Annotated in this window: 99 protein-coding genes (2 of these 99 only partly in view); 39 read left to right on the top strand and 60 right to left on the bottom strand. The window is 40.3% G+C overall.

The genetic code is table 11. The annotated features are described in order from the left end of the window. Positions 1–323 carry the 5' portion of an acyl-CoA thioesterase gene (locus ND6B_RS01670; protein ID WP_008465083.1) on the bottom strand. It extends 76 nt beyond the left edge of the window, so only the first 323 of its 399 coding nucleotides appear in the window; its start codon is at positions 321–323; its stop codon lies off the left edge, out of view. Between the two features lie 102 nt (positions 324–425). Between ND6B_RS01670 and ND6B_RS01665 the strand changes: the two genes are divergently transcribed. Continuing rightward, complete coding sequence (locus ND6B_RS01665) at positions 426–2,525, top strand: TonB-dependent receptor (protein WP_016900292.1); 2,100 nt, start codon at positions 426–428, stop codon at positions 2,523–2,525. A 100-nt stretch (positions 2,526–2,625) separates the two neighbouring features. Here the strand turns inward: ND6B_RS01665 and epmA are convergent, their stop codons facing one another. Together epmA and efp are read right to left on the bottom strand one after the other, a co-directional pair. Beyond that, a complete protein-coding gene (epmA, locus tag ND6B_RS01660) occupies positions 2,626–3,600 on the bottom strand; it encodes an elongation factor P--(R)-beta-lysine ligase (RefSeq protein WP_016900293.1) in 975 nt (324 codons plus the stop codon). Positions 3,601–3,660: 60 nt separating this feature from the next. Continuing rightward, a complete protein-coding gene (gene efp, locus ND6B_RS01655; RefSeq protein ID WP_010390517.1) occupies positions 3,661–4,227 on the bottom strand; it encodes an elongation factor P in 567 nt (188 codons plus the stop codon). A gap of 40 nt (positions 4,228–4,267) precedes the next feature. Between efp and epmB the strand changes: the two genes are divergently transcribed. Then, positions 4,268–5,281 (top strand): EF-P beta-lysylation protein EpmB, encoded by a 1,014-nt coding sequence (gene epmB / locus ND6B_RS01650; protein ID WP_033104326.1) that lies wholly within the window; start codon positions 4,268–4,270, stop codon positions 5,279–5,281. On the opposite strand, the gene ND6B_RS01645 is transcribed toward epmB, so the two are convergent. Continuing rightward, positions 5,278–5,487 carry a hypothetical protein gene (locus tag ND6B_RS01645; protein ID WP_024601670.1) on the bottom strand — a complete coding sequence of 70 codons (210 nt, stop codon included), beginning with the start codon at positions 5,485–5,487 and terminating at the stop codon, positions 5,278–5,280. The genes epmB and ND6B_RS01645 overlap by 4 nt on opposite strands. A gap of 116 nt (positions 5,488–5,603) precedes the next feature. On the opposite strand from ND6B_RS01645, the gene ND6B_RS01640 reads away from it, so the two are divergent. Continuing rightward, positions 5,604–5,894 carry a hypothetical protein gene (locus tag ND6B_RS01640; RefSeq protein ID WP_010390514.1) on the top strand — a complete coding sequence of 97 codons (291 nt, stop codon included), beginning with the start codon at positions 5,604–5,606 and terminating at the stop codon, positions 5,892–5,894. A 55-nt stretch (positions 5,895–5,949) separates the two neighbouring features. On the opposite strand, the gene ND6B_RS01635 is transcribed toward ND6B_RS01640, so the two are convergent. Further along, positions 5,950–6,435: a DUF3016 domain-containing protein gene (locus ND6B_RS01635; protein ID WP_033104276.1), complete on the bottom strand. Its 486-nt coding sequence runs from the start codon at positions 6,433–6,435 to the stop codon at positions 5,950–5,952. 251 nt (positions 6,436–6,686) lie between these two features. On the opposite strand from ND6B_RS01635, the gene galE reads away from it, so the two are divergent. Beyond that, entirely contained in the window at positions 6,687–7,703 is a 1,017-nt protein-coding gene (gene galE, locus ND6B_RS01630; protein ID WP_013463948.1) for a UDP-glucose 4-epimerase GalE, read from the top strand. Between the two features lie 72 nt (positions 7,704–7,775). On the opposite strand, the gene zapE is transcribed toward galE, so the two are convergent. Then, positions 7,776–8,885 (bottom strand): cell division protein ZapE, encoded by a 1,110-nt coding sequence (gene zapE / locus ND6B_RS01625; RefSeq protein WP_033104277.1) that lies wholly within the window; start codon positions 8,883–8,885, stop codon positions 7,776–7,778. Positions 8,886–8,943: 58 nt separating this feature from the next. On the opposite strand from zapE, the gene rsuA reads away from it, so the two are divergent. Further along, a complete protein-coding gene (rsuA, locus tag ND6B_RS01620) occupies positions 8,944–9,642 on the top strand; it encodes a 16S rRNA pseudouridine(516) synthase RsuA (protein ID WP_008115462.1) in 699 nt (232 codons plus the stop codon). A gap of 75 nt (positions 9,643–9,717) precedes the next feature. Here the strand turns inward: rsuA and ND6B_RS01615 are convergent, their stop codons facing one another. Together ND6B_RS01615 and ND6B_RS01610 are read right to left on the bottom strand one after the other, a co-directional pair. Then, positions 9,718–10,491 carry a YggN family protein gene (locus ND6B_RS01615; RefSeq protein WP_008115461.1) on the bottom strand — a complete coding sequence of 258 codons (774 nt, stop codon included), beginning with the start codon at positions 10,489–10,491 and terminating at the stop codon, positions 9,718–9,720. A gap of 139 nt (positions 10,492–10,630) precedes the next feature. Continuing rightward, positions 10,631–13,060: a zinc-dependent metalloprotease gene (locus ND6B_RS01610; RefSeq protein ID WP_033104278.1), complete on the bottom strand. Its 2,430-nt coding sequence runs from the start codon at positions 13,058–13,060 to the stop codon at positions 10,631–10,633. A 154-nt stretch (positions 13,061–13,214) separates the two neighbouring features. Between ND6B_RS01610 and ND6B_RS01605 the strand changes: the two genes are divergently transcribed. Continuing rightward, the gene (locus tag ND6B_RS01605; RefSeq protein WP_033104279.1) at positions 13,215–14,183 is read left to right on the top strand and encodes a class 1 fructose-bisphosphatase; all 969 of its coding nucleotides are present in this window, start codon (positions 13,215–13,217) and stop codon (positions 14,181–14,183) included. A gap of 135 nt (positions 14,184–14,318) precedes the next feature. Here the strand turns inward: ND6B_RS01605 and ND6B_RS01600 are convergent, their stop codons facing one another. Beyond that, positions 14,319–14,645: a hypothetical protein gene (locus ND6B_RS01600; protein ID WP_013463944.1), complete on the bottom strand. Its 327-nt coding sequence runs from the start codon at positions 14,643–14,645 to the stop codon at positions 14,319–14,321. A gap of 43 nt (positions 14,646–14,688) precedes the next feature. Here ND6B_RS01600 and ND6B_RS20045 point away from each other — a divergent pair, with 43 nt between their 5' ends. Continuing rightward, on the top strand, positions 14,689–15,039 hold the full coding sequence (locus tag ND6B_RS20045; RefSeq protein WP_035112598.1) for a DUF5522 domain-containing protein: 351 nt from the start codon (positions 14,689–14,691) through the stop codon (positions 15,037–15,039). Position 15,040: 1 nt separating this feature from the next. Here ND6B_RS20045 and ND6B_RS01595 read toward each other — a convergent pair whose 3' ends face one another. Further along, positions 15,041–15,871 carry a sulfurtransferase gene (locus ND6B_RS01595; protein ID WP_033104280.1) on the bottom strand — a complete coding sequence of 277 codons (831 nt, stop codon included), beginning with the start codon at positions 15,869–15,871 and terminating at the stop codon, positions 15,041–15,043. Positions 15,872–16,050: 179 nt separating this feature from the next. Here ND6B_RS01595 and ND6B_RS01590 point away from each other — a divergent pair, with 179 nt between their 5' ends. Continuing rightward, positions 16,051–16,797 carry a glycosyltransferase family 25 protein gene (locus tag ND6B_RS01590; protein ID WP_033104281.1) on the top strand — a complete coding sequence of 249 codons (747 nt, stop codon included), beginning with the start codon at positions 16,051–16,053 and terminating at the stop codon, positions 16,795–16,797. Positions 16,798–16,834: 37 nt separating this feature from the next. Here ND6B_RS01590 and ND6B_RS01585 read toward each other — a convergent pair whose 3' ends face one another. The 5 genes from ND6B_RS01585 to ND6B_RS01565 all read right to left on the bottom strand — a co-directional run bounded on the left by ND6B_RS01585 (position 16,835) and on the right by ND6B_RS01565 (position 22,285). Continuing rightward, positions 16,835–17,254: a group I truncated hemoglobin gene (locus ND6B_RS01585; RefSeq protein WP_008468306.1), complete on the bottom strand. Its 420-nt coding sequence runs from the start codon at positions 17,252–17,254 to the stop codon at positions 16,835–16,837. After that, the gene (locus ND6B_RS01580; protein ID WP_033104282.1) at positions 17,254–18,084 is read right to left on the bottom strand and encodes a DUF3034 family protein; all 831 of its coding nucleotides are present in this window, start codon (positions 18,082–18,084) and stop codon (positions 17,254–17,256) included. The genes ND6B_RS01585 and ND6B_RS01580 overlap by 1 nt, the downstream gene beginning before the upstream one ends. Further along, complete coding sequence (locus ND6B_RS01575) at positions 18,074–20,389, bottom strand: bifunctional diguanylate cyclase/phosphodiesterase (RefSeq protein ID WP_033104283.1); 2,316 nt, start codon at positions 20,387–20,389, stop codon at positions 18,074–18,076. Before ND6B_RS01575 ends, ND6B_RS01580 begins: the two co-directional genes overlap by 11 nt. Beyond that, positions 20,379–21,044: a methylamine utilization protein gene (locus ND6B_RS01570; protein WP_033104284.1), complete on the bottom strand. Its 666-nt coding sequence runs from the start codon at positions 21,042–21,044 to the stop codon at positions 20,379–20,381. Before ND6B_RS01570 ends, ND6B_RS01575 begins: the two co-directional genes overlap by 11 nt. A 137-nt stretch (positions 21,045–21,181) precedes the next feature. After that, on the bottom strand, positions 21,182–22,285 hold the full coding sequence (locus ND6B_RS01565) for a phosphoribosylaminoimidazolesuccinocarboxamide synthase (RefSeq protein ID WP_008113749.1): 1,104 nt from the start codon (positions 22,283–22,285) through the stop codon (positions 21,182–21,184). A 217-nt stretch (positions 22,286–22,502) separates the two neighbouring features. Between ND6B_RS01565 and ND6B_RS01560 the strand changes: the two genes are divergently transcribed. Genes ND6B_RS01560 through ND6B_RS01545 form a run of 4 tightly spaced genes read left to right on the top strand, consistent with a single transcriptional unit; the run spans position 22,503 to position 25,989 of the window. Continuing rightward, positions 22,503–23,537, top strand: a complete 1,035-nt coding sequence (locus tag ND6B_RS01560) for a CDP-glycerol--glycerophosphate glycerophosphotransferase (protein WP_033104285.1) — start codon at positions 22,503–22,505, stop codon at positions 23,535–23,537. A 6-nt stretch (positions 23,538–23,543) separates the two neighbouring features. After that, positions 23,544–24,230 (top strand): ABC transporter ATP-binding protein, encoded by a 687-nt coding sequence (locus ND6B_RS01555; protein ID WP_033104286.1) that lies wholly within the window; start codon positions 23,544–23,546, stop codon positions 24,228–24,230. Continuing rightward, positions 24,227–25,474, top strand: a complete 1,248-nt coding sequence (locus ND6B_RS01550; protein ID WP_033104287.1) for an ABC transporter permease — start codon at positions 24,227–24,229, stop codon at positions 25,472–25,474. Before ND6B_RS01555 ends, ND6B_RS01550 begins: the two co-directional genes overlap by 4 nt. Positions 25,475–25,488: 14 nt before the next feature. Beyond that, complete coding sequence (locus ND6B_RS01545; RefSeq protein ID WP_028834506.1) at positions 25,489–25,989, top strand: DUF3299 domain-containing protein; 501 nt, start codon at positions 25,489–25,491, stop codon at positions 25,987–25,989. Between the two features lie 47 nt (positions 25,990–26,036). On the opposite strand, the gene ND6B_RS0119485 is transcribed toward ND6B_RS01545, so the two are convergent. The 11 genes from ND6B_RS0119485 to ND6B_RS01495 all read right to left on the bottom strand — a co-directional run bounded on the left by ND6B_RS0119485 (position 26,037) and on the right by ND6B_RS01495 (position 39,719). Next, positions 26,037–26,285: a hypothetical protein gene (locus tag ND6B_RS0119485; protein WP_231485782.1), complete on the bottom strand. Its 249-nt coding sequence runs from the start codon at positions 26,283–26,285 to the stop codon at positions 26,037–26,039. 30 nt (positions 26,286–26,315) lie between these two features. Beyond that, positions 26,316–26,885, bottom strand: coding sequence for a DUF2799 domain-containing protein (locus tag ND6B_RS01540; protein ID WP_081844594.1), 570 nt, complete (start codon positions 26,883–26,885; stop codon positions 26,316–26,318). Between the two features lie 172 nt (positions 26,886–27,057). Beyond that, a complete protein-coding gene (gene tldD, locus ND6B_RS01535; RefSeq protein ID WP_028834503.1) occupies positions 27,058–28,497 on the bottom strand; it encodes a metalloprotease TldD in 1,440 nt (479 codons plus the stop codon). After that, positions 28,494–29,333: a carbon-nitrogen hydrolase family protein gene (locus ND6B_RS01530; RefSeq protein WP_033104289.1), complete on the bottom strand. Its 840-nt coding sequence runs from the start codon at positions 29,331–29,333 to the stop codon at positions 28,494–28,496. Before ND6B_RS01530 ends, tldD begins: the two co-directional genes overlap by 4 nt. Beyond that, positions 29,330–33,178, bottom strand: coding sequence for a YhdP family protein (locus tag ND6B_RS01525; RefSeq protein ID WP_033104290.1), 3,849 nt, complete (start codon positions 33,176–33,178; stop codon positions 29,330–29,332). Before ND6B_RS01525 ends, ND6B_RS01530 begins: the two co-directional genes overlap by 4 nt. Next, positions 33,178–34,650 carry a ribonuclease G gene (rng, locus tag ND6B_RS01520; RefSeq protein WP_013463925.1) on the bottom strand — a complete coding sequence of 491 codons (1,473 nt, stop codon included), beginning with the start codon at positions 34,648–34,650 and terminating at the stop codon, positions 33,178–33,180. Before rng ends, ND6B_RS01525 begins: the two co-directional genes overlap by 1 nt. 1 nt (position 34,651) lies before the next feature. After that, entirely contained in the window at positions 34,652–35,221 is a 570-nt protein-coding gene (locus ND6B_RS01515; RefSeq protein ID WP_033104291.1) for a Maf family protein, read from the bottom strand. After that, entirely contained in the window at positions 35,221–35,700 is a 480-nt protein-coding gene (gene mreD / locus ND6B_RS01510; protein WP_016900308.1) for a rod shape-determining protein MreD, read from the bottom strand. The genes ND6B_RS01515 and mreD overlap by 1 nt, the downstream gene beginning before the upstream one ends. Continuing rightward, positions 35,693–36,535, bottom strand: coding sequence for a rod shape-determining protein MreC (mreC, locus tag ND6B_RS01505; RefSeq protein ID WP_016900309.1), 843 nt, complete (start codon positions 36,533–36,535; stop codon positions 35,693–35,695). Before mreC ends, mreD begins: the two co-directional genes overlap by 8 nt. After that, a complete protein-coding gene (locus tag ND6B_RS01500) occupies positions 36,535–37,578 on the bottom strand; it encodes a rod shape-determining protein (RefSeq protein ID WP_013463921.1) in 1,044 nt (347 codons plus the stop codon). The genes mreC and ND6B_RS01500 overlap by 1 nt, the downstream gene beginning before the upstream one ends. 134 nt (positions 37,579–37,712) lie before the next feature. Continuing rightward, positions 37,713–39,719 (bottom strand): formylglycine-generating enzyme family protein, encoded by a 2,007-nt coding sequence (locus tag ND6B_RS01495; protein WP_033104292.1) that lies wholly within the window; start codon positions 39,717–39,719, stop codon positions 37,713–37,715. 335 nt (positions 39,720–40,054) lie between these two features. Here ND6B_RS01495 and ND6B_RS01490 point away from each other — a divergent pair, with 335 nt between their 5' ends. Then, positions 40,055–40,963 (top strand): 1-aminocyclopropane-1-carboxylate deaminase/D-cysteine desulfhydrase, encoded by a 909-nt coding sequence (locus ND6B_RS01490; protein ID WP_033104293.1) that lies wholly within the window; start codon positions 40,055–40,057, stop codon positions 40,961–40,963. A 29-nt stretch (positions 40,964–40,992) separates the two neighbouring features. On the opposite strand, the gene ND6B_RS01485 is transcribed toward ND6B_RS01490, so the two are convergent. From ND6B_RS01485 to ND6B_RS01475, 3 genes are all read right to left on the bottom strand, one after another. Beyond that, positions 40,993–42,639, bottom strand: coding sequence for an EAL domain-containing protein (locus ND6B_RS01485; protein WP_033104294.1), 1,647 nt, complete (start codon positions 42,637–42,639; stop codon positions 40,993–40,995). A gap of 369 nt (positions 42,640–43,008) precedes the next feature. Then, on the bottom strand, positions 43,009–43,710 hold the full coding sequence (gene ssb / locus ND6B_RS01480) for a single-stranded DNA-binding protein (protein WP_024602151.1): 702 nt from the start codon (positions 43,708–43,710) through the stop codon (positions 43,009–43,011). 20 nt (positions 43,711–43,730) lie between these two features. Next, entirely contained in the window at positions 43,731–45,098 is a 1,368-nt protein-coding gene (locus tag ND6B_RS01475; RefSeq protein ID WP_024602150.1) for an MFS transporter, read from the bottom strand. Positions 45,099–45,260: 162 nt separating this feature from the next. Here ND6B_RS01475 and uvrA point away from each other — a divergent pair, with 162 nt between their 5' ends. Both uvrA and ND6B_RS01465 read left to right on the top strand, forming a co-directional pair. Next, a complete protein-coding gene (gene uvrA, locus ND6B_RS01470) occupies positions 45,261–48,086 on the top strand; it encodes an excinuclease ABC subunit UvrA (RefSeq protein ID WP_024602149.1) in 2,826 nt (941 codons plus the stop codon). Between the two features lie 29 nt (positions 48,087–48,115). Further along, the gene (locus ND6B_RS01465; protein ID WP_033104295.1) at positions 48,116–49,177 is read left to right on the top strand and encodes a hypothetical protein; all 1,062 of its coding nucleotides are present in this window, start codon (positions 48,116–48,118) and stop codon (positions 49,175–49,177) included. Positions 49,178–49,323: 146 nt separating this feature from the next. Here the strand turns inward: ND6B_RS01465 and ND6B_RS01460 are convergent, their stop codons facing one another. Beyond that, a complete protein-coding gene (locus ND6B_RS01460; RefSeq protein WP_033104296.1) occupies positions 49,324–51,468 on the bottom strand; it encodes a winged helix-turn-helix domain-containing protein in 2,145 nt (714 codons plus the stop codon). Between the two features lie 284 nt (positions 51,469–51,752). On the opposite strand from ND6B_RS01460, the gene ND6B_RS01455 reads away from it, so the two are divergent. Both ND6B_RS01455 and ND6B_RS01450 read left to right on the top strand, forming a co-directional pair. Further along, positions 51,753–52,103: a hypothetical protein gene (locus ND6B_RS01455; protein ID WP_013463912.1), complete on the top strand. Its 351-nt coding sequence runs from the start codon at positions 51,753–51,755 to the stop codon at positions 52,101–52,103. A gap of 27 nt (positions 52,104–52,130) precedes the next feature. Next, positions 52,131–53,051: a TraB/GumN family protein gene (locus ND6B_RS01450; protein ID WP_033104297.1), complete on the top strand. Its 921-nt coding sequence runs from the start codon at positions 52,131–52,133 to the stop codon at positions 53,049–53,051. 122 nt (positions 53,052–53,173) lie between these two features. Here ND6B_RS01450 and trpS read toward each other — a convergent pair whose 3' ends face one another. Genes trpS through rpe form a run of 3 tightly spaced genes read right to left on the bottom strand, consistent with a single transcriptional unit; the run spans position 53,174 to position 55,560 of the window. Next, positions 53,174–54,178: a tryptophan--tRNA ligase gene (trpS, locus tag ND6B_RS01445; RefSeq protein WP_008115060.1), complete on the bottom strand. Its 1,005-nt coding sequence runs from the start codon at positions 54,176–54,178 to the stop codon at positions 53,174–53,176. Between the two features lie 33 nt (positions 54,179–54,211). Further along, the gene (locus ND6B_RS01440) at positions 54,212–54,877 is read right to left on the bottom strand and encodes a phosphoglycolate phosphatase (protein ID WP_008115059.1); all 666 of its coding nucleotides are present in this window, start codon (positions 54,875–54,877) and stop codon (positions 54,212–54,214) included. Next, a complete protein-coding gene (rpe, locus tag ND6B_RS01435) occupies positions 54,877–55,560 on the bottom strand; it encodes a ribulose-phosphate 3-epimerase (protein WP_033104298.1) in 684 nt (227 codons plus the stop codon). The genes ND6B_RS01440 and rpe overlap by 1 nt, the downstream gene beginning before the upstream one ends. A gap of 297 nt (positions 55,561–55,857) precedes the next feature. Here rpe and ND6B_RS01430 point away from each other — a divergent pair, with 297 nt between their 5' ends. After that, on the top strand, positions 55,858–56,157 hold the full coding sequence (locus tag ND6B_RS01430; protein WP_033104299.1) for a hypothetical protein: 300 nt from the start codon (positions 55,858–55,860) through the stop codon (positions 56,155–56,157). A gap of 4 nt (positions 56,158–56,161) precedes the next feature. Beyond that, positions 56,162–56,347, top strand: coding sequence for a DUF2970 domain-containing protein (locus ND6B_RS0119490; RefSeq protein ID WP_008115053.1), 186 nt, complete (start codon positions 56,162–56,164; stop codon positions 56,345–56,347). Here the strand turns inward: ND6B_RS0119490 and ND6B_RS01425 are convergent. The 9 genes from ND6B_RS01425 to ND6B_RS01385 form a co-directional block, all read right to left on the bottom strand. Then, positions 56,310–57,161 carry a Dam family site-specific DNA-(adenine-N6)-methyltransferase gene (locus ND6B_RS01425; RefSeq protein ID WP_008115051.1) on the bottom strand — a complete coding sequence of 284 codons (852 nt, stop codon included), beginning with the start codon at positions 57,159–57,161 and terminating at the stop codon, positions 56,310–56,312. The genes ND6B_RS0119490 and ND6B_RS01425 overlap by 38 nt on opposite strands. Before the next feature lie 53 nt (positions 57,162–57,214). Continuing rightward, on the bottom strand, positions 57,215–58,531 hold the full coding sequence (locus tag ND6B_RS01420; RefSeq protein ID WP_033104300.1) for an SPOR domain-containing protein: 1,317 nt from the start codon (positions 58,529–58,531) through the stop codon (positions 57,215–57,217). Next, positions 58,532–59,602, bottom strand: a complete 1,071-nt coding sequence (gene aroB / locus ND6B_RS01415; protein WP_033104301.1) for a 3-dehydroquinate synthase — start codon at positions 59,600–59,602, stop codon at positions 58,532–58,534. A 29-nt stretch (positions 59,603–59,631) separates the two neighbouring features. Beyond that, positions 59,632–60,150, bottom strand: a complete 519-nt coding sequence (gene aroK, locus ND6B_RS01410) for a shikimate kinase AroK (protein ID WP_008466255.1) — start codon at positions 60,148–60,150, stop codon at positions 59,632–59,634. Positions 60,151–60,597: 447 nt separating this feature from the next. After that, positions 60,598–62,688, bottom strand: coding sequence for a type IV pilus secretin PilQ (locus tag ND6B_RS01405; protein WP_013463907.1), 2,091 nt, complete (start codon positions 62,686–62,688; stop codon positions 60,598–60,600). Then, positions 62,675–63,211: a pilus assembly protein PilP gene (locus ND6B_RS01400; protein ID WP_008115036.1), complete on the bottom strand. Its 537-nt coding sequence runs from the start codon at positions 63,209–63,211 to the stop codon at positions 62,675–62,677. Before ND6B_RS01400 ends, ND6B_RS01405 begins: the two co-directional genes overlap by 14 nt. Continuing rightward, the gene (locus ND6B_RS01395) at positions 63,211–63,813 is read right to left on the bottom strand and encodes a type 4a pilus biogenesis protein PilO (protein ID WP_008115035.1); all 603 of its coding nucleotides are present in this window, start codon (positions 63,811–63,813) and stop codon (positions 63,211–63,213) included. The genes ND6B_RS01400 and ND6B_RS01395 overlap by 1 nt, the downstream gene beginning before the upstream one ends. Next, positions 63,803–64,375: a PilN domain-containing protein gene (locus tag ND6B_RS01390; protein WP_008115031.1), complete on the bottom strand. Its 573-nt coding sequence runs from the start codon at positions 64,373–64,375 to the stop codon at positions 63,803–63,805. The genes ND6B_RS01395 and ND6B_RS01390 overlap by 11 nt, the downstream gene beginning before the upstream one ends. Next, positions 64,363–65,442 carry a pilus assembly protein PilM gene (locus tag ND6B_RS01385; RefSeq protein WP_013463905.1) on the bottom strand — a complete coding sequence of 360 codons (1,080 nt, stop codon included), beginning with the start codon at positions 65,440–65,442 and terminating at the stop codon, positions 64,363–64,365. Before ND6B_RS01385 ends, ND6B_RS01390 begins: the two co-directional genes overlap by 13 nt. A 131-nt stretch (positions 65,443–65,573) precedes the next feature. Here ND6B_RS01385 and ND6B_RS01380 point away from each other — a divergent pair, with 131 nt between their 5' ends. Continuing rightward, complete coding sequence (locus tag ND6B_RS01380; protein WP_008115027.1) at positions 65,574–68,048, top strand: penicillin-binding protein 1A; 2,475 nt, start codon at positions 65,574–65,576, stop codon at positions 68,046–68,048. A gap of 48 nt (positions 68,049–68,096) precedes the next feature. On the opposite strand, the gene metL is transcribed toward ND6B_RS01380, so the two are convergent. Then, positions 68,097–70,442 (bottom strand): bifunctional aspartate kinase/homoserine dehydrogenase II, encoded by a 2,346-nt coding sequence (gene metL, locus ND6B_RS01375; RefSeq protein ID WP_033104327.1) that lies wholly within the window; start codon positions 70,440–70,442, stop codon positions 68,097–68,099. A 49-nt stretch (positions 70,443–70,491) separates the two neighbouring features. Next, on the bottom strand, positions 70,492–71,739 hold the full coding sequence (metB, locus tag ND6B_RS01370) for a cystathionine gamma-synthase (protein ID WP_033104302.1): 1,248 nt from the start codon (positions 71,737–71,739) through the stop codon (positions 70,492–70,494). A gap of 198 nt (positions 71,740–71,937) precedes the next feature. Here metB and metJ point away from each other — a divergent pair, with 198 nt between their 5' ends. Next, positions 71,938–72,258, top strand: coding sequence for a met regulon transcriptional regulator MetJ (gene metJ / locus ND6B_RS01365; protein ID WP_008115021.1), 321 nt, complete (start codon positions 71,938–71,940; stop codon positions 72,256–72,258). Positions 72,259–72,325: 67 nt separating this feature from the next. On the opposite strand, the gene ND6B_RS01360 is transcribed toward metJ, so the two are convergent. Both ND6B_RS01360 and rpmE read right to left on the bottom strand, forming a co-directional pair. Further along, a complete protein-coding gene (locus tag ND6B_RS01360) occupies positions 72,326–73,567 on the bottom strand; it encodes a malic enzyme-like NAD(P)-binding protein (protein ID WP_013463901.1) in 1,242 nt (413 codons plus the stop codon). Positions 73,568–74,091: 524 nt separating this feature from the next. Beyond that, positions 74,092–74,307 (bottom strand): 50S ribosomal protein L31, encoded by a 216-nt coding sequence (rpmE, locus tag ND6B_RS01355; protein ID WP_008115018.1) that lies wholly within the window; start codon positions 74,305–74,307, stop codon positions 74,092–74,094. Positions 74,308–74,537: 230 nt separating this feature from the next. Here rpmE and priA point away from each other — a divergent pair, with 230 nt between their 5' ends. The 5 genes from priA (at position 74,538) to ND6B_RS01330 (ending at position 79,649) form a co-directional block, all read left to right on the top strand. After that, the gene (priA, locus tag ND6B_RS01350; RefSeq protein ID WP_024602143.1) at positions 74,538–76,721 is read left to right on the top strand and encodes a primosomal protein N'; all 2,184 of its coding nucleotides are present in this window, start codon (positions 74,538–74,540) and stop codon (positions 76,719–76,721) included. A 20-nt stretch (positions 76,722–76,741) separates the two neighbouring features. After that, positions 76,742–77,269: an SPOR domain-containing protein gene (locus ND6B_RS01345; RefSeq protein WP_008115014.1), complete on the top strand. Its 528-nt coding sequence runs from the start codon at positions 76,742–76,744 to the stop codon at positions 77,267–77,269. Positions 77,270–77,349: 80 nt separating this feature from the next. Beyond that, positions 77,350–77,868, top strand: coding sequence for an ATP-dependent protease subunit HslV (gene hslV / locus ND6B_RS01340; protein WP_008115012.1), 519 nt, complete (start codon positions 77,350–77,352; stop codon positions 77,866–77,868). 12 nt (positions 77,869–77,880) lie between these two features. After that, positions 77,881–79,209, top strand: coding sequence for an HslU--HslV peptidase ATPase subunit (gene hslU / locus ND6B_RS01335; protein WP_013463899.1), 1,329 nt, complete (start codon positions 77,881–77,883; stop codon positions 79,207–79,209). Positions 79,210–79,274: 65 nt separating this feature from the next. After that, a complete protein-coding gene (locus tag ND6B_RS01330) occupies positions 79,275–79,649 on the top strand; it encodes a gamma-butyrobetaine hydroxylase-like domain-containing protein (RefSeq protein ID WP_008115008.1) in 375 nt (124 codons plus the stop codon). 70 nt (positions 79,650–79,719) lie between these two features. Here the strand turns inward: ND6B_RS01330 and ND6B_RS01325 are convergent, their stop codons facing one another. After that, entirely contained in the window at positions 79,720–81,600 is a 1,881-nt protein-coding gene (locus tag ND6B_RS01325; protein ID WP_033104303.1) for a methyl-accepting chemotaxis protein, read from the bottom strand. 427 nt (positions 81,601–82,027) lie between these two features. Between ND6B_RS01325 and rraA the strand changes: the two genes are divergently transcribed. After that, a complete protein-coding gene (gene rraA, locus ND6B_RS01320; RefSeq protein ID WP_008115004.1) occupies positions 82,028–82,525 on the top strand; it encodes a ribonuclease E activity regulator RraA in 498 nt (165 codons plus the stop codon). A gap of 1 nt (position 82,526) precedes the next feature. Then, positions 82,527–83,576, top strand: coding sequence for a formimidoylglutamase (locus ND6B_RS01315; RefSeq protein WP_033104304.1), 1,050 nt, complete (start codon positions 82,527–82,529; stop codon positions 83,574–83,576). Positions 83,577–83,582: 6 nt separating this feature from the next. Here ND6B_RS01315 and ND6B_RS01310 read toward each other — a convergent pair whose 3' ends face one another. Both ND6B_RS01310 and hutI read right to left on the bottom strand, forming a co-directional pair. After that, complete coding sequence (locus ND6B_RS01310) at positions 83,583–85,307, bottom strand: GGDEF domain-containing phosphodiesterase (RefSeq protein ID WP_033104305.1); 1,725 nt, start codon at positions 85,305–85,307, stop codon at positions 83,583–83,585. Between the two features lie 59 nt (positions 85,308–85,366). Beyond that, a complete protein-coding gene (gene hutI / locus ND6B_RS01305; protein WP_033104306.1) occupies positions 85,367–86,614 on the bottom strand; it encodes an imidazolonepropionase in 1,248 nt (415 codons plus the stop codon). 110 nt (positions 86,615–86,724) lie between these two features. On the opposite strand from hutI, the gene hutC reads away from it, so the two are divergent. The 3 genes from hutC to hutH are packed head-to-tail and all read left to right on the top strand — an operon-like array spanning position 86,725 to position 90,684. Then, on the top strand, positions 86,725–87,453 hold the full coding sequence (hutC, locus tag ND6B_RS01300; RefSeq protein ID WP_033104307.1) for a histidine utilization repressor: 729 nt from the start codon (positions 86,725–86,727) through the stop codon (positions 87,451–87,453). A gap of 22 nt (positions 87,454–87,475) precedes the next feature. Then, positions 87,476–89,155 (top strand): urocanate hydratase, encoded by a 1,680-nt coding sequence (gene hutU / locus ND6B_RS01295; RefSeq protein WP_033104308.1) that lies wholly within the window; start codon positions 87,476–87,478, stop codon positions 89,153–89,155. After that, on the top strand, positions 89,152–90,684 hold the full coding sequence (gene hutH, locus ND6B_RS01290) for a histidine ammonia-lyase (RefSeq protein WP_033104309.1): 1,533 nt from the start codon (positions 89,152–89,154) through the stop codon (positions 90,682–90,684). Before hutU ends, hutH begins: the two co-directional genes overlap by 4 nt. Here hutH and ND6B_RS01285 read toward each other — a convergent pair. Beyond that, positions 90,681–91,451: an NADP-binding protein gene (locus tag ND6B_RS01285; RefSeq protein WP_016899310.1), complete on the bottom strand. Its 771-nt coding sequence runs from the start codon at positions 91,449–91,451 to the stop codon at positions 90,681–90,683. The two genes, hutH and ND6B_RS01285, sit on opposite strands and share 4 nt — an antisense overlap. 620 nt (positions 91,452–92,071) lie before the next feature. Here ND6B_RS01285 and secA point away from each other — a divergent pair. Together secA and mutT are read left to right on the top strand one after the other, a co-directional pair. Continuing rightward, complete coding sequence (gene secA, locus ND6B_RS01280) at positions 92,072–94,780, top strand: preprotein translocase subunit SecA (protein ID WP_013463887.1); 2,709 nt, start codon at positions 92,072–92,074, stop codon at positions 94,778–94,780. A gap of 70 nt (positions 94,781–94,850) precedes the next feature. Beyond that, a complete protein-coding gene (gene mutT / locus ND6B_RS01275; protein ID WP_013463886.1) occupies positions 94,851–95,249 on the top strand; it encodes an 8-oxo-dGTP diphosphatase MutT in 399 nt (132 codons plus the stop codon). A gap of 374 nt (positions 95,250–95,623) precedes the next feature. Here mutT and ND6B_RS01270 read toward each other — a convergent pair whose 3' ends face one another. The 3 genes from ND6B_RS01270 to pmbA form a co-directional block, all read right to left on the bottom strand. After that, a complete protein-coding gene (locus tag ND6B_RS01270) occupies positions 95,624–97,696 on the bottom strand; it encodes a M13 family metallopeptidase (protein WP_033104310.1) in 2,073 nt (690 codons plus the stop codon). A gap of 239 nt (positions 97,697–97,935) precedes the next feature. Continuing rightward, positions 97,936–98,415: a DUF721 domain-containing protein gene (locus ND6B_RS01265; protein WP_033104311.1), complete on the bottom strand. Its 480-nt coding sequence runs from the start codon at positions 98,413–98,415 to the stop codon at positions 97,936–97,938. A 109-nt stretch (positions 98,416–98,524) separates the two neighbouring features. Next, the gene (pmbA, locus tag ND6B_RS01260) at positions 98,525–99,874 is read right to left on the bottom strand and encodes a metalloprotease PmbA (RefSeq protein WP_013463883.1); all 1,350 of its coding nucleotides are present in this window, start codon (positions 99,872–99,874) and stop codon (positions 98,525–98,527) included. Positions 99,875–100,019: 145 nt separating this feature from the next. Between pmbA and yjgA the strand changes: the two genes are divergently transcribed. Next, positions 100,020–100,544, top strand: a complete 525-nt coding sequence (gene yjgA, locus ND6B_RS01255) for a ribosome biogenesis factor YjgA (RefSeq protein WP_013463882.1) — start codon at positions 100,020–100,022, stop codon at positions 100,542–100,544. 116 nt (positions 100,545–100,660) lie between these two features. Continuing rightward, positions 100,661–102,034 carry an oxygen-independent coproporphyrinogen III oxidase gene (gene hemN, locus ND6B_RS01250; RefSeq protein WP_033104312.1) on the top strand — a complete coding sequence of 458 codons (1,374 nt, stop codon included), beginning with the start codon at positions 100,661–100,663 and terminating at the stop codon, positions 102,032–102,034. A 72-nt stretch (positions 102,035–102,106) separates the two neighbouring features. Here the strand turns inward: hemN and ND6B_RS01245 are convergent, their stop codons facing one another. The 3 genes from ND6B_RS01245 to ND6B_RS01235 form a co-directional block, all read right to left on the bottom strand. After that, positions 102,107–102,622, bottom strand: coding sequence for a DUF2489 domain-containing protein (locus ND6B_RS01245; protein ID WP_013463880.1), 516 nt, complete (start codon positions 102,620–102,622; stop codon positions 102,107–102,109). A 12-nt stretch (positions 102,623–102,634) separates the two neighbouring features. Then, positions 102,635–103,219: a Der GTPase-activating protein YihI gene (yihI, locus tag ND6B_RS01240; protein WP_013463879.1), complete on the bottom strand. Its 585-nt coding sequence runs from the start codon at positions 103,217–103,219 to the stop codon at positions 102,635–102,637. A gap of 732 nt (positions 103,220–103,951) precedes the next feature. Next, positions 103,952–104,584 (bottom strand): c-type cytochrome, encoded by a 633-nt coding sequence (locus ND6B_RS01235; protein WP_013463877.1) that lies wholly within the window; start codon positions 104,582–104,584, stop codon positions 103,952–103,954. A 281-nt stretch (positions 104,585–104,865) separates the two neighbouring features. Between ND6B_RS01235 and yihA the strand changes: the two genes are divergently transcribed. Further along, positions 104,866–105,522, top strand: a complete 657-nt coding sequence (gene yihA, locus ND6B_RS01230; RefSeq protein WP_013463876.1) for a ribosome biogenesis GTP-binding protein YihA/YsxC — start codon at positions 104,866–104,868, stop codon at positions 105,520–105,522. Here yihA and ND6B_RS01225 read toward each other — a convergent pair whose 3' ends face one another. From ND6B_RS01225 to polA, 3 genes are all read right to left on the bottom strand, one after another. Beyond that, on the bottom strand, positions 105,523–106,041 hold the full coding sequence (locus ND6B_RS01225; RefSeq protein ID WP_024602130.1) for a DUF1285 domain-containing protein: 519 nt from the start codon (positions 106,039–106,041) through the stop codon (positions 105,523–105,525). Further along, entirely contained in the window at positions 106,038–106,625 is a 588-nt protein-coding gene (locus tag ND6B_RS01220; protein ID WP_013463874.1) for a YceI family protein, read from the bottom strand. Before ND6B_RS01220 ends, ND6B_RS01225 begins: the two co-directional genes overlap by 4 nt. Before the next feature lie 500 nt (positions 106,626–107,125). After that, positions 107,126–109,861, bottom strand: a complete 2,736-nt coding sequence (gene polA, locus ND6B_RS01215; protein WP_033104313.1) for a DNA polymerase I — start codon at positions 109,859–109,861, stop codon at positions 107,126–107,128. A gap of 510 nt (positions 109,862–110,371) precedes the next feature. Between polA and elbB the strand changes: the two genes are divergently transcribed. The 3 genes from elbB to ND6B_RS01200 all read left to right on the top strand — a co-directional run bounded on the left by elbB (position 110,372) and on the right by ND6B_RS01200 (position 114,374). Then, entirely contained in the window at positions 110,372–111,019 is a 648-nt protein-coding gene (gene elbB / locus ND6B_RS01210; protein WP_171040101.1) for an isoprenoid biosynthesis glyoxalase ElbB, read from the top strand. A 223-nt stretch (positions 111,020–111,242) separates the two neighbouring features. Then, positions 111,243–111,635 (top strand): c-type cytochrome, encoded by a 393-nt coding sequence (locus ND6B_RS01205; protein WP_024602126.1) that lies wholly within the window; start codon positions 111,243–111,245, stop codon positions 111,633–111,635. Between the two features lie 174 nt (positions 111,636–111,809). Beyond that, positions 111,810–114,374 (top strand): bifunctional diguanylate cyclase/phosphodiesterase, encoded by a 2,565-nt coding sequence (locus ND6B_RS01200; RefSeq protein ID WP_013463870.1) that lies wholly within the window; start codon positions 111,810–111,812, stop codon positions 114,372–114,374. A gap of 13 nt (positions 114,375–114,387) precedes the next feature. On the opposite strand, the gene rep is transcribed toward ND6B_RS01200, so the two are convergent. After that, a protein-coding gene (rep, locus tag ND6B_RS01195) for a DNA helicase Rep (protein WP_033104315.1) crosses the window boundary here: on the bottom strand, positions 114,388–115,343 show its final stretch. Its footprint extends 1,063 nt past the window's final position; the window shows 956 of its 2,019 coding nt (coding positions 1,064–2,019); its start codon lies off the right edge, out of view; the stop codon is at positions 114,388–114,390.

A 115,343-nucleotide genomic window follows, 5' to 3' on the forward strand; every position in this document is an offset into this window, starting at 1 on the left:
ATTACTAAGGCATTGAGCATCACTTTTTCGTCTAATTTGCGAACTACCGTTTGTTTAAACGCAAATTTAAGGCGACTAATGCGTACAGGCTCTACTGCTACATAAAATTCATCCGCTGGCTTTAAAGACTGCTTGTAATCCATTTCACTGCGAAGTACCACTAAGTTAATTTTATCTTTGGCAAGTTGTGCAAAATCAACACCCTGTGCGTATAAAAACTCATGACGAGCGTGCTCCAGATAATTAAAATAAACACTATTATTTACAATACCTTGTAGGTCACACTCGTAGTCACGCACTTTAAAGTCTACTTTAAAGGTCATATTAGTAATCCAAATTATTTAACGTATAATTGCCGCGTTTATAGCACAAGTGTTGAAATAATTGCTACCATACAAGTCCCTAAAATGGAGTTAAGTAACCTAATGAATTTACGTTTGTCTTTAATTACAGCCACGTTATTACCATTATTCGGTGCCCCAATCTACGCCAATGCAGATGACACCGACCTAGAGAAAATCATTGTTACTGGTGACTTTCAAAAAGAAAGCATTCAAACGTTAAGTGCCAGCGCAAGTTTATTTTCTGAAGATGAAGTAAATCTCAGAGGGGCTACTTATTTAGATGAAATGCTAGCAAGCGCTGCAAATGTGAATTTTGCTTCAGGCGCCTCGCGCGGACGTTATATTCAAATTAGAGGGGTGGGACTTCGTTCACAATTCGTCGACCCAATTAACCCATCTGTCGGTTTAGTGATTGACGGTATAAATTATTCTGGCCTTGGTGGCAGCTCATTATTATTTGATATTGACCAAGTAGAAATTTACCGTGGTCCACAAGGTACACGTTTTGGCGCCGATGGCATGGCGGGTATGATTCAAATGCAATCAGCTAATGCAACCAGCGATCCTAGTTTAAAATTACATTTAGGTGCTGGCACTTATAACAGCCATGAAGCAGGCGTTGCTGCTAGCACAGGTTTAACCGATGATACCAGTGCACGCGTTAGCTACTTTCGCAGAAAATCTGACGGTTACGTAAACAACCTCTATTTAAATGATGAAACACAAAACCAAGATGAACAAGTTGCCCGCTTTAAATTAAATAGCCAACTCACAGCTCATTTAAATTCAGAGCTAAACCTGCACTATATCGATGTCAATAACGGTTATGATGCATTTACCCTTGATAATTCTCGCAACAGTCTTGCTGATCAACCGGGCGAAGATAACCAACAAAGCTATGCTGTTGGCCTTAATAATACTTACACCGGTTTTGACGCCTTTGATGTCAGCTTAAACCTTTCAGCCATTGATACTGAGCTTTTTTATAGTTTTGATGAAGACTGGGTATGTAACGATACAAGTAAGCCGCAATTATGTGCTTCCGGTCTGCACCCAGATGGTTATAGCTCAACAGATATTTATAGCCGCGATCGTGATGATCAAGCGCTCGATCTGCAGTTTAATGGCAAAACAGGTAATTGGGTGGCGGGTATTTACTATCAAAACCGCGATGTTGACCTTGAGCGTCAATATACATGGTTAGCCAATCCATTTGCCTCAACCTATGAAACCAATAACATGGCAGCTTATGGCCAATTAGCCACAGCAATAGGCCCAAAAACTACGCTTATTACCGGTTTACGTGTTGAGCAATATCAAGGTGATTACACCGATAGTAACGGTTTTATTGAAGAAACTGACGATATTATGCTCGGTGGTAAAATTGCACTTGAATACCAAGTTATTGACCGTACCATGATTTATACCAGTATCACGCGCGGTTACAAAGCTGGTGGTATTAATTCAGAAGCGCTAGCAAAAGCAAAAGATGAAGGTTTAAGCTTAGATGCTGATTTTTTCAAACAGCATACCAGCTTTGATCCAGAGTACTTGTGGAGTGGTGAGTTTGGCGTTAAAGGTTCATCGCTAGATGACAAGTTTACCCTGCGCTTAGCGGCGTTTTATATGCACCGCGATAATATTCAATTAAAGTCGTGGCAAGTATCAGAACAACAATTTACCGGTTATGTCGCCAATGCCAGCTCTGGCAGTAACTATGGCCTTGAAATTGAAGGCAGCTATCAACTAACACCAAACTTATTTATTACCGGAAGTGCCGGATACTTAGACACTAAAATTAATGACTTTGTTACTAAATCTGGTTTAAATCAAGACGGTCGTGAGCAAGCACAAGCGCCTAAATATCAATATGCATTTAGTGCACGCTACAATGTTACTGATGAGTTATATGCTATGTTAGGTGTTGAAGGTAAAGATGATTATTACTTCTCCGATAGCCATAATGCACAAGCTCCAAACACAAACTTAGTGAATGTAAGCCTTGGTTACGAAGCCGATATGTGGGCTGTACGCGCATGGGCACGTAATGTGTTTGATGAAACCGTTCCAACTCGCGGTTTTGAATTTGGCAACAACCCATTAGATGGTTACGCAACCCAAACTTACACACAATTAGGCGAGCCTCGCGTAGCCGGTGTTACGTTTACGCTTAATTTGTAATACTGCGAACAGTTGTCAGTTCGAGAATAAAAAACACCGCGTTTAATGCAAACGCGGTGTTTTTTATCTGATAGCTGACCGCTTTAAGCTATTCGCTGCTTTAAGCTCTTGCCACATCAAACGCAATCACCTCTTTTATTTTTTGCTTATTGGTTGCTAGCATCACTAATCTATCAATTCCCAATGCAACCCCCGCACATTGCTCTAAACCATGCTCTAATGCGGCAATTAAACGCGTATCCATAGGTACTTGTTTTAAGCCACTAGCAGCGCGGTAGGCGTTATCTTGGTTAAACCTTTTTGCTTGCTCTTTGGCATTGGTGAGTTCATTAAAGCCGTTGGCTAACTCCATATTTTTATAATAAAGCTCAAAGCGCCCTGCAACTCGCTGATCGTGCCCACAGATTTGTGCAAGCGCCGCTTGCGATGCGGGAAAGTGATACACAAAACAGGGGATGTCTTGACCAATAGTCGGTTCTACTTTCATACAAAATAATAATTGCAGTAAGGTATCTTTATGAGTCTCGTTTTTAGCAATATCAGCAAAGCCATGTTCGCATGCGAGTTGTTGTAACTGCGTGATAGAGGCGGTTAATGGATCAAGCCCTAGCGTGCGTTCAAATGCGTGTTGGTAGGTAATCCGCTCTGCAGGCGCAACCTCAAGAATAAGCTGCATCAACTCATCTATTTCATCCATTAAAGCAAATTCGTCAAACCCAGGACGATACCATTCGAGCATTGTAAATTCAGGGTTGTGATGACTGCCCGCTTCTTCATTTCTAAATGCCTTACAAAGCTGGAAAATAGCGCCTGAGCCGGCCGCTAACAAGCGTTTCATCGCAAACTCTGGAGATGTTTGCAAAAACAGGGGAAGCCCACCAGCATGACCTGGGCCCACAAATGTAGTATCAAAGCTGGCTAAATGCACATCGGTTACACTGGCAGCACTTAAACTTGGTGTTTCGACTTCCATTACATTACGAGCATAAAAGAATTCACGAATGCTGCGCATAATCGCTGCTCGTTGCTTGAGTGTATCTATGCTGGCACTCGGCGCCCAAAGATCTGCTGACATATTTTCTCCAAAAAAAATCCCAGCTTAAGCCGGGATTTAATTAATAAGGCGTGTTACAGCTTACTTAACACGGCTTACGTATTCACCATTACGAGTGTCTACTTTAATTACTTCGCCAATTTGTACGAATAATGGAACACGTACTACAGCACCTGTGCTAAGCGTTGCTGGTTTACCACCGGTGCCTGCTGTATCACCTTTAAGGCCAGGGTCGGTTTCAGTGATCTCAAGCTCAACAAAGTTTGGTGGAGTTACAGCAATTGGGCTGCCGTTCCATAATGTAATAGTACATACATCGTTTTCAACTAACCATTTGCCAGCATCGCCCAGTGCTTTTTCATCAGCAGCGATTTGTTCAAATGTTTCGTTGTTCATGAAATGCCAAAATTCACCGTCTGTGTATAGATACGCTAAATCGGTATCCATTACATCAGCACCTTCAACCGATTCACCCGATTTAAAGGTTTTTTCAAGTACCTTGCCAGAGATAAGCTTACGGATACGAACACGGTTAAACGCTTGGCCTTTACCCGGTTTTACCATTTCATTTTCTAAGATACTGCAAGGTTCGCCGTCCATCATAATTTTTAGGCCGCCCTTGAACTCGTTGGTGCTATAATTCGCCATCGTTTCCTCTATTTATATTTTTCGAGTAATCTACGTGCCAATGATACAAAGAAATGAAGCAAATTTGCATAAAAACTGGCAAAAAGAATTAGCAAATGTAGTTACCTGCCCAAAAGTGTTGCTAGAAATGGTTGGTTTATCGAGCCAAGTCCATGAAAACGACATAAAAGCTCGTAGCTTGTTCCCTGTTCGTGTGCCATTGCCTTTTATAAAAAAAATTCGTCACGGCGATGCAAATGACCCTTTATTGCTGCAAGTTATGCCCCGCCATCAAGAGTTTTTAACTAAATCGGGGTTTAATAAAGACCCGTTACTTGAGCAAGATAACAATCAACCGGGTCTGTTACATAAATATAAATCGCGTGTTTTAGTCATGTTTAAAACCGGTTGTGCTGTAAATTGCCGCTACTGCTTTAGACGCCATTTTCCTTATCAAGAAAACCAACTGAATAAACGTAGTCTTATTGATGCATTGAGCTATATAAAATCGGATAAAAATATTAACGAAGTGATTTTAAGTGGTGGCGATCCACTAATGGCCAAAGACGATGCTATTAGCTGGTTTTTAGATGAGCTTGAGCAAATACCACAAATTAAACGCATGCGCATACACAGCCGCTTGCCTGTGGTTATTCCTGCACGTATTACTGAACAATTATGTGAAAGATTAGCAAAGTCACCATTAAAAGTTATATTCGTTAATCATATTAACCATGCAAACGAAATAGATAATGACTTTAAAAACGCCATGAACATGCTCAAAAAAGCAGATGTGCTACTGTTAAACCAGGCGGTTATTTTAAAAGATGTGAACGATACAGTTGATGCGCAAATAAACTTAAGTGAAGCGTTATTTGATGCGGACGTACTGCCTTATTATTTACACTTACTGGATAAGGTAGAAGGCGCAAGTCATTTTGATATTGACGAACAACAAGCAATAAAAATTCAGGCCGAGCTACTAAAAGCCCTGCCTGGATTTTTGGTGCCTAAACTAGTTCGGGAAATAGGAGGTCAAAAAAGTAAAACCCCTATCGACCTCAAATTAGTTTAAACATAAACGTTTACATTATTCCCAAGTGTTGCAGTGACCGACTTAGCCGGTGTTTGCGCACTTGAAGATTGTGTAGCACCTTCAATAAGTGCCAGTGCAGCGGCACCATCAGCTTGCTGTTGCTTTTTAGATAAAGCAGCAGTTAATACTTCTGCGCCTTGGCCTGCACCAGGCATTGTAGGTAGATTTCCACCTGATATATTCATAACTCACACCTGACTTTTAACTGTAATACACGTATTATAGTCGTTGAATTGGTAAATTACTTTACCAACCCACTTAAGTATTTATCGGCAACATTGCACTAAGCTTTAGGAAAACCATGGATTCTATAATTGAACAACTCAACGCCAACTTAAAAATTGTTTACCGTCAGGCACTTGACGCTGACAAAAAACTCGATGAGTTACAACAGCAAGGTCACGGAAAATTTAAAGCCTTATTTGCCGAGGACGCTGGATTTAGTTTCGAAGCTAAACGTTTTAAGCCTTACGTGTTAGACGTTGCCGCTGATGTAGAAAGCTTATCGAGCGACGGTTTGGATGAAGAAAAACTAAAACAAGCGGTTATTAAACTACAAAATTTACTAACGCTGTTAGCGACCTTTAAATAAAAATTAGCGACTTACTTGCAAAGCATCTACCAAAGTAGATGCTTTGCATTATTAGCTAGATACGCGGTAAAATTTGCTCACCAAACCACTCTGTTAATAAGCGTTTTTCATAGTAAAATGCTTCGTCTCGACCCATTTTAATTTTATCCATAAAGCCCATATCTTTTAAGCTCACGTTGTCTTCTTGTGCGACAACACCACTTTCATTACTAAGCACATAGTTAAATTCAATCCGTGGAAAGTGAATGGGTTTAACCACCCGAATTTCGTTAACACCGCCATAGCGCACGTCACCAGCTAAATCTAAATCGGTTACTTCAATTTTTAAACTATAATTTTTAGGAAGCTGCTCGCTGAGCTTTGCAAAGTGCTCATTAATATTTTTGGCAATTTGCTTATGGTATGAGCCTTTAGTTTGGTTTGATGGGCGTACATCGCGATAATCATTAAAGTCATGCCATTTAACTTGTGCCTCACCCGCGCAAACAACACTCGGTAGTGCAATAAATATCAACATTGCTATTTTTTTAACTGAGTTCATACGTTTCTCCAACGAGTATGCTGATCATTATAATCAACTAAATATTTTACAAATTGCTATACCTTACTTTAGCAATTACATATGAACTATAACTTAATCTTTCTACTGCGGTGTTATTAAAATTGCACAAAATGTAATCAAAAGTACAGCTTGCGATGTTACGATTGCAAAACAAACAAAATAATACATGTAAAAGCTCAGTATTTATGGTGAAATTAACTTAATTGAACAGAGGTTTCCAAGGAGCATTCATGGCAATTTTAGTAACCGGTGGCGCAGGCTATATTGGCTCACACACCGTTTTAGAACTTTTACAGCAAGGCAGCGACGTTATCGTGATTGATAACTTAAGTAACTCCTCTGAAGAGTCACTTGAAAGAGTGAAAAAAATAACTGACAAAGCAATTACTTTTTATCAAGGTGATATTTTAGATAAACCCTTTTTAGACTCGGTATTTGCCAAGCATACCATTGAAAGTGTGATTCATTTTGCTGGCCTAAAAGCCGTGGGAGAATCGGTCGTAAAACCCATTGAGTATTATCAAAATAATGTACAAGGTACACTAACACTGGTTGATGCTATGCGTGATGCAGGTGTATTCAAACTGGTATTTAGCTCATCCGCCACTGTATACGGCGACCCAGCAAGCTTACCAATACGCGAAGACTTCCCCGTTGGCGGTACAACCAATCCATATGGTACGTCTAAACTAATGGTTGAAATGATGTTGCAAGATATCGCTAAATCAGATGAGCGCTTCGCGTTTGCTATTTTGCGCTACTTTAATCCTGTCGGTGCACATGAGTCAGGTTTGATTGGTGAAGACCCTAATGGTATTCCTAATAATTTATTGCCTTTCATTTCACAAGTTGCGGTTGGCAAATTAAAGCAACTTGCTGTATTTGGCGACGATTATGATACGGTTGATGGTACTGGCGTTCGTGATTACATTCACGTTGTAGATTTAGCCCTAGGGCATTTAAAAGCACTTGATAAAATAGCCGCAGAAACCGGTGCGCTTGTTTATAACCTTGGTACCGGTAACGGCTATTCAGTATTACAAATGGTCAATGCGTTTATTAAGGCTAGCGACCAAGCAATCCCTTATGCGGTGTCACCTCGTCGCCCAGGTGATATTGCAGCCTGTTATGCTGCGCCAGAAAAAGCCCTTAGTGAACTAGGTTGGCAAGCTGAGCGTGGTATTGATGTCATGATGCAAGATACTTGGCGCTGGCAATCAAATAATCCAAATGGATATAAGTCATAAAGGCTTCTTTAAGTTATCAGCTTAAAATTAAAACACCGCATTTAAATTAAATGCGGTGTTTTAATGTTGTACTTACCAATTTTGCATTTCTACAATCCGTGACTGGGTTCGCGCATATTCAAAACTTAACTTTTTACCTTGGTATAACTCGTTTATGTCGGCCTGGGCATTAATTACTAGTAATTTGTGGCAATCGTAAAACTCATCGACTAAGGCAATAAAACGCCGTGCTTCATCATCGAGCGTATGCTCATCCAATTGCTGCTTTTCTCGCTGATAGCTATCTTCTATACCATGCACAATAACCTTACCGGTTGCCTCTTTTCCCATTATTGGCACATTCGCGATATATACTACCGAAAACTGTTCTGCTAAAAACATATAGTCATTGGCGCTACGAGGGCCTGAGCACAATGCCATAAAATCAATCAGTAAAGCATCGTCAGTTTTTAATAAATAGGAGAGTGCTCGGCCATGCACTGTCATTGTACTATTATGCATTACTTGAGAATGTGCGGATAAAAACCCAGCCTCAAATTCCGCGTGGGGCAAGTTAATAAAATAATGACGACTGCTTCTACCGTACCTGAAGCGGTGGTCTTCCTCCCCCGCTACGTTAATTACATGACAATGCGCATTTATTAAATCGATAGTTGGTAAAAATCGCGCGCGTTGCAAACCGTTGTAATAAAGTTGCTCGGGTTTTGCGTTAGAGGTTGCGACTAGTACCACGCCTTGTTCAAACAAAGCGTTAAATAACCGAGCCATGATCATGGCATCACCAATATCACTAACAAAAAACTCATCAAAGCACAGTACCTTTATCTCTTTGGCCCACTGTTTAGCTATTATTTGTAGCGGATTTTTATCCCCTTGTAACTTGGCCAATTGAGCATGAATTTTTTCAATAAAGTGATGAAAATGCAGGCGCTGCTTTTTTTCTGTGGGTAAGTTTTTATAAAATAAATCCATCAGCATAGATTTACCTCGGCCAACAGGACCGTATAAATATACCCCTTTGATTAACCGTGCTTTTTGCCACCAGCTTGTTGGCTGATTTAATTGCTCACTCAAAGACTGTAACGCACTCATGGCTTGGTGCTGCGCCGCATCAAAATCAAGCTCTCCTGATGAAACTTTGCGGTGGTACAGGCTTAAAATTTCTGTGCTGGGCTCTGTCATGGTATTTCACTATCCGCTATACTCGCGGCCATTGTAGCCGACTAAAAATGTGAACAACATGAAATTTCCTTGCCGTTTAGATAAATTTATTAGCCATTTAGCAGAGTTACCACGCTCAAAAGCCCGTGCGGCAATAAAAAGTCAGGCGGCTAGCGTTAATGGCGAGGTGATCACGGCATTCGACTTTCAAGTTACTCAACAAGATGACGTGCTGTTTTATGACGAGCCATTAGTTTTTTTAGGTAAACGCTACTTTATGCTCAATAAGCCGGTAGGTTATGTATGCGCTAATTCGGATGAGTTACACAAAACCGTATTTGATTTGCTTGATGAGCCAAACATGGCCGATTTTCACATTGCTGGGCGTTTAGACATAGACACCACTGGCCTAGTGCTTATTACTAACGATGGCGACTGGTCACACAAAATTACCTCGCCGAAAAAGAATAAATTTAAAACCTATTTGGTTGAAACCCAAGAGCCGATTACCGATGATGCACTGCAGCAATTACGCGACGGTGTACAGCTTCACAATGAAAAAGATTTAACTCGCCCTGCTATTGCTGAGCGCTTGGGGAATTATGGTTTACGCTTGTCTATTTCTGAGGGTAAGTATCACCAAGTAAAACGTATGCTAGCAGCGGTAGATAACAAAGTAGTTGAATTACATCGTGAACAAATTGCGGGTATAAAGTTAGGTGAAGATCTGGCTGCAGGTGAATACCGCCCACTAACCGCCGCAGAGATAAAACTGTAAGGCTGTTTAGGTATTAGGAAAACAGCTTCAAACTGACCGCAGCCCTTTCTGAAACCTGACGCCTAAAACCTGCTCTTATGATTTAATCTGCACTAAATCAAAGTCTGTCATCCCGGGTACAATGGCTTGTAGGCGAGACTCTGTAATATCAAGAGAATTTAAGCATTCACAATATTCAGAGGCTTTAAGTTCTAATTGGTGGGCTTTTTTTTGCAACGACTTATCGATTTCTTTGGTGATGATATCCATGCGTTGCCCCATGTCGTTCATGCGGTCTTCTATATTGCCTTCTCGAGATTTAAACGCATCCCCGAGCGACATTAAAATAGCACCCAAAGAGCCATGTACTGCAGAGTGTATTTTTTGGCTAATTTCTTTAGTAAAAAAATCATCAATTTGGGAAAGCGATTGAGGGGCTATAAAAAAGAAGTCGTCGCCACGCTTAAACTTATCCATAAGTGCACGCTCTACATATTGTAATTGCGTTTTTAGCACTTCGGGTTCTTTATCTGACATGCCCTCAACAACATGCTCAATAGCACTAAGCCCAAGGTTTACGCCATCAGTCGCTAAATCGACCAGCTCTGGAACCGTTTGACGAATACCATTGCTAAATTGTTCTAGCACTTTACTTTCGTCGGTACTTAAATCGACCCAGTAGCCTCGAATAAACAGTTGATTATTATTGTTAATTTGCACCCTAGTTTGGCCTTTATCAACAATACGGATCACATCATCGGTAATAATTAAACCATGACGAAGTTCAACATCACATTGCTTTTGTGCGATTGCATTGCAGCTTAAAAGTGCCATTGATAACGCCAATATCGAACGAGATAAAAACGCCATAAACACCTCAAAAAGACTAAAATAGGGGGTGGCTAGATTAACAAAAAACCAACTTTATGCAAGCAAAAGTAACACCCTAAAAACAAGGCACCATGAAACGTAACGTTTACACAGCGCCTTTATCCTCTGGCTTGTACTATTAAATAGGTGAGCCTGGTGGTATTGGCAGGGCTTTAAAATTGTCAGGCCACTGGCCTGTTGTTAAAAACTGATTAATTTGCGACGCTAAATAGTTTTTAAATGCGCTGTCACCCACTTCAGGGTGGCCTAGCAAAGAGTGCTGATTAAACTCATCAGCAAGTTTGCTTAAATAGAAATGCAGTTGCGCTTGCACTTCAGGGCTTAAACCGTCGTTAGCCACAAGATCAGCCATGGTTTTTGCCGTTAGGTACTGTACTCGTTGTGTTACTTTTCCTGTCATGGTGGCAGGCGCTGATACATTAAACACTTGCTTATTTAACTGTTTAAGTAGCTCATCTAGGCTATAAAAGCGGTTATCACGTGCTTGCTGCTGTGCTAATCGATTTAATCGTTGAGCATTAAGTAATAGCGATAGACTATGCTGCGCTGCCACTTCAGGCAATGCAAGTGCATCCATAGTTAAGCCGGTACGACCCACTATACTTTCTCGTGATTTAGACTCGCCATACGCTTTAGGTACGATTAAGGAAAGTATCGACTCTGGAATCGTTAAGTTGCTTGCTTTTAGGGTCGCTAAAATGGCATTAACCGCTTGTTGTTGAGCCTCTTTAGTTACAACTTGGGCGCCTTTAACGGGTGCATCACTGCGTATCTCATAGTCATAATCAACGCCCGCGATAAGCTTAGCAACCGCTTCAACTTGATAACGGTGGAACAAATAAAGCGGTACTAGCTTTTCTTCCAATTGCGATAGCGCAACCCCAGTTTTTATATTATTAATACCAAACTGCCCAAGCGCCTGCTTTCGCACATCAAGCACTCTAAGTAATTCTTCACTTGGATTACTGCCGTTATCCCAAAGGTGCGCTGTAGGGTGCGCCCCACCTTTGGCACGGGCATCACTGTCAGAAATAAACGCCAAACCTTGCGCTTTATTTTGCTGTAAAATAGCTGCGAGTGCTGCGCTTTCATCTTGTCCGGTAAAATCACTGTAGCCATATTTGATCACTTGGGTATCCCATGCCCCCATGCCTTTAGCATAACCATCAGATACGTCTAACTGACCATTATCAGCAAAACTTAACAACGGATGCGGATAGTCCATCACCGAAGCACGATTATTTACTGACGCAGCAAAGTTATGCGCAATACCCAGTGTATGACCAATTTCGTGAGCACTGAGTTGACGAATACGATCAAGTGCCATTGCATGTAAAGTGCTTGCCACTTCATTGCCTTTTAAATAAGGCGCAGCGAGTGATTCAGCAATAAGGATATCTTGACGTACTCGTAGCGATCCTAGTGTCACATGGCCTTTAATAATTTCGCCTGTACGTGGGTCTATAATTGAACTGCCATAAGACCAACCACGAGTTGCGCGATGCACCCATTGAATAACGTTGTAGCGCACATCCATAGGATCAGCATTATCTGGTAGCACTTTAACTTCAAATGCATTTTTATAACCCGCCGCATTAAAGGCGTCATTCCACCATTGCCCGCCTTCTAATAAAGCCGTTTTTACTGGTTCAGGTACTCCAGGGTCTAAGTAATACACAATGGGTTCGACCGGTTCACTTACAGCCAGACTCGGATCTTTTTTTATTAACCGATGGCGTGGAATGTAACGCACATACATAGACTCATCGAGCCCTGCTGCATAATTTTTATGCTCCACACTCCAATAACCCGATTGCGGGCTGAATTTACGTGGCGTGTAATTGTCATCAGGCAATTTGATTAATGAATGGTGCATATGCACGGTTAGCGCGTATGGAACAGCACTCACTTGGCGCACATATTCACCTGGTTTAGACCCTTTAAAGGTGAGAATGGCTTCAAGTTCAGTATTTTTTACAAATGCTTTTGAGCGATTCATAAATACCGCACTGCGTGACTCATCAAGGCTAAACTGCCCTTGCTTGCGCGCAGCTAAAGTACGGCTTACGCCATGTACATCGCTTAGTAAATAGGGGGTGTAATCAATTAATGCAGCATTGTCATCTTGAGCGACAACTTTAAAACCCGCCAAAATACTGGATGCAAACGCTTCTTTAACGCTTTGCTGCTCTGCTAGATTACTTGTGTTAGCACGGTAGTAAGTATTTACAGCGCGCAACATAACCTTATTGCCGAAGCGCTCAAACTGTACCAAATAAGTACCGCCTAATTGGCCTCTATCTAAACCAATATCGTTAGACCCTACTCCATAAGGCAAGCTATGCTGTAGTAAAAATTGTTGTTCAAGTTTATCAACTTTTAAATACACATTGCCGTTTTGCGTATCGTAAAAGAAAGAAAAATAACCAGGGAAATGGTTCATTTTTTCAGTAAATTCGTCAATAGACTTAATTGCTGCGTGCGCTTGGGTTATCATACAGAGCAGCACAGTAAAGAGTATGTAACTTAATCGTGATATTTTTTGCATAATCTTATCTTTGTTATTAGCGTTTTAAATGCGATGTAGGTATCCCATTATAGGGGGTTATTTATACAATACCGTTATTTAAGACGAATTTCAGCGCTCTAAACTAATCTCTCTCACATTATGATTAGTTTTAACACGTTATCAGGAAAAAAGAATGCGTAGACTCCCACCAGTATTACTAGAAGATGGCTGTTCAAGAGAACTTTTGTCGTTAATTCGTACTATTTTAGCGGCATGTAAAGAAATTTCATTTCGCGTCGGTCAAGGTGAATTATCGGGCGTATTAGGCTCAACCCTCGATGAAAACATTCAAGGCGAAACACAAAAGAAACTCGATGTACTGTCTAATCAGTTATTAAAAGATATATTGCTGGAGTCAGGCACAGTTAAAGCGATTGCCTCTGAAGAAGAAGATTATACCGTTGCTGGTAACCCAGATGCTGAATTTATTGTGGCTTTTGACCCACTTGATGGCTCGTCAAATACCGATATTAACTCGCTAGTAGGCACTATATTTTCTATTATGAAAGCGCCGGTGGGCTCTGATGCTGCTGATGAAAAGATTTTTATGCAACCTGGGCATCAACAAGTGGCTGCAGGTTACGTACTGTATGGCCCATCAACTATGCTTGCGCTAACAACGGGTAAAGGTACACGCATGTTTACCTTAGATAAAACCCAAGGTAGCTTTTTACTTACTCAAGATTTTGCCGCTATTCCTGCTAAAACTAATGAATTTGCAATTAACGCCTCTAACCAGCGCCACTGGGAACCAGCGATGCAAAACTACATTAATGACTTACTTGCCGGAGATACAGGCCCTCGCGCTCAAAACTTCAATATGCGTTGGATTGCTGCAATGGTTGGCGATGTGCACCGTGTACTTAGCCGTGGTGGCTTATTTACTTACCCAACTGATACTAAAGATCCTAATAAGCCTAATAAACTGCGTTTACTTTATGAAGCAAACCCAATGGCAATGCTAGTAGAGCAAGCAGGTGGTATTGCTTCAACAGGCACTGAGCGTATTATGGATATTCAGCCTGATGCCATCCATCAGCGTGTTGCGGTTATTTTAGGCTCTAAAGACGAAGTAGAAACTTGCTTGAGCTATCATAAGTAAACAAGTTGTCAGTTGTCAGTTGTCAGTTGTCAGAAAATACTAAGCCGCATTTAACTTAAATGCGGCTTAGTATTATTTATTCGTTACATAAAACCGCAGTAAGCGCGCATCTAAAAAAGTTGAGTTAGCCTAAATCTAGTCCTTTAATAATGCTAATAATTGTTCAAGCTTTTTATGGCTAAACTCGCCCATTTGTTCGCTATTGCTCAGCGCATAAATAACCCCTTCATGCTCAGCGCTATCTATATCTGCTCTTGATTCAATGACGTTGGCCCAAAGCGCGAGATCATCGAGATCTATTTCATTACTTACACAGCGCTTAAGCACATCAATCAATACGGGTGTCGTTAACTTATAAAGTGGTTTAGCATTGTGCGCAGAGCTTGACACTATTACTGAGATTGCTTCGTCTCTATGCTCACCAAAAGTAATAAATTCAGCCAATGCTTTTTGTATATTCATAATGTTTGTTATTCTTGCTGCTCTACTGTTAATAAGACCTAAAATGACCCAGATAAACTGCAGCCAATGTAATACAACGCTTAACTGTAATGTTAATGATATAACCGCATGTTGGTGTTATCAGTTACCCGCTATTTTACCACTCAATGATACAGCAACCAGCTGCTTATGCCGATCATGTACTCTTGCTAAAATAAATAGCTATTTAGAGACTATATACACCCAACCAATAAAAGCTCAAATCGCTTTTGCTAAACAATTTAGAAGCAATGATAATTTAATTGAAGGGTTAGATTACACCATGCAAAATAGTTACATGGTGTTTAGTAAGTGGTATTTTTTAAAACGGGGTACTTGCTGCAAAAACGGGTGTAAAAATTGTCCCTACAATTAATCTACTCTCCCGCTGCAATTGGCAGTGAACTGTCGGCTCCCCATTCACTCCACGAGCCATCGTATACACTTAAATTACTATAACCGCATTCATCGGCAAACAGCGCAAGCGCACAAGCAGTAACACCAGAGCCACAGCTAAATTGTAAGTGGGTTGCATTACCGACTAATTCACTAAACTTTGCCTGTATAAAGTCGAGTGATTTTGCTTCACCATTTTCTAATAGACTAGTTAAAGGTAGCGAATAGCTATTAATAATATGGCCGCTGCGCATTCCGGCTCTTGGCTCACTACTTTTGCCGGTAAAGCGCTCATAAGCGCGTGCATCTAAAATAACTGTATTGGCATCCTCAGTAGCACTTAGCACCTGTTTTTTATCAATAAAGTAATCAGGCCGGTATTGAGCAATAAAATCGCCTTTTAATGATGCTTGTGTATAGTTTGATTCAATCGGAAGCCCAAGTTCAAGCCACTTGGCTAAACCGCCACTGAGGACTTTTACGTTATCAAACCCCATGGCTTTAAACATCCACCAAGCTCTAGCTGCACTGAATAACCCTGCATCTTCATAAATCACCACAAGTGAATCGTGATTCACTCCCGCTTTTTGCATCACTTGAGTAAATTGTTCTGCACTACACAAGGTATTAGGCAATGGGTTTGAGGTATCTGCGAGTTCTTTTTTGATATCAAACCGTTGTGCTTTAGGAAGCATATATTTTGGTGAGTACTCCCCGTTTACTGAAGGACGCAACATACCCGCATCAAATACGACTAAGTCCGCACTATTATAGAGTGCAAAAAGTTGCTCACAACTAATCATATTTTTCATATTGTCTGTAGCTATTATCTGTTTAATAATTGATAGTTATCATCTTAGCAAAAAAATAAACCTCTTCTTAGTACTCGTTTATAGAATAATGATTTGCTTAATTTAAATTTTAATAACTTTAATTCCGCACAGCTCCACACAATGCTAGACTTAAAAAAAATAAAAAAATGCTTATAGATATGACTGTACCTATTTATGTAATTAATATGAAATGTTGCGAAGATCGATGGCTAGAAACCCAAAACAAATTAAACACATTAAATATTAATGCCCAAAGGTTTGATGCTACTATTGGTAGAGAGCTCTCGGAGCAAGAAATTAAAATGTGGTATTGCCCAAAAAAAAATAACAAACAATACCATCGTGATTTAACCTTGGGTGAAATTGGTTGCTATATGAGCCATATGAGAGTTTGGCAAAAAATAGTTGATGAAGCGCTCCCAATGTGTGTAATTTTGGAAGATGATTTATCTATCCAATCGAGTTTTAGTCGCATAATAGAAGCCGCAGAAAAATTACAAAACTGGGATTTTATAAAACTTTCTGATAGCCGAAATTTAGCATTTGTTGATACACAATCCCTTGAAAGTAAATTTGTTTTAGGAAATTACCTTAAAGCCCCAAGTGGAGCTCAAGGGTATATGTTATCTCTAGAAGGTGCTAAAAAACTTCTGCGCAGAAAGCCATTTTTTAGACCTGTTGATGTTGATATGCAATTTCATAGTGAAATAGGGCTTAATATGATCGGTATCAAGCCATATCCAGTCGCCACCAGTGGCCAATTTGAAAGTGAAATAGCAAGGGCAAATTCAGGTAGGCATTCTAATAAAAGTACATTTATTAGAAACTTAAAACATAGGTTAAACTTATATATGCAACGCAAAAAAATATCAGCGGATCTATCAGTTATAACTAAAAAGTTATAACTGTAGTTCAATATATTGGCTGTATGACTGCGATCGGTTAAATCTTAATAATTTCGCCACGCAGTGGCGCCATTTTAGCTAAAATTTTATTTTGCACTGTATGTGGGATATTTTGCTCGTTCATTGCATTTATTAATAAATCGACAACGTGATTGAAGTCTTTTTCGTTTATGTTCATGCCTGTATGAATAGCAACCATAGAGTCACCTTTATATTCACAAGGGCCCTCCACCAGCGAACATAAATGGCTAATAAACCCTTGTCGAAAATGACTGATATTACTGTGCTCAAAGTAATGAAACACTTGTTTGTCATTACCTATTTGTGTAATAAAACTATCAGTTAACCTCTCAAGCCCAGCTTGTTCGCCAAGCTGGTGATACAAAGAGGTGTTGGGTTGGGTTGTACACCCTGCAAGTAAGTTTAAACAACAAAAAATAAATACACTCAGTTTCATTACCAATACCCCGTAACCGATAAATACCAGCCAGTTTGATTATCAACACCAGCAATCCGCCCTAAATCTAAATAGGCCGCAGTCACACTCATATGCTTATTTGGTATCCACGCTATAAATAAATCACGCCAATCTTGTTCGCCTAACCCCAAGTTGTTGGCTTTTTGTCGATATTCAACACCAATGGCAAGTTCACGACTTACAAAAACTGCACTACTTGCTTCTAGCAAAATATGGCTGCCCTCATTAGCCCCGCCATATCCTAACAGTCCTAGCTGATTGGCTTTACTGTAGCGGGTGGTCACATTCCAAAACCAGTTGTACCCAGCAAGTGCGCCCAAATGTAATTTACTGGCGGCTAGGTACACATCTGTACCACTGGTATTTTTTGCGCCAACTAACTTTGCTACTGTGCCATCCTCTAGTGATTTATGCTGTACGCCCACACTTAGCTGTGGCCACTGACTATAAACAATATCACCGTATAAACGAATTTTAGCCCCAGAAATTGACTGCTCTATCTCGGTATTGAGTGCAGGCACATCAAACTGCTGCACTGCATAACTGAGCTCAACACGATTGAATAGGTTTAGTTGCATGCCGCAGGCATCAAGACGATAGTCAGTAACATCAGCACGACTACAAAAACCATTAACAGCCCATTCGTCTTCACTGGCATACCCTGCTAATTGTGCCCAAGGAACTAATCCGCCTCCTGCACTGCCTTCAATTTGAGACACCCCAGGTGTTGCTAATAATTTCCCCGTAGCAGCCATACTTAACGCACTACAAAATGAGAGTGCCAAGGCGAATAATAACTTAATGTACACGCTGATATTCCTCTAACCATTGTTCTAATTGCTGCGCTTTTAAAGGGCGACTTAAATAGTAACCTTGCGCATGATCGCATTGCATTTCGTGAAGCATTGATAAAGACTCAGCGGTTTCTACCCCTTCAGCCACAACAGAAAACCCCAATTGGTGACCCAGTGTGATTGAAGAGCGCACTATGTATTGATCTTTTTGTGATTCGTGCAGAGTTAAAATAAAGCATTTATCTAACTTAAGCTCATCAATAGGTAACATTTTTAACCGTCCTAGTGATGTTTGCCCTACGCCATAATCGTCCAATGAAATTTTAACGCCAATAGTTTTTAAATCTTCTAACGCTTTAATACCTTGGGCTTCATTTTCAATCATATCGCGCTCCGTCAATTCAATAGTGATAGAGCTTGGGTTTACTTGGTATTTATTTAAGGTGGCTACCAACGAAGCGTGAAAACCTGAATGAGCAATATCTTGGGCAGAAACATTAATAGCGGCTTGTAAATGAATATCCTTTTTTGACCAATCGGCTATTTGTGCAATCACAGTCTCGACAACCCAAGCGGTCAGCTCTACTATTAACCCTGACTGCTCGGCTAAATCAATAAAGACCTCAGGCGAGACCCAGCCACCATCTTTTCGTTGCCAACGAATAAGAGACTCTACCTTATCAATTTTCTGACTTTTAATATTCAATTTAGGCTGATAGGTCATAAATAATTGTCCATTATCATCATCAATTGCTTGTTTGAGTTCATCAAGCATAATTAAACGGTCTAAATGCGCCTCATCTTCACCGTCTTGATAATAATGTAAGCTTTGCTGACTCGTTGTAGCTGCATCTACAGCAATGAGTACACGTCGCATTAAATCGTCTGCTTTAGTCCCTTGCTCTGGGTATTGCACAATACCAGCATTAAAACGTAAGCTTATTTTTAAATTTTTAACCTTGTAAGCTAGCTGTAATTGCTTGAGTAAATCAGCCACTGCACATTTTACCTGCTCAACCTCTGCACAAGGGTAAACCGTTAAGAATTCATCGCCACCAATACGGGCATGAAAACCACCTAGCTCATCAGAAAATTGACGAATACGGTTTGCCACTGCAATTAAACATCCATCCCCTACTTGCGGACCAAGCTTATCGTTTATATGCCTTAAGCCTTTTATATCAATAGCAACAAGCGTGTACCGCGCATCATTAGTGAGCCGCTTAGCTAATAAATCTAACATAGCAGAACGGTTATAAAACCCTGTTAAAGTATCGTGATGTGCTTGAAAACTTATTTGCTGCTCACGCTTATTAATATCATTACCCATGTTATTAAAAGCATTCACGAGCGTTTCTATTTCACTGCTTTGCTTTTTACCTTCAAATTTAAAACGGTAGTCGCCTTTTGCAAACTGTCTGGCAATAACCGCTAACTGTGAAAGTCCTGTCGTTAAATTATTTGCTAACAAACTACTGGTGATCACACCAAATAACATAGTTAAAACAGCGAGTGTGATCAGCGTTAATAATAATTGCTCAATATCGCGATAACTCGAGGTTAAATCTGCGCTAAGCAGTAAGGTTATCGGATGCGATTGTAAAGAGGGTAAAGCTATTTGTTCGTTTTCATAGGCCAAGTATTCGGCAAAAAAACGAGCCGTAGTTTTATTGGTAAAGTACGCTATTGGTTGAAAGTTATCTGGTTGGGATACTAGCGAGCTTGTTGCAAAGTCATCTAATTGCGCAACAAAACTAACCTCCATTCCGGTCAAGCTTTTTAGCTCAGTGGCCACTGCAGATGTTATTTTAAATCCGACCAAACTGTAAGCTATGGTTCTGGGAGTTTTAACGGGCAATAAAATCACTTGGTACAGCTGGTTATTTAACACCACAAAGCTCGATTGCTCAGAATTATTTAATAACTCATCCATTAAGGGCTGTAGGTTATCGGCAAAATTTTGTGCATTAACATTAGCTGATACTAACCGCCCTGATAAATCGAGCAACAGCATAAGATCCGCATTGATCCGTTGACTGTGGTTGTATAACACACTGCTAATAGTGGCGGCATCACGAGTTGCAACCGCTTGCTTAAAACCAAAATCAGCGGTTAACACCTTTGCGGCTGTTAATAATAAGCTCTCTTTTGATTTTAAATATTGTTTATAAACGCTTTGCGCAACCGTTATATTTTGTTGCACTTTTTCTGCCTGAAATTTACTGGTAGACCACCAAAAGCTCAGTAAACTAACCAAGGTAGTGAGTAATACCAAGCCAACGCAAAGCGTTGTAATACGACTGCGTAAATTATTGGCCATTGCCTTCCCTAAATTGACTGCCAAAGGTATTACGTGGTGCAGGGGTAGATGTATTTATAGTTATTGATAACGGGCTGGTTGATTCTATATTAAACAGTTTTTTATTATCCAAGGGAGCTGTTTGCAGTGAATGCCAAACACTGGCTTGCACAGGAAAAGTGTCTACTTGCAGCTTTATCTGGCCTTGCTCGTTACTGGTATACACATGACTACTGTTAGCGACATATATATAGCCCACCATGGAGTCATGAATATTGCAGCCTAGAACAACAACACCTTGATTATCAAACTTAATAGGTTCTTCTGGCTGGCCAGAATAGAGCTTTAATTGAAAAGGTTTAGCTTTTGAAAAAGAATAAACATGGTGGCGAATATTATCGCTATTTGGAAAGTCGACGTACTGACCTTGGTGCACAATAAGCAACTCTGGAGAAAACTGTTTATCAACTTGATCCATTACCGCCGTGGGTAAATTGCCCGTAGTTTTTGAAGAAGGTAAATGATTTATTTCTACGACAGCATTAGGCAATACTTGGTCATGCTGATCTTTAATAACCAAATTAATAGTATTGCCAAAGGCCGACACACTAAACAATGCACCCAGTACTAATAAATAACGACGTTTTGCAATAACTTGCATTGCCCGCTCTAACATAATCACACCTAAAAATTCACCATAGGTTAAGTTAATTAGAGACGAGCACTAATTGCAAGAATTATAGCTCAGTTACTTAAAATACATACTTTTTCATTAGTTAAAATGAGCTTTGCTATATCTGTCTACTTACTACGTTATTTAACGATTAAACCGTAATCAGCATCTAAAATAGCAATCACTTCTTGGCGCGGATCATTAGGTATAATAATCTCTTTACCAATAATTTTGCTCGCGATGCCCACATAAGTGTCAGACACTTCAAGCATTACTGACTCAGGTAAAATATAATCTTTTGCTAATTGCTCACGTTCAGCCATACGGTCTTTATTTAATAACACATCACTCTCTGGTACGTTATTAATTAACAGCTGACGGAAACCTTCCTTTGAGTTTTCAACAATCTTGCCATTTTTATAAGATGCTTCATCCCAAATACGCGATGAATCGGGTGTCCCTACTTCATCAATATAAATAAGTTGCTGCGCACCATTTAAATCTTCTACATAACCAAATTCAAATTTGGTATCAACAAAAATTTGCCCTAGCTTAGCTAACTCACTACTGATTAACTCGAACCCTTCAACCAATAATTTTTCGTATTTGGTGACATCGTCAGCCGATTTAAAATTAAAAACATCTAAGTTGTTTGTAATATTTTCACGAGTGATGTTTACATCATCAACGGCAGGAATATCAGCAACCCCTTCTATAATCCCCTTAGTAGAGGGAGTTATAAGTACTTGCTCAAGCTTTTGATTCGCTTTTAAGCCCTCTGGAAGTTGCAAACCACAAAAGTGTCTTTCGCCTTTGGCGTAGTCGCGCCACATACTACCGGTAATATATTGACGAGCAATCGCTTCAACTTTAACTGTACTGGCTTTACGAACAATCCATACGTATGGATGAGGAATATCAACAATATGATTACCCGCCAAACCGGCTTCATTAAACATGTTAAACCAATGAGCAGCCACTGAGTTTAATGCAATCCCTTTACCAGGAACGCCATTTAGGCCATTTTCACCTTGCCATATGCAATCAAAAGCAGAAATTCTGTCTGAAATAACCATAATGGCTAATTCAGTATCGGCAGGAACGTTATAGCCTTTTTCATTTATTAAGCGTTTGCTATCTGCATCAGTTAACCAATAAACTGAACGCACTTTGCCACTGTGTACTTTACCTTTAGTACGAATGGGTAAGTCATCGTTTACGTCTAAAACTTTATAGCTAGTCATGCTATCTCCGGGGTTTGGCATGCTCAAAGAGCAAAGTATGGAATTGGGGTTAGGCGCTCTATAATAATCTAGCCAACCACAAAGCTCAATCTTAGGCTAAAAACAAATCATCTCAGTATATTTATCTAGCTGGCGCATTGGGGTAAACTTGCATGATTACTTGCCCTAAGGAGCTAACTTGAACTATTTAACTGCCACTCAGAATAAGAAATATTTAATGTATATTTCTCAAAATTATTCCTATGCTATTTTAAGGCCTTTGCAAACAGAAATATTAGCTCAAGGAGGGGAAGTTAAATGGTTTTTAGAAGGTGATAATGTTAATCCTGACTTTTTGAAAAGTGATGAAAAAACACTAAATTCTATTCATGAGATAAACCAATGGGCGCCTGACGCAACCTTTGCACCAGCGAACTCTATCCCTACATTTTTTCCCGGAAAGAAAGTGGCTGTTTTTCACGGCTTTGATGCTGGAAAGCTAAATAAAAAAGGCCAAAACGATCACTTTAAAGTGCGGGGCTGCTTTGATTTATATTGTACACAAGGCCCAAATACAACGGCTCCATTTACGGCGTTACAAAAAAAATTGGGTTATTTTAAGGTAGTAGAAACAGGTTGGCCTCCCCTAGATCAATTTTTTAACGGTAACTCAAAGCCTAGCCACATTGATGAAACAGACTCTCGCCCAACAGTATTGATCTGCTCTACATTCTCAAAACGCTTATCTCTTGCACCTAAACTTTATGAACAAATAAAACACTTTAGTGAAAGCGGTAAATGGCGACTCTTAGTTCAGTTTCATCCTAAAATGGCACAAGAGTGGGTTGATAAATACAAAGCGTTAAGTAATGACAATCTAACCTTTGTTGAAACAGACAATGTTATTCCTTTATTACAATCTGCTGATGTAATGCTGTGCGACACTTCATCCATATTACTGATGTTTTTGGTACAACGAAAACCAGTTGTAACGTTTTGCAATAAAGCACCTGAAAAACACTTACTTGATATTACGGATAAAAATAACGTTGAAGCCGCAATAGACTACGCACTAACTTACCCAAAAGAACTTGTAGATAATATTGAAGCTTTTTGCCAAGAGTTACACCCATACACAGATGGTAAATCAAGCCAACGAGTACTTTGCGCAACCAATGAACTATTGCATAGTGATGAAAAGCTCAAAGCAAAACCGCTTAATTTTATTAGACAATTTAAAATGCGCAAAAGACTTAACTATTGGAGTTGGTAAGCCGTTATGATCAACCTTGAGAATGTCTCTTTCAAATGGCAAAAAAGCGCAGTCACCCCGACTCTCGCTATTAAGCAGCTTACGATTAATGCCGGGGAACATGTTTTTTTACATGGTCCAAGCGGCAGTGGTAAATCTACCTTACTGGCGTTACTGGCAGGCATTAATGTTACCACTAGCGGCCAACTTTGTGTTTTAAACCAAAACCTCAGTGCGCTCACCAACGCACAGCGCGATGCATTTAGAGCGGATCATATTGGCTATATTTTCCAAAACTTTAATTTACTACCTTATTTAACCCCATTAGAAAACGTGTGTTTAGGGTGCCAATTTTCAAAAAAACGTCAGCAACACGTGCTCAGCCAAGTCGATAATTTAGAGAGTGAAGCAGCCAGATTACTCAATGCATTGGGGTTAGAGGCGCACTTTCATAATCAAAATGTTGCCACTTTAAGTATTGGGCAACAACAGCGTGTTGCTGCAGCACGCGCATTTATAGGCAGCCCTGAACTTATTATTGCCGATGAGCCTACTTCAGCACTTGATACGCAAAATCGTGAAAGCTTTATTAAGCTGCTATTTGAACAAGCAAAAAAAAGTAACAGCACGCTTGTTTTTGTCAGTCACGATGAAACATTAAAGCCACTCTTTAGCCGCACAATCGACTTAGTAAGTTTACAAGGTGATGTATGATTTTATTTAAACTTGCCTATAAAAGTTTGCTCAATAGACGTGCCAGCGTATTACTGACATTGCTCACTATTGCGATTAGCGTCATGTTATTACTCAGTATTGAGCGAGTTCGCGTAGATGCTAAAAGTAGTTTTAGTAATACCATTTCGGGTACCGATTTAATTGTTGGCGCACGCACTGGCGATATTCAATTACTCCTCTCCTCGGTATTTAGAATTGGCCATACCAACAATGGGGTGAGTTGGCAAAGCTATCAATACATAACAAAACAGCGCGGGGTTAAGTGGAGCATTCCTATCAGCCTTGGAGATAGCCACAAAGGCCAAGCAGTCTTAGGCACCACACTCGATTATTTTAAGCACTACCGATTTGCCAAAAAACAGCCCTTAGTATTTGAACAAGGACAGGCTTTTTCTAGCATCAATGAAGTTGTTATAGGTAGTGAGGTTGCAAAAAAATTAGCTTATCAAATTGGCGATGAAATCGTTATTTCTCATGGTATGGGCAATACTAGCTTTCATCATCATGACGATAACCCCTTCAAAGTTGTTGGTATTTTAAAGCCCACCGGCACCCCGGTGGATAAAACCTTGCATGTGCCGCTAGCGGCAATTGAACTGATCCATGGTGGCGGCCACAATGCACATGACGATCATCATGATCACTCGAGCCATGCATTAACTGGGCACCCAAAACAAATTACCGCTTTTTTAATGGGCTTCGACTCCCCGCTTTATACGCTGCAAATTAGGCGTAACATAAATCAATATAAATCAGAGCCTTTATTAGCGATTATGCCCACAGTCACTCTAAAAGAGCTTTGGGAAATGCTGGCAATTATAGAAAAAATACTGCTGTTATTTTCATTTGTGGTGGTCATTATTAGCTTGCTAGGTATGTTAACCACACTACTTGCTAACCTTAATCAACGCCGCAGAGAATTGGCAATATTACGCTCTGTGGGTGCTCGCCCTTGGCAGTTATTTTCGCTGATCAGTATGGAATCACTGCTCACCACCTTTTTAGGCTGTTTGATAGGGTGTATTTTATTTTATGCACTTATGGGCACTACGGCGGGTTACTTGCAAAGCCAAGCAGGGGTTAGCATTAATATCAGTATGCTCTCTGACTATGAACTCACTTTGATTGGCGTTATTATGGCTGCGGGATTCATTATTGGTTTGATCCCCGCAACACGCGCTTACTTTTATTCTCTCAGTGATGGTATGAGTATAAAAATATAAACTTTAGGATGATCATGACGTTGTTTAAAGTAACTACACACTCTTTAATGCTATTAAGTGCAGTACTAATTAGCTTTGCTAGCATTGCAAATCCACCCAAGGAAATTTTTTGGGAAGACCTCATACCCGAGGGCCATGTACAAATAGATACTCAAGCACAAGCTAATCACGAAGGCAGTGAACAAAACTGGGTGCAACCTGATTTAGACGCGCCAGTTGTTAAAGCACTTGATGGGCAGTCTGTTAGCTTACCTGGTTTTGTTGTACCTCTTGAAGGCGATAGCGAACTTATCACCGAGTTTTTATTAGTCCCTTACTTTGGTGCCTGTATTCATGTGCCCCCGCCGCCGCCAAATCAGCTGGTTCATGTGACCATTAAAGGCGGTGTCCCTATCGATAGCTTATACGATGCGATTGTTGTAACGGGTATTATTAAAACGCAAACTTGGTCTGGCGAAATCGCCCAAGTAGGTTACACAATGCAAGCTGTCGGTGTTGCTCCTTTTGAGCTTTAATTCTTAAAATACAGAGCCCACTCTATAGTGGGTTTTATTTTGTTCTATCAACCACCCGTTCTTATATCTCGTTCAAGTTCAGACTGCGTTTTCACTGGATGACAAGTCGACTTCACCGTGCTCTTATTGCTTTCATCTTCGTCAGAACTAAAAATTGTGTAGCTATAGTCTGTTTCAACTTCACCACCTAAGCACTCATGCTCTGCAAATACTTCATCTCCATAACCCTCTGGCATTTCTTTTGACGCACACCCACTGAGGATCAGAAATGTTATTAAAATTGACATTACTTTCATATTAATCACCTTAAAAGAACACGTTATAAATTATAGTTCGTACTCAAAATGCCATGATGGAAGCTTGTTGAGTAATGGCAGAAGTGCTTTTTCTTTTCTTAAATCACGACGCTCTCTCTCCAACTGTTCTCGCTCTCGACGTAACTCTTTACTTTGGCTACTTGACGGTTTATCACTCGTTAATTCATCACTAATAGATTGCAGCCGCCAATTAATATTATTAAGTCGATCATCTATCTCGGCTTTCCTTGCTTCAAATTGATAACGCTCATTACCTTCTTGCCATGCTTTTCTAAACTGTGTGTCATTACAAATCCCGTTATACGCATCGCCTCGTAAACCTAGGGTAAAGCCATTTTCAGGCTCACAAAAGGCTGCGAGCCCCTGTTTGTAACCAGCTTGATAATCATCTAATTTTGCAGTGATGCCAAATTCACTACAAGCAGATATGATTTCTCTGCCATGTTCAAATGTATACCCTTGCTCACCATGACTAAAGCCTAGATTTGTCCAATTGGCCTGTATACATTCATCCTGAGACAAAGAAGAGCATCCTGATAGCAATATGAAAAACAGTAAAAACAAGTAACGACTAGACATTATTTTTCCTAAGATAGCCAAACTCAACTAAGTACCTATTCTAGGGCGAGATAAAGGTAAAGTGAATAATAAAAATGTAACAAGCTATTCTAATAAACCTGAAATTTAGAATAAAAAACCTTGAAAGCATGCACTTTCAAGGTTTTATTTATAGCGCTTTACAGTTATTAAGTTAAGCAGTACCACCTACCGTTAACTGATCAATTTTCAAGCTTGGCTGGCCTACGCCTACTGGTACACTTTGACCGTCTTTACCACAAACACCGACACCTTTATCAAGCGCTAAATCATTACCTACCATAGAAATTTGTTGCATAACCTCAGGGCCATTACCAATTAAGGTAGCACCTTTAATTGGCTGGGTGATTTTACCATTTTCAATTAAATACGCTTCTGAGGCACTAAATACAAACTTACCCGAGGTGATATCCACTTGGCCGCCACCAAAATTGGGAGCAAACACGCCTTTTTTAACCGTGCTGATAATATCAGCTTGGCTGTGCTCGCCGCCTAACATGTAAGTGTTGGTCATACGTGGCATTGGTAAATGCGCGTATGATTCACGACGAGCATTACCTGTTGGGTTTACCCCCATTAAACGCGCGTTCATTTTATCTTGCATATAGCCTTTTAAAATACCGTTTTCGATAAGTACGTTATAGGCTGCAGGCGTACCTTCGTCATCTACATTAAGTGAACCACGGCGATCGGCCATAGTGCCATCATCAACCACAGTACATAGCTCTGAAGCAACTTTTTGACCTACTTTACCGCTAAACGCAGACGCGCCTTTACGGTTAAAGTCTCCCTCTAGGCCATGACCTACGGCCTCGTGCAACAACACGCCTGGCCAGCCATTACCTAATACCACTTCCATAGTACCCGCTGGGGCATCAATAGCTTCTAAGTTTACTTTAGCTTGACGAACGGCTTCTTCTGCAAAACCCATCCAACGCGGCTTACCATCTACCAGCTCTTTAAAGTAACCATAATCTAGGCGCGCACCGCCACCAGCACCGCCACGTTCACGACGACCATTCTTCTCTAGCAATACAGAGCAGTTTAAACGGATCAGTGGGCGAATATCGGTAGCAAAGGTGCCATCGCTGGCTGCAATTAATACTTCTTCGTATACCGCAGACATTGAGCTAATAACTTGCTCAGCATCAGGGGCTAATTCGCGAATATAATTTTCAAGCTCACGTAACAAATTAACTTTATCGGTATCGCTCATACTAGAAATTGGTTGATGCGGTGCAAACTGCTGCTTTGCAGCCACGTCACTAAATACTTTAACCGCTTTATCTTCACCGGCATCGGCAATACTTCGTGCTGCCGTGGCTGCTTTGTTTAACGCTTCAAGATTGATTGCATCTGAATATGAAAAACCGGTTTTTTCACCGCTTACAGCCCGCACCCCCACGCCACGCTCAACGTTATAAGAGCCTTCTTTCACTAAGCCGTCTTCTAATACCCAAGACTCATGATGACTCGATTGAAAATAAAGGTCGGCATAATCAACTTTGTGCTGGTGAATATAAGCTAATGTTTTTTCGAGTTCTTCTCGATTTAGCTGGCTGTCGTGTAATAAATGCTGTTCAACCGAATTCATAATAATGGCTCTCTAAATCGTTGGTGAGATTGCAGCGGCATATCTCGTCTAATTTTGTGTAACTGGTTTAAATCTACGGTGCAACTAATAAAACCAAGCCCTGTTGATTTTTCACTTAATGCTTCACCCCAAGGCGATAACATGAGGCTGTGACCATAAGTTTGCCTACCGTTTTCATGCGTTCCATATTGCGCTGCAGCAATAACATAACATTGCGTTTCTATAGCTCGCGCTGCAAGTAGCGGCTGCCAATGCGCTTTACCTGTTGGAACAGTAAACGCACTGGGTACTAATATAATTTCGGCGCCTTTGCGAACTAAGGCATTAAATAAACCAGCAAAACGCAAATCATAACACACTGTTAAACCAATTTTACCAAAGGGCGAATCAACGACCACAACCTCATCGCCGGCTTGAGTAAAATCGGATTCTCGGTAGCTGCCGGTCTGGTCATCTACCTCAACATCAAACAAGTGTATTTTGTTATAGCTTGCAACAATATTGCCTTGATTATTAAATAAATGAGAGGCGGCGTAATACTTATGCTGGTTATATGGCTCTGGTAACGTGCCAGCGTTTAACCAAATGTTGTGTTTACGGCACAATTCACTGAGTTGCTGTTTGTACTGTTCAATACGTTGAGACACTAACAACGTATCACCAGCGTGTTTACTAAACACTAAAAACGCTTCTGGTAGACACACTAGCAGCGGGCGAGCTGTCGGTAAGGTTTGTAATGCCTGTTTTAATTTTGCAATATTATCATCAGGGTTTAAGCCAGAGCACATTTGCAATGCGATAATCGCAGGAGATGAGTTTATGTGTTGTTTATTCATTGTGTGGCGCTAACCTCGGCATCTTTAAGTTTTAACTCTGAGGATGCTTGTGGCTGGTTTTGTGCTGCTTGCGGTAAAGTCACCTCTCGACTCTTACGATCTAACTCTTGTACCTGAGGATCGTTCATTTTGCCTGTTACTTTAAAGTTGATCTCTGAGATCACTCGGGCAGAATGAATCACTTTATCAATTGCTAAAGCTGCAAGCCCCGTTACTGGATTAACCATCCAAGCCACAATCACCGGAATGCTCGAGGTTACTTGTGGTGCCACGGCTAAGTCGTAGTCAATTTCGAGAGTATTTAAATTTGCATACCCTTTTATAGAGAGATCGGCAGGTACCCCATCCATTTTAGTATCTTGGGTATAGGCAATGCCTTTATCTATCTGCATGGTGCCTTGCATGCTGTTATAAAAAAAACCTTTAGAAAATACATCTCTAAAATCAAGCTTTAGCTTACGCACTAATGAATCAAGGCTCAGTAATGAGAATACGCGTGCACCTCCATCACTGATTTCAGTTAAATGGCCTTCGCCTAAATCCCAGCTAATTTCGCCATCTAAACTGGCAATGTCTAAATCATAAGGTGCCGCTTGCCAATTTAGCTGATAATTTAGATTGGCGTTTGAGTCTTTAATAGTGGTGGTAATATCAAACTCATTAAATAAGGCGCCAATATCATTACTTTTAAGTTCACCGCTCATCGCCGTTAGGCCATTCTGCCATTGCCCTTTAGTCCGTAATATATGGTCGCCCTTATCAAACACTAGCTCAGAAATAAGCAGCTTTTTACCATCGCCTAACAATGAGGCGCTTACTTTATCAAGTTGATAATGACTCACTTTACAATCGGCACATTCAAATTCAATAGCCGGTAATTTTGTAAGCCATGCAAGTTGTTCTGGGGTTGATTTTTCGCTCGGTTGCTCTGATTCTGTATCTAAAAAATTAAGCCTTAAATAATCGCTATTAATTCGAATCGGCTGACTTGATTGCCCGCTAGGTATAAATACTTCGGCTCTTAACTCTTTGGCATTGAGCTTTAATTGCAAATTATTATTTAGGGGCGATAAACGCATATCAAAATCATTAAACTGCATGCCACTCACGTTAAAAGAGTTAATATTCGCAACCACTTCATGTAAAGGCGGCATCACGCCCGGCGAGGCACTGTCAGGCTGCGCTTTAGCCACATTAATAATTTGATCAATTAAATCAATCCAAGGTAATAACTCACTCTGCGCTAAATTAATACTCACCGCTAAATTTTGTGAGTTAAGCCCTAAGTCTTTTTCACCGATGATAAAATGAGCGTTGGTAAACTGCGATTGAGTATTGTCTAGAATGGCATTGAAATAAAATAACTCATTAATATGTGCAGTGATCAGATTAGAGATATCATCACCTTGAATAACCGCACTCAGAGGCCAAATTTGCTCACTGCTTTTTGTATATACTCCTGGCAAGGAACTATTTAAGCCAATAAGTGGCGATTCAACTTCGGCACGATAGTTAAACCCTTGCTCGGTAAAATTAAGCTCTAAAGCAATATCAACGTCACTTTGCCCGCTTAAGTAACCATCTAAAATGCCTTGACCATGGTTTATGAGTGTTTGCGCATCAAGCTGAGCATTTATATTTATATTAGCGCGATAATCCTCTGCGTTTGCGTCACTAGTGTAGTTAATCGTTAATGGCATACCAAGCCATGTAGCCGTAGCATCGGTGAGGTTTATTTGTTGATTATTAAAGCTAAGTTCACCCTTTAAATGCTCAAGCGAAATACCGGGAGCAGAAATATAAAGAGGTGAGTCGAGTAAATTAACCTTACCAGTTACACTCGCTCCGCCCTCAAATTGTGAACCGATTAGCAATTCAATGTTTGCGCTGGCAAGCCCCTGTCCTTGCACAACATTAAAAATATCAGCTAATGGATTTGCTAAAGGCGTGGCGACAAAAAAATCGTGCATTTTTTCAAGCTCAGCTTGCTTATCAATACTAACCACCAATGGCGCATCGCCCATTAAGTCATCAATACTCACGTGTACACTACTGCCAACGTCAAGGTTTACCAGTTGGCCTTGCTGGCTATAAATATCCATTCGCTCATTTGCAAAATGCAGCTTTACACTGGCATTTGTGACTGCTGGCCAAGCCGGATCGAATTGATAGGTAGCATTATCTATTTGCGCTAAAACATCAAACTGCCCAGAACCATTGTCAAATGGAAAGCCTGATAATGGACCAGAAAATAACACCTGAGCATTTGTTACTTCACCTGATTTTATTGCGCCATTTAAATAACTAACTAACTCAGGGCTCATTAATGTTAAAGGAAAATAATGACCGGCAATACTGGCATCGGGGGCAAATGCTTCGGCATATAAATCTAAGCGAGGCGTCTTACCTAAACTTAATTGCATCTGTGCGCTTAAGGTCACTTCATTGTTATCAAACCACAGGTTATCACTGCTAATATGCCAATCGCCTGAACGCTTAGCTAAATCTAATTCGATGTTTAGCTGGTTATAGTCAATATTATTACTAAAACTAGCACCTGTAATTAAGTGGCTGTTTTCACCAAAAATAGTGATCCGGCCATATTGCTGATTAACTAATCCATCAATCCTTAAAGATTGAGCGGCGGGTACGGCGTTTTTTTCTTGCCAGCTAATTTCATCGGCTTCAAACCACAACTGCCATTGCTTTGCATCGGCAAACTCTAGATACGCGTTTTTTATTTCACCACTGGGTTGGCGAGCTAAAAAAGGAGTTAAATCAGTAAAATTAGTTAATTCTGCTAAATCATTTAATAGGGCTAAATCGAGTTGCTGTAGCCATATTTTATTTTGCTTGCCTAATAAAGCTTCAAATTCGAGGCTAGGCCACGTTATTTCGTTGGTACTAAACGCTAAGCCGGTACTTTTTAACCGCCAGCTATTTTGCTCAGGGTATAAATGAAATCCCCCTTCACTTAGGCTGACCTTTTGTGTTTGCTCATTGAGTTGCCAATTTACCGCACTCGGTAACCACTGTACTTTTACGTCACTTACTAAGCCTTGCTCTAGCCTAAGCCATGCTTGTAAATTTAAATCACTATGCAGTTGCTGCTTTTGAGTATTAATGTACTGGGCTAACCAATTTGACACATCAACCTGATTAGCCTGCACATATAAATCGCCCACCATTTGCTCTAAGGTTTCACCTTTGAGCGCAATACGGGCATCAAAATTACCCACAGAAATACCCGGTAACGCTAGGCTACCGCTACCAAGATGCTGTTTATCTTGGTTTTGCCATACAATGTTTTCTAATAACAGTTTACGTTCTTTGTTATCTTCTAGTACAAAGCTGATGCTGGAGTTTTCTATTGCAAAGTGACCGGTTTCGCCTAAAAACAGTCCTTCTATTAGTTCTTTTTGCTCAAATGAAACTTCATCTTGATTACCAGCAAATAAATTAGCGACATTAACCTTGGTATGAAAGCCATTGATCACAAAGTAATTTGATTTAAGCTGCAGCGACTTTAAACTTTCCCAAAGGTTTAGCTCTAAACTGGTTTTAGCTATGGTTAAAGAGATAGGGGCTGTTTGGTTGTCTTTAAATGATAATTCTTCGAGTACTAAAGCGGGACCACTGCCTTGCCAACTTGCTGATATAGCACCTATAGATAAACTAATATCAAACTTATTATCAAGATAGCTTTCTATATCTCCTTTATAATCGTTCGCGTAGGGTAAGGTGTATTTTAAAATAGAAACAATCACGGCCAGTAGCACTAAAATTACAGCACTTATTTGCCATAATTTTCGCACACAATAAAAACAGGCCGCTTTAAATTTCATTACATCATTACCACATCAAACTGCTCTTGGCTGTATAAACTTTCAGTTTGAATATTGACCTGCTTTCCAATAAATAGTTCTAATTCGGCGAGGTTATGATACTCATCATTTAATAGCGCTTCACATACTGCAGGCGAAGCATACACTACAAACTTATCCGCATCGTAAGCGCGATTAACACGTACTATTTCACGAAGAATTTCATAGCAGACTGTCTCAACTGTTTTTTGTGAGCCTCGCCCTGAACATGCTGGGCATACATCACACAGTACATGTTCTAGGCTTTCGCGGGTACGTTTGCGGGTCATTTCAACTAAGCCTAATGCCGACAAACCATTGATATTAGATTTGGCACGATCTTTATCGAGTGCAGATTCTAATGAGTGCATTACACGGCGTTTATGCTCATCGCTTACCATATCAATAAAGTCGATAATAATAATACCGCCCAAATTGCGCAGCCTTAGTTGACGGGCAATAGCTGAGGTTGCTTCAACATTGGTATTAAAAATAGTTTCTTCAAGGTTACGGTGACCAACAAAAGCACCGGTATTTACATCAACAGTGGTCATCGCTTCAGTTTGATCTATGATCAAATAACCACCCGATTTTAAAGTAACTTTACGATGCAGTGCTTTTTGAATTTCACTTTCTACATCAAATAAATCAAAAATGGGACGCTCACCTGGGTAATACTCAAGCACTTGTGATAACAAAGGCACAAACTCTTCAGTAAACAGCTTAAGCTCTTGGTAGGTAAGCTTAGAGTCAACACGAATGCGCTCCATATCTTCACCTACGTAATCACGTAACGTTCTAAAGGCAAGTGTAAGATCTTCATGCAAGATACTGGCTTTGCTTGTTTTTCTGCGTCTAGAGACAATTTTATCCCAGAGCTTTTTTAAAAAAGCTGCATCGTGTCTCAGCTCCGCTTCACTTGCGCCTTCAGCAGCTGTTCTGACAATAAAACTACCGTTTTCATCGCCGTATTCGGCTACAATTTTTTTCAGCCTTGCACGCTCTTCTTCCGTTTCGATACGCTGACTCACCCCAACATGTGTCGCATCAGGCATAAACACTAAATACCGTGAAGGTATCGTGATATCAGTGGTTAAACGTGCCCCTTTGCTACCCAAAGGATCTTTAACCACTTGCACCATAATGTACTGACCTTGGCGAACAAGCTCACGAATATCTTGGACTTTTTTAATCGGCTCGTCGTCAACGCCCTCAACAATAGAGGCACTATTAACGATATCTGAAGCGTGTAAAAAGGCGGCTTTCTCTAGGCCTATATCAACAAAAGCGGCTTGCATCCCTGGTAACACGCGGCTTATTTTACCTAAGTAAATATTACCCACGATACCTAAGTTACCAATACGTTCTAGCTGAATTTCTTGTAATACACCGTTTTCGATTAGGGCAACGCGACTTTCACTTGGCGTGACATTGATCAGTAGTTCTGTACTCATGCTACCCTCTTAAGAATGTATTTAATAATTGTTCTGTCTCATATAAAGGTAAGCCGACAACGGCAAAATAGCTACCCGAAATATGCGTTACAAAGCGCCCACCTAACCCTTGGATACCGTAACCACCGGCTTTATCTTGAGGCTCGCCCGTTTGCCAATAAGCATGTATTTCTTCATCACTGAGCGTTTTAAAGGTGACATCTGTACTGACCACACAACTGAGTACTTTATCTGATGTAGCAAAAGCGATGGCAGTTAACACTTGGTGCGTGTTCCCTGATAAGCGCTTTAAGGTTTGAGTAAAATCGTCTTTATCTCGAGGCTTACATAATGATTGGTTATCCATCACCACCACAGTATCACTACCTAGCACTGGCCGGTCAGTATAACCTTGCTCTACGCCCATTTGCGCCTTTAAACGCGCTAAACGCTCTACATAGTCATGCGGGCACTCATTAGCAAGCTGACTTTCATCGGCATCAACACTAAACTGTGAAAATTCAATACCCAATTGGGTTAGAAGCTCTTTACGACGGGGAGACGCGGAGGCTAAATATACTGCGCAAGTCATTATCTGATCCTAAAATGTCTACGGTATTTTCGAAGTAATAAAAATACCCATATCCAGCTCAACATGCCTGTTAATACAGGCCATAAGTAATGTGGGCTAAAATAAACGCCAAGTAAAAAGTGATTTAACCAAAACTGCATTAAGTGGTAAAGCGTTAAGAACAAGCCTATAAGTAGGCTTTGTTGCCACAATGAAAAATTGCGAATTTTTTGGAAGTTACTTGCAGTAACAAAAATACACACTGAATAAGTTAAGGAATTAACACCCAATGAGGAGCCTGTTGCTAAGTCAATTAATAACCCAACAACCCAAGCAGTCCCTATATTTAGTCTATGCGGTAAAGCTAAAGACCAGTACATAAGCACCAATAGCACCCAATCAGGACGAAATGGTTCAAGTGAAAAAGGTAACGGCATTAGCGCCATTACTAATGCAAAGAAAATGCTTAATGCGATTAAAAGCATATGACGGTTAATCATCACCCATCAACTCCTGCTGATTTAGCCATAACACCACTAATAACCGAATTCGATCTAATTGAGCTATCGGCTCAGCAAATACTTGCGCAAAAGGTTGGCCTTCATCACGAGTTATTTCGGTGATCACCGCTACCGGATAACCTTCAGGAAAGGTACCTCCTAGGCCAGAGGTCACCAGCACATCACCAATACGCACATCTAAGCTATGCGGCACATGTGATAGCTTTAGCACGTTAATTTTACCGATACCTTCAACCACTGTGCGCACATCGTTTCGTAATATACGCACCGGTGTTGCATGGGTGGTATCTGTAATTAACAGCACCCGCGAGGTTGTTGAACCAACTTTAGTCAACTGCCCGACTAACCCCATATCATCAATCACCGCTTGGCTTTCGCTTAAACCATCGGTGGTTCCCCGATTTATCACCACTTGGTGACTATAAGGATTTGAATGAACAGAAAGTACTTGAGCAATAATTTTACGATTGGTGTGTTTAGAGGAAGAGCCAAGTAATGCACGAAGTTTTTGATTCTCTTTTGCTAAAAACTCATACTGCTGGATTTGCTCACTTTGCAATACTTGCTTCTTTTTGAGTGCTTCGTTTTCGGTTAGTAACTGCTCACGGGTATGCAAACTTTTGGCGCTAAAGCTAAATACTTCGTAAGGTAGGTTAGCAACATAAATAAGTGGACTGACCAACGTATTCAAACTAGTACGAATGTTCTCGCCACCTTGCGTGTACTTGTCTCCAAGGATCAATACGATACTCAAAAGCACTGCGACAAAAAGTCGCAGTTGCAAAGAAACCGTTTTTTCAAACATTGATTTCATTAATCGTAACTAAAAACGTCACCACCGTGCACATCAATCATCTCAAGTGCCTTGCCGCCGCCACGTGCAACACAGGTTAATGGATCATCAGCAACAACCACTGGAATACCCGTTTCTTCCATTAGCAGGCGATCTAAATCCTTAAGTAATGCGCCGCCGCCAGTTAACACCATACCATGCGCTGAAATATCAGATGCCAGCTCAGGTGGAGACTGCTCAAGCGCCACCATGACAGCGCTTACAATCCCCATTAGTGGCTCTTGTAATGCTTCTAAGATTTCATGCGAGTTAAGCGTAAACGAACGAGGTACGCCTTCTGCAAGGTTACGACCACGCACTTCTATCTCTACTGGCTCGTCTGTTTTAAATGCCGATCCAATTTGGTGTTTAATATTCTCAGCGGTGGCTTCACCGATTAAGCTACCAAAGTTACGACGCACATAATTAATAATGGCTTCATCGAACTTATCACCACCAATGCGTACTGAAGATGAATACACAACACCATTAAGTGAAATAATAGCGACTTCTGTTGTACCGCCACCAATATCAACCACCATAGAACCCGTTGCTTCAGACACCGGTAAACCGGCACCAATTGCAGCTGCCATTGGCTCTTCGATTAAGTAGACTTCGCGAGCACCTGCACCCATCGCTGATTCACGAATTGCACGCTTTTCAACTTGAGTAGCTCCACAAGGAACACAAATAAGCACGCGTGGGCTTGGGCGCATAAAATTATTATTGTGCACTTGTTTGATGAAGTGCTGTAACATTTTTTCAGTAACATAAAAATCAGCAATCACACCGTCTTTCATTGGACGTATAGCCTTAATATTACCAGGCGTACGGCCCAACATTTGCTTAGCTTCTGTACCTACAGATGCAACACTTTTAGGTCCACCAGCACGCTCTTGACGAATAGCAACAACTGAAGGTTCGTTTAATACAATACCTTCTTCTTTTACATAAATTAGTGTGTTGGCTGTACCTAAATCGATCGATAGATCGTTTGAAAAAATACCACGGAGTTTTTTAAACATGAGGCTGGATGACCTTTGAAATTCGTTCTTATTGTAGTTGCGCTTACTTTAACATTCTCAACACAATGAGCAATGTAAAGCGCAGCCGTCTTTGTAATCATTAAAAAGAGGAAGCACCGCTTCCCCATTAAATATTATCGTTCGCTCATTAAGCGAAAGCCAATATAATTAGCTCTAAAATCTGGCGCTAAAATTAAACGCGTTGATGCACGAGCAAGGCTAGGGGCAAAATTCCATGCACCTCCGCGAACAACGGCATCTTTTTTATTCCCTGTGCTGCTAGTCCATTCCCATACATTGCCTACAGTATCGTATAAGCCAAATGCATTTGCAGAGAAAGACCCTACCGGAGCCGTGCGTTTATTCGACCACTCGCTACCACACCAACCACAGTTAGCTAGGTTTTTACCAATTTCGTTACCCCATGGGTACTCTGTCTCAGTGCCTGCACGCGCCGCATATTCCCACTCAACCTCAGTGGGTAAACGATACGTTTGCGCTGTTTTATCAGAAAACCACTCAGCGTACGCAATAGCGTCATTTTTTGTCAAACACACAGCAGGAAACTCATTGGTTTGCTCAAATCCTGGAGCACGCCAATTTAAGCTTGCTTCCCAAACAGGTTCGCCGTTGAGGTAATATGCGCAACCTTTGCCTTTTTCAGCTTCGGTTTTATATTGCGTTTCGTTTACAAACGCTTCAAATGCGCCAACAGTCACTTCTTTGCTCTGCATAGCAAAAGATTCACTAATCGTTTTTTCAACCACGGGGCGTTCATTTTCAAGCCCATTGCCGTTTATATCACCCATTTTAAATTTACCAACGGGGATCATCACTGCTGATGGGTCCACCATAGGTGGGCGTGTATCAACTTCCATTCCTTTTGGGCAATCTGCTTGTATTATTTGCTCTCGCTTTTTAGTCGGTGCAGCAATCGACTCTGACTTTTTTTCCAACTGAGCAAAAAGCGTTCGCGTTTTCTTTAAGTCAATTCGCGCTTTATAAGGGATGTAACCTTCTTTGCGTATTTCTAATTTATGCAAACCACGTGGTAAGTTCGTCACCAAACGAGTAGAACCTACTCGAATATCATTAATAAATACTTCATCGCCGTGTACATTAGAGCGTAAGGTTAACTGAACTAATTGATCTTTCTTGTTCTCAGCGACCACTTTAGGCTTTTTATTAACTGTTTTAGCGACAACGGCAGCGGCTTTATTATCCCCATTATCGCTGAATGTTAACTGACTATCAGAGAAAGTAGTGCTATAAGCTGGCTGATAAGTATTTGCCAGCGGGGTACCATACTCTAAACAAAAACTATTATTCACACTAAGTAAGTGACATAAACGACTGCTGTTTACATCTCCGCGCATAGTAACGCTTAAATTGACGTTGTAATCACCTTGCCCGCTAAATGCGCTCTTGATCACGTGACTACTTAAAATTTGTACTTGTGCCCCTGCCATGTCTCGCTTAGGTTCAACAAGACGTTTTTCTGTAAGATTTTCAAATATTTGATCTAAAAAACGTTTAGTTGCCTTTTTCAGCCCTATTTGCTGACCGCTCTGCTCACATGCCGCCAGTGTTTCAGTGCGCTTACAGTTAATGGTATGGTCAACTTCAAGCGTACCCTCTCGGGTAAATTCATTGCGTAATCGCTCTACACGCGCCGTAGTAAATTGCACTTTTAAGCTTTCAATAGTGTTTTGAAGTGCATGTTTATCAGCGCGAATTTGCTCAATATCTTTTAGATGGGATGCAATTGCCGCCAATTGCATAGAAATATCATTTTTATTTTGTTCTTGATCAACAACGGCTTTTTGATAACGCGATTGTGCAGAGGTAATGTCTAGCGACGGATTATCAATTAAACGTCGATACATATCATTCATCGCATCCAACGCTTGGTTTTTTTCTTTATCAAGCTGTGTGGAACGCGTTCTCAGCAATTCAAGTTGTGTTTGAAGTTGATTCTCTTCTTTTAAATATTTGTCGAGCATCGTCGTTGAACGAGTGTATTCTGTTTGTTTCGTATTAATCTCTGATTCAATTCTGTTTACAGTAGTTGTATCTTGTGCAAATACTGTGCTTGCAAAAAAGCTAGCAGAAATTAACAGAGATAAAGGAGCAATTCGCATATATTCCAGTCCCAAAAAAGCGGCAATTATTTGGTTATTATTATTTTTTATAATAAAACCTTATGCTATGTACTTGAAGCACAAAACACAAGCTTTGTTCATTTATTATCTCAGTTTACAACTATTATCCCGTTTCATGCCAGTAAATAACCGTTTCATTTGTACTAAATAGCTAATTTATTTAACAACACCGAGATTTATCTGCATTTTACGCTATTAAGATGCCAATTTAGCCGCGTATTCATATTTTTTAGTTTGCTTAAGTAATAAAAACTGAGTCAAAATAACGCTATTACACAGCACATTCATCATGTAACTAATGAAAAAGAGTGATAATGCCAATACCATTCAGTATTAATGAACATAGCTATTTACAAACAATTACCAGTGAATTACTAACAAACAAGAAAATAACTTTAACTATTAAGCGCGATGATTTATTGCATCCACTTATCAGCGGTAATAAATGGCGAAAGCTCAAATACAATTTAGTTCGTATGCAACAACTGGGTAAATCTGAATTACTTACATTTGGTGGTGCTTTTTCAAATCACATTCATGCGTGCGCCGCTGCTGGTAAAGAGTTTAACTTAACAACCCACGCAATTGTGCGCGGCCCACAGCTTGATCTAAATAATCCAACTCTAAAATTTGCACAGCAATGTGGTATGCAGTTACATGCTGTCAATCGTATAGAGTACAAACAACGACATGATGAAGCCTATTTAGCCGCATTACAGGCACGCTTTCCAAACGCATACATTCTACCTGAAGGAGGCACTAATTCGTTTGCTATAGATGGATGTAAAGAGCTTGCCCAGAGTTTACCTGAGCACGACTACTTAATCTGTCCAACTGGCAGTGGCGGCACCTTGGCTGGATTGATAGAGGGCAGCTCAAATAAAATCAACCTACTAGGGATTGCTGTTTTAAAGCAAGCCGACTACCTGCGGGACGAAATACGCGCTCTTAGCCCTAAAGCAAAATCACAAAATAACTGGCAACTACTTACGCAATTTCACGGTGGTGGATATGGTCGTTTTACAGCTGAGTTATGGCAGTTTTGCCAACACATGCAGCATCAACATCAATTACCCTTGGAGCCTATTTACAGCGGTAAAATGATGTACGCACTTTGGCAGCTCATCAATAATGATTACTTTGCCCCTAACAGCAAAATTATTGCAATACATACTGGTGGGTTGCAAGGTTTAGAAGGGCTAAAATATCGCAAATTAGTGTAGAGTGTATTTAACTTGTTAATTGCTTAGCATTAGTGAAATGCGACTTGAGTATAATTGGGGAGTAATTTAGAAAAATATCCTCCTTGCGCGCCGCTAATGCCTATTACTTTTAAAAGTTGTAGCTCCTGAGGCGTCTCTACATCAAGTGCAAATACTGACAAGCTCAATAATCTACTTATATGCACAATCCCCCTAACGTATTTTTGTTGTGAATTACTGCGCTCTATCCCATGGACAAGTTCAGAAGCTAAGTTAAGCCCTGATATTTGTTTATTAAGCGTAAACTTAAAAATATTTTTACTGCTTCTCACATCATCAATTACAATATTGCAGTTTAGTGCCGCTATTGCTGCAAAAGCGCCTTGCAAACGTAATTGATTATTTAAGAATTCTGATTCATTTATAGAAAATTGCAGTGTATGTTGGTTTTTTAAGTCATTGATATAAGCAGTTAACCAGCTCCAAAACTCGTTATTAAACCAGTTTTTAGGATGTAACTTAATACTAATAACTGACGATGATTTATCTATAAGCAATAGTTTTTTTACTTGCATAACTACCGCTTGATCGTGCAATAGCGCCTCACCTTCGTTATAAAATTGACTGATACTTTCTTGATTAAGTAATTGTTTATTTCCCCTGTCATTACTTTTAATTGATACGTAATGCTTAATAATAGCGCCGCTATCGAGCTCGTATACTGGTTGAAATAAAATAGCCAATTTTTGCTTTTTAATTCGTTGTGATATTGAGTGTCTATCGAGCTTTTGGACATGACCATAATTTAACGCTAATTGGTGATAATGCTTAACTCGATTTTGCTGCGAAAGAGTAAGTGCTGACTTTGCCAACTGATACACCATAACCTGATCAGCCTCGGAATAATAAGTACATAAACCTACTTTTACATGCCTCTGTGCAGTTCTTGGCGCCAATACATGAGCGGCACTTACAATGCATTGATGTAAATATTTAGCGCAATTGAGTTTATCAATTGCATCAATCCCTTTGAGAGTAAAAGCGAAATTGCCTGCAGTTAATAACTTAACGGATATTTCAGTCGTATTAATAAAGTCTTTTGCCAATAAGACTTTAAGAGTCGCTTGTAAGTCAGTGTTTGCATCAAAATGACATTCACACTGAATAAGTGCAAATACATTATATTTAATTGCTTCCTGCACATTAGTTGTCGCTATTGGAGCGAGCTGTAAAGAACTCACTTTGGGTGCATAACGCACTTTCTTATTATTAAAGTGCTGCTGACGTTTAGAGGTTATTGTGCTGTTTTTTATTGTTTTAGGCTTTTTAAAACGTCGAATACAAAGTATAGCGAGCAAAAGAACCGCGTTTATTATTAAAAACAAATAGCTATAGCTATACCAAACTGGCCATGAGTAGAGCAAAATTCCTTTTGAGTTAGCGCTAAAATAATGTTTTTGTTTTTCTATATAAATAGAGTTTTTATTAGGGGCGAGCGTAAAAGGCGTATTTGCAATAAGTTGTTTTTCATTGGCCAATGGCTGTTGCAATTGCTTCGCTAGCTTTAAACCAACTTGCTCGTTTTGATGCTGTAAAACCAAACTTAAACCGCTATTAATAATCACTAGCAAGGCGATACACAGAGCATAAAACAAAGCATTTGAATAATTGGTAAAGTGAAATTTACTGGCTTTCATAACCCACCGGCACATCAAATAAGTTATTAAAGTGTTGTCTACTATTTGCAATTGTACAAGCCAATAATAAAAGTTTAGCAGAGGTTTAAAAGTTAGTACTTAATGTTTATAAACATTATATTTAGCCTTCAATTAGTTAACTAAACAGCTGTCATTATTTATATATTAGTTTGAACAAAGGAGGGCTTGGCTCAAAAAATAAAAACACCAATATCACAGTGCTTTTTACACATTCATATGTTTACTTTAGGAAGTGTTTATTCAGATTTAAAAACTGTAGAAATGGAATACGGTCATTTTTTTAATAAAAAAAGCCGCTTAATAGCGGCTTTCTAGAAAACTTTTAAACATTTAATATTTTGTCTTGAATTAGAACGGGATATCGTCATCAAAGTCGATTGTTGGTTCCATAGGGTTTGATGCGCCACCTTGCGGTGCATTTTGTGGCTTAGGTGCAAACCCGCCTTGCTGTTGTGGTGCACTATTTTGTTGTGGTGCAAAACCACCTTGCTGCTGTGGCTGGTATTGGTTGTTTTGCTGCGGTGCTGGCTGCTGAGCAGGTGCAGATTGCTGCTGTGGAGCATAACTGCCTTGCTGGCTATTTTGGCCTTGGTTATTTTGACCATAACCACCGCTTTGTTGCCCGCCTTGGTTTCCTTGATAGCCACTACTTTGTTGACCACCTTGGTTACCTTGATAGCCACCACTTTGTTGATCGCCACCGCGTGCACCTAGCATTTGCATTTGACCCGTAAAGCCATCGACAACGATTTCTGTGGTGTATTTTTCTTGGCCTTGTTGATCAGTCCATTTACGGGTTTGAAGTTTACCTTCTACGTAAATTTGTGATCCCTTGCGGCAGTATTCACCCACAATTTCAGCTAACTTGCCAAAAAATACCACACGGTGCCACTCAGTTTTATCAACCATTTGGCCAGTGTTTTTATCTTTATAGCTATCTGAAGTTGCTAAGGTAATATTTGCTACACCATTACCATTAGGCATGTAACGAACTTCAGGATCTTGCCCTAAATTACCAACCAAAATTACTTTGTTCACACCGCGTGCCATGGAACCATCTCCTATAAACGTTAGATTAAACCAGCCACTCTTCGGGCTTGGTCTAGGTCAAATTCTTTATCATTAATCTTTAAGTAGCTACGACTTTCATCGCGAACTACGGTTGCTTCTATTACGCCGGGTAAAGCAACTAACTGAGAAGCCAGTGTTTGTGCCTGCTCTTCAGAATCTAATTGGGTCATTAAACTAATAACTTTGCTTTTCGGTGGGACTTGCATTTTCCACGCAATAATAAGCCATATTACCCCAACAAGTGCCGCCGCCGCAAACACAGCTTGCGTACTAGTTGTTTGTGCTACATACCCGCCAAGCATGCCGCCTAAAAAAGCGCCTAAAAACTGGCTCGATGAATACCCCCCCATGGCTGAGCCTTTTTGGCTTGCTGGAGCAATACGCGACACAAGAGCCGGCATAGTGGCTTCTAAAAAGTTAAACGCAACAAAATATAACAGCATACAAACCGCAATACCAACAACGCTGTTTGCCCACATAGACATACTTAACATGCTGACTATTAAAACCATAACAGAACCAATAAAGGCTTGTTTTTCTTTCTCTTTTTTAATTGCCACTATCATCACGGGCACCATTAAAAAAAACGCCAAAAATAAAACCGGAATATAAAGCTGCCAATGGTTTTCGGCCACTAAGCCATCTTTAATTAATTGGCTTGGTAATACTACAAAAATAGTCGTTAATGTTAGATGCAGCAATAATACGCCTGCATTTAAACGTGCCAGCTGTGGGTGTTTAATCAATTTTTTGATGTCACTAAAACTGGCAAGCGTATCGCCTTTAGGGGCTTTATTTATTGCACTGGGAACGAGCATAGTGACTATAAAAATACCACACACAGCCAAAATAGCCGTTAGCCAAAATACGCCTGCAATGCCCCACGAAGCTGCCACTATCGGCCCTAATAACATCGCAAATGCAAAACTCATGCCGATGCTCATGCCAATCACCGCCATGACTTTGGGGCGCTGTTCATCTCGGCTTAAATCTGATGCAAACGCTAATAATGCGCTGGCGATAGCTCCCATGCCTTGTAACGCACGCCCTACCGTCACCATTTGAATAGACTCTGCCAAAGCGGCAATTACCGAACCTAAAGCAAACACCGCCAAACCACCGACTATGACTTTTTTACGACCTATTTTATCGGAAAGTCTCCCCATTGGGATTTGTAATACGGCCTGAGTTAAACCATACGCACCAATTGCAAAACCAATCCAGATAGGTGAAAAGCCTTCAAGCTCTTGACCATAAATAGCTAAAACAGGCATCAGCATAAACAAGCCGAGCATTCTAAATGCAAACACACTCGCTAACGATACGGCGGCGCGTTTTTCTCGTGAATTAAGTGAAGATGCGGTCATTATTTGCGTGATCTTACTGTGTTAAAAAATTAGGCAAGGATTCTATCACAAGCTTGGCAATAATTAATCGTCTATAACTAAGGATTTTTCGATGATCAAGGATTAATATTGCAGCGTATTATGCGATACTGAGCAAATAATTTTGGCAATAAACGAGATAGCATGGAAAACATTGAAGTCCGAGGCGCCCGCACGCACAATTTAAAAGACATCAGCCTAACCATCCCACGTGATAAACTAATTGTTATTACTGGCTTATCTGGTTCAGGAAAGTCATCACTTGCATTTGATACGCTGTATGCAGAAGGGCAACGCCGGTATGTTGAATCACTCTCTGCTTATGCAAGGCAGTTTTTGTCATTAATGGAAAAGCCCGATGTAGATCATATTGAAGGCCTTTCTCCTGCTATTTCCATAGAACAAAAATCAACCTCGCATAACCCACGTTCAACCGTGGGAACTATTACTGAAATCTACGATTATTTACGCTTGATGTTTGCACGCGTTGGCGAACCTCGCTGTCCGACTCATGATTTACCGCTCGCGGCGCAAACAATCAGCCAAATGGTCGATACCGCACTGGCGCTGCCTGAGGGCACAAAGCTAATGCTCTTGGCCCCTGTTGTTAAAGACCGTAAAGGCGAACATGTAAAGCTATTAGAGCAGCTTGCAAGCCAAGGCTACATTCGCGCACGTATTGATGGCGAAGTGTGCGACCTATCTGATCCACCACCACTAGATCTACATAAGAAGCACACAATTGAAGTCGTGGTTGATCGCTTTAAAGTCAAAGACGGCCAGCAACAACGTCTCGCGGAATCATTCGAAACAGCACTTGAAATGTCAGGCGGCGTTGCCAACATTGCGTTTATGGACGATAGCAATGCTGAAGAAATGCTGTTTTCAGCAAATTTTGCCTGTCCAACCTGTGGCTATGCGATGACAGAGCTTGAACCGCGTCTATTTTCGTTCAACAACCCAGCCGGGGCTTGTCAAAGCTGTGACGGTTTAGGTGTAAGGCAATACTTTGACCCTAATCGCGTGGTTCATAACCCTGAGATAAGTTTAGCTGGCGGTGCAATTAAAGGTTGGGACAAACGCAGCTTTTACTACTATCAAATGTTGCAAGCAGTTGCACAACATTACGACTTTGATTTAGATGTGCCTTATCAGGAACTAGCTAAAGAACATAAGAAAATTATTCTAGATGGCTCGGGTGATACTAAAATTGCATTTAATTACCGTAATGACCGCGGTGATTTAATTACACGTAATCATGTATTTGAAGGCGTGTTAAATAATATGAACCGCCGCTACCGCGAAACTGAATCAAACTCTGTGCGTGAAGAGCTAGCTAAGTATCAAACTAGTCAAGCGTGTCCTAGTTGTAAAGGTTCGCGCCTTCGCCAAGAAGCACGTAACGTATTTATTGGTCAAACTAACTTACCAACCATCACACATATGAGTATTGGTGAGGCAATGAGCTTTTTTGAAGGCTTGCATTTGACTGGGCAAAAAGGCCAAATTGCGGAGAAGATTTTAAAAGAGATTCGCGATCGTTTATCTTTCTTAATAAATGTTGGCCTAAATTACTTATCACTTGAGCGCAGCGCCGACACGCTCTCTGGCGGTGAAGCACAGCGTATTCGTTTAGCGAGTCAAATTGGCGCTGGATTAGTGGGTGTTATGTATGTATTAGATGAACCATCTATTGGTTTACACCAACGTGATAACGACCGTTTATTAAAAACCTTAGTGCATTTACGTGATTTAGGTAACACCGTTATTGTTGTAGAGCATGATGAAGACGCGATCCGCGCGGCAGATCATATTATTGATATTGGTCCGGGTGCTGGTGTGCATGGCGGCCATGTTATTGCTCAAGGTACACGCGATGATATTTTAGCGAGCAAAGACTCGGTTACCGGTCAGTTTTTATCGGGGGTGCGTAAAATTGAAGTGCCTAAAGAGCGCCATGCTACTAACGATAAATGGTTAGAGCTGTTTGGCGCTACCGGTAATAACTTAAAAAATGTTGATTTAAAAATACCCTTTGGCTTAATGACCTGTATTACCGGTGTATCGGGCTCAGGTAAATCTACACTCATTAACGACACCTTATTTAAACTTGCTCACACTGAGCTTAATGGTGCCACAACCGCAGAAGCGGCGCCTTACAAGTCAATTGCAGGCCTTGAACACTTTGACAAAGTGATTGATATTGACCAAAGCCCTATTGGCCGCACACCGCGTTCAAACCCTGCAACTTATACTGGTATTTTCACCGGTATTCGTGAGCTGTTTGCGGGTACTCAAGAAGCCCGTTCACGTGGTTACAAAGTGGGTCGCTTTAGCTTTAATGTTAAAGGTGGGCGTTGTGAGGCATGCCAAGGTGATGGCGTTATTAAAGTAGAAATGCACTTTTTACCTGACGTTTATGTACCGTGTGATGTGTGTAAGGGTAAACGTTATAATCGCGAAACCTTAGAAGTACAATATAAAGGCAAAAACATCAACCAAGTGCTCGACATGACCGTTGAAGATGCCCATGACTACTTTGATAAAATACCGGCTATAGCACGCAAACTTAAAACCCTAATGGATGTTGGACTTTCTTATATCCGCTTAGGCCAAGCCGCTACAACACTTTCTGGTGGTGAAGCACAGCGAATTAAGTTAGCACGTGAGCTTTCTAAGCGTGATACCGGTAAAACGCTATACATATTAGATGAGCCAACAACAGGCCTGCACTTTGCAGATATAGAGCAGTTATTAGTAGTACTGCATCGTCTGCGCGATCATGGCAATACCATTGTAGTGATTGAGCACAATTTAGATGTAATCAAAACAGCCGACTGGATCGTTGATTTAGGCCCTGAAGGTGGTGCTGGCGGCGGTGAAATACTGATTGCAGGTACACCAGAAGAAGTGGCTGAATGCCAGCGCTCTCATACTGGGCACTACTTAAAACCGTTATTAAATAAATAACGGTAATACGCTTTAGATAAGGAAAGTCGGTGTTAAGGTATTTAAAAATTGCAAAATGGCGTGCTAATAAGCAGTTTAAGCAACAGCAAAAAAGCTGGCAACCACACCAAGTTAAACTGCTTAGCCATATAAAAAGCATATGGTTTAACCTTAACACCGCGCAAAAACTTTATCTGCTTGCGTTTATAACCCTAGCCATTTTTAAGTTAACGTGGCTATGTGCCACTATTACTATTATTGCGCTGATCATAGAATTTTGGCCTAAGTTTAATCAACTATGGAATTCACTCGCAGGTAAAGCACTTATTTTGGTATTTTATGCCAGTATTGCTAACTTTGTTTTAGCAAGTGCTAGTGGCATTGTAAATGAAGTCACTCAGGTATCAGCTAATCACTTTAATTACACCCATAACTTTGCCACTTTATTATATTTACCGCCTTGGACACTAGGAATAACCCTGGCAACACTGCTCGGATTACAACTTATTTTGCCTTTTTACATCATAGTGTTATTACTAATCAAGCCATTTGGATCTGATCGCATAAAGTTTATTAGCCAAAGCTACTCACCACTTCTAACTGCATTAACCCGCTTTTTTTTAGCGACAGTAGTGTTTGTAAGTCTGATTGCATTTATTGATGAAAAACCGCCTGAAAAAGTATTAAACGATATAGTAAATAGCTTTGAAAATAGCCAATCGCTCGCAAATAAATCACCCGCTGAGCAAGAGCAAGCCATAGAAAAGTTGAGTGAGCAAATAGAGAAAAAACTCCCCTCTTCAGACAATGACGGCGCTCAGACAAAAACATTTGGTATTCGCTTAGAAGGCGAAGATGAGAACACTCAAACGGTTAGGCAGTTTTTAGATACTAAAGGCTACTTTGAACGTAGTAAGCGCTTAATTGCCATGTTTGCCTATAGTTATGAAGCAGACAGTTATTCACGCTGTAAGAAATCAACAGAGAGTAAGTCAATCGAGCTCAATGATTACGAAATTATTGAAATAACGCCTGATCAAAGCATGCCTTACGGTTATCAATTTATAGTTAGAGCCTGTGAGTCTGCCGGTATTTCTGCTACAAAACATTAAAATATAAAAAATGCCGCTAAATTAGCGGCATTTTTGTATCTGCAAATTAACGCGCTTATGGGCGTGGAATAAACCCAACCGCATCATAAACTGCTTTTAATTTAGTTTCTGCACGCGCGCTGGCTTTTTCAGCATAATGAATAGTGCTATTCGCCCCAACTAATTTGTACTATTTGCATATCTTTATACTTAGATCCCGTAAACAATATTTCATTGCTTTCGTTTACCTCAAAACCAATAGGTCGAAAGTCCACGTGTGTATCTTGTATGGTTTGATCTTGTAAATTTAGCCTAGCGATTCTAGAAATAGAATCTGAATAATAGAAATAGTTTTTGCTAATGCCATATGCAACTGACTTTTTGGCATTTTTAGGTAATTCCCAGCTTTGCCTATCTGAAAGGCGAATTAATTGATTATCATTGGTTACGTATCCGTTACCTTTACTATCTGAAATGAGTTTATTCGCTTTTATTCCTTCTATCACGCGTGTATCGCGGGTGAGTAAATTAAACTCTGCCAATATATTTTTTGAACCAAATCGCTTAATATAAATAATGCTTTCGTTATTTTTTGACCAAATATAGCTTATTATTTTATGCTTATTAAATTCTTCTAACGGATAAAATTTTTGAGCGTTTACGTCATAAAGTGAATAGCTTTTATTTTTTATGAACATTATGCGCTGCTTATTGGGAGAAGCTCTGAGCATTCCTAATGCAAAAATCGAAGGGGTATCATCGTAATTAAAAAAGCTAAGTTGCTTTGTAAAACCATTTTGAGAGAGCCATAATTGACTGCTGCCAGAACGCTCAGATACGAAAACATGCGCAGGCCCTTCTTTATTAACTATTTCAATAATGTTGTAGTCGTCTTTATCACTTTTATAGAGTGTTTCATACTTAGGTGTATCGCCAAAAGGGTCTGTTGCTTTAATTAGCGAGTATGATTGGGTTTTATTCTCTGAATAAAAAAGACTATTGGCAGAGTGAACCGCTATATAATAAGGATTTATCTTTGGGGTTACTGTTAGCGTATGTTTAACAATGTTTTTTTCATCAAACATAATGGTTGAAAGCTCAGAGCCTTCAAGTACAATCACGCCTTTATCGTCAGCAAGCCAATCAAATGCAAAGCTAATCGTGCTTTTTTCTGCTTTAAATAACCGCTTGGTTTCATGGGTCTCAAAGTTATAACTAAATACAGAAAAAGGCTTACCCTTTTGACTAAGTATATATGCTATTTTATTACCAGAATGAGATAAACGCGGCATGATTACGCCATACATTACCCCTGGTGGTGGGATCACTATGAATTCTTTTTTAAGTTCTAAATCAAACTTATATAAACCTGAACCTTCATGCTCATTTTTATATTCGGTGTAATAAATATGTTCACCACTTTCGTCTACTTGCGCATAACCTGTATATCTAAGGTCACACTTTTTAATAGAGGTAGCCTCCCCTATAACAGGAAACTGGCTTAAATCAACAAGTACCATTTCGCACTTTTGCTGCTTTAAATTGGTAGCTTGTAATAGCACTGAGTGCTGGTTTAACTGCCATGATAAAATAGACACCTGAAAGCCTGGATAGGTAATTTCAATCTCTCGCTGATCTGAAAGACGCTTAACAAATGCATGCATTACGTCATTTTCAGGTTCTATATTAGTGTAAGCTAAAAACTGTTTATCAGAAGATACCTCGGGGTGAACCTCGCTGCCAATATTCCACGTGCTTGCTACCTTATTAACCGTGATCTGTTTAATCTTTTCGCTAGAAGGTGCATTAATAAAAAACAACCCTAACCATACTAAAAAGCATATAAAAATAATGACGACTAAAGAATAGATCAAAAACTTTTTACTATTCGTTCTTTGAACCGGTTGAGAAGTAGTTGCAGTCACTACCTCTTCATTTTTGGCAAAAACATCCGGTGAGTCAGGCAAAAAGTTTGCAGGCTCTTCAAAAACGCTTGCTTGCGTTAAGCGCTCTGGTATGACGGTTAGACTGTACCCTTTACGGTAATGCGTTTTCAAAAGCGGCGCTTTTTCAATGGGGTGAGCAAGCTGCTTTCTTAACTCTGAAATAGCACGATTAATGGCATTGTCGTCTACAAAGCTTTGCTGCCACACACTCTCTATTAGCGCTTGACGGGAAACGATTTGTTGAGGCTTATCTATAAAATACAGTAATAGCTTTACTAAAAGTGGGTCTAATTCCCTTTCCATGTTGTTTGAAGTAATCACACATCGATTACTAATAAATTGCCAAGGTCCGATTTGATAATTCATAGTGTTTACGTATTTTTATTTTTCACTAACCCTATCACAGGTACACTTTTTAATATAGTTAGGTGAATTAGAAACCTTATTTCTGCAGATAAGGTTTAAGGCTAACACTTTAATTTAAAACGATAAAAACAATAAAAATTCTTATAAATAAATCACTCACAACTAGATAAGCGACTCTCGGTAAATTCAGCGATATTCTTTAAAACGTCATCAACAAGCAGCTTACTGAACACGACTTTTAAATGTTAATTAAGCTGACTTTTAAACATAAAAAAGGTTTCATTATGAATAACGCAACTAAAAAAGTATTACCCGTAATTATATTAGCAACAGTATTTAGTACAGCCTCTGCAGTCGCTACAGAAAGCAAAAGCAACACGCTATTAGCTAATTCAGGGCAATGTGCAGCCGGTGAAATAGTCATCAATAGCAATCAAATAATTTATGCTACAAACACCGATTCACTCATTAAGCATGAAGTAAACACTGAAACATTATTTACTAGTATAGAGAATCAAATAACGGCCGACTTTGAATCTTCTATAAACAAGATGAACGCAAAAATTGATAGCAACCTTTCGAAAATAACGTCATCACTAACAACTTATATAAGCACTATTTTAACCAATCAATAATAAATAAAATTTCATTAAGGAAGTGTTATGAAGGCATTTACTAAAAAAGTATTTTCAGCAACTGTATTATTGAGCAGCTGCTTATTAGCAACGACTGTGCAAGCACAAAGCTCAGTGTGGCAGGTAAGCAAAGGAAATGACTCATTATTTATTGGCGGCACAGTACACATTTTACCGAAATCAGAAATGCCTCTACCAGTGGAGTTTAACCACGCCTATAAACAAGCAGATACTATTGTATTAGAAGCACCAATACCTGATCCTAGCGATGCACAAGCACAAATGAAAATGTTGAGCGCACTATCCTATAAAAATAATGAAACATTGAGCCAAAAGCTAACTCCAGAGGTAAAGCTCGCATTAGAAAACAAGCTGGCTGAATTTGGTGCAAATCTGAATAAATTAGATAACTTTCGCCCAGCAATGGTTAGTATTGTGCTGATGTCGATGGAGTTGCAAAAACAAAATTTAATGGGTGAAGGCGTTGACGCTTACTTTACTAAAAAAGCGACATTAGATAATAAAGAACAACAATACTTAGAGACGATGGCATTTCAGTTAGAGTTATTTAAGACTATGGGTGAACATAACGAAAATGACTTTATCAAAAATAATTTAGCTGGGTTTGATAATTACGGTGTGATGTTTAAAAAATTACTCTCAGCTTGGCGTGAGGGTGATACACAATCGCTCTATACAGTAGCACTTGAACCGATGCAAAAAAATGATCCTGCAACTTATAAACAATTAATGACCGATAGAAACAATAACTGGCTAGTTAAAGTAGAACAAATGTTTAAAAACGATAAAAGTGAATTTGTACTTGTGGGCGCAGGACACCTCGCCGGAGAAGATAGCTTACTGACATTACTTGAGAGTAAAGGCTACCAAGTATCTTTAGTTGATATTAACAATACAACTTCCAAAACAACTGCTGAGGCCGATTGATGGATAAAACAGACAAGCAAGCAATGTCACTTCTATTTATATTTGGCTTTTTAATGTTAATCAGCGTGATATAAAAAATGCCGCTAAATTAGCGGCATTTTTGTATCTGCAAATTAACGCGCTTATGGGCGTGGAATAAACCCAACCGCATCATAAACTGCTTTTAATGTAGTTTCTGCACGCGCGCTGGCTTTTTCAGCCCCTGTTCTCATGATGTCATTAAGAAGTGTTTGATCTTCACGAATTTCTTTAAAACGTGTTTGAATTGGCTCAATCATGCTGACAACAGCTGCTGCGGTGTCTTTTTTCAAATGGCCATACATTTTGTCTTCGTATTCAGGGACTAACTCTTCAATTGAGCGCTTAGTTGCCACACTTAGTAGCGTAAGTAAATTAGATACACCTGGCTTTTCTTTGCGATCAAAGTAAATACGCGCTTGCTCGTCAGAATCGGTAACTGCTTTTTTAAGCTTTTTCTCAATCTTTTTCGGCTCGTCTAACATCATAATAAAGCCATTTGGATTTTCATCTGACTTAGACATTTTCTTCAGTGGATCTTGCAGGCTCATGACTCGCGCACCAAATTCTGGAATATACGGTTCTGGCAGCGTAAAAATATCGCCGTAAACATTATTAAAGCGAGTTGCAATATCACGCGTTAGTTCAAGGTGCTGTTTTTGATCTTCACCTACAGGTACTTTGTCTGCTTGGTACAGTAAAATATCAGCCGCTTGCAAAGCCGGATAAGCAAATAACCCCACATTAATATTATTAGCATGCGTTGCCGACTTATCTTTAAACTGGGTCATGCGATTAAGCTCACCCATTTGCGCATAACAGTTTAATACCCAGCCAAGTTGCGCATGCTCAGGTACCTGAGATTGTACAAATAACGCCGCTTTTTCTGGGTTAATACCGCATGCCGTATATAACGCAACGCCATCGAGTACACGAGCACGCAATAATTCAGGGTCTTGGCGTACGGTAATTGCATGCAAGTCTGCAAGCATAAAGTAGCTATCATATTCTTCCTGTAGCTTAACCCACTGGTTAATAGCGCCAACATAGTTGCCTATTGTCATACCACCGGTTGGCTGCATGCCACTTAATACTACTGGTTTACTCATGATTTTCCTTTATTTTTACTTAATTAAAAATGCTTAACGCTGTGTTAGTGTCGGTATTATAGCTAAGAAGTTATCGCATAGGTACTGCGGATTATAATCCGCTAACTGCTCTCCCTGGTGATACCCATAAGTAAGCGCTATCACGTCAATGTTAGCGGCTTGCGCTGCGAGTATGTCACTCTTTGAATCACCAATCATAATCGCTTTATCAGGCGTTATATTTAATGCATCGCAAGCAAATAATAGCGGCTCAGGTGACGGTTTTTTTGCCATGTCGTCACCGCAAACAATCACTTCAAAATGACTGCGAATAGCGAGCTTATCTAAAAGCATTTCAGTAAAGCGGCGTGCTTTATTAGTAATAAGTGCTTTAGGCATACCACTGAGAGCAGCAAGACCAGTTTCAACATGCTGATATAACACACTGTATTCACCGACCTGCTCACTGTAATGTTGATAAAACAGATTGATAGCTCGTTCGCTTAAAGCCTCATCGAGATGCTCACTAATTTGCATATCGCCGCAAAGGGCTCGTTTAACTAACACCTCAATGCCGTTACCTACCCAACTTTCAACTAATCGCTGACTGACAATTGGAAACGCTAAATCGCTAAGTGTTAAATTTAAAGCCATATACAAGTCGTACACGCTATCAACTAGGGTGCCGTCTAAGTCAAAAAACGCTGCATCATATTTCATTATTCAACACTTTCTAATTGCTGACGCATCTCATCAATCACCGTTTTATAATCAGCCTGATTAAAAATAGCTGAGCCTGCAACAAACATATCGGCACCCGCTTCAGCCGCCGCTGCTATGTTATCTACTTTAATACCGCCATCTACTTCTAAACGAATATCACGTCCAGATTCAACAATGCGTTGTTTTGCCTCTCGCAGTTTCTCGAGTGTTTGTGGAATAAAACTTTGCCCACCAAACCCAGGATTTACTGACATTAATAAGATCACATCTACTTTACCCATTACGTGATTGAGGTAACTTAAACTCGTTGCAGGGTTGAACACTAAGCCTGCTTGGCAACCTTCATCTTTTATCAATTGCAAAGTACGGTCAATATGCTCGCTCGCCTCTGGGTGAAAGGTAATAATTGATGCACCCGCCTTGGCAAATTGTGGGATTAAACTATCTACCGGTTTTACCATTAAATGCACATCAATCGGGGCTTTAATCCCGTAGTCGCGAAGTGCTTTACATACCATTGGGCCAATCGTTAAGTTAGGTACATAATGGTTATCCATTACATCAAAATGAACGACATCAGCACCTGCGGCTAACACTTTGTCGACATCTTCGCCTAATCGTGCAAAGTCTGCAGATAATATTGAGGGCGCTATTAAGTATTTTTGTTCACAGTTGAGCATCGCTAATCCGTTAATGAATAATTTATGCCGTTAATGTAACTTAATTAGCGAAGTTACCCAAGTAGCACCTTTAAAAATAGCGCCAAATAAGTAATGTTAAAGCCTTATTGTGGCTATTCATGAAAAAGAATAACCTGCTGAGGATGTAGGCTTTATAATTAAAAAAAGAATCAGTTTTTAAGCGGGGGCCACTCAGTATTTAAAACACAATACAAATAAACAATAACAAAAATAAAGTGTATTATTTAAGCAGTTTTTGTTATGCTGGGCAAAGAACTAAATTATTAGGTTTATATTATGCGTGCTTTTAAAATTGGATTATTAATCACGTCGGTAAGTGTTGTTATTGGAGCAACATCGCTTTGCTCAAATACTGAGCAAGATTTAAGCTCTGCCAACATTTGTCTTCATAAAGAGCAAACCAACGCTATTAATAATAGCGCAACCCGTTGCATTCAAATTGAAGAGGATTCGTCTTGGGCCTCTTGGTTAACAGGTGATAGCCGTAGCGCTCAGTTTCATTACTTAGACTTGCTAGAATTGTTAACGGGTACTGATGACAAACACAAGCCCTCTTCAATCAAGCCATTATTTTAATTAAATGCAGCACTTTTTTAGCGCGTTACAAAGCGTACTGGCTGCATTTTTTGGTGTTCAATCTGAAGATAAGCGCAAAACAGACTTTAAGTACCACTCTCCAATTACGCTGATAGCTATTGCCGTAGTACTGTTTGTATTGTTTGTATTGGCTATTTATGCAACCGTGACTTCGGTGCTAAATACATAGCCATTAGCTCATCCACTTTATTTCGTGAACCGCCCTTTGGACTAATCGTACGTTTAACCTGAATTTTATCCAGTGATGCTTGACTGTAAATTTTGCGTGTCCACACGGTATCGTGGTTTGAAATAAGGACTGGCGTGTTATTCTCAAATGCCGCTTGCTCAGCCAAGTTAGCTAAATTAGCCTGATCATCTAAATTAAATCCGCCTTTAGCGTAAGAGGTAAACGATGCGGTTTTACTTAATGGCACATAGGGCGGATCGCAGTATATCACCGCATTTTTAGGGACCAGTTTAAATACATCATCGTAGCCTAAGCAGGTAAATGTTGCTTTTTGTGCTTTGTTGGCAAAAAAGTACATTTCTTTTTCAGGAAAATAGGGCTTTTTATATTTACCAAAAGGCACATTAAAAATGCCCTTTAAGTTATATCGACATAATCCGTTATAACCATGGCGGTTCATATATAAAAATAAAATAGCTCGCTCATACACATCGCTGCTTTGGTTAAACTGCACACGATAATCGTAATACGCATCTGGATGGTTATTTAAATCAACAAATAGTTTTTTTGCATCGCTAATAAACTCATCCGGCGAACGTTTAAGCTCTTTATATAAATTGATTAAATCAGCATTTATATCGTTAAGTACGTAGTGTTTAAAATTACTATTTAAAAACACTGAGCCCGCACCAACAAAAGGTTCAACCAAGGTATCTGCATGTTTACTTGCTTGATTTAGTCGCGCGTTAATATCTTCAACGAGGCTGTATTTTCCGCCAGCCCATTTAAGGAAGGCTCTACTCTTTTGCTGCATTGGCTCTTTACTTCAATTCGGTGTTGCGCGATTTTACACTAAAGTCACTGAGTTTACTGATCAACTCGTGCAATTTCTTGTTTTATTTTGCTAATTTTTTTATAGAAAGGTTTATTTTTTCTTACTCCAGCGGGGAGTGCTTGCAGTGCTTGTTTTGCCTCATTTAAGTTAGCAAAACTGCCTGTTGTTACCACCCACCATATTTTACCATTTCGCTTAGTTTGATATGTATAGGTAATACTTTCTAGCTTATGTTCAGCAATAAACTCATTGCCTACCTGCTGCTGAGTTACGGCTAATAGCTGAATAACAAAATTATCTTCAGGTTGTTCTAGGTACCAGTTACTGGGTATTTTTACTATTTGGCTTTGCTGCTTTACCACCTCAGGTACGCTAATGGCTTCTTCAACCGGCGGCGGTGCTGGCTTTTCTTGTTCAGTTAAAGTCGATGGCTCAGTTAAACTTCCTACAATTGCTGGCACGTCATTGTGGGCACTCTCATCTGTAGTTGGCTCTTTAGTTATAGGCTGTGGCGAAGTAAACAGGGTTGATGATTTAACCGGTTGTTGTTTATTTTGAATAGCTTGCTCGGTTGTAATAGCGGTTGTGAGGACTTGCTCATCGCTTTGACTATTAGCATTTTTCCACCATTGGGTCATATCAGCTTTGTATACAACGCCAATAATCAATAACATAATTATGAGTAATAGTGTGAGCAACTGTAAGCGCCAAGATACTTTGTCTTTTACGATAATATCAGCAACTTGTTCGCTAGGCTGCCAGGCTAATAAAAGACTTGGGTTACCTTGGGCTTCAACTAAAAAGGTTTTAAATACAGGGTCTTCATCATAAGGTAGCGCCGTGAAGTACCATCCCATTAGCTGCTTACTTTCAACCAAGTTTAATGGCTCTAAATGAATATTAACTGCCTCTTTAAACGGCAATTTAGATTGCGATGCAATCATAATGTAAAGCACATTGGGCGCACTTTTTGATAACAGCTCGAGCTCTGCAATTAGTTCTTCAGATAGGTGCCTGCCGCCATCGATAACCCATAAACACGCGCCGCATTGTTGTTGCTTCGCTAATTGATAATAGTTTTGTGATAAGCTCAGGTTGTGATCAATTAAAGGGGCATTAAAGCTTTGCTCTAATAATTGAGTCATCAATTGCACATCAGTCATTTGAGCGCCAACTTGCACAAACGCTTTATTAAAATCGTTATATTTATCAGTGATGAAGGTTTCAAGCAAATAGCTTTTACCTAAACCAGAAGTGCCCAACAAAACAATTAGGTTTTGACCATATTCAAATTGCAATGCGATTCTATCCACCAAAGCCGCACGGCTCGGTAAAATTTGTGACTGCATTTATTGCTCGATCAATGCTCTGACTTGATCATCAGACACATCATCAACTAATGCACATTGACCAAATTCGGTGGGTAAAATGAATCGGATAGTCCCTTTTTTATTCTTTTTATCTTTTCGCATATGCAGTAAAAAGTGCTCACTGGTCATATCGCTAGGTATCTCGATTGGTAAGCTATATTGCGCTATTAATGTAGCAATACGCTCTACATCTTCTCGTGTTAAATCTTGGCGAGTATAAGCAAGCTTTGCAGCAAGCACCATACCTGTCGCGACCGCTTCTCCATGTAACCAAACACCGTAACCCATTTGTGCTTCAATAGCATGCGCAAACGTGTGCCCTAAATTTAACAACGCACGAAGGCCCTGCTCTTTTTCATCTTGTGCAACAATAAGCGCTTTAATTTCACAGCATCTGAAGATGATGTGCTGTAAACACGTCTCGTCTAATTGTTGTAATTTAGCGATGTTATGCTCTAGATAAGCAAACAGTTCAGTATCGTAAATCAGGCCATACTTAATAACTTCAGCCATGCCTGCAGCAAACTCGCGTGTTGGTAAGGTATGCAACGAACGCGTGTCAATAAATACAGCTTGGGGTTGATAAAAAGCCCCAATCATATTTTTACCTAGCGGGTGATTAACCGCTGTTTTGCCGCCAACTGAAGAATCAACTTGAGATAATAAAGTGGTTGGTATTTGGATAAAAGGGACGCCACGCTGATAACAAGCAGCAACAAATCCAGTTAAATCACCTACAACGCCACCACCTAATGCAATTAAGCAGGTGTCACGGCCGCAATTATTCTCAAGTAGGAATGCCGAAATTTTTTCAAACCAAGTGAGTGATTTATATTGCTCACCATCTGGAATAATAAAATGCAGTGGGTTTAGCTGTGCTAATGAATCAAGCAACTGTTGAAGGTACAGCGGTGCAATCGTTTCATTAGTAATGATGATAGGCCGACAATCACCAATGTGATGGATTAGACGGCCTGTATCTTGAAGTGCAGATTGGCCAATATAAATAGGATAACTTCGCTCGTCTAAATTAACAGTTAATTCAAGCATGCTGGGTTAGTCCTTTTTAATACTGGCTTTTAAAAATCCAATTTCTCGATGATTTGGTTAGCAACAACTTTCGCGCTCTGCTCATCAGTGCGTACAACAAAATCAGCTACTTCTTTATATAATGGTTCACGCTCTTCTGCTAAGCGCTCAAGTACATCACGAGGTGCTTCTTCTGTTTGCAGTAATGGGCGACGCTTGTCGCGTTGCGTACGTGCAACTTGCTTTTCAATCGGTGTCTCTAAGTATACAACAATACCGCGAGCCGAAAGCTTGTTTCGAACTTCTTTACTCATTACTGAGCCACCACCGGTTGCAAGTACAATACCTTGCATTTCGGTTAAGTCACCAATAACAGATTCTTCACGAAGTCTAAAGCCTTCTTCACCTTCAAGATCGAATACCCAGGCAATATCTGCGCCCGTGCGACGTTCGATTTCTTGATCAGAATCAACAAATTCAAGGTGTAATTGGTCAGCGATGTGACGACCAATCGTGCTTTTGCCAGCCCCCATGGGGCCAACTAGAAATATATTACGTTTCTCAGCCATATCTTTTAGTACAAACGAACTCTAAAATTTGAAATAAAACCCCGCCTAACGACCTGGCCCCAAAATTAAGAAAGGGATTATCTCAGTAATCGGTCGGGTATTTCAAGTCAATTAGGATAAAAAGCCATATAACGAGCAATTAAACTAAATAATTACCCACTGGTTAACAAAAAAGCACCTTATTATAGGCAAGTTTATCTTCTAGGGTTAAAATTTATGCAATTAAGGTTACTACATTGTTGCTTCATGAAAGCTTTTGCATGGTAACTTTACAAGAGCCTGAATTACAAACAACATAAACGCAGCCTTAAATACATCCGCAGTACAGTACATAATCAAAATTATATACTGTCTCATTGTACATTTATAGGGAGTGTTCACACCACGATAACTAAATTACATACCCATACTATCTAGGCTGGTATTCAACCTAGATAGCTTAAATATTTAGTCTATTTGGATTTTAGGTGTGACAAAAATCAGCAGTTCGCGCTTTTCATTGAACTCGCTTGTGCTTTTAAATAGTCTTCCTACGTAAGGAAGGTCGCCCAATAAAGGTACTTTTTTGGTCGAATTAATAATTTGCTGTTGGAAAATACCACCCAACACTACCGTTTGTCCATTCTCAACGAGTACTTGAGTCTCAATTTGTTGCGTATCGATGGCAACCGCTGGGCCTGTACCTGTTTGAACCGTATCCCCTCGGGTATCTTGAGTAATGATTAAATTTAAAATAACTTTGTTATCGGGTGTGATATGAGGTGTCACCTCTAGGCTTAGTACCGCCTTTTTAAAACTTACGGTTGTTGCACCACTTGAAGCTGACTCCACATAAGGGATCTCAGTACCTTGTTCAATACGCGCTTTTTGCTGATTAGCAGCAGTAATGCGTGGGCTTGCAATGATTTCACCTTTGTTTTCTTCTTCAAGGGCGGTTAATTCTAAATCAATTAATGTTCCGTTAGCCAATTTAGCAATGTGCATACCTATACTCGCCGATGGATTCGCCACTGGTAAATTAACGTTAAGTCGATCAGAAAGACTAGGAATATTACCATTAGAAATCGTTTCAGCTCCTTCTAATGTGCCAGAAACACCGTCTGAGCCTTGCTGATCACTAAACCCCCAACGAACCCCCAAGTCTTCAGTTACGTTGTCACGTACGGTTACCATACGCGCTTCAATAACCACTTGTTTAACCGGTATATCTAAGGTCTCGACCATACGACGAACACTTTCAATACTTTTTGCAGTGTCTTTCATTAATAACGTATTAGTACGTTGATCAACAGACACGCTCCCTCTGGCTGTAATAATACTATTGGTATCTGTTTTTAATAAGTCGGCAAAATCTTCTGCTTTTGCATAATTTAAGCGGATGTATTCACTGTAAAGTGGCTCTAAATCCTCAACTTGCTGTTTAGCTTTTAACTCTTTTGCTTCACGGGCAGCCAGCTCTTCAGATGGTGCAACCATTAAAATAGAACCGTCCATGCGTTTGTCTAAGCCTTTTATTCTAAGCACGACATCTAACGCCTGATCCCACGGAACCCCATCAAGGCGAAGAGTAATATTGCCTGTCACTGAGTCGCTTGTTACCAAGTTAAAATCATTATAACCGGCAATAATCTGTAACACAGCACGAACAGAGATATCTTGAAAATTAAGCGTCATAGGGCGACCCAAGTACTCTTTACCACCATCTAAGTAGGCATTTTGCGTTTCATCTTTCTCAACCGTTAAGGTAAAAATATTCTCAATTTGCTGATAGGTATAGGCAAATGCAGTGTTTGGTTCAATCACTAAACGTGTAAGGTTATCTTCTTTAAACGTTTCAATACTGCTCACCACAGTGCCAAAATCAAGTACATCTAATTCATACAATAAATCATCTAAAATATCGGTATGATGAAACTCGGCAATGATTTTTCCACCGCTTTCATGAACCTCTACAGCTGCCTGAGTATCTTGTAGATAAACAAGTACTTTCGCTTCACCTTTTTCTCCACGTCGAAAGTCAATTGCTTGAATACCGTTAATATAATTAGACGTGTAAGCAGGCTTATCTTCGCTGGTTGTTAAAATTTGCTCTGTGAGTGGGTTATCAGAAATTCTAATAGAAACTAAATTATTGTTTACTTCAGTCTCATAAATTTTTAATCGGTCCAAGTTAATGGTCACTTTTAAACCCGCACTGGTCATCATACTCGTGATGTTACTGATACCAGCTTGGTTGATAGCGATATTCGTCAACCCTTCATCTAATTCTACCCCATCAAATAGTAGCTCTATTCTTGCAGGGCTATTAAAAACTTGTACTGCTGGTTGCTGCTGCAACTCTTCATCAAAAACTAGCTGTAATTCGGTTTCACCTTTAAGCAATGGATTATATCGAACGTCATAGAGTAAAGGGGCTGCACTTACGGCTTTTGTCATTAGTAGTAAAAAAACAAACAATAAAGCAGATAAAATACGATGATGCGAACACTCACCTTTGTGCATATAGGGTATACCTTTTTTCTTATTAATTTGCGCCATTGGTTGCCGCCTCTAACATTTCTAATTTGGTCAAACGTTCTTTCCAACAACCTGACCCATCAGGGATTAATTCTACTAATTCAATATAGTCACTATTAACACTGCTTACTTTTCCGTCATAGGTGCCTAAATAGCTTCCTATTGTTACTCGGTGCAAGGTGTCATCAGCAGCTGTAATGAGCGCCCATGTTTTGCCGTTCGATCCTATTGTGCCCCTCATTGCTAAATTATCTAATGGGTACTTCTCCAGTGGCTGACGAACACGCTCTGGATCTGGGTGAAGACAGTTTTTAACTTGTGTTAGCTTGTTTTGAATAATTTCTGGTTCTGGCGCTACAAAAGGGCTACGTAAGTCTTTGGCGTTATACTCAAAGTGCTCAAACTTAACTAGCTCAGGTATTTTTTCAATACGTGCCGTGGTATTTGCCTTAACCTGATCAATAAATTCTTTTTGCTCCGATGTATCCTCGTTACAGCCACTGAGCAAAAACATCGCAGTGGTTAAAAAGAGAAGCTGCTTCATCATCTCACCCCCTCTTCATAACGGTAAGTTTTTGCTACTACACTGAATGTTAGCTGCTTTTCGCCAGATGATAAAATAGAAAAGTCATGTAAACTGACAATTCTTGGTAGTTGAGCCACTTTCCCTACAAATTCGCCAAACTCATGATAAGTACCTACCACTTCAATTTTAATTGGCAACTCGGTATAAAACTCTTTTTCAACTTCTGGCAACCAACCAATTTTTAAAAATGTTAACCCGCTGGTTGTACCCACATAAGAAAGGTCGTCCAATAATCCTGGCGTCTCATTTGAAGTAGGTAGGCGTTTTAATAATTGAGAGAATTTATCTTCCATCTCAACCATTTGCTCACGATAAATATCAAGCTTACTGGCAACTGCATATTTAGTTCGGTAGGTTGTGCGTAACTCAATTTCCTTAGCAACGGCATTGTGGTAGCTGTCTATTTCATCCGACACTAATAAGCTGTAGCTAAAAAACAACACCAAACAAGCTACAAAAGTTCCGCATATTGCTTTTACAATAACGGGCCACTCACCGATGTTATCGAGCTCGATTTCATTCCAATCGATTTCTGTAAACGATTTAAAATCAAGGTTCATTACGTACCTCACCTATTTTGCCAAATGGTTTTACGTAAAACTCCATATTAAAATCGCTGAGTAAACGTGAAGATTGATCGCCGGCAACAATACCTTGCATAGTCGGGCGCTCTAATAAGTAAGAGCTTTGTACCTGTCTGAGCATAGTAGATAAACGATTATTAGACTCACTTTTGCCTAACACATGAATTTGATTACCTTTGCGCTCCAGCTTGGTTAAATAAACCCCTGCAGGCACTATTTTTGCCACTTCATCCATTATTTGGGTGCCTAAATTACGGCTACTTTGTAACTCTTCAATTAAACGCATACGTTGTTGTAAGTTTTCTTTTTTCTTGTCTAGATCACGTATGTCGCGAATTTTATTGTCGAGCGTTGTAATTTCTGAACTAAGATAATTATTTTTTAACGTTTGCCCTTCTTTTAGAGCACCATAAAACACACTCAGCATATACATACCAGCAAAACAGACGATAACCACAGCCATAAGAAGTGTTATAAATTTCTTTTTAGACTGCTCACGCTGTAGCTCACGCCAAGGTAATAAATTTATATGTGGCATGATGAAAAGCTCCTCAACGCCAGGCCAGTCGCAATTGCAAATTGAGTGCGGTGGCGCTGTATTATATTACGATCAACTCTAGGGGATATTTCCATCTTATCAAATGGTTCAACAACAACTGTGTGTATTCCTAATTCTTCAATCAGCAATCTATCAATGCCTTTAATCATCGCTGAGCCGCCCGTCAATACAATATAGTCCAATTGTTCTTTACCTGTGGTGGTTAAAAACATTTGAACAGCACGACGAACCTGCTGGAGTAACGATGTTTGAAAAGGAGCTAACACTTCAAATGTATAGTTTGGAGGTAAATCACCGGTTGTTTTGCCAATTTCAGCTTCATCAAAGCCTTTGTTGTAGTAAGCAACGATACTATTTGTGTATTGGTCGCCACCAAATACTTGGTCACGGGTATAAATTGTCTCACCAGATTGCACTACACTCACCAAGGTGAGTACAGCACCAATATCAACCACTGCAACCGTTTTGTCATATGCATCTGATGGTAACTGTTGGTAGTAAACATCCATAGCGCGACTTAGCGCATAGCTTTCAACGTCCACTACTTTTGCGGTTAAATTCGCAGCACTTAACGCACCGACTCTGGCTTCAACGCTTTCGGTTCTAGCGGCAGAGAGCAGTACATTTATTTTGCTCGGGTCAGCACTATTTGTAGAGAGCTTTTCAAAATCAAGACTCACTTCATCTAGTGGGTAAGGAATTAAGCTGTCGGCTTCAATTTCAATCTGCGACTCTAATTCAGCGTCGCTTAAGGAAACATCCATGAAAATAACTTTGGTAATCACGGTTTGCCCAGAGACGGCAACAGACGCGAATTTTAGCGACTTTGGTAGCTTTCGTTTTAACTTGATTATCACATTACCAATTGCTTCAATATCTTGAATATTACGCTCGCTCATAGCGCCTTTTGGCATAGGTTCAATTGCAAGTGCTTCTAGTCGAAGCCCAGTTTCTGTTTCACTTAAAAGTACGGCCTTGATAGAGTGCGATCCAATATCAATACCTACCATCATTGGTGATGGTTTTTTTATTAGTTGACTTAGCATGTTTGCAACTTTGCCTTTGTTTTAATAATAAACAAGTTATAATTTATATCTTAAAAAATATTATTCAATTTTTAATCAATATATACTAGCAGTCTCAACCTGTAATTGGGAGTCCGTTTAGGGAAATATCAGTGATTTTATTAAAAAGAACTTTACAATTTTTGATCATTTGTGCATTACTTGCACTAATTACATTGCTCAGCCTTTATTACTACGTTAAATCCGATATTCCCAGCGTGCAAGTTTTAAAAAACGTGCAATTACAAACGCCTATGCAAGTATTTACTAAAGATGGGCTTTTAATCAACCAATTTGGTGAAAAAAGACGGATCCCTGTAACTATAGACCAAATTCCCCAGCCTTTATTGCAGGCTTTTTTGGCAACTGAAGATAACCGCTTTTACGATCATATCGGTATTGATCCAATTGGTATTGTGCGCTCAGCGCTAGTACTTATTTCTACTGGTGAGAAAAAGCAAGGTGCCAGTACTATTACCATGCAATTAGCTCGTAACTTCTTTTTAACACGAGAAAAAGCCTACATTCGTAAAGTAAAAGAAATATTTATTGCCATTCATATCGAAAATCTCCTCTCAAAAGATGAAATATTTGAGCTTTACCTGAATAAAATAGAATTAGGAAATCGTGCCTTTGGTATTGGTGCTGCGGCTCAAGTTTATTATGGTAAAGAACTAAAAGAGTTAACTCTTGCGCAAATGGCAATGATTGCTGGTTTACCCAAAGCTCCTTCGGCACTTAATCCTATTCGTAATCCAGAACGTGCTAAAGCAAGAAGAAATGTGGTGTTAGGAAGAATGCTTGAAGAGAAGTATATTTCAAGAGCGCAGTATAACGAAGCCACTAACCAACCAATTACCGCGTATTTTCATGGAGCTGAAATTGACTTATATGCGCCGTACATTTCAGAAATGGTACGAGCAGAAATGGTGTCACGCTACGGTATAGATAAAGCCTATAACTCAGGGTTTAAAGTGTACACCTCTGTTGAATCAGATGTTCAAAAAGCAGCACAAACAGCTCTAGTTAATAACCTACATGCCTACGATATGCGCCATGGTTTTAGAGGCCCTGAAGCCATATTGTGGGATCCGCAAACAGAGCCGCCATTAACGCAGTCGAAATTATTAAACACTTTAAAAGCCGTTAATGAATTTGGCCCTTTAAAAACGGCTGCGGTGTTAAGCGTGAGCGATAAAAGCGCTGAAGTTATACTTAAAAGCGGCGAGCGCACAACCCTTACTTGGGATAACCTAAAATGGGCACGTAAGTTTATTACACGCTATCGCCAAAGCTTTGCGCCTGAAACAGCAAGCGATATATTAACCCCAGGCATGCAAATATGGCTGCGCAAAAATGACGATAATAGCTATATTTTAAGTCAAATACCTGAAGCGGCGAGCGCCATTGTTTCTTTAGACCCACAAGACGGGCGCATAAAAGCCATTGTTGGTGGATATAGTTTTGAACAAAGCCAATATAACCGAGCTGTACAAGCTAAACGCCAAGTAGGCTCAAATATTAAGCCGTTTATATATTCAGCTGCGCTTGAAAAAGGCTACACACTAGCGTCAATTTTAAATGATGCTCCTATAAATCAATGGGATAAGAGCCAAGGCGTTGCATGGCGACCAAAAAACAGCCCAGCTATTTATAATGGCCCAATTCGCATTCGTCGTGCTTTAGCCCAATCTAAGAATGTAATTTCCGTACGCTTATTAAGGGGCGTTGGACTGCAAAGAACAGCCGATCATTTATTAAAATTTGGTTTTGACGATAAAGATATAAATCGTAGTGAGTCACTGGCATTAGGCAGTGCATCCATTACGCCGCTTGAATTAGCTCGTGGGATGAGTGCTTTTGCTAATGGCGGTCACCTAATTGAGCCGTACTTTATTTCACAAATCCAAGATGCAATGGGTAATACGTTATTTAAAACCAATCCCACCATTATTTGTGATGATGAAACGACAACTCCTAGCTCGCTAATGCTAGGTGAGCAAGTAGCACCAAATTGTGCGCCGCAGATCATCTCTAAACAAAATGCATTTTTAATTGCCAGCGCAATGAATAGTGCTATTTGGGGTGGCGGTAGCTGGTCACATAAAACCGGTTGGAGTGGAACAGGCTGGCGTGCACAAGCGCTAAAACGTCGCGATCTTTCTGGTAAAACAGGCACGACTAATGATTCTGTAGATACTTGGTTTAGTGGCTTTAACCGCGATGTGATGACATCAGTTTGGGTTGGCTTTGATAACCCAGGTAATACACTGGGACGCTCAACCTACAATAACAACTTAGGAAGTGGTCAAATATCAGGTGCTGAGTCAGGCGCAAAAACAGCTCAGCCTGCATGGGTTGATTTTATGCGCGCCGCACTGGATGGTAAACCTGCTGCGCCCATCGAACCACCTGAAGGCTTAGTTTCTATTCGTATTGATTTAGAAACCGGATTATTAAGTCATAAAAACGATTACACCAGCCGTTTTGAATACTTTGAAAAAGGCACCGCTCCTACCAAGTATGTGTTATCACAACCAAATGATATATTTGAAGAAAACACTAAAACTGAAGAAGAGCTATTTTAAATATAGTGAACAGTGAAAAGGCCGCAAATTAGCGGCCTTTTTGATGGTCTAACTAATATTTTGTACCAACCAGTATAAGTCAGAGTGAACGCCAGCAGCAGTCACTTCTTTACCCGCACCGGGGCCTTGTATCACTAATGCGTTTTGGTTATACCACTGGGTATTAATCACAAAAATATTATCGCCGGGGGTCAAATTCGCAACCGCTTCGCTTTTTGGTACATAGGTAATCCCTACCTTAGCGTTTAGCGTGTTGTTTTCAAACTCTAATAACCCGGTGTAGCACAGTGCAGCATTTTGTTGCTGAGCCGCTTGCGCATGCTGCTCAATAAATGCATCTAAACGAGCCTTATTATCAATAAAGTCATTCCAGCTGCCTGCACTTAACTCATCGGGCATCAAAGCGGATAAAGAAATGTCATCAAGTTCCAATTCAATACCTAATTCACGCGCTAAAATAAGCAACTTACGTTGCATATCTCGTCCAGATAAGTCTTCTCGAGGATCAGGCTCTGTGAATCCCAAAGCTTGTGCTTCTAGAACTAAATCTGAAAACGCTTTACTGCCATCATACATACTGCATAACCATGACAGCGTGCCTGAAAATACGCCTTCTATTCGCGTTATTTTATCGCCACTATTTTGTAAATCAGCCAAGGCAAAATTAATCGGTAGTCCGGCCCCTACACTTGCATTATAACGCCAATGTAAGCCACGTTGAGCAAGGCTTTCACGTAGTGTTTGATACCACGAAAGCGATGCGGTTCCCGCGTATTTATTAGCACTAATTAGATGGCAGTTTAATTCAACTAACTTACTATAAAGCTGACTAAAATGTTCACTGGCGGTAATGTCGATCACTATTTTATGTTCATACTCAAGAGTATCTATGTATGACAATAAATCGGCTTGTTTATAGGAGCTTGCATGGTTTTCCCATTGAAGTTGCCAGCTTTCACAGTCTAATCCATTAGCATTCACCAGCATCTGCTCTGAGCGTAAAAGCGCTACTAACTTGACGTTAAAATCAGTTGATAAGCGTGCTAGTTGAGCAGGTAATTGGCGCATAAACTCAGCACCTACATTACCAAGTCCTGCAATAATTAAAGCTATTTCTTGTGCTTTATTAATGAGCTTGTCATGTAACAGGCTCAGCACATCACTTTCAAGTACTTGATCGGTTAATAGTAACGTATATCCCTCACCGTAATGGGTAAACCGAGGCTGGATAGATTGTGTTTGTAATAAGGCTTCACTTTGCTTACCAAGCGGCGCTACCTCTTGATCAGGTGCAATAATCGCCACCCCATTTAAGTTTGACTCACTAATATTGGCGCGGCCAGCAAAATAATTAGCCACCTGATGTGTCGCTGACGCAGGGACTAGTAAGTAGATTTCGCCTTCGTGTTCAAAGTGATGCAAACTATGCTGAATAAGTTGGCTAACATGTGCTACTTCGCCTTCACTCAGATCATCAACAATGAGTAAATCCACATTATTTACTGTGGTTAAAAAGCGTTTTTGTTTACTCATTCCTAGTTTAACTATTTCGGTATGACTGCCTTGAGGATCGTAACTACTGCGAACAACTAATTCTATATCGGTATCTTTTAATGGCGATAATGTTTTAGCGTGTAATACTGGATTACCTAACCTCGCTAATAAATTCGCTTGATCACGGCACACTCGCGCATACTTAACCGCATTAGCAACCTTACGCGGATCAGTACTAAAAACACCTTGAGTGTCAGTCCAAATAGAGACTTTTTTAGCATTGCAATACCGCGCTAATAAAGTGGCACTGTAATCACTGCCATTTCGCCCTAAGGTCACTGTTTCACCATGTAAATCAGCCGCAATAAACCCAGTAACTACATTAATTTTACTCGTCTGTATGGCTTTTAAGCACTGCTGCTGATTATTAGCATGCTGCAGCTGTCCGGCATCTAAAGTAAATAACTGCCTAGCGTCATGGGCACAAGCGCTAACGTTAAGCTGTTCTAAGTAAGCGCTTAGTAACCTTGCAGACCACAATTCACCATGTGCTAATAACGCAGCTTCAGCTAATGTTCCTTGCTTAGCCTGCTTGGTAATAATACTGAGCTCAGTTTCAAGTAAATCAAGCGCATGGTGCTTAGCGTTAGCTATTAATAATTGCTCAATCAGAGCTATTTGATGGTTACTCAATAGCAATACAATATCAGCAATAGCTTGAGTGTCTTGCTGTTGATAGCTTTGCCACAGTTTAACTAAGGTATCGGTGGTTTTACCGGCAGCCGATACCACCACACAATCCCCAGCTTGAGCATGAGTTAAAATAATATTTGCGACACTTTTAAAGCGATCCGCTGAGCTTAAACTCGAACCACCAAATTTATGAACCTGATTTACCATATTAATACCGACTCGCATTTATGTTTTGTATTTTGAAGATTGGTATGCACTACCATAACGCCGGATGCGCCGCGTTTAACTTTGCTGAACCAAATGATTCACTAGCACCACTTTTTGCCGATAGGCCGGGATCGGCTTGTCCTGGGCGCACCAAATTAAATACCCTGTCTAAGTCAGCGAGTAAATCATTTACATCTTCAATACCCACCGAGATACGAATAAGCGTGTCGCCTACTCCGGCTTCTGCACGCGCGGTTGCGTCCATGCCGGCGTGGGTCATAGTCGCAGGGTGACAAATCAAACTTTCTACTCCACCTAATGATTCCGCTAAGCTAAATTCATTTAAGCGCGTTAAAAACGCTGCAGCATCGTTTATATCGCCTTTTATATCAAAGCTAACCATAGCACCAAAGCCAAGCTGCTGCGCCTTAGCTAGCGCATGTTGAGGGTGTGATTCAAGACCTGGGTAGTAAACTTGGGCAACAAACTGGGAGCGTTCTAAATACTGTGCAATGGCGAGTGCACTTTCTTGGTGTTGCCTTAAACGCACGTTTAAAGTACGTAAGCCTCTGAGCGTTAAATAGCTATCAAATGGCGCGCCGGTGATGCCAATGTTATTTGCCCACCACGCTAACTCTTCACCTAACTCAGCAGTCGCTGCGATAACCGCGCCACCAACAACGTCTGAATGGCCATTGATATATTTTGTGGTTGAGTGCACCACAATATCAGCGCCAAACTTAATCGGGTTTTGTAATGCTGGCGATAAAAATGTGTTGTCGGCGGCAACCAGTGCACCACACTGTTTAGCTGTATCAGTTACCGCTTTAATATCTGTTAAGCGTAAAATAGGATTGCTAGGTGTTTCAATCCAAATCAGCTTAGGTTTAATAGCAAGGATGCGTGTCAAACTGTCGCTTTTGGTAAAATCGACCACTTCTAGTTTTAATAAGCCGCGCTTTTCTAGCGAAGTAAATAAGCGATAGCTGCCCCCATAACAGTCATGAGGGATCACTAACGTATCGTCACTATTAAGTAATTGTGTTGTTAGGTGAACGGCTGCCATGCCTGTTGCGGTAATAATGCCTTTAGCGCCACCTTCAAGCTCCGTGAGCGCCTCAGCCAAAATGTCACGATTGGGGTTACCACTGCGGCCATAATCATATTGGCGCTTTGTATCAAAGTCAGCAAATGAGTAAGTTGTTGATAAATAAAGCGGTGGAACAACCGCACCATGCTGTTTGTCGGCTTCTATTCCACTACGAACAGCAATTGTTGCCTTATTTTTTTCACTCATTTTCGCTACCTTTACTAATTTGGATGTTTAGACGTCTAAAAGGTAGCGCATGCAATTTAAGATGTCAAAACATTTAAATGTCTAGATAGCTAAATAACTAGTATTTGACTATCTTTTTTAAACCGATAGAATTTCACGCATATTTACACGCTTTGATGCTGTGTGAGCAATTTATAATCTGAGGCAACGATACATCTTATGGCTAAATGGAATGGTGAATATATTCACCCATACGCAGAACACGGGAAAAAATCCGAACAAGTAAAGAAGATCACCGTTTCGATCCCGCTAAATGTATTAAAAGTATTAACTGATGAACGTACTCGTCGTCAAATAAACAACTTACGTCATGCAACAAATAGCGAGCTTTTATGCGAAGCGTTTTTGCATGCGTTTACCGGGCAACCGCTGCCTAATGATGATGATTTGCGTAAAGATAACGCAGAAAAAGTACCTGAAGAAGTGAAGAAAATAATGCAAGAAATGGGACTAGAAGTGCCTATTTTAAATGAAGACTAGAAGGGTCTTTATACAAAAAAACCTCAGCAAATGCTGAGGTTTTTTTGCGCTAATTTACACTTAACAATTACGCCATGTAGTTTTCTGGCATATCAATTTGTGCCACACCTGAATCAACCGCCGCCTGCGCAACCGCTTTAGCTATACGTGGTAACAAACGTGGATCCATTGGTTTTGGTATAATATATTTAGCACCAAACTCTAATTTGTCGATGCCTGCGGCAGTAAGCACTTCAGTCGGCACGGGCTCTTTAGCAATACTGCGAATTGCTTCTACAGCAGCAATTTTCATCTCGTCGTTTATTTCACTGGCACGTACATCTAACGCACCACGGAAAATAAACGGAAAACACAATACGTTATTAACTTGATTCGGATAATCAGAGCGACCTGTAGCCATAATTAAATCGTTACGTGCAGCGTGTGCTAATTGCGGATCGATTTCAGGATCGGGGTTTGAACAAGCAAATACCACGGGTCTATCAGCCATTAATTTTAAATCTTCAGGGGCTAATAAATTAGGGCCCGATACACCCACAAACACATCGGCATCTTCAATTACATCTTGTAAAGTACGTTTATCGGTATTGTTTGCAAATAATTGCTTATATTCATTCAAGTCATCACGACGCGTATGAATAACTCCTTTGCGATCTAACATATAAATATGTTCACGCAACGCGCCACATTTAATTAAAAGCTCCATACAGGCAACAGCTGCAGCGCCGGCACCTAAACATACAATAATTGCATCTTCAATTGCTTTGCCCTGTACTTCCAGCGCGTTTAGCATACCCGCAGCCGTTACAATAGCCGTACCATGCTGATCATCATGAAAAACAGGAATGCTACAACGCTCTATAAGCGCTTTTTCTATTTCAAAACACTCGGGCGCTTTAATATCTTCTAAATTAATTCCACCAAAGGTGTCGGCAATATTAGCCACCGTGTTAATAAAGTCTTCGGTAGTACGGTGCTTAACTTCAATATCTATAGAGTCTAACCCTGCAAAACGCTTAAATAGTAGCGCTTTACCTTCCATAACGGGTTTTGAAGCCAGTGGACCTAAATTACCTAAGCCTAAAATTGCGGTGCCGTTAGTAATAACCGCAACCATATTTCCTTTACCAGTATATTTGTAGGCATTTGCTGGATCAGCGGCAATTTCACGAACAGGTTCTGCGACACCGGGGCTGTATGCGAGCGCGAGGTCTTTAACCGTCTCAGCGGGCTTGGTCAGCTCAATACTGATTTTACCTGGAACGGGATGGGCATGGTAATGTAGTGCTTGTTCACGAAAATCTGACATAACGCGATTATATCCTGCAATTTAAGTTAAAGTGAGAGGTAGTTTTAATCTACGATACCTTTATTATTTTTAAATTCCAAGCAATATCAGGTCTATCCTGTTATATGCTAGAACTGTTAATTTTAAGTGATTTATCAGCAACTTCCCTAGATTATCCTGACATTTTTAAAATATAAATTCGTCATAAAAATGAAAAACACAGGTACTTTTTGCCCTTGTTCTATTTTTATAAAGCGTATTTTTTAGTCTTAAATTAAAATAGTGAAATACCGAATTTTATTTAACTTTAAACACAAATAACCTCACGTTACCTGCATTTGAGTACCATCTTTAAAGTTTAACAAATAAAAATATAGAGAATATTGGCTGTTTTGTCTGCAAATGTTTATGCATACTCAGAATAAGAACAGGAAATAGTTATGCAAAAAAAATAAATACAAAATTGCTAATAAAGCAGGTAGGAAAGTAAATTTTGGCCACAAAAAAAGCACCCTAAGGTGCTTTTTTTACATAGAAACAAAAAATTATTTTTTGCTGCTAAGTGCACCGAAGCGCTTGTTGAAGCGATCAACACGGCCGCCAGTGTCTAAAATCTTTTGCTTACCAGTGTAAAACGGGTGACACGCAGAACATACGTCTAAGTGAATGTCTTTACACAGAGTAGAACGAGTTTCGAATTTGTTTCCGCATGAACAAGTTGCAGAAATTACTTCGTACTTAGGGTGAATACCTTCTTTCATAGGAACCTCTAGTTAAGGCCGCATCGCTCTCCAAACCCGAAGTCTGGCACCATACGTCGTTAAAACAAATTTATTGGCCGCGAATTTTATCCAACAACCCGCACGCACACAAGCTTTAATTACCCTTTTTGCTAAAAAGTCGGCAAACACCTATTCATTACTGATTTGTCGGTAGGCTTTTAATGCTATTTTTAGTACATTAAACCATTACGTTAATTGGTTGAGTTGTTATGCGTTTTGCTGAAGTTGCAATAAAAGTCCCCTTGCCTCGCACCTTTGATTATAAAGTGGATGAGCAATTAGTACCGCTGACTCAATTACAGCCTGGTATGCGCGTGTTAGTCCCTTTTGGTAATCAACGTAAAGTAGCGGTTATTCTTAGCTTAAAAGCGGAAACAGCAGTCCCCGAAGGCAAAATAAAATCTATTATTGAAGTTATTGACGACTCACCGGTGTTATCTGCGCAGCATTTAGAGCTACTGAAATTTACAGCGCGTTATTATTGCTATCCACTCGGTGAAACTATTCATATTGCATTGCCCAGTGCACTGCGCCAAGGTGAGTGCCCTGATAAAACCAGTATAAACATGGTGACATTAAGCGAAAAGGGGGCACTTTTACCGTCTTTAAAAGCTAAAACACAGCTTAATTTGCTTAAGCAATTATCAGCATCCGGTAAATCATCATTAACCGAACTCAAAGCCCTCGGGTTTAATAAAAAAACCATTGATACCCTTTTAGATAAAGAGCTAATAATTCAAACCATTGAGCACGACAATCAATGGCAACATACCTCGCCAACGGTTGGCAGCAAACCTCGTTTGAATAAAGAGCAAGCCATTGCCTGCACTGCAATTAATCAAAGTACGGGGTTTAATAGCTTTTTGCTAGAAGGTGTCACTGGCAGCGGAAAAACCGAAGTTTACCTGCAATGCCTAGAAGAAGTATTAAAACGTGGCGAACAGGCGTTAGTGCTCGTTCCTGAAATCGGGCTAACGCCTCAAACGGTCAATCGTTTTAGACGTCGCTTTCCTGACACCCCTATTATGTTATGGCACTCGGCATTAACCGATAACGAGCGTCTGCAAACATGGCGCTTTTGTGAAAAAGGCAGTTGCGCCATTGTTATAGGTACCCGTTCGAGTATTTTTCTGCCATTTTTAAAGCTCGGGATGATTGTGGTTGATGAGGAGCATGATGCCTCATTTAAACAACAAGACACTTTACGCTATCATGCCCGTGATTTAGCTGCGTATCGTGCCTATCAGCATCAAATTCCACTTATTTTAGGTAGCGCCACGCCAGCACTAGAAACACTGCATAAAGCTATTAATAACAAATACCAGTTGCTTACATTAAGTGAGCGCGCACAAACCGCCACCGATAATCAGTTTAAGCTGCTCGACATGAAAGGTCAGCCTGATAGAGCCGGTATTGCGCATGCCAGTCTTGCAATAATGCGCCAGCACCTGAATAGGGGAAAGCAGGTGATGGTATTTTTAAATCGCCGTGGGTTTTCTCCTACTTTGATTTGTCATGAATGTGGTTGGTTGAGTGAATGTAGCCGATGCAGCACCAGTGCGACTTTTCATAAGGCAATAGGCCAAATGATTTGCCACCATTGTGGCGATCAATATCATGTACCGCATCAATGCCCTGACTGTGGTAGTACGCAAATATTTCCTAACGGCAAGGGCACCGAGCAAATAGAAGAGTTTTTAAGTAGTGAATTTGCAGACACCCCGATCAGCCGTATCGACCGTGACTCAACTCGGCGTAAAGGTAGCCTTGAAAAAGCACTGGATGAAATAAACCAAGGCGGCGCACGTATTTTAGTTGGTACGCAAATGCTGGCAAAAGGCCACCATTTTGCTGATGTTAGCCTAGTACTTATTTTAGATGTGGATAGTGGTTTGTATTCGTGTGACTTTAGGGCTACTGAGCATTTAGCACAATTAGTAACACAAGTTGCAGGACGCGCGGGACGTTCTGGCGAACCCGGTGAAGTATTATTACAAACGCACTTTCCTGAGCACCCGTTATTACAAGACTTAGTTAATAATGGCTATCAAGATTTTGCCCGCTTTGCACTCACTGAGCGAAGTGATGCACAGTTGCCACCTATTACGAGTATGGCAATTGTTCGCGCACAAGGGCATAACATAAAGCAAGTCGTCGACTTTCTCACGGATTTGGTTCCTGTCAATGGGGTATCTGGTATACAATTGCTCGGACCGATCCCCGCGCCATTAGAAAAAATTGCGGGAATGTATCGTTTTCAATTACATATTCAAGCGCAAGATCGACGCATACTACATCAGTATCTCGCGCAAATGGTTGATTATCTCAGCACTAGCAAACTTGCACAAAAAGTTCGCTGGAGTTTAGACGTAGACCCTACAGACATGATTTAGGTAAGGCCACATATAACACCATGGCACAGCACGATTATATTAATAAAAAACCAAAAAATAGAAAAAACACTAAACAAGAGCCGGCTAAAAAACCCTTCCCGTTTTTGTTAATCATTATTGCCTTGTTACTAATCGGTGGTTTTGCATACGGACTCTGGTTTGTTAAAAACAATGCCGATCCAGAGCTTGTTGAAAAGCAAGCAAATCCAACACCCGAAAAACAAGTAGAAATAGCTAAACCGCGGCCACCTAAATTTATTAAAGAAATTAAAGAGCATGAGATTCAGGTTGAAGTAAAAGAACTTGAACAAAAAGGCCCTTATGTCATGCAATGTGGTTCATTTAGAACCCATCAGCAAGCTGAAACCTTAAAAGCTAAAATAGCCTTTGCAGGATTAATTTCAGAAATCAAAAAAACCACAGGCAGCAATGGTATTTGGTACAAAGTGCGTTTAGGGCCTTATGAAACCAAGCGTCATGCAGAAAGTGACAAGAACAAACTTAAACGAATTAATATTGTCGGCTGCGGAATTTGGGGCTGGACTTGAATTTAAACCATTCACCCATATAACCTCTTCATAATCGTTTTTTACGCGCTGCCCCTTGCAGCGCGATGATGAGGAATAACATGACTACAATTGTAAGTGTACGCCGTGATGACAAAGTTGTTATTGGTGGTGACGGCCAAGTATCTCTTGGTAACACAGTAATGAAGGGCAATGCCCGAAAAGTTCGACGCCTTTATAATGGCAAAGTTATCGCTGGGTTTGCTGGCGGCACTGCTGATGCCTTTACTCTTTTCGAACGTTTTGAAAGCAAATTAGAAATGCACCAAGGTAACCTCACTAAAGCTGCTGTAGAAATGGCTAAAGATTGGCGTAGCGATCGTGCTCTGCGTAAACTTGAAGCTTTACTTGCTGTTGCTGATGAAACAGCTTCGCTAATTATCACCGGCAACGGTGACGTGGTGCAACCAGAAAACGACCTAATCGCAATTGGCAGCGGCGGTAACTTTGCGCAATCAGCTGCAACCGCCTTATTAGAAAATACCGACTTAAGTGCTCGTGAAATTGTAGAGAAAAGTCTAACAATTGCTGGCAACATCTGTGTATTTACGAATAACTTCCAAACTATCGAAGAATTGTAATAGGAACTCGCTATGTCTGATATGACCCCAAGAGAAATTGTTCATGAGCTAGACCAACATATTATTGGCCAAGCTAAAGCGAAAAAAGCGGTTGCTATTGCCCTTCGTAATCGCTGGCGCCGTATGCAGTTAAACGAAGACTTACGCGCAGAAGTAACGCCAAAAAATATCTTAATGATTGGCCCTACGGGTGTAGGTAAAACTGAGATTGCTCGTCGTTTAGCAAAGCTTGCCAATGCACCTTTTATTAAAGTTGAAGCCACTAAATTTACAGAAGTAGGTTATGTCGGTAAAGAAGTTGAAACTATCATCCGTGATTTAGTTGATGTTTCAATTAAAATGACACGAGAGCAACAAACTAAAAAGTTCAAACATCGCGCTGAAGAAGCGGCTGAAGAACGTATATTAGATGTATTACTGCCTCCAGCGAAAGATCAATACGGTGAAGTTCAGCGCGATGAAAATTCATCGACACGCCAATCGTTTCGTAAAAAGTTACGCGAAGGCCAATTAGATGACAAAGAAATTGATATTGATTTAGCCCAAGCTCAACCTAATATTGAAATTATGGCTCCTCCTGGTATGGAAGAAATGACCAACCAGTTACAGGGAATGTTTCAAAACATGGGTGGTGATAAACGCACTAAGCGTAAGCTTAAAATTAAAGAAGCGTTTAAGTTACTTACTGAAGAAGAAGCCGGTAAACTGGTTAATCCTGAAGAATTAAAAGAACAGGCCATTTTTGCAGTAGAGCAAAACGGCATTGTGTTTATTGATGAAATAGACAAAATTTGTAAACGTGGTGAAGCCTCTGGCCCAGATGTAAGTCGTGAAGGTGTACAACGTGATTTACTTCCGCTTATTGAAGGCTCTACCGTTAATACCAAGCACGGCATGGTAAAAACTGACCACATGTTGTTTATTGCCTCAGGCGCATTCCAAATGTCTAAACCATCAGACATGATCCCTGAGTTACAAGGCCGTTTACCTATTCGTGTTGAACTTGAAGCACTCACAGCCGATGACTTTAAACGTATATTAACTGAGCCACACGCGTCACTTACTGAGCAACAACGCGAGCTACTCAAAACAGAGCAAGTCGCTATTGAATTTAGCGACGACGCAATTGAGCGTATTGCTAAGGCAGCATGGCAAGTAAACGAAAAAACCGAAAATATCGGTGCGCGTCGCCTTCATACAGTTATGGAAAGGCTAATGGAAGAGATTTCATATGACGCTTCTGAAAAAGCGGGTTCAAGTCTTGTTATCGATGCCGCCTACGTTGAGAAACACTTAGGTGCGCTAGTTGAAGATGAAGACTTAAGTCGTTTTATTCTTTAATTGAAAACACAAACAGTTATACTAAAAGCCTCCAATATGGAGGCTTTTTTGTAAGCGAGATGACGATGAAACAAGTTACAAAAGTGCACTATCATAGTGTGAGTAAAAATTTAGATGTTTATTTTGATGATAACTCTGAAGTTATATTTAGTGCTGAGTTTTTACGGGTACACTCTCCCTCAGCAGAGGTTCAAGGCCATGGATCTGAGCCTATGAAGTTAGTACTAAATAAACAAGCAGTGGGCATTAAAACCATTACGCCGGTAGGGCATTACGCGTTACGTTTAGAGTTTGACGATGGCCATAACAGCGGGCTGTTCAGCTGGCAATATTTTGCTAAATTACAAGCTGAACAAACAAGCTTATGGGATACGTATTTAGAGCGTGTTAAACAACATGAAAACAACAAAGACAGCGTACCCATAAAGTTTGTTCCCTAGTATTTAGTCTGAACTTATACTCTGTAAATGAGAAAAAAGCGGCAATTAAGCCACTTTTTTCTGTTAGTAGTTAAACCTTATATTTTGAAATTGCTTGATGAAGTACCCTTGCTTGCTCAGAGACCTCTTCACTGGTTTGCGCATTAGTTTGTGAGTGAGCCGCAGCCCCCTCTGCAATATCTCGAATACGGACCACGTTTTTATTTACCTCAGAAGCCACCTGACTTTGCTCATCTATAGCAGTAGCAATATGTGTACTCATTTCCATAATAGTTTGCACATCAATGGTAATTGATCCTAGCAGCTCACCCGCTTTTGTTGCTTGTGTAGCACTTTCGCCACCTTGAGTACGACATTGGTGCATGATACTCACAACTTCTTGAGTACGCTGTTGTAGGGTGTTAATAATGCCTTCTATTTCGCTGGTTGACTCCTGCGTGCGCTGTGCAAGTGAGCGCACTTCATCTGCAACAACCGCAAAGCCACGACCTTGTTCACCCGCTCTCGCCGCTTCAATGGCAGCATTTAAAGCAAGTAAATTAGTTTGCTCTGCAATCGCACGTATCACATCAAGCACAGAACCTATGGTTTCACCATCTTTTTCTAGCTGAGACACCACGCTGGAAGCTTTACCAAGTGAATCAGATAAGGCATTAATATGCTTAATAGTTGACTCTACTTCAACCTGACCTTGCTGGGCGCTTACATTGGTCGATTCAGCTTTTTTAGCGGCGGCTTCAGTATTGTGTGAAATATCTTGAATCGTTGCCTGCATTTCTGTAGCAGCGGTTGCTACCATATCCGCTTCATGTAATTGCTCTTGCATACCAGAGCTAGTCGCTGAGGTTGTTTCAGATAGATTCCCTGTTGCTATATTAAGCGTTGTTAGAGCCGTATTTACTTCATAGATGAGATCTTTAAAGTCACTAATTAAACTATTAAAGTCTATGGTCATCCTCGTTACTTCATCTTTCCCTTTATGCTCTATAAACAAGCTTAAGTCATTGTTTTGTCTTATCTTATCTATTGCTTGATAAACTTTTTCTATAGGTTGGATAATTGAACGACTGGTTAAGTACACAAGCAGCATAACGATGATACTAGCAATTATAAAAATGACTATTGCCAATAATTGCGCCTGCTGCGCCGTTTCAGTTACTTGCTCTTTAGTCGCATTAGTGATCAAAGTGACCACTTCATCACTTTTCTTGACGCTTATTCTCATTTTCCCTAGAGCACCCGAATTTAAATCGACGCCTAATTCCACCTGCGCCTCTACCAATGCAGTAAATTTATTTTGGTAGTTGGTCATTAACGTGGCTAATTGATTACGTGTATTATTGGGTAACTCTGCAGCATTTACTTGTTGTTTTAACTCGCTTGCTAATTTATTAAATCGATCTAAATACTTGGTATCTAAACGTAGCATAAAATCTTTTTCAGCTCGACGCAGCTGTAGCATAGTGGTGAGTAATTGGTAATTATTTTGCTCACTAAGCAATGTTTCTATTTTATGAACTGCTTCTCTCAGCTCGCCATATAAAGCGTCTTTTGGGTGCAACCCGATTTTACGCTGCAGTTTTACAACATTTTGAAAGTCGTCATAGTACTGTTGGGCTAACGTAGAAAATTGATTGACCTGAGCCGTAGCAATATTTAAATCTGCAGATAAAACAGATAGCTTTTCTAGTTTAAATTGTAGTTTTTTATATTCTTGTGCAAATAGCTCTAAACTAGACTCATCTTTGTAAAACAAAAAGTCTTTTTCGTATTTACGCATCGAAAGCTCATGCACATCTAGCTCTTCAGCGTACTGAATAGTTTCATTTAATTTAAGCATAATACGTGCTTCATAAATGATGATGCACAGCATAACAATCATAGCTAAGCCAACGATTAATGCGTTAAATTGTAAACGACGTTTAATCGTTAGATTCTGTAAAAAGTTCATTGTAAATACCTATATTAAATTTGCCAGTTCAGTATAACGTGATGCTTTCTTGTATTAACATAATTTTGTTACATGAAATAAACAATAATGCCTATCATTAAAAACCATAAAAAAGGGCTACCAGTAAAATTTAACCATTAACAAACTCCCTTTATACAAATGGACAATATAATCATCGGCCTGATCACAGTATTGTTTAATTTTAACAGTCTCGCCAATCAGAACTTAAATCTCTCGCACTTATAAGCGCTCAGTCCATAGCTTTAAAATATTTATTTATAAAGATGACAATTTTATTAAAAAATTATGAGTCGTGTTATTGATTTAGTTCTATTTCTGGCTAAATTTACTGCAATTAAGTCGTTGTTATTGAATATAAGGAGGGTATACTAAGTTACTAACTTATGTATCTTTTGAGGATAAAATAATGGATTACAGCACTTCTGATTTATGTGACCATTTCGCTGATGTGGTTGACGTGCTTGAACCTATGTTCATCAACTTTGGTGGTCGACACAGTTTTGGTGGCCGCATTAAAACGGTAAAATGTTTTGAAAATAATGAACTGATCCGTCAATTGCTTTCTCAAGATGGTACAGATCAGATTTTACTTATTGATGGTGGAGGCTCCACTCGCAGAGCCTTAATTGATATTGAACTGGCTGAGCTGGCACTTGAAAACAATTGGCAAGGTATTATTGTATATGGTGCACTGCGCCATGTTGATGAACTTGAAGAACTGGATTTAGGAATTCAAGCCATTGGATCAATTCCGGTTGCAGCTGACAGTGAAGGCGCGGGTGAAAGCGGCATAGGCGTTAACTTTGCGGGTGTATCATTTTTCGATGATGATTTTGTTTATGCCGACAGTACAGGTATTGTACTTTCTGCTGAAGAATTAGAGCTAGAAATAATAGAACTGTAGCGTGACAGCACACCTTAAAGTATATAACGAAAGCACGCTCAAGCGCATTTGTTCTAACCGTGCAGGTGAACAAAAAGCGTGGCAGTCAATGGCATTACTTGACGCAAACGTTAATATACAACAAGCGCTTACTGATGCTGCACAGTTTGGTATGCGCTTTGTTTTACTGGGCGTTTGCGAAGACATTGGACCTAGAGCCAATTTAGGTAAAGGCGGAGCACAGCATGCTTGGCCCGCTTTTTTACAACACTTTTTAAACCAACCTCACAATCACGCTATTGCCATGCAAAAAGTGTTACTGCTTGGCGAAGTAAACCTCGATGACTTAATGGAACAAGCACACCCGCTTGATAACCAAAATCCTCTCGATTTAGATCAATTACGTCAGTTGTGCGCTGAGATTGATGTGCGGGTTGAAGCAATTTTAAGCATGATTTTTAAAGCCGGTCTTGAACCCATCATTATTGGTGGCGGACATAATAACTGCTTAGGTATTATTCGCTCGCTTGCAAAATATAAAAACAGCGCAATTAACGCCATTAATTTAGACCCCCATGCCGACTTTAGAGAGTGTGAAGGCAGACACAGTGGCAATGGTTTTCACTACGCCTATCAAGAGCAGCACCTTAACAGTTACCATGTAATTGGCTTACATGAGCTTAAAAATAATCAACAAATTTTTAATGCGATGCAAAGTGCAAAATTTAGTTTCACCAGCTATCAAGCGATTAATGTTAGGCGAGAAACAAGTTTAACGGAGGCAACTAACAATGCACTAAACGCATTTGATAACGCACCGTTGGGAATAGAAGTTGATTTAGATAGCCTAACCAACATGCCTGCAAGCGCATTTAATTATTGCGGTTTTGATGTTAGCGATGGCGAGCATTATGTTTATTTAGCTGCAAGTAATCATCACAGTGCTTATTTACATTTATGCGAAGCAGCACCGTCGCAACATCCTCACTCTCTTGCTGCGGGTAAATTACAATGTGGTCAAGTTATCAGCGCCTTAGTAAATACCTACCTACAAACAAAGCAAAAAATCTAATCTTCCCTAGTCTTCTTGTGCCTGTAACCACTGTTTAAACCAACTCATTAACCCTAAGCTACTTAAAGGGTGTCCGAAGTAGTAGCCTTGTGAGGCATAAGCTTTCAAACTTTTCACAAATTTAAGTTGGTCCAGTGTTTCAACACCTTCAAAAATCACTTTTGTTTGTTGCTGATTATGCATTTCTACCATACCGCTTACTAAGCTGCGTATATTATTTTGATTACTAAAGTCAGCAGTTAAGGCAGGAGATACCTTAATATACTCCACCGCTAAACTTGGTAATTTAGACAGTAATACGGGGTTATCTCCCAAGCCATCAACGCATACTTTTAAACCTAAACTGTTAAGCCTTGCGATCATGGCTCTGCCTTTATCATCGAGGCTGGTAAAAACATGAAGCGGACATTCAATAATTAAATCGCCTGGCCTTAGTTGATGTTCACCAATGACTCCGTAAACAAAATCAACAAACTCTTCATTGAGCATTTCTGGGCCAAATAAATTAACACTCAAAGGCACCGACATCCCTTCCATACGAAGTGCCATGGCTAATTCGCCAGCACGCTCTATAACAAAGGTAGCCAGTGAATAACCAAGCCCTGCAATTCTAATATCATTTATAAATCGGCTTGCCGATAAGGTGCCTTGCGTGGGGTGTTGCCAACGTAATAACAATTCTAAAAACTCAATTTGGCCATCGCCGTTGCGAATAACGGGTTGAAAAAACAGCTCAAACTCATCAGCAAAGCTGATATTCGCAAGCTCTGTTAATCGCGCTTGTTGCTCTAAATGCTCAACCGTCATTTGTTGATGATAAGCCACTATTTGTTTACTTGGCTGACTATCAAGTGCCAAGTAAGCATGACTAATTAAATCATCAAAGTTCGTACTTTGTTGATCGCAATGAACATAACTGGCTCTTACCTTTACTTCAATAGTGCAATTTGCCACGTTAAAGGGCTTTAATGTAGCGCCAATAATTTGCTTGATAAGCTGTTGATGTAAATGATTATGGCTTTGTAGATCACAAATAAACGCAAAATTTAAGCCGCCTAAATGCGCTAATTTAGCGTGCGGAGCAAGGAACAACACTTCATCACTGTCTAGTAAGTCTTTTATTCGATTTGCCGACTGCGACAACAATAAGTCACCAAAATCTCGTCCAATATGTTGATTTACCTGCGCAAACCCCTCTAGCCTTAATACAATAAGTGCGGCTCTGAATGAACCTTCATCAGTAAGCTCATTATACTTTTGACGTAACTGTTGTTTATCGGGGAAGCTGGCTAAGGGTGAGTTTTCAACATACACCTCAGGCTCGGTTTGTGGCTTTAAAGGCGCAGTAGCTTTAGGCTCATTATCAGCTAAAAAACCACTGACTGAGAGCAGTAAAATAGCCATGAGCAACCACGCTAAATGCAGCGTAAAAAAGAGATACCCTATTAACAATAAAGCAAGTAATGCGCTTGCACAGGCACTGATAAGAAATGGTTTTTTTTGCTTTTGTAACTTCGCTTGATATAAATTAAAACCAAAACCTAGCGCTAGTAAAATAGAGAGCCAAGGTATTGCGCTACTCACCATAGCTAAGCCAATCAGCCCAGTACATAAAAAGCTGAGTCTCATTACGTTACTTTTAACGGTTAATAGCGTGGCAACCATTGCCATTAAAAGTGCACCACTTAAAAAAATAGCTAAATTGCTGTAGCTCAATAACGTTCCATCCATAGCTGACGTACTCACTGACATTAAATAAAACATAGGTTTAAGAGTTAATTTTATACAAACTAACTAAGTTTACCCAATATCCATAGATTTAACAGTTTATTTACCCCAAACTGATAACTTAATTGTGCAGGATGGTCAATTTGCCAATGAGCTATATCTGCGCGAGCGCCAACTTTTAACACCCCTCTATCAGTAAAACCTAAAGCACGAGCCGCATGTGCTGTTACGCCAGTTAATGCCTGCTCTGGGGTGAAATTAAATAAGGTACAGGCCATATTCATCATTAATTGCAACGAACATAATGGTGATGTGCCGGGATTAAAGTCACTGGCGATCGCAATGGGTACTTTGTATTTATTTAACAGCTCAATTGGTGGGTATTTCGTTTCTTTTAAAAAATAAAAAGCCCCAGGCAGTAATACCGCCACAGTGCCTGCGTTTGCCATAGCTTTAACGCCTGCTTCATCAAGGTATTCTAAATGATCAGCCGACAGGCCATTGTATTGTGCTACCAGCGCTGCACCGTGTTGATTTGATAATTGCTCGGCATGACACTTGATTGCCAAACCCTGTTTTTTAGCTGCATCAAATACGCGTTGAGTTTGTGCGTAGCTAAAGCCAATGTCTTCACAAAATACGTCAACGGCATCCACTAGGTCATGTTCAACAAGCGTGCTTAGCATTTCATTGCATACCAAATCTATGTAATCATCACTGCGGTTTTTAAACTCCAAAGGTAGCGCATGTGCCCCTAAAAAGGTGTTAACTACTTCAATGGGGTGATGTTGATTTAACAGCCTAGCCACCTCCAATATTTTTTTCTCATTGTCTATATCAAGCCCATACCCTGACTTAATTTCAACCGTCGTCACCCCTTCAGCTAACAATGCATTTAAACGCTCTTTTGCTGCTACAAATAACTGTTCGTGGTCAGCCTCTCGGGTTGCTTTAACTGTACTTGCTATTCCCCCTCCCTGCGCGGCTATTTGCTGATAGCTCACGCCCTGCAAACGCTGCTCAAACTCTTGCGCACGAGAACCGGCAAACACTAAATGTGTATGGCAATCAATTAAGCCTGGGGTTAACCATTGCCCTTTTACACTTAATATCGGGGTGGCTAACACATCAAAATGAGGTAAGTCAGCTTGCTTACCTAGCCACACTATTTTGCCATTTTTAATAGCTAATGCCGCATTTTCTATCGCCCCATAAGGCGCATCAATATTGCTATCCATGGTCGCAATGTTGGCATCTGTGAGCAATAAATCGATATCATTTAACTGTTCTGTAGACTCTGTGGCTTGCATAAGTTTCTCCGCGATAATGTTCAAACGAGTTTAACAACACATCTTGTATATACAAGGTAATTATGCCATCTTATTAAGTATTGTTTATTTTTAATACACCAAAAGCGTCTATGCCAACACCTAAATTTACACAAATAAAACAGTTTATTGTGGACAAAATACGCAGTGGGCTTTGGCTTGAAAACCAACGCGTGCCCTCAGAAAATGAACTAGCAAAGCAGTTTGCGGTAAGCAGAATGACCGCACGTCGAGCGTTAAGTGAGCTAACTGATACAGACATTTTAACCCGTAGCCAAGGGCTAGGTACTTTTGTCGCAAGCTTTAAGTCGCAGTCATCACTACTGGAAATAAAAAACATTGCGCATGAAGTCAAAGAGCGAAACGGAAACTACAGCTGCACAGTACAGGTGTTGGAATCAATCAATGCCGTGGCGCCAATTGCTATTGCTTTAGGTGTTGAGGTAGATAGTGTGGTGTACCGAAGTGTCATTATTCATAACGAAAATGACAGCCCCTTGCAAGTTGAAGAACGCTTTGTAAACCCGTTACTTGCAAAGGATTATTTACAACAAGATTTTACCGCTCTCACCCCACACGAATACCTATCAACGGTTGCCCCTTTAACACAAGCAAGGCACACCGTAGAGGCTATAACGCCAAATAATGAAATGTGTCAATGGCTTAACCTGTATAACGAAGAGCCATGCTTACAAGTAATACGCCGCACTTGGTCGGTTAACGGGATTGTTAGCTTTGCACGACTTATATCGCCGGGCAGTAAGTACCGCTTGGGCGGGCAATTAACATTTAAAAATAATAATAAAGCGCATAACGCTTAATACTATTTAACAGGAGTGAACAATGAATTATCGACTGGACACACAGCGCACAATACGCGCGCAACATGGCAATCAAATAACCACCAAAAGCTGGCAAACCGAAGCGGCTAAACGCATGCTAATGAATAATTTAGACCCTGATGTTGCCGAACACCCTCAAGCTTTGGTGGTGTATGGCGGGATTGGCCGTGCTGCCCGTGATTGGCCAAGCTATGACAAAATAATTGAAACGCTTGAACGCCTAGAAGATGACGAAACTCTATTAGTGCAATCAGGCAAACCGGTGGGTGTATTTAAAACTCATAGCAATGCACCACGTGTGTTAATTGCCAATTCAAACCTAGTACCGCACTGGGCAAACTGGGAGCACTTTAACGAGTTAGATAAAAAAGGCTTGATGATGTATGGCCAAATGACCGCTGGGTCTTGGATTTACATTGGCTCTCAAGGCATAGTGCAAGGCACTTACGAAACGTTTGTGGCTATGGCAAAACAGCATTTTGCTGGTAATGCTAAAGGTAAGTGGGTATTAACGGGTGGCCTTGGAGGTATGGGGGGCGCACAACCATTAGCGGCTACTATGGCAGGCTTTAGTGCCTTGGTGGTGGAATGTGATGAAAGCCGTATCGATTTTCGGATAAAAACAGGATATGTCGATGTAAAAGCCACAGATCTTGAGCATGCACTAAAATTAATAACAGATGCTTGCATAAAAGGTGAAGCGCTTTCTGTGGGTTTACTAGGTAACGCCGCCGATGTGTTTAGTACCTTAGTAAAAAGTGGGGTGACCCCCGATATAGTTACCGATCAAACCTCAGCTCATGATCCACTTAACGGTTACCTGCCACAAGATTGGAGTATGGAATACGCAGCTAAAATGCGAATCGATAACCCACAAGCAGTTGTAAAAGCGGCTAAACAGTCAATGGCAGTCCAAGTAAAGGCGATGCTGGCACTACAAAAAGCGGGCGCAGCAACAACCGACTATGGCAATAATATTCGTCAAATGGCCCTAGAAGAAGGCGTGAGTAATGCATTTGATTTCCCTGGGTTTGTGCCTGCGTATATTCGTCCATTATTTTGTGAAGGTATTGGTCCATTTAGGTGGGTAGCGCTATCTGGCGATCCTGAAGATATTTATAAAACCGATGCAAAAGTAAAAGAGCTCATTCCAGATGATAAACACCTGCATAATTGGCTTGATATGGCGCGTGAGCGAATTCAATTTCAAGGCTTGCCTGCACGTATTTGTTGGGTCGGTTTAAAAGATAGAGCGCGCCTTGCTGTTGCCTTTAACGATATGGTTAAAAGCGGTGAGCTTAAAGCGCCGGTAGTTATTGGACGAGATCATCTCGACTCAGGCTCAGTTGCCAGTCCTAACCGTGAAACTGAAAGTATGAAAGATGGCTCCGACGCGGTCTCCGATTGGCCACTATTAAATGCTCTGCTTAATACCGCAGGCGGTGCTACTTGGGTATCGCTTCATCATGGCGGTGGTGTAGGTATGGGTTTTAGCCAGCACTCAGGCGTAGTGATTGTTGCCGATGGTACTGATGAAGCAGAGCAGCGTCTTGCTCGAGTATTATGGAACGATCCCGCCACCGGTGTAATGCGCCATGCTGATGCGGGTTATGAAATTGCAAAAAACTGTGCGCAACAGCAGCAGCTAGACCTACCAATGCTTAATGAGGACAAGTCATGATTTCATATACACTCAAACCGGGTCAGCTTGACTTAAACACGCTAAGAAAAATTAACAAATCAGCCATACACTTAACTCTGGCCAATGATGCACAGGCGCAAATAGCTGCCAGTGCTCAAACAGTCCAAAACGTGATAAACGAACATCGCACTGTATATGGTATTAATACTGGCTTTGGGTTATTGGCCAATACTAAAATCGCTGACGATGAACTCGAACTATTACAACGCAGTATTGTGCTTTCACACGCCGCAGGTATTGGTGAGTTAATGGATGACAGCACCGTTAGATTGATGATCACACTAAAAATAAACTCTTTATCGCGCGGTTATTCTGGTATTCGCTTAGCTGTGCTTGAGTTTTTTATGCAGCTGCTTAAAAGTGAAGTTTACCCTTGCGTGCCTAAAAAGGGCTCAGTGGGTGCATCGGGCGATTTAGCACCGCTTGCGCATATGTGTTTACCTTTATTAGGTGAGGGTAAAATGCGTTATCAAGGTGAGCTGATAAGCGCTACACAAGGGCTAAAAATTGCGGGGCTTGAGCCACTAACATTAGCTGCAAAAGAAGGGTTAGCCTTATTGAATGGCACCCAAGCATCCACTGCATTTGCACTACAAGGCTTATTTAGAGCCGAAGACTTGTACGCACAAAGCTGTGTTATTGGCTCTATCAGTATAGAAGCGGCCATGGGCAGTCGCGCGCCATTTGATGTGCGTATTCATGACATTCGTGGTCAGCAAGGGCAAATAGATACGGCTCACGTATTTAGAGAATTACTCGATACCCACTCACAAATTAGTGACTCACATATTAATTGTGAAAAAGTACAAGACCCATATTGCCTGCGCTGCCAGCCGCAAGTTCTTGGTGCATGTTTAACCCAAATACGTCAAGCCGCCGAAGTACTACTGTGTGAATCAAACGGAGTAACCGATAACCCTCTCGTATTTGCCGATGTAGGGGATATTATTTCAGGCGGAAACTTTCATGCTGAGCCCGTTGCTATGGCCGCTGATAACCTGGCGATTGCTATTGCTGAAATTGGCGCCTTAGCTGAGCGACGTATTGCTCTATTGATTGACTCTAATTTATCTAAATTACCGCCATTTTTAGTAAAAAACGGTGGGGTAAATTCAGGATTTATGATTGCTCAAGTCACCGCGGCTGCACTGGCCTCTGAAAACAAATCCTTAGCACACCCTGCTTCGGTAGATAGCTTACCGACTTCAGCAAATCAGGAAGACCATGTTTCTATGGCAACGTTTGCAGCACGACGACTAGTTGATATGGCTAATAATACGCAAGGCGTACTGGCCATAGAATGGCTCAGTGCTGCCCAAGGGCTTGAGTTTAGAGCACCACTACGCGCATGTGATAAAGTAGAAAGTGCCAAAGCACTGCTACGCCAACATGTTAGCTATTACGACAAAGACCGGTATTTTGCTCCCGATATTGAAGCGGCCAACACGCTACTAAGTGAAGGCAAGTTGTGTGACTTCATAAGCCACTCCCCCTTACCTTCTTATTAAATACCATACTGATAACTAAAACCCAGTGCTTCTATCGCTGAGCCAATAACTTTGCGCTCAGCGACCTCATTACTACTAAAGCTCGGCATTTGTGTGCCATACAGCTCACACTTTTGCGCATAATAATCTGCTTTGGTCGGGTGCGCTGGATTCACCACGTTATAAATGCTCTGTCCTTGCGACCAGTTATTAAGGACCGCATAAATAGCATTGATCACATCTTGTTGATGCACCATATTCACTACTTGCTGACTAGAGGTATTGAGTTCTTTACCCGCCACAAAACGACCAGGCTCTCTATTTGGCCCCAACAATCCGGCTAAGCGAAGCACTTTACCTTGCTGTTCAAGCACTTGCTCTTCAGCGTCATACAGCTTTATTTGTCGCTCGTTAGTGCCTGATATATCGCTGCTTTCACTATAAACGCCAGGTTCTTGATCATACACCCCAGTCGATGAGCACAATAAAAAGCCTTTGCAATTAAGCTCAGTTGCCAGCTTTAACGCCTGCTCAAGCACTTGCGGATAATCACTTTCGCTATCTCGACTGCGAGGCGGGATTGCACAGACCCAATACGCATTTTGTAAATCAACTTGGTGCTGCAACTCACCGTTTTGTAAAACAAACTGACGTTCAAAATCAAATTGATGAGTGTCACTTCGATGAGTCCCCTGCACTTGCCAACCTTGTTTTTGTGCATCAATACATAAGGCTTGGCCAAGCCAGCCAGCGCCAAGAACGACTAAATTATCTTTGTTGGTTTGCACTTTATTTACCCTTATTAAAACTCAATCAACGCGTTTTATAGCGATAAAAAATATAATTAACTTTATGCGACTAAAAATAATATTAGCAAACGCTGGTTGCAGAAGATATTAACACACGCTTTTTTTCGATTAGTAATCTCTTTAATGATACCGCAACCATTCATTACATACCTGCAGATAAAGCGTATGACTTAAGTGACTTACCGAGAGTAATATATAAAACGATTGCTCAATTTAAGCTTTAAAAAACGATGGCTGCTAACAAGGCGTTTAAGGGTGAAATTTAAGCGCTTTGCTCTTGTTTTTAATTTATTCAGCACCATATCTTTAGGGTCTGTTTATCTGCAGTTTGAATCAAGTTTCGTTACATAACGCTATTTTTATGAGCGAGATCTCATTTTTCTGTTTTAAATGAAGATCTTTTTATTGAGGTAGTTTGATGTTTAGCAGAGTCTGGTATAGTAGCGCAGGTAATAAACAGTGCTTTTTAAGCAGCTTAATACAAAATTGCTAATTAATGTGTCCTAAAGGTTAATTTAAAGAATACATTAATTATCAATTGTAAAAAATGGGTTAGCCGATGCACGGCTAGCAAAAAAACACATTGTAACGGTTTTATCATGATATCTAATTTATTTACCAAGATTTTTGGTAGTCGCAATGACCGCACTATTAAAAACCTAAGAAAGACGGTCGCACTGATCAATGCACTTGAAACGCAGCTAGAAGCGCTTTCAGATGAAGATTTAAAAGCTAAAACAGCCGAGTTTAGAGAGCGTTACGATAACGGACAAAGCTTAGGCGATATTCTACCAGAAGCATTTGCAGTGGTACGTGAAGCATCAAAACGTGTAAACGGTATGCGTCATTTCGACGTGCAGTTATTAGGTGGTATGGTTTTACACCAAGGTCGTATCGCAGAAATGCGTACCGGTGAAGGTAAAACACTCACAGCGACACTGCCGGCTTATTTAAATGGTTTAACAGGTAAAGGTGTTCATGTCATTACCGTGAATGACTACTTGGCCAAACGTGATGCTGAAACCAATCGCCCATTATTTGAATTTTTAGGGTTAACCGTAGGCTGTAATGTTCCGGGCATGATGCCACAACAGAAAAAACAAGCTTATGCAGCTGACATCACTTACGGTACCAATAACGAATTTGGTTTTGATTACCTGCGTGACAACATGGCATTTAGTATTGATGAGCGCGTACAACGCCCATTATTTTATGCTGTAGTGGATGAAGTGGATTCAATCCTTATTGATGAAGCACGTACGCCACTGATTATTTCTGGTCCCGCTGAAGATAGCTCTGAGCTATACACTGAAATAAATACCATTGTTCCTTTACTTGAACTACAAGAAAAAGAAGATGAGGAAGGGATTGAAGGCGATGGCGATTTCACTATCGATGAAAAATCTAAGCAAGTTCATCTTACTGAGCGTGGGCAAATAAAAGTTGAAGAGCTACTTACAGAGCGCGGTCTAATTGAAGAAGGTGACTCACTGTACTCAGCAGCGAGCATCACGCTACTTAGTCACGTTTATGCAGCTCTTCGTGCGCATAAGCTTTACCAAAAAGATGTTGACTACGTTATTAAAGAAAACGAAGTTATCATTATTGATGAACACACGGGTCGTTCAATGGAAGGGCGTCGTTGGTCAGAAGGTTTACACCAAGCTGTAGAGGCAAAAGAAGGTGTGAAAATTCAAAACGAGAACCAAACATTAGCCTCTATTACGTTCCAAAATTACTTCCGCTTGTACGAAACGCTAGCAGGTATGACAGGCACAGCCGACACAGAAGCGTTTGAGTTTCAGTCTATCTACGGTTTAGACACTGTGGTTATGCCAACCAATAAACCAATGATCCGCGATGATCGCGCTGATTTAGTTTACTTAACTCAAGAAGAAAAGTACGAAGCGATTTTAGCAGACATTAAAGACTGTCAAGAACGTGGTCAGCCGGTACTTGTAGGTACTATCTCAATTGAAAGCTCTGAGTACTTATCGCAGTTTTTACGCAAAGAAAAAATTAAGCACAACGTACTTAATGCTAAATTCCACGCACAAGAAGCAGACATTGTTTCTGATGCGGGCTTACCAGGCACAGTCACCATTGCCACCAACATGGCCGGTCGTGGTACCGATATTGTACTTGGTGGTAATTGGAACAGCGAAGTTGAAAAACTTGAGAACCCAACTGACGAACAAATTGCTGAAATAAAAGCAGCATGGAAAATTCGCCATGATGCGGTAATTGATGCTGGCGGCTTACACATTATTGGTACTGAGCGTCATGAATCACGTCGTATTGATAACCAATTACGTGGTCGTTCTGGCCGTCAAGGTGATGCCGGTTCAAGCCGTTTCTACCTATCGATGGACGATGCGTTAATGCGTATTTTTGCTGGTGAGCGCATGACTAATATGATGCGTAAACTAGGTATGCAACGCGGCGAAGCGATTGAACATCCATGGGTTAACCGCGCAATCGAAAACGCTCAGCGTAAAGTAGAAGCACGTAACTTTGATGTGCGTAAACAGCTACTTGAGTACGATGATGTAGCAAACGACCAACGTCGTGTTGTTTACTCTCAACGTAATGAATTGCTTGAAGAAGGTGATATTTCAGAAACGATTACTGCTATCCGTGGTGATGTGCTCGCTGGTGTGATTGATCAATACATTGCTCCACAAAGCTTGGCTGAAATGTGGGATATACCAGGACTTGAAGAACGCTTAAAACAAGACTTCTTAATTGAGTTACCAATTACTCAGTGGTTAGCTGATGACAATAAACTGTACGAAGAAAAACTGCGTGAGCGTATTGAAGAAGCGGTTGAACAAGCTTACAAGCAAAAAGAAGAAATGGTTGGCGATTCTGTACTACGTCAGTTTGAAAAAGCCATTATGCTTCAAAGTCTTGACCAACATTGGAAAGACCATCTTGCTGCAATGGATCACTTACGCCAAGGTATTCACTTACGTGGTTATGCACAAAAGAATCCTAAGCAAGAATACAAACGTGAGTCGTTTGAATTGTTCTCTGAAATGCTAGAAAACTTAAAAGTCGATGTCGTCGGTATTTTAAGTAAAGTGCAAGTTCGCGCTGAAGAAGATGTTGAAAAAGTAGAAGAGCAACACCGTAAAAGTGAAAATGCCCCTCGCGAATATCAACATGAAGAAGCAGAGCACGTAGGTGGTGAAGCACCACAAAGCGCTCAGGTTATGGCGCGTAGCGAGCCTAAAGTGGGTCGTAACGATCCATGTCCATGTGGTTCAGGTCAAAAATACAAACAATGTTGTGGTAAATTAAAATAACACCACTTTGTTAAGTTAGATAAAAAGCGACGCTTGCGTCGCTTTTTTTATGCTATTTAAGGGAGAGATAATGACTAAAGTAATCATCAATGTTGCTGTGGGTGTAATTAAAAAAAATAACAATGTGTTTATTTGTAAACGTGCAGATGAACAGCACCAAGGCGGCTTATGGGAATTTCCAGGCGGAAAAATTGAAGCCGGAGAAAGTGTTTTTCAAGCACTGAAGCGCGAATTATTTGAAGAAGTAGGACTGACTATTCATAGCTCAAGCGAACTTGTCACTATAGAGCACGACTATGGCGATAAATGCGTACGACTTAATGTACACGTGGTCAGTAACTTTAATGGTCAAGCTCATGGCGCAGAAGGGCAACCAAGCGAATGGGTAAGTATAGACGAACTTGATAACTATGATTTTCCTGCAGCCAATGTCGAGATTATCAGCGCCATAAAAACGAAATATAGCTAGGGTCTGTTGACCTTTCAAGATTAAATTTGCAGCAGTCTGTTTGGTATTTAGGCAAGGCAGAGCCTATGTGGTGTGGTTATTCCCCATAAATAGGCGATAACGCAGCATCAATGCTAAACAGGCGCTGCCCTTCGGGTTCTGCCTAGGGGCGATTTACTCTTTGTTGCTCGGTTTTTACTTAGCCCACTAGGTTACAAACCTCGCGCCGCGATTAAACCGCCCCTAGTTTGAACAAATTTTAATCCGCAAAGGTCAACAGACCCTAGTTTTATCATCAGGTATAAAAGTAACTAAAAAGCCAGTGAGCATCATGCTCACTGGCTTTTTATTTTGCGATTGGTGAGGCTAACCGCTTAAGCTAATTTCAGCTTAAATTACCAAATTTTTACGCGATCTTCAGGCTTGATATACATTTTATCACCCTCTTTAACATCAAACGCTTGGTAAAATTCCGGCATGTTCGACAAAATACCAATCACGCGATAATGACTCGGTGAATGTGAATCGGTCATTAAACGATTGCGCAATGCTTCATCACGGTATTTACGACGCCAAATTTGCGACCAGCCCATAAAGAAGCGTTGGTCGCCCGTATAGCCTTCAATAATGGGCGCTTTAGAATCACCCAGCGATAATTGATACGCTTTATAAGCGACGGTTAAGCCGCCTAAATCACCAATGTTTTCACCCAGTGTCAGCTCACCATTAACGCTGGCATCTTCAAACGGTTTATATTGATTATACTGCGCAACTAAGGCAGCACTTCGCTCTTCAAACTGCTTAAGGTCTGACTCGCTCCACCAATTACGTAAATTGCCATCACCGTCGTATTTTGCACCTTGGTCATCAAAGCCATGGCCTAACTCATGGCCAATAACCGCACCAATAGCACCATAGTTAACCGCATCATCTGCTTCTAAATTAAAGAAAGGAGGCTGCAGAATCGCCGCAGGGAATACTATTTCGTTATTCACTGGGTTGTAGTAAGCATTCACTGTTTGTGGCGTCATATGCCACTCAGAGCGATCAACTGGCTTACCTAATTTAGCAACCATATCTGCATAAGCCCACTCACTGTAGCGAATATAGTTACCTACTAGTTCATCAGGATTAATTACTAAATCTGAATAATCTTTCCATTTATCTGGGTAACCAATTTTAGGCGTAAACTTATCCAGCTTTTCTTGCGCCGCAACTTTTGTTTCAGGGCTCATCCACTCAAGGTTTTCAATTGCCACTGAATAGCCTTTAATCACGTTATCAACTAATTCTTCCATGCGCGCTTTCGCTTCTGGCGGGAAGTTTTCTTTAACGTAGACTTTACCTAAAATTTCACCCAGTACACTGTTTGATGCATCAACGGCTTGCTTCCAAAGTGGCGCTTGCTCTTCAACACCGCGCAATGTGGTGCTGTAAAAATTAAATTTCAAATCCACTAAGTCTTTATTTAGCAACTGCGCGTAATTACTAACGAAATGGAATTTTAAGTAGTTTTGCCAAACCGATAAGTCTGTATTTTTGAAAATGTCTGCAAATTTTTCAAAGTAACTTGGTTGGCGCACAATCAACTCTTGAGCATCAACACCAACGGCTTCAAAGTAAGCACTTAAATCAAAATCTCCCATTAACGTGTTAGCTTCAGCTACTGACATTTTATTATATGATTTTGTTGCATCACGACTTTGTACCCGACTCCACTGTGCATCAGCAAGTGTCGTTTCAAGGGCAAGTATCGCTTTGGCTGCATCAGCGGCATTATTAACGCCAGCTTTAGCTAAAATATCGGTAATATAGGTTTGATATGCCGCGCGAATTTTTGTGAATTTTTCATCATCTTTTAAATAATAATCACGGTCAGGTAAACCAAGTCCCGCTTGATAGGCATAAAGCGCATTTTCACTTGAGTTTTTAGCATCATTATTAACATACCAGCCAAAAGGAAGATCTCCGCCTTTAACTTGTAGCTGTGCCATCAGTGTGACCAACGCGGCTTTATCTTTTACTGTATCAATGCTTTTAATAGCTGGCTCAAGTGGTAACATCCCTAACTCTTCACGAGCATTTTCTGCCATGTAGCTAGTATAAAATGCGCCGATCTTATATTCATCTGAACCTGGCTTTGCGCTGCTATTGGTACTGGCATTTTCTAGTACTGTTTTCATTGCTTTTTGCGATTCATCATATAACTGTGAGAACGACCCATAGTTTGATTTATCGCCAGGGATTTCAGTTTTTTCTAACCATTTACCGTTTACGTGGTAGTAAAAATCATCCTGTGCACGAACACTTTCATCGATATTTTGTAAATCAACACCTAAGGCACCAGGGGTTGCCACCGGTGCGGTTACTGTTGTTGCTTCTGCTTGCATTTCTTGTGGCTTTTCGCCGCAACCAACCAAACCTAACGCCAATGCAATACTGGCGGCAGTCATTGTTATTTTTTTCATAAGAATTCCGTATATTAATTAGAATAAATACGCATTTCATTAAGATTTGATAACTCAAAAAAACAACAATAGGATGCAGTCTATTATCTGCTTAATGAAATACGCATCAGCTACAACCTAATTTAGGAAGTACTAACTAGGCATCATAAACCTGATTTAAATAACAATAAAATCGAATATGTAACAAAGTATTTTAAAGCCAGCAAAACAAACCGAGCAAGGTGTTAAATGGTATTTAATTAAGGTTTATTTTTACCATGTAAAGCTAAGCGTTGAAGCTTTTCTTTTAATGACGGTGGAGCAGAATCGGCGATCGCATTTAAATAATCAGCCGTTTGTTTACTCATTTTAAGGGAGTTCGTTGGTTTGCCATCAGCCGCTTTAGGTCGGGTGCTTAATCGTTGAGTTGCCTGTGGATTGGCGGTAATTTTTATTTGCCCAAGCTCAGCCATACCCGCGGCTCTAAAATGCGATTGCATGTCCATTTTTAAATAATTAAGCCTAAGGGCAATAGGTGCAGAAACAGCTTCTATCATTAAGGTGCCGTCACGGTAATTACTTACTCGGCACTTTTCACCTAACTTAGGGCCTAAGAAATCGCGCAACAATTGTTGCTGTGTATCCAGTGCTTGGCTTTTTCCCGCATAGGCTGCTAAGCGGTTGTTCAGCCCAGCCATAATATCGGTTAACGGTTTTGGCGCATATCTATCTTTAGCCATATCACACCTTAAAAACATCAAAAGAAGGCTTGCTTAAATTAAACTTAATTTAAGCAAGCAAAGTGGGTTTATACCAATTCACTGAAATAAATATTATTGCGGATGGGTATTAAGCACCTGCTACTTGCATTTGTTCAATCAGTACTGAACCAGTCTGAATCCCGCCGCGACGTTCTATATCGCCACCTATAGCGGAAATACCTTTGAACATATCTTTTAAATTACCAGCAATCGTAATTTCGCTTACTGGGTATTGTATTTCCCCATTTTCAACCCAAAAACCAGCCGCACCGCGAGAGTAGTCACCGGTTACGGTATTCACGCCCTGCCCCATCAATTCTGTAACTAATAAGCCCGTACCCATGGTTTTTAATAATGCAGTTAAATCTTGATGCGTTTGTTCTACTAACCAATTATGAATACCGCCAGCGTGCCCTGTTGGGGTCATATTCATTTTACGTGCCGCATAGCTTGCTAATAAATACGTTTGTAACTCGCCACCGTGAATTATTTCTCTGTCGAGAGTTTTAACCCCTTCGCTATCAAATGGCGATGATGCTAAGCCTTTAAGTAAGTGCGGACGCTCTGAAATATTAACGGTTTTGCTAAATACCTGCGTGCCTAAGCTATCCAATAAAAAGCTGGATTTACGATACAGTGCGCCACCACCAATTGCTGATACCAAATGGCCAAACAATGAATTAGCAATATCGGCTCTAAAAATAACCGGCACTTTCATGGTGCCTAGTTTTTGGCTGTTTAGTTTTGCTAGGGTTTCTGCTGCAGCTTCAAGTCCAACACTTGCAGCATCTTTTAACCCCGCTTGATCGCGAGAAATCGTGTAGGCTGAGTCGCGCTGCATATGCTCGCCCTCTTTACCTATCACCATAGTGCTTATGCTGTGGCGAGTACGTGGAAAGCCTGCAATTAAACCATGGCTGTTACCATATACTCGCAAACCTTGATGCGATGAAAAGCTAGCGCCATCTGAATTCACTATTCGCTCATCGGCGTTTAATGCGGCTTGCTCTGCGGCATGACACAAATCAATCCCTTGCTCTGGGCTTACATCCCAAGGATGAAACAAGTCTAAATCTTTAGGGGCAAACTCAAGCAGTTCTTTATCAGCAATGCCATTACATGGATCGTCTGAAGTGAATTTAGCAATATCGATGGCTTTTTCGACCACAGCACGTAATGTTTTAGGATTTAAATCAGCCGTTGATGCCGAGCCTTTGTTATTGCCAACATACACGCTAATACCTAAACCACCGTCTTGATTAAACTCAATGGTTTCTACCTCCCCCATGCGCGTACTTACCGACAGCCCCGAAGTGCTAGACATAGCAGCTTCTGCAGCGGTAGCACCTAGTTTTTTAGCATGTTCAAGTACTTCTGATACAGCGTCTTTTACTTGAGAGATTTGCGAATAAATTGGATCTTGGTGTTGGCTTTTCATAAATTCTGTCCTGAGCCCTGAAGGCCATATTGCACACATTTTTTATATTTAAATGCTAACACACTCACTGCACCACATCAGCTAATATTAATCACTAAAAGAATCGCGTATAATAGATGAAGTTATTTTTATTTAAGAGCACCCCATGGCGAAGAAAAAAGGCAAGCCTGCTGAAATTGAAGAAGAAATTATATATGTATCAAAAAGTGAACTTAAGCGCGAAGCGCAAGAGTTTCATCAGTTAGGATCTGAAATTGCCAAAATGGGTAAAAAGCAGCGCGAACGCCTGCCGCTCAATGATGACTTAAAAGAAGCAATGGTGGTTGCTGATAAAATAAGTAATAAAAGTGATGCCTACCGCCGACATTTAAATTACATCGCAAAAACCCTTCGTACGGTAGAAAATATTGAAGAAATTAAAGCGATCATTGATGTCATGCTTAATAAAAATAACCAAGCTGAGGTTATGATCAAAAAAATTGAGCAACTGCGCAGTGATTTAATTGAACAAGGCGATGACTTAATCAACGAAACAATTGAACAATATCCAGCTCTTGAGCGCCAAAAAATGCGCCAAATGGTGCGTAATGCTGCCAAAGAAGTAAAAGCTGAAAAACCAGCGAGAAGCTACAAAGAGTTATTTCAGTACTTAAAAGACGCCATAATGTAACGCAGCCGCGTTATATATTAAAAAGGTGCTGCGGCACCTTTTTTTGTTGTAGATCAAAACCTCCTCCTCTTTGCTTTTTTACAATACGCAGCAACTTAAAAGATAAGGTGCGCGTGATGATTAAACTTCCTCAATGGGATCAAACTTTAATAAACAAATACAATGTATCGGGCCCGCGTTACACGTCTTACCCGACCGCGCTTTCGTTAGCTGATGGTTATCAGCAACAAGATTTGATTAGCGCTATTGAATCATCGCAAACCCGTTCGTTGTCTTTATATATTCATATTCCTTTTTGTAGTCAGCTTTGTTATTACTGTGGCTGTAATAAAGTCATTACTCGCCACCAATCTAAAGCCGATACCTACCTAGACTTTTTAGCTAAAGAAATTGCAGCACAAGCACCGCTGTTTCAAGATTATCGGGTTGAGCAATTACATTTGGGGGGGGGCACACCAACTTTTTTAACCGCAACGCAAATGACGCGCTTAGTAAAGCTGCTAGAGCAACACTTTAACTTTAGCGATACCTGCGAGCGCGGTATCGAAATCGACCCTCGCTCACTGGCTGACAATATGCTGGTTGATTTAAGCGAGTTGGGGTTTAATCGTGTGTCATTTGGTATTCAAGATTTTAATGATCAGGTTCAGCTGGCTGTTAATCGCCCTCAGCATGTTGATGAGGTAAAGCAATTAATTACCCAAGCAAAACAGTTGGGCTTTAAATCAATTAATGCTGATATGATTTATGGCCTGCCACTACAAACACCTGAGAGCTTTACGCAAACGATTGAGCAACTTATTGCCTTAAACCCTGACCGCGTTTCAGTATTTAACTACGCTCATTTACCGGAACGTTTTGCCGCCCAACGTAAAATTAAAGACGCCGATTTACCCAGTGCGCATAATAAGCTCACCATGTTTAAAAATACCCTAGAGCAAATGACGCAGGCGGGCTATCAATTTATAGGTATGGATCACTTTGCAAAAGTTGATAATGAGCTAGCCATTGCACAAAATACGAATCAGCTGCATCGTAATTTTCAAGGCTACACCACTCATGGCGAGTGCGACTTATTGGGCTTAGGTGTCTCGTCTATTTCACAAATAGGCACAGCGATATTACAAAATAAAAAAGAGTTAAAACATTATTATCAAGCAGTTGATGAGCAAGCAGGCAGTGCCATTAATAAAGGCATGCATTTAACCCAAGATGATCTTATTCGCGCCGATGCGATTAAGCAGCTTATTTGCCAGTTTGAGCTTGATATGAGCGTATTCGCTAACAGACATAAAATCAGCTTTAATGACTACTTTCAAGATGCTTTAGAGGCACTCGCACCATTAATTGCCGATGAAATGGTAACAATAGAAAACAACCTAATTAGCGTAACACCAAAAGGGAATTTATTTATTCGTATTATTTGTATGTGCTTTGATGCGCATTTACAAAAACAGATAAATGCCACTCGCTTCTCACGCGTTATATAATTTAAAACTAGCACGCATAAAAAAAAGCAGACCAAGGTCTGCTTTTTTTATATATGCCGTAAAATCTAAGCGCTAGTTAAAAACCACGTTTTCGCTGCCTTGGGCTGCTTTAAACTCAACAATAATTTTTTTACAGTCAGCTTCAATTTCATCACTCAGTGATTCTTCTGCGCGCCAGCGCGCCGTGTCTTGCTTAAAAATTTCTTTTTTAGCGTACTTTTTGCGCGAATCATGGGTTGGCATTTCTTTTACCACGTCGTACATTTTATAAATACCCGGGTATGCACTCGTTAGGTCGCGCTCAGTATCAAAACTATATTGCGACATAAGCACCCAAATACGTAAGCACCCCTCAGAGTAATCACATTGCTTTTCATTCATAGCACGTGCAATTAAATGAATACTATCGGCTAACTTCGCATTACGCTTTAAACGCGACTGTTTTAGCTTTTGCTGTTGCTCTGTCTGTTTTTTGCTAATTAGCTTTTTTTGCACATTTAGCTTATAGAGCAACTGACCCGCATAAAATGCCAAGCCCGCTATAATAGCAGCACCTACAACTAAGGCTAAGATCACTGCTGTACTCATTGCGTGTCCTTATTACTTATCTTCGTCGTCATCTAGCCATTCATTCGCTAGATCGTTTGATAGGTATTGATCAAAGTCTGAATTACTGTCTTCATCGCTGAAGTCATCTTCAAACTCTTCTTCATCTTCAATGCCTAATAATTTACAAAGCACTTGGTGACGCGCTATGCGGCTATTAAAGTATTTTGCATCTTTACCCGTTAGCATTTCACCTTGCTCATGACGCTCAACTAATTTAAGTAAGCGCTCATCATTTTCAAGGGCTTCTAACTCTTGTTCAGGCGTTAATTCTGGTTCAACAGCCTTTTTAAGCTCTGCTACAGGTTTAAGGTTACGTTTCATTTCGATTTTTGGTTCAGCAGCAGGTGCAACCAATGGCACTGCTTTTTTACTACCAACGCGTTTATCTTTAGCAGCCGAACCTGCTTTTTGAGTGTCATTACTCAATGCATCCGGTGCATTACGTGAACCAGGCTTAGCGCCCTTAGTTTTTTTAACACGTTGCTCTTTCAATGCGCGCATTTCTTTAAGCTTATCTTGACTTAAACGAACGGGACCATTTGATGGAATTTTACGTGACTTTTTCTTTCTACTCATATCTTGATCGTCTCACTTAAGAGGTTTTGAGCGAGGCGCAACTCAATGGGCATCGCGGTGCTGGCCTAGCCAGGAGAATTCAGTTTGGGCGTTTTGCGCGCCAAAGCACAGTTAAGGTGCTTTTTTTAAACGGGGGGTATTGTAACAGGACAAATAAAAAGGCGGTAGAGAAAACATCTCTACCGCCTACTAATCTGAGCGCCATTATATGGACACTTCTCCCTTCGACTTTTTAGTCTTTATTGTTTTTATTATTATTTTCTATCCGTATTTTTATTATTTATCTTCCGTGTAGCATTCCATTTTGTTTTTATTATTAAACTTCCATGAGTATTTTATTATTTTCGGTCTTCCTAACACTTTTTTGATATTTCCTTTGGTAGCACACTCTATGTGCTATTCAGTCGTGCCGCGCTACTATCCTTATAACGTTTTCCTATTTGTTATTGTTTTTGCGACAGGGGTTAATTTACTCGTTAATAATTTTGTTACAACTAATTTATATCTTTTTTCTTGTACTACATATGACAAAAAACACTAAAAAATATAAATTACAATAAGTTACATTAAAAAATAAAAATAAAATGAGATTTTTCTTACACCAAAGTATGGTCAATGTCTTACAAGAGAAGGAGCTTTATCGGTCACGGCAGGCACAAAAAAAGCAGCTAAAGCTGCCTTTTTCACTAATTAACATTATATTATGTTAACAACATCTAAATAAATACGACTTTAGTGTAGACCACCAAGGTATTTAGAGAGTGTTTCAATGTCTTTATCTGTTAGTTTCTTTGCAATGTCCTGCATAACACCATTTAGGTCGTTATTACGAACACCATCTCTGAACTGTTCAAGTTGTGACTTGATGTATTCTGGATGTTGGAAAGAAATCTTTGGGAATTTAGCAAGTGAAGAGCCATTACCACGTGGACCATGACAAGCCGCACATGATGGGATACCGCGCTCAGCATCACCTGCTTTATATAACATTGCGCCTGTTTCTTGAACATCTTTCGGTGTAGCACCTTCAGACATGTTCAAAGAAGCAAAGTAAGCAGCCAAGTCTTTCATATCTTGATCACTTAATGGCATTGCCATACCGCTCATTACTGGATTCATACGACCTTCTTTACCACCCGAAGTCATACCTAATTTAAATTCAGTAAGTTGCTTGTATATGTAATCTGCGTGTTGGCCTGCAATTTTTGGGTAGATGTTAACCGGCGCATTACCGTCTGGGCCGTGACAAGCCGCACACGTTGCTGATTTTTCTTTACCTGCGTTTACATCGCCATCAAATGCTGTTGCGTTGCTTGCTGACAACGCACCAAGCAATATAGTTAAAGATAGTGCTATTTTTTTCATGGTGAATTCTCTGTTTCCGACCCTGTATCATCTACAATATGGATGTTGTGATTTTTATATTCTACACGATATTAAATTCTCTGGCACGTTTTCTACACACATTAAACCTATAAATTATAGGGTTTTGAGTAAAATTAAACGCTAAGCCAGTTAAAATGTACTGTCAGCAATGATCTTACATGCTCAAATACACTTTTTAATAGCTACTTTATAGTATAAAATACGCGCCACGGGTGAATTTGGTTTACCCAATGTTATTTTTTTAAGTTTTAGGAGAGCCTGTGCTCAAATCTCGTATCAAGTATAACACTGCGTCTTTTGTTACAAGCGCGCCAGACATCACTAAATTACCTGCTGATACGGGAATTGAAGTCGCGTTTGCCGGTCGCTCTAATGCAGGTAAATCAAGTGCGCTAAATGCCCTAACCGATCAAAAGTTAGCACGAACCAGTAAAACACCCGGCCGTACTCAGCTGATCAACACCTTTGAACTTGCCGATGTAGATAATATGCGCCTAATTGACCTACCTGGCTATGGGTTTGCAAAAGTGCCGATTGAAATGAAAAAGAAATGGCAAAAATCGCTAGGCGAATATCTGCAAAAACGTCAAAGTTTAAAAGGTATTGTGGTATTAATGGATATTCGTCATCCATTAAAAGATTTAGACCGCGACTTAATTAATTGGGCTGTAGGCAGTGAAATTCCGGTATTGGCACTATTAACTAAAGCCGATAAGCTAAAGCAAGGTCCGCGTAAATCACAAGTTCTTAGCGTACGTCGTGAGTTAAGTGAATTAGATGGCGATATTACGGTTCATGCATTTTCATCACTTAAAGGCACCGGCTTACCAGAAGTCGCTAAAAAGCTAGATGAGTGGTATTTAGGCCCAATAGTGGCCGTTCCACCTGCTGATTTAGTAGCGCCAGATAGCGAATAATTACTGTAAGTAAAATTTCTGCTGTGCGGAGGTAATAAAATAGCCGAGCTCATCTGTTTCGGCTATTTCAGCCCACTGATAAAACACATTTCGCGCAACTCGCGCAAAGCAGCCGTAGGGTAACTGCATATAAGGCACAGCCGCACCTTTGTAGTCATTGATATAAAGTGACTCAGAACGACCTAATAGCCATGTGCGGTTTAAGTTATCAATACAACAAATAACGCTTCCCTCTGATGTCGGTTCACTATGCCAATTTACAATAATAAAAGGCGCATCCTTCACCTCAATCGCGATTTTTTCTACGGGTGTTTTTAAGTAAAACTGCCCATCTTCGTTGCATAATACACTGGCAAAAAGTTTCACCATTGATTGACGGGTAATTTCACTACCTGCGTAAAACCATTTACCTTGCTCATCAATCAATAATGGTAACTGCCCGCAGTGAGCGGGCTGCCATTGTTCAAAAGGTTTGCTTGGCTCGCTGAGTTGCTTGCTAAGCTCGTTAAGTGAAATCACTGTTTTTTAAATGTCAGTGCAAAAGTAACTGGCACGGCAGTAGCAATTGAAGGTAATCCGGCTAATTTTTGTAACTGCATTACCCCTTCGGTGATCTTAAAGTCATCACTGTTGATAATGATAGGAGTGAATGATGCCACACTTAAATCTCCATTGGCCGCACTGCTTACGAGTACATCAACAGCAAGTGGCTTTTTATGACCATGAAAGTCTAGCTCAGCGCTAATACCTTTTAATACGTACTGCCCTGGTTGCTTAATAAGTGACAACTTATCAGATAAGTCAGCGGTTAATACTGCGTTTGCAAACGTGTCAGACTCAAACAATATCTTACTTAAACGTTCGTTACGGATTGGGATAAAGGTTTCGGCTGAGGTTAAATCAACGTTTACGCTAAATTGACCCTGATCGCTCAGCTGCCCTGCTAACTGAGTAAAGTGACTTGCTTCAGCAATGCTATTTTTTTTAATTGATACAAAACTTAATTGGCTTTTATCGTTCAATAGTTGCCAGTTTGCCGATGCAGCACCTGAAACTAGTAAACATGATAAAGATAAACCTGCGATAGCTAACGTTTTAAACATAATGCACTCCTAAAATAAAAAGACTTATACCGGTAAAAATAATACTTTGATCAGCCCAGCTGAAAATCATTAGTTACTGTGTGGTAAATCGAAAATGCTAAGTAGACTGATGGTATCACTTGAAACGCTAAGTGCAATTAGAGAATAAATTTAACGCTTGGATGCAAGGCAATAAAAAAACGGCCCATCAAATATATGATAGGCCGATATAGCAAACTGGGGAGAAGCTATTAATACGTTGCATCTTACGATGCATCATCAACAGGATGTCCTACAGGATGAGGACGGGCGGCACTTTACCAAAAGCAAGTGTAAAAATACAAGCATATTATTGATAATCGTAGCGAATTGACGAACCTCTAACGATTTAATACAAACTGCTGTTTAATTTAACTTTTTTTTAACCTGCAAGATAAAGAAAAAGCGCCTAGCGGCGCTTTATGATTCTCTTTTTGGACTCTGTATTTGGCCTATATTAAAACCAGTACAGTAGCGCTAAATTAGTGTGCTTGTTCCCAGTTATCACCTTCGTCAGCTTCAACAATAAGTGGTACATCTAACTGCGCCGCTTGTGACATCAGCTCACAAATCTGTTTGGTATATTGCTCAGTACATTCTGTTTTAATCTCAAATACCAATTCATCGTGTACCTGCATGAGCAGCTTAACTGTATTAGGTGCTTGCTGATTAACCCAAGTATGCACGCTTAACATCGCTTTTTTAATAATATCAGCCGCAGTGCCTTGCATCGGCGCATTAATTGCTGCGCGCTCAGCGCCTTTGCGACGAGCACCATTACGCGCATTTATTTCTGGTAAATGTAAGCGACGGCCAAAAATTGTTTCTACATAGCCATTTTCGGCCGCTTTTTCACGCGTTGTTTCCATGTACTCTAAAACACCTGGAAAACGCTCAAAATATTTATCGATATAATGCTGCGCTTCATGGCGTGGTACATCAAGTTGACGTGCTAAGCCAAATGCCGACATGCCATAAATTAAGCCAAAGTTTACCGCTTTAGCTTTACGGCGCATATCTGATGTTACATCTTCAAGCTCAACCCCAAATACTTCAGCAGCCGTGGCACTGTGAACATCTAAGCCATTAGCAAATGCGCTTAGTAATCCCTTATCTTGCGAGAGATGCGCCATAATACGCAGTTCTATTTGGCTGTAATCGGCAGCCACAATTTTATATCCATCTGCGGCAATAAACGCTTCACGAATACGACGTCCTTCCTCTGAACGAATAGGAATATTTTGTAAATTAGGATCGCTTGAGCTTAATCGACCCGTTGCTGTTACCGCTTGGTGATAAGAAGTATGCACTCGCTGCGTGCGTTCATTGACTATCAAGGGTAACTTATCGGTGTAGGTTGATTTGAGCTTAGATAAACCACGATGCTCAATAATCACTTTAGGCAGCGGGTAATCGTGTGCTAACTCTTGCAGTACTTCTTCTGCTGTAGAAGGCGCGCCTTTGGGTGTTTTTTTGATAACGGGCAATTCGAGCTTTTCAAATAACAGCACCTGTAATTGCTTTGGCGAGCTTAAGTTAAACGGTTCGCCCGCGATTTCAAACGCTTCTTTTTCAAGCTCAAGTAATCGCTCACCTAAACGTTGGCTATGCGTGGCCAACATGTTGCTGTCGATAGCAACACCGGTGCGTTCAATATCAGAAATAACACTTACTAGTGGCATTTCTATATCTTCAAACACCGATTTTAGTTTTTCATCCGCTTCAAGTTTCGGCCATAACACTTGGTGCAAACGCAAAGTAATATCGGCATCTTCAGCGGCATAAGGCGCTGCTTTTTCAAGTTCTATTTGATTAAATGTAAGCTGCTTTTTACCTTTACCAGCAATATCTTCAAAGCTAATATTTTTGTGGCCTAAGTATTTAAGCGCCAACGAGTCCATATCATGACGGGTGCCTACGCTATTAAATACATAAGACTCCAGCATAGTGTCGAACTTAATACCATTTAATTCGTAGCCTGCATTGGCAAGCACGCTTTTATCGTATTTTAGATTTTGACCTACTTTAGCTTTATTTTCGTCTGCTAATATTGGCCCCAACTTTTGCATCACAAATTCAAGGCTTAACTGATCGGGCGCATCGGGGTAATCGTGTGCTATTGGTAAATAAGCCGCTTCCCCTGCTTTAACCGCAAAGCTCATACCGACCAATTGCGCTTTCATATACTCTAAACTGGTTGTTTCTGTATCAAAAGCAAGTAGCTCAGCTTCATTAAGCTGTTCTATTAATGTCTCAAATTGGGCCTCAGTTAAAATAGTTTCATAGTGCGCATCTTCAACTTTTGGCAGCTCATTCTCTTGCGTTGGTACTGCTAAATGTGTGTCGGCATCTTTTGGGTTGTCTAGCAATTCAGCTAGCCAACGACGAAACTCACATTCACCGTATAAGGCAATTAATTCGTCTTTATTCGGTGTTTGTAATTTAAAAGTATCAAGATCAGATTCAACCTCAACATCACATTTAATAGTGGCAAGCTCATAGCTTAACGGTAAATGATCAATCGCTTTTGCCAGTTTCTCGCCTATTTTACCTTTTATATCAGAAGCATTATCAATTACGCCCTGAAGCGATCCGTACTTTTGTAACCATTTAACTGCTGTTTTAGGTCCACAACCCTCAACGCCAGGAATATTATCTACTTTGTCGCCCATTAAAGCTAAATAATCGATAATAAGTTCAGGTCCAACACCAAACTTTTCAACCACAGTTTCGGGATCTGAAATACTGTCGGTCATGGTATTAATCAAGGTTACATGCTCATTGACCAACTGCGCCATATCTTTATCACCAGTCGATACCAGCACATGACGTTGTTGCTCAGAGGCAATCCGTGCAAAAGTACCGATTACGTCATCGGCTTCCACGCCCTCAATACTAATTAACGGAAAACCCATTGCTTTGATAATACTGTGCAGCGGCGCTATTTGAGTACGCAGATCATCAGGCATTGGCGGACGGTTCGCTTTATACTCACTGTACATATCATTTCTGAAGGTTTTACCTTTGGCGTCAAATACCACCACCATATGTGAGGGATCATATTGTTTGATCAAACTTTTAAGCATGTTTACCACGCCATAAATGGCACCGGTGGCCTCACCCTTAGAGTTCGTTAGATGTGGTGGTGAATGATAAGCACGAAACAAATATGAAGAGCCATCAACTAAAATAAGCGGGTTTTCGGGGATCTGAGCCATGGTAAAATTGGATCCTAAATACAAAAAAGTAATATGAGTGTAAGCATGCCATAAGGCAGTAAATAAAACGACTGTGAATTAATGTGAGTAATCGCGCTACATTTTTAGTAAGTTGTGGATAACTATGTAGATAACACCCACAGGCAATTCATCCGAAGCATCTTGAAATGCCTAGATTAATTTGTAATTTATTGTTTTGTTTAAAAAAAGATAATTCGAGGTTCTTTTTTATTATTTTTTTATTAATGTGGAAAAAGCATTTATACCGTCACTGGTTTTATAACCCACCTTAATTATTTACGTCCATTTAAATAACTGGATGAGCATTCTAGCATAATGGATCAAAGATCATAGCGATCCTTTATAATTTTTTTCATGGCTACTAATCACTAAATGGCATATAGCGCATAACAACGTGCTTTGCGCCTAAAAAACGAGCAAATAAATTTTTAAATCGGCTGATTCATCGTGTTAAACTTTATTTAAGAGACTTTAATGGAGCGAAATGATATGAAAAATATAGCTGTAATTTTAGCAGGTTGTGGTGTGTTTGATGGTAGTGAAATTAATGAGGTGGTACTGACTTTATTACACATTGAAAAAAATAATGCTCAGTATCAGTGCTTTGCACCTGATATAGAGCAGTACCACACCATTAATCACATCACTGGTGAAGAAATAGCACAGCCGCGAAATGTATTAGTTGAATCAGCTCGCATCACCCGTGGCAATATAAAGTCACTCGCTGAATTAGACGTTACACAATTTGATGCACTCATTATCCCTGGGGGCTTCGGGGTAGCTAAAAATCTATCTGACTTTGCTATTAATGGCACTAACGCTAAAGTAAACGAGGCAGTACTTAGCGCTTGTAAAGCGTTTGCGGATGCAAAAAAAGCCACGGGTTACATGTGTATTGCACCGGCTCTATTGCCTTTTATTTATCATAAACCTCAGCTTACTATTGGTAATGATAGCGACACAGCCGAGGCTCTTAGCACATTAGGCGCTGAACACGTAGAGTGTAAAGTGGATGATATTGTTATTGATAAAAGCAATAAACTCGTTACGACACCGGCCTATATGTTGGCACAGTCTATTATGGATGCAGATGCAGGAATCGATAAGTTAGTGCGTAACGTATTAGCTATGAGTTAGTCGTAAGGGCTTTGATCGCATTAAAGGCGTGATGATCCCGTTTTATAATTTAACTATGCGCTAAACCATGTAATTTTATTGAGTTAAGACAATCATTAGTCGTATTTCTAAATAAAATCGACTCTGAGCATTTTATAAATGACTTAGTGGAGTTATAATTGGTTTAAATTCCGTCATTTAAAATCGTGATTGATCACGTTCAAATTGAAGTGGGCAAGGCAAAATGAAAAAACTATCAGCTGCAGCATTACTTGTGCTAGCAACCACCGCATACGCACAGCCATATGATAACTCTATGACTGAAGATGCAATTAAAAAACGTTTAGCGCCTATCGGTGCTGTTTACCTTGAAGGTGAAAAAGTAGAGGTTGCTGCACCAACAGGGCCTCGTTCAGGCGAGCAAGTATATCAAGCGGCCTGTTTTGCTTGTCATGGTACAGGTGCTTTAGGCGCTCCTAAATCAGCTGACGATTGGGCTCCTCGTATTGCTAAAGGAAAAGATACCTTATTAGATCATGCAATCAACGGCTTCAATGCAATGCCGCCACGTGGTACATGTATGGATTGTTCTGATGATGAAATAAGCGCAGCAATCGACTTTATGACTGCTAAATAAAATCAGTCAGGCTAAAACTATAAATGAAAGGCTTACTCACAGTAAGCCTTTTTTGTTTCTAATTATCGATTTTTCGCAGCATAATTAAGATAAATATCTACTTGACGCAAAATGTTAAAAGTGGAACTATAATGATTAATAACTATACAAAAAATTATAACTGGTTAAACATCATTGGAAGATAAACTCATTGTACCGAGTAGCGTAGTGCGCCAAAATAAACGACTAAAAGCACTATTGAAAAAGTACAAACATGCCTACCACCTCCACAATGCCCTGATACAGCTATCAGAGCAAGCAAGTACTGTTGCCGAATTAACCTTACTTTACCCAGCTATTCATGACATTTTACAAAAGTATGTCCCGAGTAAAAGCTTTTATGTGGTGCTTGTTGAGCCGCAATCACAACAGTTGGAACTGTCTTATTTTTCTGATGAAAAAGATGGAATTTCTGTACCACTTAATCGGGAGAATAATTTTGAAGAAGGCGCAACGGGTTATGTGTTTAAGCAAGGAAAGACCACTTATTTCACTAAGCAACAAATGCATGATGCTGCACAGCAAGGCTTATTCAAAGCATTAGGTACACCTGCAGAACACTGGGTAGGCGTTCCAGTTTATCAAGAAAAAAATATTATTGGCGTATTAGCAGCGCAAAGTTACGACACTGAGCAAGGTTATAGTTCGCAACAAATAAACCTACTTGAAGCAATGTCACTTTATTTAGCGACAGCTATTGAACGCGTTAAGAAACGAGAGTTGCTCGAATCAGAAGTAAAACTAAGAACCCGTGCATTAACGCAAAGCAATGATGCTTTAAATGTTGAAATACAACAGCGAAAAAGCGCCCTGCAACGCCAGCAAATATTATTTAAAATTTCAGAGCTGACAACTCAAGCTAAAAACCTAGATGATGCTTATTTTCAAATACACGAAATAATAAAAACCATCACTTACGCAAAAAATCTTTATATTGCCTTGTATGATAAAGAAACGGGCTGGATTAGTTTTCCTTACAGTGTTGACGAATTTCAAGGCAGCACCCAACCAAGGCGCTTTGCAAAAGGGTACAGTGAGCTGGTGATCAGCACCGAAGAAACACAAATAATTCACCCGCAAAGAGCACAAGAGTTATTAGATAGTGGCATTGTAGAGCGTGAAAAACCAATTGATGAATCTAGAAGAGCCACCAGCTGGCTTGGCGCTCCGCTAAAAACATCGCAAGGAGTTATAGGTTTAATTGTTTGCCAAGCTTATAATAATGAACACCTTTTCACACAAGATGATGCAGAACTCATAACCTTTGTATCGCATCAAATTGCCACGGTATTACAAACAAAATTAGCCTCACAGGCGCTGAAAAAGAGCCACCAAGAGCTCGCTTCTCGAGTAAACGAAAAAACCAAAGAGCTAAGCCAAGCAAATTTGCATTTACAGATGCAAATTGATGAGCGTAAAAAAATAGAGCAGCAGCTGTATCACGATGCGCACCATGACTCATTAACAAGCTTGCCTAATCGTAATTTATTTTTAACGCAGCTAGAAAAAACGCTACAGTTTTACCAACGTCACCCTGATGAGCACTTTGCGGTACTGTTTATTGATCTTGATAAATTTAAAGATATAAACGACCAGCTTGGGCACCATGCCGGAGACGAATTTTTAATTAGCGTGGGTCAGTTGTTCTCTCAATGTATCCGTGAGCATGATTTATTAGCACGCTTAGGGGGAGATGAATTTGTAATTTTACTCACTCATTTAACCGAGCCAAACCAAGCTGAAGATGTTGCAAATCGAATCATCAACATCATGCGAAAACCTTTTTGTACAAAAGGTATTTGTGTGCAAAGCGGCGCGAGTATTGGTATCACTTATTCAAAACAAAGCTATAAACATACAGATGAAATTATTAGAGATGCTGATGCCGCAATGTATTACGCTAAAAACTCTGGTAAAAATCGCTTCGAATTATTTCACCCGTTACTCACAGAGCCAATGCTGCAACATGAGTCACAAACATTGCACCATCTTGATGTATTACCTATGACGTTTCGTAGCTCAGATATTATTTCTATGGATGAGCATTATCAATATGCCTCATTATTTGAAGCGTTTGGTGAACACCCTGTACTTGGCTTTACTAGTTTTGATATTTTAAAGAAATTTGCAAGTGATAAAGAACAGCATATAAAAGTAGAACTCCAACTGATTTTACAAGCGTATCAACAAGCGAAAGACTCTGAAATAAGCGTTGCTCTTCTGCCTTGCTCAAGTCTGCTTTTAGAAAAGCATGAGTTCTCTTTATTAACTGCTGCACTAAAGCAGCCATTAAACATTGATCCACTTTGTTTGTTGTTTGATGATCAAGAATTACGTTACGCCAGTGCGCTGCAACTAGAAAACTTAAAACAGCTTAAAGCGCTGGGCTACTCTATTGGTCTAAATAATTTCGCAAAGGATAAATGCGAGCTTAATTTAGTGACCGAGATAGAATTTGATTACTTACTATTAAGCTCCACTTTCAGTAAACGAATATTGCAGCAGGAATGCTATGACTTGCAGCTACAAGGTTTGCTGGCTATCACTAAACTTAAACACATTAAAGTGATTGCTAAAGGCCCGTCAATATTAAACTTCAGAGCCCTTTTAGATAAGCATGGCTTGAACTTGTTTGTTGCCAAACAGCACCCACTTAAAAGCGCGATACGTTCAACACTTATAAGCTCAGAATCAAAATAACGCTAAACACATGCTATTGTGGTTTTTTTAGCATTGCCCTTAAATTTGCAACCCGAGCTTGGCCTTTTTCCATGCGTTCAGCTTGAGTATTAGGCGCTTTTTTGTTTTCAAAGGCTAAGTCATCTTGTGGTAGCTCTTGCACAAACCGGCTGAGCTCCGTTTGCGATGTTTCACCAAATTGACGACGAATTTTAGCATACGTTAAGGTTAGCTCTTGCTGCGCGCGGGTAATACCTACATAGGCAAGGCGGCGCTCTTCATCTACATTATCCTCATCAATGCTTACTTGGTGTGGTAATAGCCCCTCTTCCATGCCTACCATAAATACATAAGGGTACTCGAGTCCCTTTGAAGCATGCAGCGTAAGTAATTGTACTGCATCTGCTTCATCTTCTTCCTCGTTACGCTCTAGCATATCGCGCAGGGTCAATTTACTAACCACTTCAGCTAACGTCATTGGCGGATTATCGGCATCGCCAGTCAGCATATCGGTGATCCAACGGTACAGCTCCGAGACATTTTTCATCCGCATTTCGGCGGCTTTGGCACTCGGTGATGATTCATATAAATAGGCTTCATAATTAATATTTCGCACTAAATCTTTGACCGCTTCTAAGGTATCGCTGCGTACTGCGTTATTCGACAGCTCAACCACCCAACGGGCAAACCCAGCTAACGCATTAAAACCACGTCCTTTTAGTCTGTATCCTAAGTCGTTATCAAAACAGGTGGCAAACAAGCTTTGATGTTTTTCATTGGCTAAGGTGCCTAGTTTTTCAAGCGTCACCGTGCCTATTTCACGCCGTGGCGTGTTCACGATTCTTAAAAAGGCATTGTCATCATCTTGGTTCACTAAAAGACGTAAGTAAGCCATGATATCTTTAATTTCAGAACGTGAAAAAAACGACATCCCGCCGCTAATTTTATAAGGTATACGGTTACTCATTAACGACTTTTCAAAACCACGCG

Source organism: Pseudoalteromonas sp. ND6B (genome assembly GCF_000764215.1).
Lineage (GTDB): Bacteria > Pseudomonadota > Gammaproteobacteria > Enterobacterales > Alteromonadaceae > Pseudoalteromonas > Pseudoalteromonas tetraodonis.

Excerpts from the sequence above, each read along its gene's own strand:
- ND6B_RS01665 (WP_016900292.1), top strand. The coding sequence starts at position 426 with ATGAATTTACGTTTGTCTTTAATTACAGCCACGTTATTACCATTATTC.
- epmA (WP_016900293.1), bottom strand. The coding sequence starts at position 3,600 with ATGTCAGCAGATCTTTGGGCGCCGAGTGCCAGCATAGATACACTCAAG.
- efp (WP_010390517.1), bottom strand. The coding sequence starts at position 4,227 with ATGGCGAATTATAGCACCAACGAGTTCAAGGGCGGCCTAAAAATTATG.
- epmB (WP_033104326.1), top strand. The coding sequence starts at position 4,268 with ATGATACAAAGAAATGAAGCAAATTTGCATAAAAACTGGCAAAAAGAA.
- ND6B_RS01645 (WP_024601670.1), bottom strand. The coding sequence starts at position 5,487 with ATGAATATATCAGGTGGAAATCTACCTACAATGCCTGGTGCAGGCCAA.
- ND6B_RS01640 (WP_010390514.1), top strand. The coding sequence starts at position 5,604 with ATGGATTCTATAATTGAACAACTCAACGCCAACTTAAAAATTGTTTAC.
- ND6B_RS01635 (WP_033104276.1), bottom strand. The coding sequence starts at position 6,435 with ATGAACTCAGTTAAAAAAATAGCAATGTTGATATTTATTGCACTACCG.
- galE (WP_013463948.1), top strand. The coding sequence starts at position 6,687 with ATGGCAATTTTAGTAACCGGTGGCGCAGGCTATATTGGCTCACACACC.
- zapE (WP_033104277.1), bottom strand. The coding sequence starts at position 8,885 with ATGACAGAGCCCAGCACAGAAATTTTAAGCCTGTACCACCGCAAAGTT.
- rsuA (WP_008115462.1), top strand. The coding sequence starts at position 8,944 with ATGAAATTTCCTTGCCGTTTAGATAAATTTATTAGCCATTTAGCAGAG.
- ND6B_RS01615 (WP_008115461.1), bottom strand. The coding sequence starts at position 10,491 with ATGGCGTTTTTATCTCGTTCGATATTGGCGTTATCAATGGCACTTTTA.
- ND6B_RS01610 (WP_033104278.1), bottom strand. The coding sequence starts at position 13,060 with ATGCAAAAAATATCACGATTAAGTTACATACTCTTTACTGTGCTGCTC.
- ND6B_RS01605 (WP_033104279.1), top strand. The coding sequence starts at position 13,215 with ATGCGTAGACTCCCACCAGTATTACTAGAAGATGGCTGTTCAAGAGAA.
- ND6B_RS01600 (WP_013463944.1), bottom strand. The coding sequence starts at position 14,645 with ATGAATATACAAAAAGCATTGGCTGAATTTATTACTTTTGGTGAGCAT.
- ND6B_RS20045 (WP_035112598.1), top strand. The coding sequence starts at position 14,689 with ATGACCCAGATAAACTGCAGCCAATGTAATACAACGCTTAACTGTAAT.
- ND6B_RS01595 (WP_033104280.1), bottom strand. The coding sequence starts at position 15,871 with ATGAAAAATATGATTAGTTGTGAGCAACTTTTTGCACTCTATAATAGT.
- ND6B_RS01590 (WP_033104281.1), top strand. The coding sequence starts at position 16,051 with ATGACTGTACCTATTTATGTAATTAATATGAAATGTTGCGAAGATCGA.
- ND6B_RS01585 (WP_008468306.1), bottom strand. The coding sequence starts at position 17,254 with ATGAAACTGAGTGTATTTATTTTTTGTTGTTTAAACTTACTTGCAGGG.
- ND6B_RS01575 (WP_033104283.1), bottom strand. The coding sequence starts at position 20,389 with ATGGCCAATAATTTACGCAGTCGTATTACAACGCTTTGCGTTGGCTTG.
- ND6B_RS01570 (WP_033104284.1), bottom strand. The coding sequence starts at position 21,044 with ATGTTAGAGCGGGCAATGCAAGTTATTGCAAAACGTCGTTATTTATTA.
- ND6B_RS01565 (WP_008113749.1), bottom strand. The coding sequence starts at position 22,285 with ATGACTAGCTATAAAGTTTTAGACGTAAACGATGACTTACCCATTCGT.
- ND6B_RS01560 (WP_033104285.1), top strand. The coding sequence starts at position 22,503 with ATGTATATTTCTCAAAATTATTCCTATGCTATTTTAAGGCCTTTGCAA.
- ND6B_RS01555 (WP_033104286.1), top strand. The coding sequence starts at position 23,544 with ATGATCAACCTTGAGAATGTCTCTTTCAAATGGCAAAAAAGCGCAGTC.
- ND6B_RS01550 (WP_033104287.1), top strand. The coding sequence starts at position 24,227 with ATGATTTTATTTAAACTTGCCTATAAAAGTTTGCTCAATAGACGTGCC.
- ND6B_RS01545 (WP_028834506.1), top strand. The coding sequence starts at position 25,489 with ATGACGTTGTTTAAAGTAACTACACACTCTTTAATGCTATTAAGTGCA.
- ND6B_RS0119485 (WP_231485782.1), bottom strand. The coding sequence starts at position 26,285 with ATGAAAGTAATGTCAATTTTAATAACATTTCTGATCCTCAGTGGGTGT.
- ND6B_RS01540 (WP_081844594.1), bottom strand. The coding sequence starts at position 26,885 with ATGTCTAGTCGTTACTTGTTTTTACTGTTTTTCATATTGCTATCAGGA.
- tldD (WP_028834503.1), bottom strand. The coding sequence starts at position 28,497 with ATGAATTCGGTTGAACAGCATTTATTACACGACAGCCAGCTAAATCGA.
- ND6B_RS01530 (WP_033104289.1), bottom strand. The coding sequence starts at position 29,333 with ATGAATAAACAACACATAAACTCATCTCCTGCGATTATCGCATTGCAA.
- ND6B_RS01525 (WP_033104290.1), bottom strand. The coding sequence starts at position 33,178 with ATGAAATTTAAAGCGGCCTGTTTTTATTGTGTGCGAAAATTATGGCAA.
- rng (WP_013463925.1), bottom strand. The coding sequence starts at position 34,650 with ATGAGTACAGAACTACTGATCAATGTCACGCCAAGTGAAAGTCGCGTT.
- ND6B_RS01515 (WP_033104291.1), bottom strand. The coding sequence starts at position 35,221 with ATGACTTGCGCAGTATATTTAGCCTCCGCGTCTCCCCGTCGTAAAGAG.
- mreD (WP_016900308.1), bottom strand. The coding sequence starts at position 35,700 with ATGATTAACCGTCATATGCTTTTAATCGCATTAAGCATTTTCTTTGCA.
- mreC (WP_016900309.1), bottom strand. The coding sequence starts at position 36,535 with ATGAAATCAATGTTTGAAAAAACGGTTTCTTTGCAACTGCGACTTTTT.
- ND6B_RS01500 (WP_013463921.1), bottom strand. The coding sequence starts at position 37,578 with ATGTTTAAAAAACTCCGTGGTATTTTTTCAAACGATCTATCGATCGAT.
- ND6B_RS01495 (WP_033104292.1), bottom strand. The coding sequence starts at position 39,719 with ATGCGAATTGCTCCTTTATCTCTGTTAATTTCTGCTAGCTTTTTTGCA.
- ND6B_RS01490 (WP_033104293.1), top strand. The coding sequence starts at position 40,055 with ATGCCAATACCATTCAGTATTAATGAACATAGCTATTTACAAACAATT.
- ND6B_RS01485 (WP_033104294.1), bottom strand. The coding sequence starts at position 42,639 with ATGAAAGCCAGTAAATTTCACTTTACCAATTATTCAAATGCTTTGTTT.
- ssb (WP_024602151.1), bottom strand. The coding sequence starts at position 43,710 with ATGGCACGCGGTGTGAACAAAGTAATTTTGGTTGGTAATTTAGGGCAA.
- ND6B_RS01475 (WP_024602150.1), bottom strand. The coding sequence starts at position 45,098 with ATGACCGCATCTTCACTTAATTCACGAGAAAAACGCGCCGCCGTATCG.
- uvrA (WP_024602149.1), top strand. The coding sequence starts at position 45,261 with ATGGAAAACATTGAAGTCCGAGGCGCCCGCACGCACAATTTAAAAGAC.
- ND6B_RS01460 (WP_033104296.1), bottom strand. The coding sequence starts at position 51,468 with ATGAATTATCAAATCGGACCTTGGCAATTTATTAGTAATCGATGTGTG.
- ND6B_RS01455 (WP_013463912.1), top strand. The coding sequence starts at position 51,753 with ATGAATAACGCAACTAAAAAAGTATTACCCGTAATTATATTAGCAACA.
- ND6B_RS01450 (WP_033104297.1), top strand. The coding sequence starts at position 52,131 with ATGAAGGCATTTACTAAAAAAGTATTTTCAGCAACTGTATTATTGAGC.
- trpS (WP_008115060.1), bottom strand. The coding sequence starts at position 54,178 with ATGAGTAAACCAGTAGTATTAAGTGGCATGCAGCCAACCGGTGGTATG.
- ND6B_RS01440 (WP_008115059.1), bottom strand. The coding sequence starts at position 54,877 with ATGAAATATGATGCAGCGTTTTTTGACTTAGACGGCACCCTAGTTGAT.
- rpe (WP_033104298.1), bottom strand. The coding sequence starts at position 55,560 with ATGCTCAACTGTGAACAAAAATACTTAATAGCGCCCTCAATATTATCT.
- ND6B_RS01430 (WP_033104299.1), top strand. The coding sequence starts at position 55,858 with ATGCGTGCTTTTAAAATTGGATTATTAATCACGTCGGTAAGTGTTGTT.
- ND6B_RS0119490 (WP_008115053.1), top strand. The coding sequence starts at position 56,162 with ATGCAGCACTTTTTTAGCGCGTTACAAAGCGTACTGGCTGCATTTTTT.
- ND6B_RS01425 (WP_008115051.1), bottom strand. The coding sequence starts at position 57,161 with ATGCAGCAAAAGAGTAGAGCCTTCCTTAAATGGGCTGGCGGAAAATAC.
- ND6B_RS01420 (WP_033104300.1), bottom strand. The coding sequence starts at position 58,531 with ATGCAGTCACAAATTTTACCGAGCCGTGCGGCTTTGGTGGATAGAATC.
- aroB (WP_033104301.1), bottom strand. The coding sequence starts at position 59,602 with ATGCTTGAATTAACTGTTAATTTAGACGAGCGAAGTTATCCTATTTAT.
- aroK (WP_008466255.1), bottom strand. The coding sequence starts at position 60,150 with ATGGCTGAGAAACGTAATATATTTCTAGTTGGCCCCATGGGGGCTGGC.
- ND6B_RS01405 (WP_013463907.1), bottom strand. The coding sequence starts at position 62,688 with ATGGCGCAAATTAATAAGAAAAAAGGTATACCCTATATGCACAAAGGT.
- ND6B_RS01400 (WP_008115036.1), bottom strand. The coding sequence starts at position 63,211 with ATGAAGCAGCTTCTCTTTTTAACCACTGCGATGTTTTTGCTCAGTGGC.
- ND6B_RS01395 (WP_008115035.1), bottom strand. The coding sequence starts at position 63,813 with ATGAACCTTGATTTTAAATCGTTTACAGAAATCGATTGGAATGAAATC.
- ND6B_RS01390 (WP_008115031.1), bottom strand. The coding sequence starts at position 64,375 with ATGCCACATATAAATTTATTACCTTGGCGTGAGCTACAGCGTGAGCAG.
- ND6B_RS01385 (WP_013463905.1), bottom strand. The coding sequence starts at position 65,442 with ATGCTAAGTCAACTAATAAAAAAACCATCACCAATGATGGTAGGTATT.
- metL (WP_033104327.1), bottom strand. The coding sequence starts at position 70,442 with ATGGTAAATCAGGTTCATAAATTTGGTGGTTCGAGTTTAAGCTCAGCG.
- metB (WP_033104302.1), bottom strand. The coding sequence starts at position 71,739 with ATGAGTGAAAAAAATAAGGCAACAATTGCTGTTCGTAGTGGAATAGAA.
- metJ (WP_008115021.1), top strand. The coding sequence starts at position 71,938 with ATGGCTAAATGGAATGGTGAATATATTCACCCATACGCAGAACACGGG.
- ND6B_RS01360 (WP_013463901.1), bottom strand. The coding sequence starts at position 73,567 with ATGTCAGATTTTCGTGAACAAGCACTACATTACCATGCCCATCCCGTT.
- rpmE (WP_008115018.1), bottom strand. The coding sequence starts at position 74,307 with ATGAAAGAAGGTATTCACCCTAAGTACGAAGTAATTTCTGCAACTTGT.
- priA (WP_024602143.1), top strand. The coding sequence starts at position 74,538 with ATGCGTTTTGCTGAAGTTGCAATAAAAGTCCCCTTGCCTCGCACCTTT.
- ND6B_RS01345 (WP_008115014.1), top strand. The coding sequence starts at position 76,742 with ATGGCACAGCACGATTATATTAATAAAAAACCAAAAAATAGAAAAAAC.
- hslV (WP_008115012.1), top strand. The coding sequence starts at position 77,350 with ATGACTACAATTGTAAGTGTACGCCGTGATGACAAAGTTGTTATTGGT.
- hslU (WP_013463899.1), top strand. The coding sequence starts at position 77,881 with ATGTCTGATATGACCCCAAGAGAAATTGTTCATGAGCTAGACCAACAT.
- ND6B_RS01330 (WP_008115008.1), top strand. The coding sequence starts at position 79,275 with ATGAAACAAGTTACAAAAGTGCACTATCATAGTGTGAGTAAAAATTTA.
- ND6B_RS01325 (WP_033104303.1), bottom strand. The coding sequence starts at position 81,600 with ATGAACTTTTTACAGAATCTAACGATTAAACGTCGTTTACAATTTAAC.
- rraA (WP_008115004.1), top strand. The coding sequence starts at position 82,028 with ATGGATTACAGCACTTCTGATTTATGTGACCATTTCGCTGATGTGGTT.
- ND6B_RS01310 (WP_033104305.1), bottom strand. The coding sequence starts at position 85,307 with ATGGATGGAACGTTATTGAGCTACAGCAATTTAGCTATTTTTTTAAGT.
- hutI (WP_033104306.1), bottom strand. The coding sequence starts at position 86,614 with ATGCAAGCCACAGAGTCTACAGAACAGTTAAATGATATCGATTTATTG.
- hutC (WP_033104307.1), top strand. The coding sequence starts at position 86,725 with ATGCCAACACCTAAATTTACACAAATAAAACAGTTTATTGTGGACAAA.
- hutU (WP_033104308.1), top strand. The coding sequence starts at position 87,476 with ATGAATTATCGACTGGACACACAGCGCACAATACGCGCGCAACATGGC.
- hutH (WP_033104309.1), top strand. The coding sequence starts at position 89,152 with ATGATTTCATATACACTCAAACCGGGTCAGCTTGACTTAAACACGCTA.
- secA (WP_013463887.1), top strand. The coding sequence starts at position 92,072 with ATGATATCTAATTTATTTACCAAGATTTTTGGTAGTCGCAATGACCGC.
- mutT (WP_013463886.1), top strand. The coding sequence starts at position 94,851 with ATGACTAAAGTAATCATCAATGTTGCTGTGGGTGTAATTAAAAAAAAT.
- ND6B_RS01270 (WP_033104310.1), bottom strand. The coding sequence starts at position 97,696 with ATGAAAAAAATAACAATGACTGCCGCCAGTATTGCATTGGCGTTAGGT.
- ND6B_RS01265 (WP_033104311.1), bottom strand. The coding sequence starts at position 98,415 with ATGGCTAAAGATAGATATGCGCCAAAACCGTTAACCGATATTATGGCT.
- pmbA (WP_013463883.1), bottom strand. The coding sequence starts at position 99,874 with ATGAAAAGCCAACACCAAGATCCAATTTATTCGCAAATCTCTCAAGTA.
- yjgA (WP_013463882.1), top strand. The coding sequence starts at position 100,020 with ATGGCGAAGAAAAAAGGCAAGCCTGCTGAAATTGAAGAAGAAATTATA.
- hemN (WP_033104312.1), top strand. The coding sequence starts at position 100,661 with ATGATTAAACTTCCTCAATGGGATCAAACTTTAATAAACAAATACAAT.
- ND6B_RS01245 (WP_013463880.1), bottom strand. The coding sequence starts at position 102,622 with ATGAGTACAGCAGTGATCTTAGCCTTAGTTGTAGGTGCTGCTATTATA.
- yihI (WP_013463879.1), bottom strand. The coding sequence starts at position 103,219 with ATGAGTAGAAAGAAAAAGTCACGTAAAATTCCATCAAATGGTCCCGTT.
- ND6B_RS01235 (WP_013463877.1), bottom strand. The coding sequence starts at position 104,584 with ATGAAAAAAATAGCACTATCTTTAACTATATTGCTTGGTGCGTTGTCA.
- ND6B_RS01220 (WP_013463874.1), bottom strand. The coding sequence starts at position 106,625 with ATGTTTAAAACGTTAGCTATCGCAGGTTTATCTTTATCATGTTTACTA.
- polA (WP_033104313.1), bottom strand. The coding sequence starts at position 109,861 with ATGGCTCAGATCCCCGAAAACCCGCTTATTTTAGTTGATGGCTCTTCA.
- elbB (WP_171040101.1), top strand. The coding sequence starts at position 110,372 with ATGAAAAATATAGCTGTAATTTTAGCAGGTTGTGGTGTGTTTGATGGT.
- ND6B_RS01205 (WP_024602126.1), top strand. The coding sequence starts at position 111,243 with ATGAAAAAACTATCAGCTGCAGCATTACTTGTGCTAGCAACCACCGCA.